The 110,926-nt window shown below is 65.6% G+C and carries 114 protein-coding genes and 3 pseudogenes (1 of these 117 cut by a window edge); 58 read left to right on the plus strand and 59 right to left on the minus strand.

Translation table 11 applies throughout. The features are described from left to right. The first annotated feature begins 19 nt into the window (after window positions 1–19). Together KU884_RS18895 and KU884_RS18900 are read left to right on the plus strand one after the other, a co-directional pair. The gene (locus tag KU884_RS18895) at window positions 20–679 is read left to right on the plus strand and encodes a reverse transcriptase domain-containing protein (RefSeq protein ID WP_254432122.1); all 660 of its coding nucleotides are present in this window, start codon (window positions 20–22) and stop codon (window positions 677–679) included. Beyond that, window positions 603–1,229 (plus strand): reverse transcriptase domain-containing protein, encoded by a 627-nt coding sequence (locus KU884_RS18900; protein ID WP_254432049.1) that lies wholly within the window; start codon window positions 603–605, stop codon window positions 1,227–1,229. Before KU884_RS18895 ends, KU884_RS18900 begins: the two co-directional genes overlap by 77 nt. 122 nt (window positions 1,230–1,351) lie before the next feature. Here KU884_RS18900 and rsxA read toward each other — a convergent pair whose 3' ends face one another. Together rsxA and metG are read right to left on the minus strand one after the other, a co-directional pair. Continuing rightward, window positions 1,352–1,933 (minus strand): electron transport complex subunit RsxA, encoded by a 582-nt coding sequence (gene rsxA / locus KU884_RS05565; protein WP_167781684.1) that lies wholly within the window; start codon window positions 1,931–1,933, stop codon window positions 1,352–1,354. Between the two features lie 177 nt (window positions 1,934–2,110). Then, window positions 2,111–4,135, minus strand: coding sequence for a methionine--tRNA ligase (metG, locus tag KU884_RS05570; protein WP_167781685.1), 2,025 nt, complete (start codon window positions 4,133–4,135; stop codon window positions 2,111–2,113). Window positions 4,136–4,267: 132 nt separating this feature from the next. Between metG and rlmKL the strand changes: the two genes are divergently transcribed. Next, window positions 4,268–6,430: a bifunctional 23S rRNA (guanine(2069)-N(7))-methyltransferase RlmK/23S rRNA (guanine(2445)-N(2))-methyltransferase RlmL gene (gene rlmKL / locus KU884_RS05575; protein WP_167781686.1), complete on the plus strand. Its 2,163-nt coding sequence runs from the start codon at window positions 4,268–4,270 to the stop codon at window positions 6,428–6,430. Window positions 6,431–6,455: 25 nt separating this feature from the next. Here the strand turns inward: rlmKL and KU884_RS05580 are convergent, their stop codons facing one another. Beyond that, entirely contained in the window at window positions 6,456–6,701 is a 246-nt protein-coding gene (locus KU884_RS05580) for a hypothetical protein (protein WP_167781687.1), read from the minus strand. Window positions 6,702–6,836: 135 nt separating this feature from the next. Further along, the gene (locus tag KU884_RS05585) at window positions 6,837–7,031 is read right to left on the minus strand and encodes an oxidoreductase-like domain-containing protein (RefSeq protein WP_167781688.1); all 195 of its coding nucleotides are present in this window, start codon (window positions 7,029–7,031) and stop codon (window positions 6,837–6,839) included. A 57-nt stretch (window positions 7,032–7,088) separates the two neighbouring features. On the opposite strand from KU884_RS05585, the gene dcd reads away from it, so the two are divergent. Beyond that, complete coding sequence (gene dcd, locus KU884_RS05590; RefSeq protein WP_167781689.1) at window positions 7,089–7,655, plus strand: dCTP deaminase; 567 nt, start codon at window positions 7,089–7,091, stop codon at window positions 7,653–7,655. Between the two features lie 20 nt (window positions 7,656–7,675). On the opposite strand, the gene KU884_RS05595 is transcribed toward dcd, so the two are convergent. From KU884_RS05595 to purM, 7 genes are all read right to left on the minus strand, one after another. Continuing rightward, window positions 7,676–8,116 carry a group 1 truncated hemoglobin gene (locus KU884_RS05595; RefSeq protein WP_167781690.1) on the minus strand — a complete coding sequence of 147 codons (441 nt, stop codon included), beginning with the start codon at window positions 8,114–8,116 and terminating at the stop codon, window positions 7,676–7,678. A gap of 9 nt (window positions 8,117–8,125) precedes the next feature. Next, window positions 8,126–8,977, minus strand: a complete 852-nt coding sequence (locus KU884_RS05600; protein ID WP_167781691.1) for a DUF3034 family protein — start codon at window positions 8,975–8,977, stop codon at window positions 8,126–8,128. 59 nt (window positions 8,978–9,036) lie between these two features. Then, window positions 9,037–11,415, minus strand: a complete 2,379-nt coding sequence (locus KU884_RS05605; RefSeq protein ID WP_167781692.1) for a bifunctional diguanylate cyclase/phosphodiesterase — start codon at window positions 11,413–11,415, stop codon at window positions 9,037–9,039. A 32-nt stretch (window positions 11,416–11,447) separates the two neighbouring features. After that, entirely contained in the window at window positions 11,448–12,128 is a 681-nt protein-coding gene (locus KU884_RS05610) for a methylamine utilization protein (protein ID WP_167781693.1), read from the minus strand. Between the two features lie 92 nt (window positions 12,129–12,220). Continuing rightward, on the minus strand, window positions 12,221–13,048 hold the full coding sequence (locus tag KU884_RS05615) for a DUF3034 family protein (RefSeq protein ID WP_167781694.1): 828 nt from the start codon (window positions 13,046–13,048) through the stop codon (window positions 12,221–12,223). A gap of 48 nt (window positions 13,049–13,096) precedes the next feature. Continuing rightward, window positions 13,097–13,765, minus strand: coding sequence for a phosphoribosylglycinamide formyltransferase (gene purN / locus KU884_RS05620; RefSeq protein WP_167781695.1), 669 nt, complete (start codon window positions 13,763–13,765; stop codon window positions 13,097–13,099). Beyond that, complete coding sequence (gene purM, locus KU884_RS05625) at window positions 13,762–14,820, minus strand: phosphoribosylformylglycinamidine cyclo-ligase (protein ID WP_254432185.1); 1,059 nt, start codon at window positions 14,818–14,820, stop codon at window positions 13,762–13,764. The genes purN and purM overlap by 4 nt, the downstream gene beginning before the upstream one ends. 162 nt (window positions 14,821–14,982) lie before the next feature. On the opposite strand from purM, the gene KU884_RS05630 reads away from it, so the two are divergent. Next, entirely contained in the window at window positions 14,983–16,035 is a 1,053-nt protein-coding gene (locus KU884_RS05630) for a DUF2066 domain-containing protein (protein WP_167781697.1), read from the plus strand. Window positions 16,036–16,088: 53 nt separating this feature from the next. On the opposite strand, the gene KU884_RS19155 is transcribed toward KU884_RS05630, so the two are convergent. Further along, window positions 16,089–17,117 carry a YdiY family protein gene (locus tag KU884_RS19155; protein ID WP_167781698.1) on the minus strand — a complete coding sequence of 343 codons (1,029 nt, stop codon included), beginning with the start codon at window positions 17,115–17,117 and terminating at the stop codon, window positions 16,089–16,091. Window positions 17,118–17,338: 221 nt separating this feature from the next. On the opposite strand from KU884_RS19155, the gene hda reads away from it, so the two are divergent. Then, window positions 17,339–18,064, plus strand: coding sequence for a DnaA regulatory inactivator Hda (gene hda / locus KU884_RS05640; protein ID WP_167781699.1), 726 nt, complete (start codon window positions 17,339–17,341; stop codon window positions 18,062–18,064). Window positions 18,065–18,089: 25 nt separating this feature from the next. Here the strand turns inward: hda and KU884_RS05645 are convergent, their stop codons facing one another. Next, a complete protein-coding gene (locus KU884_RS05645) occupies window positions 18,090–18,443 on the minus strand; it encodes a DUF2069 domain-containing protein (RefSeq protein WP_167781700.1) in 354 nt (117 codons plus the stop codon). Next, the gene (gene wrbA / locus KU884_RS05650; protein ID WP_254432186.1) at window positions 18,440–19,096 is read right to left on the minus strand and encodes an NAD(P)H:quinone oxidoreductase; all 657 of its coding nucleotides are present in this window, start codon (window positions 19,094–19,096) and stop codon (window positions 18,440–18,442) included. Before wrbA ends, KU884_RS05645 begins: the two co-directional genes overlap by 4 nt. Window positions 19,097–19,271: 175 nt before the next feature. Here wrbA and KU884_RS05655 point away from each other — a divergent pair, with 175 nt between their 5' ends. From KU884_RS05655 to KU884_RS05670, 4 genes are all read left to right on the plus strand, one after another. Next, the gene (locus tag KU884_RS05655; protein ID WP_167781701.1) at window positions 19,272–20,603 is read left to right on the plus strand and encodes a virulence factor BrkB family protein; all 1,332 of its coding nucleotides are present in this window, start codon (window positions 19,272–19,274) and stop codon (window positions 20,601–20,603) included. Between the two features lie 74 nt (window positions 20,604–20,677). Continuing rightward, window positions 20,678–20,953, plus strand: coding sequence for an acylphosphatase (locus tag KU884_RS05660; protein WP_167781702.1), 276 nt, complete (start codon window positions 20,678–20,680; stop codon window positions 20,951–20,953). A 191-nt stretch (window positions 20,954–21,144) separates the two neighbouring features. Continuing rightward, entirely contained in the window at window positions 21,145–21,471 is a 327-nt protein-coding gene (locus KU884_RS05665; protein ID WP_174813715.1) for a cytochrome c, read from the plus strand. A gap of 16 nt (window positions 21,472–21,487) precedes the next feature. Next, entirely contained in the window at window positions 21,488–21,865 is a 378-nt protein-coding gene (locus KU884_RS05670) for a cytochrome c (RefSeq protein ID WP_254432187.1), read from the plus strand. Window positions 21,866–21,916: 51 nt separating this feature from the next. Here the strand turns inward: KU884_RS05670 and KU884_RS05675 are convergent, their stop codons facing one another. Together KU884_RS05675 and KU884_RS05680 are read right to left on the minus strand one after the other, a co-directional pair. Next, entirely contained in the window at window positions 21,917–23,323 is a 1,407-nt protein-coding gene (locus KU884_RS05675) for a diguanylate cyclase (protein ID WP_167781704.1), read from the minus strand. Beyond that, on the minus strand, window positions 23,310–24,755 hold the full coding sequence (locus KU884_RS05680) for a sigma-54 dependent transcriptional regulator (protein WP_217351423.1): 1,446 nt from the start codon (window positions 24,753–24,755) through the stop codon (window positions 23,310–23,312). The genes KU884_RS05675 and KU884_RS05680 overlap by 14 nt, the downstream gene beginning before the upstream one ends. Before the next feature lie 302 nt (window positions 24,756–25,057). On the opposite strand from KU884_RS05680, the gene mobA reads away from it, so the two are divergent. After that, complete coding sequence (mobA, locus tag KU884_RS05685) at window positions 25,058–25,615, plus strand: molybdenum cofactor guanylyltransferase MobA (RefSeq protein WP_254432188.1); 558 nt, start codon at window positions 25,058–25,060, stop codon at window positions 25,613–25,615. Then, window positions 25,608–27,995 carry a tetratricopeptide repeat protein gene (locus tag KU884_RS05690; protein ID WP_167781707.1) on the plus strand — a complete coding sequence of 796 codons (2,388 nt, stop codon included), beginning with the start codon at window positions 25,608–25,610 and terminating at the stop codon, window positions 27,993–27,995. The genes mobA and KU884_RS05690 overlap by 8 nt, the downstream gene beginning before the upstream one ends. Before the next feature lie 257 nt (window positions 27,996–28,252). Here KU884_RS05690 and yqeC read toward each other — a convergent pair whose 3' ends face one another. Beyond that, on the minus strand, window positions 28,253–29,005 hold the full coding sequence (gene yqeC, locus KU884_RS05695) for a selenium cofactor biosynthesis protein YqeC (protein WP_167781708.1): 753 nt from the start codon (window positions 29,003–29,005) through the stop codon (window positions 28,253–28,255). Further along, a complete protein-coding gene (locus KU884_RS05700) occupies window positions 29,002–30,129 on the minus strand; it encodes a hypothetical protein (protein WP_167781709.1) in 1,128 nt (375 codons plus the stop codon). The genes yqeC and KU884_RS05700 overlap by 4 nt, the downstream gene beginning before the upstream one ends. Before the next feature lie 97 nt (window positions 30,130–30,226). Here KU884_RS05700 and KU884_RS05705 point away from each other — a divergent pair, with 97 nt between their 5' ends. After that, window positions 30,227–30,721, plus strand: coding sequence for a Mov34/MPN/PAD-1 family protein (locus KU884_RS05705; RefSeq protein WP_167781710.1), 495 nt, complete (start codon window positions 30,227–30,229; stop codon window positions 30,719–30,721). Then, window positions 30,718–31,023: a MoaD/ThiS family protein gene (locus KU884_RS05710; protein WP_167781712.1), complete on the plus strand. Its 306-nt coding sequence runs from the start codon at window positions 30,718–30,720 to the stop codon at window positions 31,021–31,023. The genes KU884_RS05705 and KU884_RS05710 overlap by 4 nt, the downstream gene beginning before the upstream one ends. 18 nt (window positions 31,024–31,041) lie before the next feature. Here KU884_RS05710 and glp read toward each other — a convergent pair whose 3' ends face one another. Beyond that, window positions 31,042–32,319 carry a gephyrin-like molybdotransferase Glp gene (gene glp, locus KU884_RS05715; RefSeq protein WP_167781713.1) on the minus strand — a complete coding sequence of 426 codons (1,278 nt, stop codon included), beginning with the start codon at window positions 32,317–32,319 and terminating at the stop codon, window positions 31,042–31,044. 49 nt (window positions 32,320–32,368) lie between these two features. On the opposite strand from glp, the gene KU884_RS05720 reads away from it, so the two are divergent. After that, window positions 32,369–32,584, plus strand: coding sequence for a DUF6494 family protein (locus tag KU884_RS05720; RefSeq protein WP_167781714.1), 216 nt, complete (start codon window positions 32,369–32,371; stop codon window positions 32,582–32,584). A gap of 60 nt (window positions 32,585–32,644) precedes the next feature. On the opposite strand, the gene KU884_RS05725 is transcribed toward KU884_RS05720, so the two are convergent. Beyond that, window positions 32,645–33,592, minus strand: a complete 948-nt coding sequence (locus KU884_RS05725) for a helix-turn-helix transcriptional regulator (protein ID WP_167781715.1) — start codon at window positions 33,590–33,592, stop codon at window positions 32,645–32,647. A 404-nt stretch (window positions 33,593–33,996) separates the two neighbouring features. Between KU884_RS05725 and KU884_RS05730 the strand changes: the two genes are divergently transcribed. The 11 genes from KU884_RS05730 (at window position 33,997) to KU884_RS05780 (ending at window position 45,472) form a co-directional block, all read left to right on the plus strand. After that, window positions 33,997–34,500, plus strand: a complete 504-nt coding sequence (locus KU884_RS05730; RefSeq protein WP_167781717.1) for a DUF3305 domain-containing protein — start codon at window positions 33,997–33,999, stop codon at window positions 34,498–34,500. Window positions 34,501–34,504: 4 nt separating this feature from the next. Continuing rightward, the gene (locus tag KU884_RS05735) at window positions 34,505–35,224 is read left to right on the plus strand and encodes a DUF3306 domain-containing protein (protein WP_167781718.1); all 720 of its coding nucleotides are present in this window, start codon (window positions 34,505–34,507) and stop codon (window positions 35,222–35,224) included. 139 nt (window positions 35,225–35,363) lie between these two features. Next, on the plus strand, window positions 35,364–37,061 hold the full coding sequence (locus KU884_RS05740) for a 4Fe-4S binding protein (RefSeq protein WP_217351425.1): 1,698 nt from the start codon (window positions 35,364–35,366) through the stop codon (window positions 37,059–37,061). A 24-nt stretch (window positions 37,062–37,085) separates the two neighbouring features. Then, the gene (locus KU884_RS05745) at window positions 37,086–37,688 is read left to right on the plus strand and encodes a molecular chaperone (protein WP_167781721.1); all 603 of its coding nucleotides are present in this window, start codon (window positions 37,086–37,088) and stop codon (window positions 37,686–37,688) included. 56 nt (window positions 37,689–37,744) lie between these two features. Continuing rightward, window positions 37,745–37,963: a twin-arginine translocation signal domain-containing protein gene (locus KU884_RS05750; protein WP_167781722.1), complete on the plus strand. Its 219-nt coding sequence runs from the start codon at window positions 37,745–37,747 to the stop codon at window positions 37,961–37,963. A 44-nt stretch (window positions 37,964–38,007) separates the two neighbouring features. After that, a complete protein-coding gene (locus KU884_RS05755) occupies window positions 38,008–40,890 on the plus strand; it encodes a molybdopterin-dependent oxidoreductase (RefSeq protein WP_167781723.1) in 2,883 nt (960 codons plus the stop codon). 26 nt (window positions 40,891–40,916) lie between these two features. After that, window positions 40,917–41,507: a formate dehydrogenase FDH3 subunit beta gene (gene fdh3B / locus KU884_RS05760; protein ID WP_167781724.1), complete on the plus strand. Its 591-nt coding sequence runs from the start codon at window positions 40,917–40,919 to the stop codon at window positions 41,505–41,507. A gap of 80 nt (window positions 41,508–41,587) precedes the next feature. Continuing rightward, the gene (locus KU884_RS05765; RefSeq protein ID WP_217351426.1) at window positions 41,588–41,782 is read left to right on the plus strand and encodes a hypothetical protein; all 195 of its coding nucleotides are present in this window, start codon (window positions 41,588–41,590) and stop codon (window positions 41,780–41,782) included. A gap of 17 nt (window positions 41,783–41,799) precedes the next feature. Continuing rightward, window positions 41,800–42,912 carry a formate dehydrogenase subunit gamma gene (locus KU884_RS05770; protein WP_167781726.1) on the plus strand — a complete coding sequence of 371 codons (1,113 nt, stop codon included), beginning with the start codon at window positions 41,800–41,802 and terminating at the stop codon, window positions 42,910–42,912. Between the two features lie 120 nt (window positions 42,913–43,032). Further along, window positions 43,033–43,536, plus strand: coding sequence for a DUF6505 family protein (locus KU884_RS05775; protein WP_174813716.1), 504 nt, complete (start codon window positions 43,033–43,035; stop codon window positions 43,534–43,536). A 133-nt stretch (window positions 43,537–43,669) separates the two neighbouring features. Next, complete coding sequence (locus tag KU884_RS05780) at window positions 43,670–45,472, plus strand: alpha/beta hydrolase (RefSeq protein ID WP_167781727.1); 1,803 nt, start codon at window positions 43,670–43,672, stop codon at window positions 45,470–45,472. A 62-nt stretch (window positions 45,473–45,534) separates the two neighbouring features. Here the strand turns inward: KU884_RS05780 and KU884_RS05785 are convergent, their stop codons facing one another. Next, a complete protein-coding gene (locus tag KU884_RS05785) occupies window positions 45,535–46,785 on the minus strand; it encodes a DUF4010 domain-containing protein (protein ID WP_167781728.1) in 1,251 nt (416 codons plus the stop codon). 208 nt (window positions 46,786–46,993) lie between these two features. Here KU884_RS05785 and KU884_RS05790 point away from each other — a divergent pair, with 208 nt between their 5' ends. Then, window positions 46,994–47,995 carry a porin gene (locus KU884_RS05790; protein ID WP_167781729.1) on the plus strand — a complete coding sequence of 334 codons (1,002 nt, stop codon included), beginning with the start codon at window positions 46,994–46,996 and terminating at the stop codon, window positions 47,993–47,995. Window positions 47,996–48,036: 41 nt separating this feature from the next. Here KU884_RS05790 and KU884_RS05795 read toward each other — a convergent pair whose 3' ends face one another. From KU884_RS05795 to KU884_RS05805, 3 genes are all read right to left on the minus strand, one after another. Continuing rightward, window positions 48,037–48,660, minus strand: a complete 624-nt coding sequence (locus tag KU884_RS05795) for a methyltransferase domain-containing protein (protein ID WP_167781730.1) — start codon at window positions 48,658–48,660, stop codon at window positions 48,037–48,039. A 110-nt stretch (window positions 48,661–48,770) separates the two neighbouring features. Beyond that, complete coding sequence (locus tag KU884_RS05800) at window positions 48,771–48,929, minus strand: hypothetical protein (protein ID WP_167781731.1); 159 nt, start codon at window positions 48,927–48,929, stop codon at window positions 48,771–48,773. 133 nt (window positions 48,930–49,062) lie between these two features. Continuing rightward, entirely contained in the window at window positions 49,063–49,815 is a 753-nt protein-coding gene (locus KU884_RS05805) for a VIT1/CCC1 transporter family protein (protein ID WP_167781732.1), read from the minus strand. A gap of 257 nt (window positions 49,816–50,072) precedes the next feature. Between KU884_RS05805 and KU884_RS19160 the strand changes: the two are divergent. Then, window positions 50,073–52,548 (plus strand): annotated as a pseudogene (locus KU884_RS19160) (EAL domain-containing protein). A gap of 106 nt (window positions 52,549–52,654) precedes the next feature. After that, window positions 52,655–52,795: a hypothetical protein gene (locus KU884_RS05815; protein ID WP_167781733.1), complete on the plus strand. Its 141-nt coding sequence runs from the start codon at window positions 52,655–52,657 to the stop codon at window positions 52,793–52,795. A 7-nt stretch (window positions 52,796–52,802) separates the two neighbouring features. Here KU884_RS05815 and KU884_RS05820 read toward each other — a convergent pair whose 3' ends face one another. Next, window positions 52,803–53,861 carry an FAD:protein FMN transferase gene (locus KU884_RS05820; RefSeq protein ID WP_167781735.1) on the minus strand — a complete coding sequence of 353 codons (1,059 nt, stop codon included), beginning with the start codon at window positions 53,859–53,861 and terminating at the stop codon, window positions 52,803–52,805. A gap of 161 nt (window positions 53,862–54,022) precedes the next feature. On the opposite strand from KU884_RS05820, the gene KU884_RS05825 reads away from it, so the two are divergent. Together KU884_RS05825 and KU884_RS05830 are read left to right on the plus strand one after the other, a co-directional pair. Then, window positions 54,023–54,448, plus strand: coding sequence for a response regulator (locus KU884_RS05825; RefSeq protein WP_167781736.1), 426 nt, complete (start codon window positions 54,023–54,025; stop codon window positions 54,446–54,448). 47 nt (window positions 54,449–54,495) lie between these two features. Then, window positions 54,496–54,792: a hypothetical protein gene (locus KU884_RS05830; protein ID WP_167781738.1), complete on the plus strand. Its 297-nt coding sequence runs from the start codon at window positions 54,496–54,498 to the stop codon at window positions 54,790–54,792. 37 nt (window positions 54,793–54,829) lie between these two features. Here KU884_RS05830 and KU884_RS05835 read toward each other — a convergent pair whose 3' ends face one another. Further along, the gene (locus KU884_RS05835) at window positions 54,830–55,426 is read right to left on the minus strand and encodes a hypothetical protein (RefSeq protein WP_167781740.1); all 597 of its coding nucleotides are present in this window, start codon (window positions 55,424–55,426) and stop codon (window positions 54,830–54,832) included. A gap of 210 nt (window positions 55,427–55,636) precedes the next feature. On the opposite strand from KU884_RS05835, the gene KU884_RS05840 reads away from it, so the two are divergent. The 10 genes from KU884_RS05840 to bioF all read left to right on the plus strand — a co-directional run bounded on the left by KU884_RS05840 (window position 55,637) and on the right by bioF (window position 65,597). Next, window positions 55,637–56,719 (plus strand): GGDEF domain-containing protein, encoded by a 1,083-nt coding sequence (locus tag KU884_RS05840; RefSeq protein WP_167781742.1) that lies wholly within the window; start codon window positions 55,637–55,639, stop codon window positions 56,717–56,719. Between the two features lie 134 nt (window positions 56,720–56,853). Next, the gene (locus tag KU884_RS05845) at window positions 56,854–57,510 is read left to right on the plus strand and encodes a DUF1007 family protein (protein ID WP_167781744.1); all 657 of its coding nucleotides are present in this window, start codon (window positions 56,854–56,856) and stop codon (window positions 57,508–57,510) included. Next, a complete protein-coding gene (locus tag KU884_RS05850) occupies window positions 57,503–58,510 on the plus strand; it encodes a nickel/cobalt transporter (protein ID WP_167781746.1) in 1,008 nt (335 codons plus the stop codon). The genes KU884_RS05845 and KU884_RS05850 overlap by 8 nt, the downstream gene beginning before the upstream one ends. Before the next feature lie 147 nt (window positions 58,511–58,657). Further along, the gene (locus tag KU884_RS05855; protein ID WP_167781748.1) at window positions 58,658–59,092 is read left to right on the plus strand and encodes a DUF2141 domain-containing protein; all 435 of its coding nucleotides are present in this window, start codon (window positions 58,658–58,660) and stop codon (window positions 59,090–59,092) included. Window positions 59,093–59,104: 12 nt separating this feature from the next. After that, window positions 59,105–60,586 (plus strand): carotenoid oxygenase family protein, encoded by a 1,482-nt coding sequence (locus tag KU884_RS05860; protein ID WP_167781749.1) that lies wholly within the window; start codon window positions 59,105–59,107, stop codon window positions 60,584–60,586. After that, entirely contained in the window at window positions 60,583–61,056 is a 474-nt protein-coding gene (locus KU884_RS05865) for a DUF2269 domain-containing protein (protein WP_254432191.1), read from the plus strand. The genes KU884_RS05860 and KU884_RS05865 overlap by 4 nt, the downstream gene beginning before the upstream one ends. A 10-nt stretch (window positions 61,057–61,066) precedes the next feature. Beyond that, window positions 61,067–62,134, plus strand: a complete 1,068-nt coding sequence (locus KU884_RS05870) for a sensor histidine kinase (RefSeq protein ID WP_167781751.1) — start codon at window positions 61,067–61,069, stop codon at window positions 62,132–62,134. Further along, on the plus strand, window positions 62,131–62,880 hold the full coding sequence (locus KU884_RS05875; RefSeq protein WP_167781752.1) for a LytTR family DNA-binding domain-containing protein: 750 nt from the start codon (window positions 62,131–62,133) through the stop codon (window positions 62,878–62,880). The genes KU884_RS05870 and KU884_RS05875 overlap by 4 nt, the downstream gene beginning before the upstream one ends. Window positions 62,881–63,019: 139 nt before the next feature. After that, entirely contained in the window at window positions 63,020–64,324 is a 1,305-nt protein-coding gene (gene bioA / locus KU884_RS05880) for an adenosylmethionine--8-amino-7-oxononanoate transaminase (protein WP_167781754.1), read from the plus strand. Window positions 64,325–64,412: 88 nt separating this feature from the next. Further along, the gene (gene bioF / locus KU884_RS05885; protein ID WP_167784141.1) at window positions 64,413–65,597 is read left to right on the plus strand and encodes an 8-amino-7-oxononanoate synthase; all 1,185 of its coding nucleotides are present in this window, start codon (window positions 64,413–64,415) and stop codon (window positions 65,595–65,597) included. A gap of 20 nt (window positions 65,598–65,617) precedes the next feature. Here the strand turns inward: bioF and dacB are convergent, their stop codons facing one another. From dacB to KU884_RS05905, 5 genes are all read right to left on the minus strand, one after another. After that, entirely contained in the window at window positions 65,618–67,096 is a 1,479-nt protein-coding gene (gene dacB, locus KU884_RS05890; RefSeq protein WP_167781755.1) for a D-alanyl-D-alanine carboxypeptidase/D-alanyl-D-alanine-endopeptidase, read from the minus strand. Window positions 67,097–67,177: 81 nt separating this feature from the next. Then, complete coding sequence (locus KU884_RS05895) at window positions 67,178–67,345, minus strand: metallothionein (RefSeq protein ID WP_167781756.1); 168 nt, start codon at window positions 67,343–67,345, stop codon at window positions 67,178–67,180. Continuing rightward, on the minus strand, window positions 67,342–67,566 hold the full coding sequence (locus tag KU884_RS05900; RefSeq protein WP_254432192.1) for a metalloregulator ArsR/SmtB family transcription factor: 225 nt from the start codon (window positions 67,564–67,566) through the stop codon (window positions 67,342–67,344). Before KU884_RS05900 ends, KU884_RS05895 begins: the two co-directional genes overlap by 4 nt. 134 nt (window positions 67,567–67,700) lie before the next feature. Next, window positions 67,701–67,832, minus strand: coding sequence for a hypothetical protein (locus tag KU884_RS19095; protein WP_256368083.1), 132 nt, complete (start codon window positions 67,830–67,832; stop codon window positions 67,701–67,703). Further along, window positions 67,829–68,800 carry a matrixin family metalloprotease gene (locus KU884_RS05905; RefSeq protein WP_167781758.1) on the minus strand — a complete coding sequence of 324 codons (972 nt, stop codon included), beginning with the start codon at window positions 68,798–68,800 and terminating at the stop codon, window positions 67,829–67,831. Before KU884_RS05905 ends, KU884_RS19095 begins: the two co-directional genes overlap by 4 nt. 197 nt (window positions 68,801–68,997) lie before the next feature. Between KU884_RS05905 and KU884_RS05910 the strand changes: the two genes are divergently transcribed. Continuing rightward, window positions 68,998–69,945 (plus strand): universal stress protein, encoded by a 948-nt coding sequence (locus tag KU884_RS05910; RefSeq protein WP_167781759.1) that lies wholly within the window; start codon window positions 68,998–69,000, stop codon window positions 69,943–69,945. A 46-nt stretch (window positions 69,946–69,991) separates the two neighbouring features. Here KU884_RS05910 and KU884_RS05915 read toward each other — a convergent pair whose 3' ends face one another. Then, entirely contained in the window at window positions 69,992–70,756 is a 765-nt protein-coding gene (locus tag KU884_RS05915) for an SDR family NAD(P)-dependent oxidoreductase (protein WP_167781760.1), read from the minus strand. Between the two features lie 171 nt (window positions 70,757–70,927). On the opposite strand from KU884_RS05915, the gene KU884_RS05920 reads away from it, so the two are divergent. Further along, window positions 70,928–71,749 carry a class II glutamine amidotransferase gene (locus KU884_RS05920; protein ID WP_167781761.1) on the plus strand — a complete coding sequence of 274 codons (822 nt, stop codon included), beginning with the start codon at window positions 70,928–70,930 and terminating at the stop codon, window positions 71,747–71,749. Beyond that, window positions 71,750–72,295, plus strand: coding sequence for a DUF2062 domain-containing protein (locus KU884_RS05925; protein ID WP_167781762.1), 546 nt, complete (start codon window positions 71,750–71,752; stop codon window positions 72,293–72,295). On the opposite strand, the gene KU884_RS05930 is transcribed toward KU884_RS05925, so the two are convergent. From KU884_RS05930 to guaD, 12 genes are all read right to left on the minus strand, one after another. Next, the gene (locus KU884_RS05930; protein ID WP_254432193.1) at window positions 72,292–73,410 is read right to left on the minus strand and encodes an ABC transporter ATP-binding protein; all 1,119 of its coding nucleotides are present in this window, start codon (window positions 73,408–73,410) and stop codon (window positions 72,292–72,294) included. The genes KU884_RS05925 and KU884_RS05930 overlap by 4 nt on opposite strands. Continuing rightward, window positions 73,400–74,071, minus strand: a complete 672-nt coding sequence (gene modB, locus KU884_RS05935; RefSeq protein ID WP_167781765.1) for a molybdate ABC transporter permease subunit — start codon at window positions 74,069–74,071, stop codon at window positions 73,400–73,402. Before modB ends, KU884_RS05930 begins: the two co-directional genes overlap by 11 nt. A 187-nt stretch (window positions 74,072–74,258) precedes the next feature. Next, on the minus strand, window positions 74,259–74,633 hold the full coding sequence (locus KU884_RS05940) for a hypothetical protein (protein WP_167781767.1): 375 nt from the start codon (window positions 74,631–74,633) through the stop codon (window positions 74,259–74,261). 231 nt (window positions 74,634–74,864) lie between these two features. Further along, window positions 74,865–76,523, minus strand: coding sequence for a complex I subunit 5 family protein (locus tag KU884_RS05945; protein ID WP_167781768.1), 1,659 nt, complete (start codon window positions 76,521–76,523; stop codon window positions 74,865–74,867). Continuing rightward, the gene (locus KU884_RS05950; RefSeq protein ID WP_167781770.1) at window positions 76,520–78,001 is read right to left on the minus strand and encodes a complex I subunit 5 family protein; all 1,482 of its coding nucleotides are present in this window, start codon (window positions 77,999–78,001) and stop codon (window positions 76,520–76,522) included. The genes KU884_RS05945 and KU884_RS05950 overlap by 4 nt, the downstream gene beginning before the upstream one ends. Beyond that, complete coding sequence (locus tag KU884_RS05955; RefSeq protein ID WP_167781772.1) at window positions 77,998–79,431, minus strand: complex I subunit 5 family protein; 1,434 nt, start codon at window positions 79,429–79,431, stop codon at window positions 77,998–78,000. The genes KU884_RS05950 and KU884_RS05955 overlap by 4 nt, the downstream gene beginning before the upstream one ends. After that, window positions 79,424–79,723, minus strand: coding sequence for an NADH-quinone oxidoreductase subunit K (locus tag KU884_RS05960; RefSeq protein ID WP_167781773.1), 300 nt, complete (start codon window positions 79,721–79,723; stop codon window positions 79,424–79,426). Before KU884_RS05960 ends, KU884_RS05955 begins: the two co-directional genes overlap by 8 nt. Continuing rightward, the gene (locus KU884_RS05965; RefSeq protein WP_167781774.1) at window positions 79,720–80,661 is read right to left on the minus strand and encodes a hydrogenase subunit MbhD domain-containing protein; all 942 of its coding nucleotides are present in this window, start codon (window positions 80,659–80,661) and stop codon (window positions 79,720–79,722) included. The genes KU884_RS05960 and KU884_RS05965 overlap by 4 nt, the downstream gene beginning before the upstream one ends. After that, a complete protein-coding gene (gene mnhG / locus KU884_RS05970; RefSeq protein ID WP_167781776.1) occupies window positions 80,661–80,945 on the minus strand; it encodes a monovalent cation/H(+) antiporter subunit G in 285 nt (94 codons plus the stop codon). Before mnhG (KU884_RS05970) ends, KU884_RS05965 begins: the two co-directional genes overlap by 1 nt. After that, the gene (locus tag KU884_RS05975) at window positions 80,942–81,208 is read right to left on the minus strand and encodes a monovalent cation/H+ antiporter complex subunit F (protein WP_167781777.1); all 267 of its coding nucleotides are present in this window, start codon (window positions 81,206–81,208) and stop codon (window positions 80,942–80,944) included. The genes mnhG (KU884_RS05970) and KU884_RS05975 overlap by 4 nt, the downstream gene beginning before the upstream one ends. Next, window positions 81,205–81,705, minus strand: a complete 501-nt coding sequence (locus KU884_RS05980; RefSeq protein ID WP_167781778.1) for a Na+/H+ antiporter subunit E — start codon at window positions 81,703–81,705, stop codon at window positions 81,205–81,207. The genes KU884_RS05975 and KU884_RS05980 overlap by 4 nt, the downstream gene beginning before the upstream one ends. 127 nt (window positions 81,706–81,832) lie before the next feature. Then, window positions 81,833–83,161, minus strand: a complete 1,329-nt coding sequence (gene guaD, locus KU884_RS05985) for a guanine deaminase (RefSeq protein WP_167781779.1) — start codon at window positions 83,159–83,161, stop codon at window positions 81,833–81,835. 79 nt (window positions 83,162–83,240) lie between these two features. Between guaD and KU884_RS05990 the strand changes: the two genes are divergently transcribed. From KU884_RS05990 to KU884_RS06005, 4 genes are all read left to right on the plus strand, one after another. Continuing rightward, window positions 83,241–83,924, plus strand: coding sequence for a hypothetical protein (locus KU884_RS05990; RefSeq protein WP_167781780.1), 684 nt, complete (start codon window positions 83,241–83,243; stop codon window positions 83,922–83,924). Between the two features lie 66 nt (window positions 83,925–83,990). Continuing rightward, entirely contained in the window at window positions 83,991–85,337 is a 1,347-nt protein-coding gene (gene mgtE, locus KU884_RS05995) for a magnesium transporter (RefSeq protein WP_167781781.1), read from the plus strand. A 328-nt stretch (window positions 85,338–85,665) separates the two neighbouring features. Further along, a complete protein-coding gene (locus KU884_RS06000) occupies window positions 85,666–85,986 on the plus strand; it encodes a hypothetical protein (RefSeq protein WP_167781782.1) in 321 nt (106 codons plus the stop codon). Continuing rightward, complete coding sequence (locus KU884_RS06005; RefSeq protein ID WP_167781783.1) at window positions 85,983–86,858, plus strand: HDOD domain-containing protein; 876 nt, start codon at window positions 85,983–85,985, stop codon at window positions 86,856–86,858. The genes KU884_RS06000 and KU884_RS06005 overlap by 4 nt, the downstream gene beginning before the upstream one ends. A 33-nt stretch (window positions 86,859–86,891) precedes the next feature. Here KU884_RS06005 and nadC read toward each other — a convergent pair whose 3' ends face one another. The 9 genes from nadC to KU884_RS06050 form a co-directional block, all read right to left on the minus strand. Then, window positions 86,892–87,728 (minus strand): carboxylating nicotinate-nucleotide diphosphorylase, encoded by an 837-nt coding sequence (nadC, locus tag KU884_RS06010; protein WP_167781785.1) that lies wholly within the window; start codon window positions 87,726–87,728, stop codon window positions 86,892–86,894. Next, window positions 87,725–88,120 carry a monovalent cation/H(+) antiporter subunit G gene (mnhG, locus tag KU884_RS06015; RefSeq protein ID WP_167781786.1) on the minus strand — a complete coding sequence of 132 codons (396 nt, stop codon included), beginning with the start codon at window positions 88,118–88,120 and terminating at the stop codon, window positions 87,725–87,727. Before mnhG (KU884_RS06015) ends, nadC begins: the two co-directional genes overlap by 4 nt. Beyond that, window positions 88,113–88,385, minus strand: coding sequence for a monovalent cation/H+ antiporter complex subunit F (locus KU884_RS06020; protein ID WP_371807957.1), 273 nt, complete (start codon window positions 88,383–88,385; stop codon window positions 88,113–88,115). The genes mnhG (KU884_RS06015) and KU884_RS06020 overlap by 8 nt, the downstream gene beginning before the upstream one ends. Before the next feature lie 9 nt (window positions 88,386–88,394). Continuing rightward, a complete protein-coding gene (locus KU884_RS06025; protein WP_167781789.1) occupies window positions 88,395–88,868 on the minus strand; it encodes a Na+/H+ antiporter subunit E in 474 nt (157 codons plus the stop codon). Beyond that, complete coding sequence (locus tag KU884_RS06030) at window positions 88,865–90,385, minus strand: Na+/H+ antiporter subunit D (RefSeq protein WP_167781790.1); 1,521 nt, start codon at window positions 90,383–90,385, stop codon at window positions 88,865–88,867. The genes KU884_RS06025 and KU884_RS06030 overlap by 4 nt, the downstream gene beginning before the upstream one ends. Next, complete coding sequence (locus KU884_RS06035; protein WP_167781791.1) at window positions 90,382–90,729, minus strand: Na+/H+ antiporter subunit C; 348 nt, start codon at window positions 90,727–90,729, stop codon at window positions 90,382–90,384. Before KU884_RS06035 ends, KU884_RS06030 begins: the two co-directional genes overlap by 4 nt. A 1-nt stretch (window position 90,730) precedes the next feature. Then, complete coding sequence (locus tag KU884_RS06040; protein WP_167781792.1) at window positions 90,731–91,159, minus strand: Na+/H+ antiporter subunit B; 429 nt, start codon at window positions 91,157–91,159, stop codon at window positions 90,731–90,733. After that, complete coding sequence (locus KU884_RS06045; RefSeq protein ID WP_167781794.1) at window positions 91,156–93,459, minus strand: putative monovalent cation/H+ antiporter subunit A; 2,304 nt, start codon at window positions 93,457–93,459, stop codon at window positions 91,156–91,158. The genes KU884_RS06040 and KU884_RS06045 overlap by 4 nt, the downstream gene beginning before the upstream one ends. A gap of 106 nt (window positions 93,460–93,565) precedes the next feature. After that, a complete protein-coding gene (locus KU884_RS06050) occupies window positions 93,566–94,615 on the minus strand; it encodes a class I fructose-bisphosphate aldolase (RefSeq protein WP_167781795.1) in 1,050 nt (349 codons plus the stop codon). A 224-nt stretch (window positions 94,616–94,839) separates the two neighbouring features. On the opposite strand from KU884_RS06050, the gene KU884_RS06055 reads away from it, so the two are divergent. Next, window positions 94,840–97,065: a DUF1631 domain-containing protein gene (locus KU884_RS06055; protein WP_167781797.1), complete on the plus strand. Its 2,226-nt coding sequence runs from the start codon at window positions 94,840–94,842 to the stop codon at window positions 97,063–97,065. A gap of 80 nt (window positions 97,066–97,145) precedes the next feature. Next, a complete protein-coding gene (locus KU884_RS06060) occupies window positions 97,146–97,967 on the plus strand; it encodes a 1-acyl-sn-glycerol-3-phosphate acyltransferase (RefSeq protein WP_167781798.1) in 822 nt (273 codons plus the stop codon). Window positions 97,968–98,040: 73 nt separating this feature from the next. On the opposite strand, the gene KU884_RS06065 is transcribed toward KU884_RS06060, so the two are convergent. Next, complete coding sequence (locus KU884_RS06065; RefSeq protein WP_167781800.1) at window positions 98,041–98,925, minus strand: DMT family transporter; 885 nt, start codon at window positions 98,923–98,925, stop codon at window positions 98,041–98,043. 106 nt (window positions 98,926–99,031) lie between these two features. Here KU884_RS06065 and KU884_RS06070 point away from each other — a divergent pair, with 106 nt between their 5' ends. From KU884_RS06070 to KU884_RS06080, 3 genes are all read left to right on the plus strand, one after another. After that, window positions 99,032–99,913 (plus strand): LysR substrate-binding domain-containing protein, encoded by an 882-nt coding sequence (locus KU884_RS06070; protein ID WP_254432194.1) that lies wholly within the window; start codon window positions 99,032–99,034, stop codon window positions 99,911–99,913. A 190-nt stretch (window positions 99,914–100,103) separates the two neighbouring features. After that, window positions 100,104–100,277 carry a DUF1289 domain-containing protein gene (locus tag KU884_RS06075; RefSeq protein WP_167781801.1) on the plus strand — a complete coding sequence of 58 codons (174 nt, stop codon included), beginning with the start codon at window positions 100,104–100,106 and terminating at the stop codon, window positions 100,275–100,277. A gap of 206 nt (window positions 100,278–100,483) precedes the next feature. Beyond that, window positions 100,484–100,816, plus strand: coding sequence for a hypothetical protein (locus KU884_RS06080; protein WP_167781802.1), 333 nt, complete (start codon window positions 100,484–100,486; stop codon window positions 100,814–100,816). Here the strand turns inward: KU884_RS06080 and KU884_RS06085 are convergent. Then, a pseudogene (locus KU884_RS06085) lies at window positions 100,803–101,873 on the minus strand (DUF2855 family protein). The gene KU884_RS06080 and the pseudogene KU884_RS06085 overlap by 14 nt on opposite strands. Before the next feature lie 601 nt (window positions 101,874–102,474). On the opposite strand from KU884_RS06085, the pseudogene istA reads away from it, so the two are divergent. Together istA and istB are read left to right on the plus strand one after the other, a co-directional pair. Next, window positions 102,475–103,997, plus strand: a pseudogene (gene istA / locus KU884_RS06095) (IS21 family transposase). Continuing rightward, a complete protein-coding gene (gene istB / locus KU884_RS06100; protein ID WP_167781427.1) occupies window positions 103,984–104,724 on the plus strand; it encodes an IS21-like element helper ATPase IstB in 741 nt (246 codons plus the stop codon). Before istA ends, istB begins: the two are co-directional and overlap by 14 nt. On the opposite strand, the gene KU884_RS06105 is transcribed toward istB, so the two are convergent. Then, window positions 104,721–105,620, minus strand: coding sequence for a low specificity L-threonine aldolase (locus tag KU884_RS06105; RefSeq protein ID WP_167781807.1), 900 nt, complete (start codon window positions 105,618–105,620; stop codon window positions 104,721–104,723). The two genes, istB and KU884_RS06105, sit on opposite strands and share 4 nt — an antisense overlap. A 406-nt stretch (window positions 105,621–106,026) precedes the next feature. Here KU884_RS06105 and KU884_RS06110 point away from each other — a divergent pair, with 406 nt between their 5' ends. Continuing rightward, a complete protein-coding gene (locus tag KU884_RS06110; RefSeq protein WP_167781809.1) occupies window positions 106,027–106,377 on the plus strand; it encodes a hypothetical protein in 351 nt (116 codons plus the stop codon). A 135-nt stretch (window positions 106,378–106,512) separates the two neighbouring features. On the opposite strand, the gene KU884_RS06115 is transcribed toward KU884_RS06110, so the two are convergent. Next, window positions 106,513–106,782 (minus strand): hypothetical protein, encoded by a 270-nt coding sequence (locus KU884_RS06115; protein ID WP_167781810.1) that lies wholly within the window; start codon window positions 106,780–106,782, stop codon window positions 106,513–106,515. A gap of 804 nt (window positions 106,783–107,586) precedes the next feature. Here KU884_RS06115 and KU884_RS06120 point away from each other — a divergent pair. After that, window positions 107,587–108,129, plus strand: coding sequence for a hypothetical protein (locus KU884_RS06120; RefSeq protein ID WP_167781811.1), 543 nt, complete (start codon window positions 107,587–107,589; stop codon window positions 108,127–108,129). Window positions 108,130–108,410: 281 nt separating this feature from the next. Here the strand turns inward: KU884_RS06120 and KU884_RS06125 are convergent, their stop codons facing one another. Beyond that, window positions 108,411–109,145: a 1-acyl-sn-glycerol-3-phosphate acyltransferase gene (locus tag KU884_RS06125; protein ID WP_167781813.1), complete on the minus strand. Its 735-nt coding sequence runs from the start codon at window positions 109,143–109,145 to the stop codon at window positions 108,411–108,413. A 648-nt stretch (window positions 109,146–109,793) separates the two neighbouring features. After that, window positions 109,794–110,438 (minus strand): hypothetical protein, encoded by a 645-nt coding sequence (locus tag KU884_RS06130; protein ID WP_167781814.1) that lies wholly within the window; start codon window positions 110,436–110,438, stop codon window positions 109,794–109,796. A 228-nt stretch (window positions 110,439–110,666) separates the two neighbouring features. Between KU884_RS06130 and KU884_RS06135 the strand changes: the two genes are divergently transcribed. Next, window positions 110,667–110,926, plus strand: the start of a protein-coding gene (locus KU884_RS06135; RefSeq protein ID WP_167781816.1) for an MFS transporter. It continues 979 nt past the right edge of the window; 260 of the gene's 1,239 nt are visible here — the first part of the coding sequence; the start codon lies at window positions 110,667–110,669; the stop codon falls past the right edge of the window.

Here is a 110,926-nt window from a genome sequence, read left to right on the forward strand (position 1 = left end):
GGACAGGCCGCTTTTGACGTTGGCCCATCACATTGACGAGGCGTGGTTGCGTGAGGCGTATCGACGCACGCGCAAGGACGGGGCGCCGGGCGTTGATGGCCGCACGGGTGCCGCCTACGGCGAGGAGCTTGAGGCGAACCTGAGCTCGCTGCTGGAGCGGGCGAAGTCCGGGGCGTACCGGGCGCCGCCGGTGCGGGGCACCTCGATCCCCAAGGGTGACGGGAGCGAGCGCCGAGCGCTCGGCATTCCGACGTTTGAGGACAAGGTGCTCCAGCGGGCGGTGGCGATGGTGCTGGAGGCGGTCTACGAGCCGGAGTTCCACGAGGGCTCGTACGGCTTCCGCCCGGGACGCTCGGCGCACCAGGCGCTGCAGGCGGTCTGGCGGCCGTTGATGGCGATGGGCGGTGGCTGGGTGATTGATCTTGACGTGCGCAAGTTCTTTGACCGGGTCGACCATGGTCTGTTGCGGGAGGTGCTGCGTCGGCGGGTACGTGACGGCGTGCTGGTTCGGTTGATCGGCAAATGGTTGAACGCCGGCGTGCTGGAGGAAGGGCAGTGGCGCCAGCCTGGCGGGGCACCCGCAGGGCGGGGTGATCTCGCCGATGCTCGCCAACATTTTCCTCCACGAGGTGCTGGATACGTGGTTCGAGGACAGTGTCCGGCCCCGGTTGCGCGGTGAGGCGCACCTGGTGCGTTTTGCCGACGATGCGCTGCTGGTGTTCGCCTGCGAGAGCGATGCCCGGCGGGTGATGGAGGTGCTGCCCAAGCGTTTTGCGCGCTACGGGCTGGAACTCCACCCGGAGAAGACCCGGGTTGTGCGGTTCGACCGGCCCGGATCGGGCGGAGGACCGCACCCGGAGACCTTCGATTTTCTCGGCTTCACCCACTACTGGGGGCGGTCGAGGCGAGGGCGCTGGGTGGTCAAGCGCAAGACGGCGCGGGATCGGCTGCGCCGGGCCATGCATGCAATCGATCGTTGGTGCTGTGTGATGCGGCATCACCCCGTGGTTGAGCAGTGGCAAGCCCTGAACCGCAGACTCCGGGGCCACTACGCCTACTTCGGCGTGCGTGGTAACTTTGCAGCGATCGACCAGGTCCGCTCCCAGGCGATGCGCTCCTGGCACCGATGGCTGTCGCGGCGCTCGCAGAAGGCGGCGATCCCGTGGTCGGAGTTCTCCCGGTTCCTGGAGTGTTACCCGCTCGCCCGGGCCAGGATCTGCGCCACGTAGCGAAGCCACTCACACGAGGAGCCACTTGCGGGAAACCCGCACGAGTGGATCTGTGGGGGGCCGGCCGGGTAACCGGCCGGCCTACCCGACGTCCGCCGATCAGGGGTTTGATACGCCGCCCCCTACAACCGCACCAGCCCCGTGAAACCCATGAAGGCGAGGGACATGATGCCCGCGGTGATCAGCGCGATAGCCGCGCCGCGGAAGGGGACGGGCACATCCGCTACCGCCAGACGCTCCCGGAGGCCGGCGAACAGGACCAGCACCAGGGCAAAGCCGGCAGCGGCGCCGAAGCCGTACAACGCGGAAGCGATGAAACTGTGCTGTTGCTGGACGTTGAGCAGAGCGACCCCGAGCACGGCGCAGTTGGTGGTGATCAGCGGCAGGAAAATGCCCAGTACCTTGTGCAGCAGCGGGCTGGTGTAGCGCACCATCATCTCGGTGAACTGCACCACGGCGGCGATGACCAGGATGAAGGCGATGGTGCGCAGGTATTCCAGGCCCAGGGGTGCCAGGACGAGGGTATTCACCAGATAGCTGACCACGGAGGAGAGCGTGAGCACGAATCCGGTGGCAAGCGCCATGCCCAGCGCCGACTCCACCTTCCGCGACACCCCCATGAAAGGACACAGCCCCAGGAACTGGGTCAACACGAAGTTGTTGACCAGGACCGTGGCGACAAGGATGAGGGCGAGTTCGGTCATGGTTTGGCAACGACTCCGGTAGGGCGGACCTTCAGGTCCGCCGATCAGGCTTCGATACGCCGCCTTGGCCTGCCTGTCTGGAGACGGCGGACCTGAAGGTCCGCCCTACGATACTGAATGCCGAGGCGGTTCATCGAAGGCCGTCATGGTGGACCTGAAGGTCCGCCCTACGGTTGCCTACTTCACCCGCATTCCCGGCTTGGCCCCCGAGTCCGGCTCCAGGATGAACAGCTCGTCGCCGCCGGGACCGGCTGCCAGGACCATGCCCTCGGAGACGCCGAAGCGCATCTTGCGCGGCTCCAGATTGGCCACCATGACTGTCAGGCGCCCGCGCAGGTCCTCCGGCGCGTAGGCCGAGCGCAGGCCGGCAAAGACGTTGCGGGTCTCGCCGCCGAGGTCCAGGGTGAGTTGCAGCAGCTTGTCGGCGCCGTCCACCAGGGCGGCCTCGTCGATGCGGGCGACCCGCAGATCCACCTGGCCGAAGGTGTTGATGTCCACCGGATCGGCGATGGGATTGTCCGCCAGCGGTCCGTATTCGGCGGCGGTTTCCGCCTTCGGGGCCATGGTTGCCTTCGAGTCTTCGATAACGGCATCCACGTCGGCACGCTCCACCCGCGTTGCCAGGGCCTTGAAGCGGTTGATGCTGTGGCCCAGCAGCGGGGAGCGAATGGACTGCCAGTCCTGGGGCTCCAGATTCAGGAACGCCTCCGCCTCGGCGGCGATTTTCGGCACCACCGGCTTCAGGTAGACCATGAGCACACGGAACAGGTTGAGCGTCTGGGTGCAGATGGCCTGCACCTGCGGCAGCGTCTCGTCCTGCTTCGCCAGCACCCACGGCTGCGCCTCGTCGAAGTACTGGTTGGCCTGATCCGCCAGGGCCATGACCTCGCGGATCACCCGGGAGAACTCCCGGTTCTCGTACAGCTCGGCGATCTGCTCGCCGCGGGCCACGAACTCCCGGTAGACCTCGGGTGCCGGCAGTTCGTTTGCCAGCGTGCCGTCGAAGCGCTTGCTGATGAAGCCGGCGCTGCGGCTGGCAATGTTCACCAGCTTGCCCACCAGGTCCGAATTCACCCGCTGGGTGAAATCGTCCAGGTTCAGGTCCAGGTCATGGACGTTGCTGCCCAGCTTGGCGGCCAGGTAATAGCGCAGGTATTCCGGGTTCAGGTGATGGCGATACGTCGCGGCCATGATGAAGGTGCCGCGGGACTTGGACATCTTCGCACCGTCCACGGTCATGAACCCGTGGGCGCAGATCTTGGTCGGCTTGCGGAAGCCGGCGCCGTGGAGCATGGCCGGCCAGAACAGGGCGTGAAAGTAGACGATGTCCTTGCCGATGAAGTGATACAGCTCAGTGTCTGTGTCCGCGTTCCACCAGGCGTCGAAATCCTCGCCGTTGCGCTCGCACCAGTTGCGGAAGCTGGCCATGTAGCCGATGGGCGCATCCAGCCAGACGTAGAAATACTTGTCCTCGGTGCCCGGGATCTTGAAGCCGAAGTAGGGCGCATCCCGGGAGATGTCCCACTCGCGGAGGCCTTCCTGGAACCACTCCTCGAGCTTGTTGGCCACCTCCGGCTGCACGTGACCGCCGCGGGCCCATTCCTTGAGCATGTCCTCGAAATCCTGCAGGCGGAAGAAGTAGTGCAGGGACTCCCGTTCCTCCGGGGTGGCGCCGGAGAGCACGGACACGGGGTTGTTCAGGTCCGTGGGCGTGTAGGTGGCGCCGCAGGCCTCGCATGAGTCGCCGTACTGATCTGCCGCCCCGCAGCGCGGGCATTCGCCCTTGATGTAGCGATCGGGCAGGAACATGCCCTCATCTGGATCATAGGCCTGTTTGATGGTGCGGCTGTCGATATGGCCGGCATCGCGGTTGCGCTCGTAGATCAGCTCCGAGAGCTCGCGGTTTTCCCGGGAATGGGTGGTGTAGTAGTTGTCGAAATCGATGCCGAAGGCGGCGAAGTCCTCCTGGTGCTCCCGGCCGATCCGCTCGATGAGCTCCTCCGGCGTGATCCCGAGCTCCCGGGCCTTCAGCATGATCGGAGTGCCGTGGGCGTCGTCGGCGCAGACGTAGATGCAACGGTTGCCCCGGAGCTTCTGGAAGCGCACCCAGATGTCCGTCTGGATGTACTCCACCAGGTGGCCCAGGTGAATGGGGCCGTTGGCGTAGGGCAGGGCACTGGTGACCAGGATCTTGCGTTGCATGAAACCTCGACTCGCTGCGCTTGCGGAAAGGCCTGATTATGCCAGATCGGCTCCCGCGGGTGGCGGGTCACCGTTACCCGGCTGCCTGCCGGACGCGTACAATGCCGGCCTGACCAGTTAGAGGCCCCTGAGATGTCCAGCGAGCAGCATCATTTCGTCGCCACCTGCCCTGGCGGGCTGGAAGGGCTGCTGGCCGATGAGCTCACTCATCTGGGCGCCCTCGAAGTCAGCCGTCAGCAGGGTGGCGTCGGCTTCAGCGGCCCCCTGGAGCTGGCGTACCGCGCCTGCCTCTGGTCGCGGGTGGGCAACCGGATTCTCCTGCCGCTGGCGCGGTTCGCTGCCGCCGACGCCGAGGCACTCTATGCCGGCGCCCGTGAACTGGACTGGACCGCCATCATGCGGCCCGGATCGACCATCGCCGTGCGCTTCGGCGGCATCCGGCCCGCCGTCGGCCACACTCACTACGGCAGCCTCAAGGTCAAGGACGCGCTGGTGGACAGCGTGCGCGCGGCCACCGGAGAGCGTCCGGATGTCGACGTGGAGCACGCCGACCTGCGCGTGCACGTCTACCAGGTGGGCGAGGCGGTGACTCTGTCCCTGGACCTGTCCGGGGAAAGCCTGCATCGGCGGGGCTACCGCCGTCCGGGTGGCATGGCGCCGCTCAAGGAGAACCTGGCGGCGGCCATGCTGTTGCGCGCCGGCTGGCCCGAAATCGCCGCGGCGGGTGGTCCGCTGGTGGATCCCTTCTGTGGTTCAGGCACCGTGCTGGTGGAGGGCGCGTTCATGGCCGGTGGCGTGGCGCCGGGGCTGCTGCGGACCCACTGGGGGTTCCTGGGCTGGCAGGGGCACGATGACGCCTGCTGGAAGGATCTTGTCGACAAGGCCCTGGAGCGGCGGGAACAGGGCTTGCCGCAGGTACCGCCCATTATCGGTTACGACCACGATGCCCAGGCCGTGCGCACCGCACTGCAGACGATTGCCGACGCCGATCTCACCGGTACCGTCCACGTGGAGCGGCGTGAGCTGGCGCGGCTGGCGGCGCCGGCGAAGGCGAACGCGCCGGGGCTGGTGGTCACCAATCCGCCCTACGGCGAGCGTCTGGGCAGTGATGCCAGCCTGGTGCCGTTGTACGCCCGTCTTGGTGACGTGCTGCGCCGGGAGTTTCCCGGCTGGACTGCCATGGTGCTCAACGGTGCCGGCGCAGAGCTCGGGCTACGGCCCGATCGCCGCTGGTCGGTGCGCAACGGGCCCATCCAGTGCAGCCTGGAGCGCTTCGTGCTGGGGGAAGCCGATCGCAGCCCCGCCGCTGGCACCGGCGAAGGCGAGGACGATGCGGCGGCGCCGCTGGTCAACCGGCTGCGCAAGAACCAGCGCAGACTCAAGGGCTGGCTGAAACGCACCGGGGTGAGCTGTTACCGCCTCTACGACGCGGACATCCCCGAGTACGCCCTGGCGGTGGATCGCTATCAGACGCTGGAAGCGGGCTCGTGGCTGCACGTGCAGGAATATGCCGCGCCCAAGTCAGTGGATGCCCGTGACGCCGGCCGGCGCCTGCGGCAAGCCCTGGGGGCGTTGCCGGCTGCAGCGGACGTGGCACCGGAGCACGTGACCCTCAAGGTGCGCCAGCGCCAGAAGGGGAAGGCGCAGTATCAGCGCCAGGGCCAGGAGGGGCAGTATTACACGGTGGAAGAGGGCAGTGTGCGGCTGTTGGTCAACTTCACCGACTATCTGGACACCGGTCTGTTCCTGGACCACCGCCCGGTGCGGGAGTGGATCGGCGCCAACGTCTCCGGCCGGTCGTTCCTCAATCTGTTTGCCTACACCGGCGCGGCGACCGTACACGCGGCCCGCGGCGGTGCCAGCCATACCACCAGCGTCGATCTGTCGAAAACCTACCTGGACTGGGCACGACGTAACCTGGAGGCCAACGGCCATGACGCGGGCAGGATGCACCGGCTGGTCCATGCGGACTGCCTGGAGTGGCTCCGCGAATCCGCGGGGCACGGGCGGGACACCGGCTACGACGTGATCCTGCTGGATCCGCCGAGTTTCTCAAATTCCGCGCGCATGAAGGCGACTCTGGATGTGCAGCGGGATCATGCCGGGCTCATCCGGGCGGCCGCCCGGATGCTGAGCGAGGACGGCGTATTGATCTTCTCCACCAACCTGCGCCGTTTCCGCCTGGACACCGACGCCCTGCAGGGACTGCGTGCGGAGGACTGCACCGACTGGTCCATCCCGCCGGACTTCCAGCGCAACCAGCGGATTCATCGCTGCTGGTTCATTCGTCGCTGAGGCGTGACAGGATGTCCCGGTTTCCTTAATCCAGCTTGAGCCGGGCGTCTTCCAGGGAGAGCTCGGTGTCTTCCACGTAGACCGAGATCTGAGTCCCGCGGGTGGTGTTCTCCATGACCTGGTAGTCGAGTTGCTCCAGGTCGCCGCTGATCACGTCGCCCACCGCGAGGGCGTCGTCTTCCAGGACCCCGAGGATGGAGTATTCGCCGTGCTCCGTCTTGATGGCGACGACGCCGTCGTCGGCATTGATCAGCGCCACTGTTCCTTGCATGGGGTTCTCCTCTGTCTGCCCGCGGGGGCGGGCGTCGGGCTGGATGCTTGGCCCAGCGCATTCTGTATCGGGGACGGCTCTACCTTACGGTCCCCGGCATGCCAGGTCCAGCGTGGAGCAGGCGGCGTGCGCGGCTTATCCCTGGTCTTCTCCGTGGCGCTCCCGCCAGCGGGCCAGAATCCGTTCGCACCGGGCCTCCCAGCGGTCTACGGCATCCTCCCAGAGTTCGAACACGCAGGGGTCGCAGCTGTTGTTGCAGCATTCCGAAGGGTCCGGCGGCTGCGGTCTGGGCGGCAGCCTGGGGCCGTCTTCCGGAGTGTGTTCACTCATGCGTTGGCTCCCGAATGTCGTGGGGGTACAATCCGCCATTTGCTCCGGGGGTTGGGAATGTCCGTCAAGTCAGACAAATGGATCCGGCGCATGGCCCAGGAGGGCATGATCGAGCCGTTCGAGCCGGGCCAGGTGCGCGAGTTGCCGGACAAGGGCAAGATCATCTCCTACGGCACCTCCAGCTACGGCTACGACGTCCGCTGCGCCGGTGAGTTCAAGATCTTCCATAATATCAACTCCGCCATTGTCGATCCCAAGCAGTTCGACGAGAGCAGCTTCGTGGACGTGCAGTCGGACGTGTGCATCATCCCGCCCAACTCCTTCGCCCTGGCACGGACGGTGGAGTACTTCCGTATTCCCCGTTCGGTGCTGACCATCTGCCTGGGCAAGTCCACGTACGCCCGCTGCGGCATCATCGTCAACGTCACGCCCCTGGAGCCGGAGTGGGAAGGCCACGTGACTCTGGAGTTCTCCAATACCACGCCGTTGCCGGCGCGCATCTACGCCAACGAGGGTGTGGCGCAGATGCTGTTCCTGGAATCCGACGAGATCTGCGAGGTCTCCTACAAGGACCGGGGCGGCAAGTACATGGGCCAGAGTGGTGTCACGCTGCCACGGTCCTGAGCCCGATCGTCTCGCCGGCATTACAGCCGGATGATGTCCCCGCGCATGGCGGCCAGTTTCGCCAGCAGTCGGTTCTGTGCTGACACCGGCACGTGCTGGTGCTCCATGACCTCGATCAGGTTCTCCACCAGGGCGTTGAAGTCTGCTTCGGTGATGTCGCGGCCGCGGTGCACGGTAACCATGTCGTCGCCGGAGTAGGTGCAGGGGCCGCCGCTGAGCTCGCAGATCTGCTCGGTGAGCGTGCGCTCGAAACGCGCCACGTCGATGCCCTGGAACTGGTCGACGATCCGGGCGTCCTCGGAAATGCGGAACAGCAGCTCCTCAACCATGCGCTCGATGCCGTCCCGCTCGCCGAGGGCCTGGTACAGGCTGTCGTCCTCCGCCGGCTCCGGAGCGCTGGTACAGGCACCCAGAAGCAGAGCCAGAGCCGCCAGTACTACTGCGCTATAACGTTTGATCATGATGATCTCCTAGAAGCTTCCCTGAGCGGAGAGGTACAGCCCCTTCTGCCCGGATAGCCCGCCGATGCGGCCCAGGTCGGTGAGGGCAGCGGCCACGCCCAGGGACTTGTTCGGGAAGTAGGCGATGAATACGTCGTGCCAGTCGGATTCGCCGAGCCCGAGGTTGTCCGGTTTGGCGCGGTACTCGTAGCCGATGGCCGTGCGCCGGTCCAGGAACAGCGCCGCCGAGCCCTCGAGCTGCAGCTCACGGCTGTCGTTTTCCGGACCGCCGAAGCCCAGCAGTCCCAGTTCGTTGCCCCGGGTGCCGCGAACAGTGGCGTTCAGGAGCACGTTGCGGCCGAACGCCGCACCCAGGAACAGGCGGGAGACGGCGACGTAGGCGTCCCAGTCGTCCATGCGCTCGGCGCCGAGGGTCTCGCCGATGTCGTCGCCGCGATTGCGCTTGTGCTGGATGCCGACGGCAATCTGTGGAACGGCGGTATACACCAGGTCGCCCGCGACCCGAAGTTTCGCCCCGATGATGTCCTGTTGCAGCGGGTTGTCCAGGGGGGCCTCACCGCGGGATTGGGTCAGGACCTGCCGCGCCGCGGACAGCTCCAGGCGGTTGCCGAACGTCACTGCCGCGCCGGCGGCGTTGAGCTGGTAGTCCGCCAGATTGGCGTGGGTGATGAACGCGGTGCCGCCGACCTGCTCCGCAGTGCCGTAACCGGCCAGTACAGCCCAGGGCACGATGCCCCCGCCTGCGCTCCCTTCCAGTTGCGTCAGCCCGCCGGTGGCCAGTAACTGGCCACCGGCGGTCGCCGTGCCGCTGCATACCGCCAGCGCCAGCGCGAAGCTAGTACGCCTCCCCCATCCGCCCATAACGGGTTCTCCTTGTGTTGGTGAGTATCGCGGTTCGCCTTGTCTTCCGGCCTCGTCTCTTAACGCCGCCCGCCACGCTGCTCTCTGGCCGGCTGGCCCGCATTCTCGTCCCGTTCCGCCATCCACGTGTTCAGGGCCTCCGCCGCCATCGGCCGGGCGATGCCGTATCCCTGCCCGATGTCGCAGCCGAATCCGCGCAGGGCTTGCTGGATCTCCGCGTTTTCCACGCCTTCGGCGACCACCCGCAGCCCCAGCCGGTGCCCCAGCTCGATACTGCTCCGCACGATGGCGATATCGGCGTCATTGAGCTCCATGACGAATTCCCGGTCGATCTTGAGTTCGTGGACCGGAAGGCGCTTGAGCTGGCCGAGGAAGGCGTAACCGGTGCCGAAATCGTCGATGGCCAGCTGAACTCCGAGCTCCCGCAGGCCCCCCAGTGTGGATTCCGCCGTGGCGGGGTCGTGGGTCAGCGTGGTCTCAGTGACCTCTAGCACCAGTGCGGCTGCAGGCACGGCGTGAGTGGCCAGGGACTGCACCACGGCGTGAAGCAGGCCCGGATCACCAAGATCCCGGGCGGACAGATTGACCGACACGTGCAGGTCACGCCCCGCACGACGCCACTGCGCGCACTGGTCCAGGGCCTGGTCCAGCATCCAGCGGGTCAGGGTGCCCACATGACCGCTCTGCTCGGCCAGTGGAATGAACTCGTCAGGGGGGACGCGACCCAGCGTTGGATCCTCCCAGCGCATGAGCGCCTCCAGGCCCAGCAGGCGCCCGTCGTCCAGGGCGATCTGTGGCTGAAACAGTGCGTGCAGATGCCCCGCCTCGGCTGCGCCGGGCAGCGCGGCGATGAGCGCCAGCCGACGGCGATGGGCTTCATCGTCACCAGGCTGGTAGCTCGCCAGTGCGGTGTCGGCGCCCCGGGCCCGCGTCAGCCCGAGTTCGGCGCAACGGAGCAGGGTGGCGGCGTCGGTGCCGTGTTCCGGAAAGCGGGCCAGGCCACCCTGCAGGCTCATCTGTACCTGGACGCCACGCAGGTGCATGGGCGCGCCCAGCGTTCTCAGGAGGCCGCGCAGGCGCTCCTCGTCCCAGCTCCGGGTGTCGCCGTCGATGGTCAGCAGGAATTCGCGGTTACCGAGGCGGGAGCCGAACAGCACCGGATCACCCACCGTTTCGATGCGCCGGGCCATCTCCTGCAGAACGGCATCGCCGATGCTCTGCCCGAGCTGGTCGTTGATGCTGCGGAAGTCAGCGATACGGAAAACGACAACCAGCAGTTCCTGACCCGTCGCCGCCCCGTTTGTGCGGTCCTGCAGGAGATCCAGGGCATGGCCGCGGTTGGGAAGCCCGGTCACCGGATCGTGACGTGCCTGATGGAGAATCTGGGATTCGCGCTGTGCTATGGCGCTCTGCATGCCGTCGAAGGCGTCGGCGACCTGGCGGAACTCGGCGTCGCGCTGCCTGGCCACCGCCGTGGAGTAATCGCCCGCTGCCATGCGCGCTGCGGCATCCGCCAGGGCGTTCACCGGGCGGGTGAGGCGACGGGCAAACAGCGTACCGGCCAGGAGCGTCGCCAATAGCGCCGCCCCGGCGATGGCCAGTAGCTGGTTGCGCAATTCCTGGTATGGGGCCATGGCAGCGGCGACGGAGCCCTGGAGGATGGCGGTGACGTTGTTCTCGACGCCGAGATCCTGCGTCAAAGTGAACCAGTCACTGCTGCCCAGGGGCAGAACGTCGCCCTGCATGGCCAGCGGCCACGTTCCCGTCAGAGCGTCGGTCAACGCCTGTCGCGCGCCCTGGGGCAACGTGCTTGCCAGATAGGGTGCGCCATCGTGGGCGGCAACGGCAAAGCTCACCTCAAGCCCGGTGACATTCGCCAGATGCCGCGCCAGCGGGGCGTCCAGCTCGAAACCCAGCGCCGTCCAGGCAACGTGCTGTGGCGCTCGCACCGGGACCAGTACCAGCTGCACCGGACGATTCTCCAGCACCACGATGGCGGCGGCCTTGCCGTCGGATTCCGCCCGTTCCAGCAGTTCGGGGAAGGGGAACCGGGCGTTCCGCTCGCCTTCGGCGTCAGCGATCATGTCGCCGTCCACGGAGGCAACCATGGCGGCATCCGCGCCGATGCGCCCCCCGTGGTTGCGCAGGGCGGAGGCGATGGTCGGCGCGTCGCCGGAGGCCACGGCTTCGCGGAAGCCGAAGTCGTCCGCCAGCAGTTCGGCGTTGTCGAGGAGCTGTTCCTCGCGGGCGGCCACCAGGGACTGGAACACGCGGCCACCCACCGCCAGTTCCTCACGGGCCTGTTCTTCGATCGAGGCTGCGCTGGTGGTGAGTACGGCCGCGGTGGTCACGCCCAGCGCAGCCACCAGCAACCCCACCAGCAGCAGGATCAGGCGGGTGCGGAATCGCGGTGGATTTTGGTCTCGTTGGTCTCGCATCACGCGGTTGCCCCGATGAGTCACCGACAGCGCTAGTCGAACCGGTCCTGCAGATTGCGGCGACGATCGCGCAGACCGCGTGGCTCCGGAGGTGGGGTGTCGGTGACATTCATGGACGCAGCCACGCGTGTGTCGCCATTCATGTCCACCGTCATGCCCATGTCATCCTCACCGAGCTCCGGATGCCAGACCCGCAGGGTCGCTTCCGGGTCGTCGGGAACGCCGTCCAGCCGGATGACCCCGTCGTCGTCAGCGTTGCCGAATACCGGTGTGTCCACGATCAGCAGATAGCCGATCATGTGGTCGTGAATGTTGCAGCCGAGGACCACCACGCCGGCGGTGTCGAAGTGAATCGGTCGCGGCGCCTCGTCGGCGAACAGCCGCAGTTCGAAGGTCTTCGCCTCGGAGAAGGAAAACACGTGGTGGCGGACCTGGTCGTTGTTGGGGAAGCGAACCGAGGTGCCGCGCCGGATGGCCTGTGCATGCGGCAGGAATTGCTGATTCCGCTGGTCGACCTCGCCCTCGGGGCGCGCGTCGTCATCGACGCGAACGCTCAGTTCGGAGGACTCGACATAGGCGACGGCGTCGCGGAGTGGTTCTCCGTCAGCGCCGGTAACCGACAGGGTGAGGTTGCCGGCCCGCAACGGCTGGAGGGCGATGACGGTGGTCATGACAACGGCCGCAAGCCCGCGACGGCCAGAGACAAGTGTCATGCATCGCTCCTTTTTGAGCCGGATTGAGCGGACACGCTAGCACGGTGGGATGGAGCCTCCCACGGCGGCTGACGGGAGATGTGATCCACTGCTCAGAAGCCCCCGCGCAGGGTCAGGAACGGTCCGTCCTGGCGGGGCGCGCCGGCCATGCGACCCAGATCCATCCAGCCAGCGCCGAATTGCACCTCCGGCGTTATCGCGTAGCTCGCATAGGCAGCCCACCAGGCGTCACCGGGATCATCCGTGAGGTAATCCGGTTGCTGACGGTACTCGCCGCCGACATGGACGGACCGGGAGAGCGCGGCGTGAATCCCGCCCTCCAGTTGCACGGTACGGCTGTCGCCGTCGGCGCCACCGAACCCGAACAGTCCCCCGGCATTGGCGCGGGTCCAGCGGGCGCCGGCGTGGAAGCGCACGGCGCGGTCGCCGCCGAGACGCTGACCCGCACCCACCGTGGCCAGGGCGTCCCAGTCATCCCGTCGCCGGGGTTCTGCCGCACCCAGACTGCCTTCCAGACCAAAATCGCTCTGGCGGCGGTAGCTGACGCCGAGGCTGGCACCTGGTGCCAGCGGCCGGCGGGCGGACCCCAGCAGCCGCACCCGGGCGGCGAAGACATTCTGGCGCACATCGTCACTGCTACCCACGCCGAGATTGGGCTGCGAGGCGCTGAGTTCCCAGCGGTCGTTCACCACCAGGCCGGCGCCTATCGAGGTGAACTGGAAATCCCGCAGGCGGGCGTGAGTGATGAACGCGCGGCCGCCGAGGTCGTCGGTAGGTCCGTTCAGACCGGGTGCCGGTGTCAGCACACCCCCGGTGCCGCCGTCCACCGGGGCTGGCAGTCCGCCGCGGAAGGGCTGTGCCGCAAGAGTCCCGCTGGTCAGGCACAACACCAGAACCACGTGGATGCATTTCAGGGCCATACCGAACTCCCGCAGTGGTTACTGATGTTGCCCCGCATTGAGGAGACATTACGCGGGCAGCGGTGTTTCCGGTCCGATTCGCACCGGCGCCTCCAGCGGGCGGCCGTCCAGCATGGCGGTGTCGCCGTCCAGGCGCAGGCGCCCCTCGGCGCACCAGCGCACCGCCAGCGGGTAGATGCGATGCTCCTGCTGCTGCACGCGGGCTGCAAGCTGCTCCTCGGTGTCCTCCGGGAGCACGCAGACAACGCCCTGGATGATCAGCGGCCCGGCGTCCAGGGCCGGGGTGACGAAATGCACGCTGCAGCCGTGCTGCTCATGGCCCGCCTCCAGGGCACGCCGATGGGTGTGCAGTCCGCGGAAGGCCGGCAGCAGGGATGGGTGAATGTTCAGCATCCGGCCGCGGAAGTGCTCCACCAGACCGTCGGTGAGGATGCGCATGAAGCCGGCCAGGACCACCAGCCCGGGCGTGTGGGCGTCAATGCGCTGCTGCAGGGCCGCGTCGTAGCTCTCGCGGTCGGGGAACTCGCGATGATCCAGGGTTTCCGTGGTGATCCCGGCCGCCCGGGCGCGTTCCAGGCCGTAGGCGTCGGCGCGATTGCTGATCACCGCGCGGATGACGATGGGCAGTTCGCCGGACCGCTGGCCGTCGATCACTGCCTGCAGGTTGCTGCCGCTGCCGGACACCAGAACCACCACCGGCAGCGGTGCTGCCTTCATGCCCCCTCCTGGAAGCGGACCCGGGCCTCGCCGGCCGGTTCCACATGACCGAGGCGCCAGGCATTTTCGCCGGCGCTGCGCAGGGCTGCCAGCGCCGTTTCCAGTTCTGCCTCCGGCACGCACATCACCATTCCGACGCCGCAGTTGAAGGTACGCAGCATCTCGGCGGTGGCGACGTTACCCTGCTGCTGGAGCCAGGTGAATACCGGCGGCCAGGTCCAGCTGTCGGGGTCGATCACCGCACCGCAGTGATCCGGGAGTGTCCGCGGGAGGTTCTCCGGCAGGCCGCCGCCGGTGATGTGGGCCATGGCGCGCACGTGGACTTGCCGGCAGAGGGCCTGGACGCTGCGGGCATAGATTCGGGTGGGAGCCATCAGTGCGGATCCCAGGGTGCCGCCGTCCAGCTCCTGATCCAGCCCGGCGCCGCTGTGTTCGATTATCCTGCGGATCAGCGAGTAGCCGTTGGAGTGGGGCCCGCTGCTGCCCAGGGCAATGAGTGCGTCGCCCTCGTTCACGCGGCTGCCATCGATGATGTCGGCGCGCTCCACGGCGCCGACACAGAACCCCGCCAGATCGTAGTGGCCGTCCGCGTACATACCGGGCATTTCGGCGGTTTCGCCGCCGATCAGGGCGGCGCCGGCGTCCTCGCAGCCGCGGGCGATGCCCTCCACCACCGTGGCGGCCACGTCCACGTCCAGCCGGCCGGTGGCGTAGTAGTCCAGGAAGAACAGCGGGTCGGCACCGCAAACGATGATGTCGTTGACGCACATGGCCACCAGGTCGACGCCGATGCCGTCGTGGCGCCCGGTCTCGATGGCGAGCTTGAGCTTGGTGCCGACACCGTCGGTGCCCGAGACCAGCACCGGCTCGCGGTAGCGATCCACCGGCAGGGCGAACAGGCCACCGAATCCGCCCAGGCCGCCGAGCACTTCCGGGCGCTGGGTGCGGGCCACAGCCGGGCGGATGCGGTCGACGAGGCTGTTGCCGGCGTCGATGTCCACACCGGCGTCGCGATAGGTGAGGCCGTCGCCGGATGGCGTCGTGTCGGAAGCCAAGGCGTTTTCTCCTAGCATTGGGCGGTGATTCCTGATCAGGCGCGTATGGTAGCCCATCGGCCGGCGCTGAGCATCCGGCGTGACCGGCGTGGTATTGTCTCGCTAATTCACTTTTCAGGACATGTTGTTGAACCGGTAGCGTTCCCCAACTGCGAGGAATTCATGGGAAAACGGTTGTTGTGTCTGCTTCTGCTGTGCCTGTTCCCGGCTCTGGGGTTCGGCGCCAGCAGCATGTTCGATGCCCGTGTTGCGGTGGACAGCCAGTCCGCCGATGAGCGGGATGACGCCACCCGGGAGGGGTTGCGCGGGATATTGGTGCGGCTTACCGGGCTGGAGGTGCCGGAGCAGCATCCGGATCTGTCGTCCTTGCTCGGTGACCCGGGGCGTTTCGTTCAGCGGTACGGCTACGACGACACCGATGATGGACTGGAACTGATGGTTCGCTTCGATGGTCCGGCGATCCAGGGGCGGTTGGTGGAGGCGGAAGTGCCCATCTGGTCGGTGGACGCGCGGCCCCGCACCATCGCCTGGGTGGCCATGGACCGGGGCGGTGACCGCCGCATCCTTGGTGGTGATGAGAGCGGTGAACTGCAGGACGTTCTGCGCCGTGCGTCCAGCGCTGCGGGTTTGCCGCTGTTGTTCCCGCTCATGGACCTGGAGGACCAGCGTGCGGTCAGCTCCTCGGACATCTGGGGTGGTTTCCGTGGACCGGTGGTTGACGCCTCGGAGCGGTATGACGCCGAAGCGGTTCTGGTTGGTCGGGTTGCTCGCCGGGGTGACGGTTGGCGTATGCGGTGGGCCATGTTCTGGGAAGGCGATTCCCACGAGTGGACGGTGGAGGCGCCGGACCTTGAGGCGGGGCTCGCGGATGCCGTGAACCAGGGTGTGACCCAGTTGGCCAGCTTGCATGCGCGTGTGCCGGACCCCGACGCGGTAGGGAGTTTTACCCTGCGTGTGCAGGACATCAACGACCTGCGGGGCTACGGTGAGGTGGCGCAGTATCTGGCGGGATTGCGTGACGTGGACGCCGTGGAGCCGGTGCGGGTCGGCGAGCGGGAAGTTGATTTCCGTCTGCGGATCCAGGGGCTGACGGACCGCACCCTGGAGCGCCTGCGCAGCGGCCGCATGCTCACTGAAGTGGAGGACGCTTCGGGGAATGATGACGCCGATGGAGACGCCCTACGTCCCGATTACCTGTTCCGGTTCGGAGGCTGAGGCCCGCCGGAGCCGCCATTGATGGCGGCACCGGCGGGCCTGATCGCCGGATCTTACCAGCTGTAGCCAGCGGTGAGTATGTACGCGGTGTCAATGCGGCGATTGTCCAGCGGGGGCTGGTTCTCGTAGTCCACATTGACCTGGAATGTGCCCGTCATGCCGATGACGAACGGGAAGCGTACCCCGGTGCGGCTGCTGATGACCACGTCCTCGGTATCCTCGAGATTAACCAGACCGGTCTGGCTGTGGAACAGACGAATGCCGTTGCCGGCGAAACGTTCCTCGTAATCGATGCCCCAGCGGCCGGCGGGGTTGGACTCGTTCTCGTCCTCGTAGCGATCCTCGTTGACGTAGCTGACGCCCAGTTCGGCAGAGAGGTTGCGCGTCGGGAACTCGAAGAACTGGTAACCGAGGCCAACACCCACCGTCGACCGCAGGCGCAGGTCGCGGAAGCGGTCACGGGCTAGCGAGACGTTGCTGTTGAGGTAGAACCGGTCCGAGACGAAATGATCGTAGCGCACGGAGCCGGAGGCATTGTCCACGGTTTCCTCGCCGCCTTCCTCGGAACGGTTGAAGTCGGCGGCGAAGCGGATGCGGTTGACGTCGGTGCGGACCGTCGCGTCGGCGGTGCCGCTATAGGTCTGGCTGCGCGTGTTGCCGTCGGTGACGCGGACGCCCAGGCTGATATTGCCGGTGGTCCTGACCGGCTGGCGCACCGGGGTGTCCGGGCCGGTGCCGCGCTGAATCGCGGTGACCGGGAACGTGACCGGGTCGGTGAACTGCTCGCTGTCCAGGCGGATCTCGCCGTCTTCGCCTTCCACGGCCCGACCTCTGACCTCGGTGCCGTCTTCCATCAGAACCTGAATGATGTCATCGGTGCGGAGTTGCGCCACCAGGTCGAGGGGATACGATAAGGTCTGGTCTGCATTCTCCGGCTTGAAGCTGACCTTGCCGCCTTCAATCTCCACGAAAGTGCCGGTGATGCGGTCGCCGTTGGTCAGTACCAGCGTGTCGGCCAGGGCCCCCTGGGCGCACAGCGCGGCGATCAGGGAACCACTCAGGAACAGGTTTCGGATGCGCAAGGGAACGGCTCCTTCTGGCAAGGTATGAGTGTGGATCGAAAACCTCGTCGGCGTCGTGCGGTACAGAGACTACACAAATCCCGTACGTCATTGCCAACGCCAGAGGAGCTGCCGAAAGGTTAGTATTCAGTGTTTCAGTGACGGCGGCCGACGTACAATGGCGGCCTCCATCGGCCGGGCCGAGGGCCCGGACTTGCTGTGCCAGCTCTCCGGAGGTTCGCGTGGGGCCGTCATCGTCATCGTTGCCAATCCAGCTGCCCCTCGGCATTCGCTGGGATGACTCTGCCAGCGTGGAGAGTTTCCTCGCCGGGGACAACCGGCAGGCCGTCGCGGCCGTGGAGCGCCTGCTGGCCGGGGACGAGGTGTCCGTTTACCTGCGCGGGGGGCCGGGCACCGGCAAGAGCCACCTGCTGCAGGCGGCAGCCCGTGCGTGCAGTCAACAGGGTGTGCCGGCCGCCTATCTGCCCCTCGGGGCCGATCTCGGCGGTGGCACCGACGTTCTGGATGGCATGGAGCAGCTCGGCCTGGTGGCCCTGGACGACATCCAGGCCGTGGCCGGTGATTCCGCCTGGGAGGTCGCGCTGTTCCACGCCTTCAACCGCATGCGCGATGCCGGTACACCGCTGCTTCTGGCGGCGGTGGACCGCCCCGAGGCCATCGGTCTGCAGCTCCCCGACCTTCTCTCCCGCCTGCAGTGGGGGCTGATGGAACGGCTGCATCCCATGGACGACGACCAGCGACTGGCCGCCCTGCGCCACCGCGCGGAGCTGCGGGGGCTGGATTTGCCTCCGGAGGCCGGCCAGTACCTGATGCGGCGACAGCCCCGGGATCTGCGTTCCCTGTTTGGCCTGCTGGAGACGCTGGATCGCGCCGCGCTGGCCGAACAGCGCCGGCTAACGGTGCCGTTCATCCGCAAGGTGCTGGAGGCGGAAGGGCAGGCTCTCTGAGGTTCGGCCCGGCGCGTGATGGGGGTCAGCCCTGATCCCGGGTCAGCCGTACATAGAGGACGCAGCCCAGGAACAGCAGCAGGCTCAGCACAATTTCCGCGCCGGCCAGCCAACGGGTGATATCAGGCGAGTTGATGTAGGCCACACCGTGGACGAAATACCCCATGGACAGCAGACTCGTCCAGGCGCAAGTGTACGGTCTGCCGTACAGAATGCCCCGTACCCCCGCGGCCAGTGGTCCCACGGCCAGTAACAGCAGAGGCGCCACCAGTCCCGGGTTTGCCGGGGGAGCCAGCCAGGTAGGCCAGCTCAAAAGCAGGATGATCAGACCAAGGTGGGCGGTGATGGTCAGGCGGTGGGTCAGCCGCACGGAGTTCATGCCTGTCTCCCGTGTGCCAGTGCCGCTGCAGTGACCGCCAGCCTCTGTCCGAGGGCCCGGCACAGGCGCTCCTCGTCCTCCGTGTGGGCGGCATCGCCATCGCTGCCGGCGACATGACTGGCGCCATAGGGCGTGCCGCCGCTGTGGGTGCGGTGCAGTTCCGGCTGTGTATAGGGTAGCCCGGTGATCAGCATGCCGTGGTGAAGCAGGGGCATCATCATGGTCAGCAGCGTGGTTTCCTGGCCACCGTGCAGCGAGCCGGTGGAGGTGAAAGCGGCCCCCGGCTTGCCGGCCAGGGCCCCGCTGAGCCACTGGCCGGAGGTGCCGTCCAGGAAGTGTTTCAGCGGTGCCGCCATATTGCCGAAGCGGGTCGGGCTGCCCAGCGCCAGCGCGTCGCACTGCTCCAGTTCATCGAGGGTGGCGTAGGGCGGTCCGTCCTTCGGCACCGGCGGTGCGGTGGCCTCGGACACCGGCGAGACGGCAGGGACGGTGCGTACCAGCGCTTCGGCTCGGGCGACGGCTTCCACGCCCCGGGCGATCTGGTCGGCCATGTGAGCGGTGGCGCCGTGGCGGCTGTAGTAGAGGATCAGGACGCGGACGGTGGTCATGGGCACATCCGTGGGTTTGCGCGTGTTGGTATTGGAGCGGGGCATTGTACTCACCACGCCTTGAACGTGTGAGACTTCGCGGAACGCGTCGGCGAGACATGACGGCCACCGGCCCTGGGTGCCACACTAGTGTTCCAGATCCCCGCGTGTCGGGGCCAGACCATCGGGCGCGAGGCAGTGTCGGGGGCGATGCAGGGGAGGGACGGCAGTGGCCGGACGCATGAGTGAGCGATTTCCGGACCGTGAGCGGCTCTTGAACGCTGTGCGTGACAGCGGTGCCGAGGTGACCGGGTTCCTGCGCCATGTGGTGCGGCGATTCTTTCAGGACGGGTGTCTGGACAGCGCGGGGACGCTGGCATACACAACGCTGCTGTCGATCGTGCCGCTGTTCGCCGTGGTCTTCTCGGTGATGACCGCATTCCCCGTTTTCGAGGCCTTCAGCGGCCGCATGCAGGACTGGCTGTTCGATAACCTGGTCCCTGCGTCCGGCGAGGTGGTCCAGGACTACATCCAGCAGTTTGCCAACCGCGCCGCCGGGCTGACCGCCGTGGGCCTCATCGGCATCACCGCTGCCGCGATTCTCATGATGGGCGCCATCGACAAGGCCATGAACCGGATCTGGCGGGTGGCCAAGCGACGCTCGCCGATACAGAGTTTCATGGTCTACTGGACGGTGATCACCGTGGGTCCGTTCCTGGTGGCGAGTTCCCTGGTACTGTCGTCCTATCTGGTGGCGCTGGCGGAGTTTACCGATCTGGCGGACGTTGGTGCCGTGCAACAGCGGCTGCTCGCGATTGCGCCGTTCGTCGGCGTGGTCCTGGCCTTCACGTTCCTCTACGCCGCCGTGCCCAACCGCCGGGTGCCGGTGCTGCATGCGCTGGCGGGAGCGGTGTTCGCCGCACTGCTCTTCGAGGTCGCCAAGCGCGGGTTCGCCGCCTTCGTCACCAACGTGCCTACCTACGAGGCAGTCTACGGCGCCCTGGCGGCACTGCCGATATTCCTGATCTGGATCTATCTCTGCTGGGTGGTGGTGCTCCTGGGCGCCGAGTTCACCCAGGCCATTGCCGGTTATCGTCAAGGCCGCGCCGAATCGTTGTCCGATCCGCGCCTGGCGCTGGTGCTGGCGGTGCGGTTGATCGGCGATTTCTGGCGGGCGCAGCAGGACGGCCGCGGCCTGTCACGCCAGGAATTGCTGGATCTTGAGCCGGATGCCACCGAGGCGGCCATTGCCGAGGCGCTCCAGGCGCTGGAGACCACCCGCGCCATCCGTCGTACGGAGGAGGGCGGCTGGGTGCTGGCCCGGGACCCGTCCACATACACACTGCTGGATCTGTACCGCGATTACCCGTTCGTGCTGGCGGACGTGCCCGCGCGCCTGCGCGACCGGGATGCCTGGAACCGGGCCTTGTCACGCACCCTGCGCGAGGCCGTGGGGCGTATCGAGGACATTCTTGACCGGCCGGTGCGGGAGCTGTTCGAGTTGGAGCGGGGGCGGGACGCCCGGGCTGAAACACTGCCCGAGCGCCCCGAGCGCAAAGTCGGAGAAGGATGAGCATGGGACACACTGAATGATTCCCGCCGAGGCTCGCGCGAATGGTTCAGTGTTCGCCTGCAGGGGATGTCGACATGAGCGAGCGCTGTGTGTTGTGCCACGTCGCCGGGCGTGTGCAGGGCGTGTTCTTTCGCGGGAGCGCCCAGGAGGAGGCGCGGCGGCTGGGTCTGCGTGGTTACGCCCGGAATTTGCCCGACGGCCGTGTCCGCATCCTCGCCTGCGGCGATGACCGGAGCCTGGCCGTGTTCCGCGAGTGGGTTGCCGTAGGGCCCCAGGGAGCACGCGTCGACAGTGTGGATTGGCAGGAGGGCGTGGACGAAGAGCCGCCCGCCGGCTTTCAGGTCCGCTGAGCGGGTGACCTGTTCGCGGCCGGGCGATTGGATTCCGTGACGCCATAATGGGTATACTCGGGGCGTCTTTCGGGTCCGCTTTACCGGCGTGACCGATCGTGGAAAGATAGCGACCTGTTTCGGCGCTGGCACGGGGCAGCCTCCGGCGTCGGGGCCGTGACCGAATCAGATCCAGAACAAGAGAGCACTTGATGAGACTCAACACCCTGTTTCTCGGAGCGGCGCTGGGCGCGCTGGCAATGGCGGGCTCGCTGCAGGCGGACGAGGGCGGTGATCCGGTGGTCGGCGAGACCCTGGCCACCACCTGCATGGGCTGTCATGCCGTGGAAGGCGCGCGCAACGCCTACCCGTCCTATCGCGTTCCCAAGATTGGCGGTCAGTACGAGGAGTACCTCGTGGATGCGCTCAAGGCCTATCGCGACGGGGAGCGGCCGCATCCCACCATGCGGGCGCAGGCGCAGACGTTGACCGAGCAGGATATGCGTGACATCGCCGCCTTCTTCGCCCAGGAGCGCTAGGCGACACGAGTGTTGCATGGACTACTCCAGTTACGGACCGCAGAGAACAATGATGAAATACACCCTTGCTACCGCTGCTGGCGCCATTGCCTTGGTCACCTCTGGCGCTGCCCTTGCCATCGATCGTGGTGACCCGTCGGCCGGCGAGCGGATTGCCGAAGATCAGTGCATGGCCTGCCATGCGGTGGACGAGTCCCTGGGCAATCCGGAATGGCCCAAGATTGCCGGCCAGTACGGCAATTATCTGCTCCACTCACTCAGGGAGTACAAGGACGGTACCCGGGAGAATGCGGTGATGCAGGGGCAGGTGGAGGATCTGTCGCTGCAGGATCTGCGCGACGTGGCCTCGTACTATTCCCGCCTGGACGGCGACCTGTACGTCCCCCGGCGCTGACAGGGCGTCGGGTCTCCCGCCGCTGGCGGCTTTGATACGTGTCGCCGGCGCTCAGTCCCCCGAGACCACGCGATTGCGGCCGTCGCCCTTGGCCTGATAGAGGGCGCGGTCGGCGCGGGTGAACAGGGACTGCCAGGCTTCCCCCTGGCCCAGTTCCGCGACACCCACCGACACGGTGACGGGAACCTGCGCTTCCCCGTGGCCGTACTGCGCTGCGGCGACGGCACTGCGCAGTTTCTCGGCGACTCTGTTGGCGGCGCTCCGTGCCGTCTCCGGCAGAATCAAGGCGAACTCCTCACCGCCGTAGCGGGCCACGAAGTCCGCCTGCCGGACCTGACCCTGCAGCAGCTCGGCCACCTGGGTCAGGACGACGTCGCCGGTGGCGTGGCCGTGCCGGTCATTGACCGGTTTGAAGCCGTCGATATCCACCACCAACAGGCTCATCGGTGATCCGTATCGCGCCGAGCGGGTCGCCTCCTCCTGGATTCTGCGATCGAATGCCGCCCGGTTGGCGATGCCCGTCAGCGCGTCCAGTTCAGCCCGCGTCTGCTCTTCCAGCAGCGCCTCCCGCAGGCGCAGTGTTTCCTGCTCTGTCGCCTCAAGCTGCGCATTGAGCGCCTGGTGACGCTCCCGGGCCTGCTGGCGTCGCGATCCCTGGGACTGTCGGTACGAGGTGACTTCCTGGACCAGGGAGTCCAGGTCGGCACTGATGATCCGGTGCGCCTGACGGGGGTCCCCGGTGTCGCGCAGCGCGTTCTGAATGGAGTGCACGCGTTCCTGCACGGCCTGGTCCAGCCGTTGCTCGTCGGCATCCGCTTCCAGGGCCTCACCGTCGTCTGCCCGCAGTACGGCGTGAAGGTCGGCGAGCCGGCGTGATAACTGCACCAGGAACGCCTCCAGTTCGGCCGTCTCGCGCTCGTTGGCTTTCACCAGGACGTCTGCCAGGCGGTTGAGGCAGCCAGCGAGTTCCTCCACCGTGTCGGCCTCCGCCAGGATCCGCCTGAGCTCATCCAGCCGCTCCTGGTACGGTGCCGGCAGATTCAGGCGCGTGGTCATGGTGTCCAGTGGCGGGCGAAACCGTTCCAGCGAGGTATCTGCCGCAGCCGCGTTGTTGTTGGGCGCGCCAGCCTTGCCGAACCAGCGCTGCCACACGCTCCCCGAGCGCGGCGGTGTCCGGGTATCGGCCTGTGCCCGTTCACCGTTCTGGGCCGTTGGCACGTCACCGGCGTCAAGCTCAGCGGCAGCGTCCGCTTCTTCGGTGTCATCCAGGGCGAGCAGCCCGCTTTCCAGCGTGCGAACAGCCGCATCGATGGCTTCCGGTGTGGCCTGGTCGTCACGCAAAGTCTGCCGCAGAGTGTCCAGTGAGCGGTCCAGCACTTCCGAGCGCCCCCGGCTGGCGGTGATCAGGCGCAGGGCCGCCCGCCGCAGGGCCTGCTGCAGGGGCTCATCCTCGGTCATGGTGAGGTGTTCCGTCGCCGGGCGGTTCAGGCGCCTCATCCCACGCCTTGAACTTGCGCTCCAGCGTCTTGCGGGAGACCCCGAGGCGCCGCGCCGCCTCGGACTTGTTCCCCTGGGTGGTGCGCATCACCTTGAGGATGTGCTGCTTTTCCACCTCGGCCAGGGGCATGTCGGCGGGGAAGCCAAGGTCGCTGTGGCTCTCGCCCAGGGAAATCGGGGCATCGATACGCGTCTGATCGAGGCATTCGGCCGCCTGTCGGTTCAGGAGCATCGCGCGTTCGATGAGGTTCTTCAGTTCGCGGACATTGCCTGGCCAGTGATGTTGCTGCAGGCGCTGCAGATCCTCGTCAGTGAAGCGCAACGGCGGCAGCGAGAGCTCGTGAGAGAGATCCTCCGCGAAGCGCTGCGCCAGGTGCGGAATGTCGGGTCGCCGCTCCCGCAGGGGGGGCAGGCTCAGACCGAGCACGTTCAACCGGTAGTAAAGGTCTTCGCGGAAACGGCCGGCGGCAACCTCGTCGGCAATCTGCCGGTTGGTGGCAGTGACGATGCGCGCGTCCACCGGTAACTCCCTCTCGGATCCCACCGGTCGGATGGTTCGCTCCTCCAGGACCCGCAGCAGCTTCGCCTGCATGGGCAGGGGCATCTCGCAGATCTCGTCCAGGAACAGTGTGCCGCGGTTGGCGTGAACGAACAGCCCGTCCCGGGACTGGGTGGCGCCGGTGAATGCACCTTTGACGTGGCCGAACAGCTCGCTCTCCAGCAGTTCCGGCGAGATGGAGCCGCAGTTCACCGGCACGAAGGGCCCCGTGCGGCCACTGAAATAGTGCAGGCAGCGTGCAGCTACCTCCTTGCCTGTTCCCGATTCGCCCTCGAGCAACACCGTGGTGGACCGTGATGCCACGCGGCGTATCAGGCTCAACAGGCCGCGCATGGCTTCGCTGTGGCCGACGATGCCTTCCAGTCCGCGGGCGGGCTTGTCCGCCGGGGAGGCGGGTGCCGCCGGCGTCGGCGCTTCCAGGCAGTCCTCCACTGCGGCGAGCATCTGGTCCATGGAGAAGGGTTTGGAAATGAAGCGCACGTTGGTGAGTTCGGCTGCGTCCCGGGAATCCAGGTCCTCCGGATACGCCGTCATGAGGACAACCGGCGTTGTGACCCCTGCGATTCGCAGCGACCGTACCCAGTCCACGCCGGAGCGGTCAGGCATGCGCACATCAATGATGATGGCGTCGAAGTGGCAGCGTTGCCGCAGTGCCTCCGCGTTGTAGATACTGTCGGCGACCTCGATGAAGGCGCAGCGTTTCGCCAGGGCAAAACGCATGAAATCGCGGATGCTGTGGTCGTCATCCACCACCAGCGCGGCCAGCTGTCGAGATGGCTTTTGATGATCCTGAGTTCTGGTGCCGGACATCACATCGTTCACGGGTTCATTCACGCAGGAAATACCCTCCGGGCTTCAGCGTGTGTCGGGGTGGCGTCGCCGGTGCAGGACGCCCGTTCGTTTGAGACGAAATGCACCACTGTCTCGAAATCTGGTGCGTTGTGACGCAGTTGTTCACCCATCGCGCGCCAGTTTAGTTCATCAGCTCCCCGGAGTCACCCGCTACCGGTCCCTGTTTTCCGTGGCTGGCTGATATGATCGACGTTTCACCACGGGCGAGGCGCAAACGACAGATGCATTCAACGGATCCCGGTCCGGTCACCGGTGTGGTTCTTGCCGGTGGTCGGGCTACGCGCATGGGCGGAACCGACAAGGGGCTTCTGGAGGTGGCCGGCATCGCCATGGTGGACCACGTCCTGCAGCGTCTGCGTCCGCAGACCGAGGCGCTGGTGGTCAACGCCAACCGCAACCATGCAGACTACGCGACGCGCGGTTGTCCGGTGGTGGCGGACGCCTTCGGCGAATTCGCCGGCCCCCTGGCGGGCATGGCGGCGGGGCTTGCAGCGGCGCCCACGGACTGGTGCGTTACCGTGCCCTGCGACTCACCGCTGGTGCCGCAGGATCTTGTCGCCCGGCTGGCCGCTGCCCTCCAGGCCCAGGGGGCGGACCTGGCGGTGGCCGAAGGTGCCGGGCGGATGCAGCCGGTCTTCGCCCTGCTGCCACGGCGTCTGTTGCCGGACCTCCAGGGCTTCCTGGAAGAGGGCGGGCGCAAGATCGACGCCTGGTACGGGCGTCATGCGGTGGCGCGGGCGGATTTCTCCGACAGCGAAGAGGCATTTCTCAACATCAACACACCTGAAGAGCGCGATCAGTTAGAAGGGCGACTGACGCCGGGAGGCAGGGCCGATGTCTGAGCGAGCAGACGCTCCCGACGTGGAGGCCCGCACCCGGGCGGACCATGCCGCCTATGAAGCGCTGCTGGCCGCGGATGAACCACCGAAGGCGTGGTTACGGCGACTGAACCGGCATGCCGCGCGGCAGGATCCGCCACTGGTGGTCGTCGGTGACGGCACCACGGCTTTGCTGGCCGCCTGGGCCCGTCGTTACCGGGACAAGCACCGCGAGGTGGTGCTGTTCACGCACTATGTGGGTTGCACCGGCGAAAGCCGGCTCACCGACCGGCTGGTGGAACGCCTGCTGCTGCGACTCCGTGACGTGGCCGCGCTGCCGGATCCCCTGCCGGCGGATCCGGAGGCCCGCCGGGAGCTACTGCCCAACTGGCTGGCCCGGGCAGCGGCAAGGACGAGGCTGATGCTGGTCCTGGCGGACGTGGACCGGCTCACCGACGGTGACGCTGAACAGGCACTGGACTGGCTGCCGGCGCATCTGCCGCCGGGGGTACGCATTGTCCTCGGTGTGGCGCTGAACGCCCCTGCCGTAACGCAGATGCGCCAGCGCGGCTGGCAGACAGAGGTGCTGTCCGAGGCGGTTGCCGGCAGGCAGGAGCTCCCCGACGGCGTGACACCAGAGACGCTGCGGTTGCTGTGGGCGTGCCGCCGGGGGCTCACTGCCGACGAACTCCAGGCGGCGGGGTATCAGGCGCCGGCTTCGGGGGCGGCAATCTACCGCGCCGAAGAGCGTCTCCAACTGGCCGGCGTCGACGTGCGCGACGCTGTGCGCAAATCGCTGCTGGCGGATGGCGCCGATCGCCAGGCGGCTCACGAGGCGGTTGCCGGGCTGGTTGCCGCCCACCTGGCACCGGAGCGGCGCCTGGACGAACTGCCCTGGCAACTGGCCGCGGCCCGGGACTGGGAGCGGCTGGCCCATGTGCTGGCCGATCCCGCCTTCCTGCAGGCGCTCCTGCGCCAGCGTGACCGCCTGGATCTGTGGCACTACTGGCGCGCCTGGGGCGCCGATGCCGAGCTGGTAGCGTGGTACGCGGAATGCCTGCGCCCCTGGCGGCAAGAGCTGGATGCCGAAACTCTTGCGGATCTGGTCTGTGGTCTCTGCGCGGCATTCCGGGAGGCCGGCCTGGATGGCGACCTGTCACCGTTCATGAACGCGCTTCACGAGCTGACGTCGAGCTTGCCGCCGGCGCTGCATGCCCGGGTGCTGGCGACGCGCGGCGCCTGGCTTGCTGAGCAGGGCGAGGCTGCAGCGGCACTGGAGCCGCTGCAGCAGGCACTGGCCCTGCGCCGTGAAGCTCTGGGTGAAGACCATCCAGAGACGCGCACCAGCCGCCATCAGCTGGCCACCTGGTACGAGGAGCAGGGTGATCTGGATGCTGCCGTAGAGCTGTATCGTGCCGGTCTCACGGCCCGCGAGACCACTCTCGGGGAGCGGGCCCCGGGGCTGATTCCCTACCTGCACAATCTGGGCGCCGTGCTCAAGGCCCGCAATGACTTCGCCGCCGCGAGACCCTGTTTCCGGCGAGCGCTGGAAATCGCCGAGCGCCATTACGGCAATGCCCACCCCACCACCGCTGCGTGCCTGGACAATCTCGCGGGCACGGTCTATGCCGAGCACGATTTCGACCAGGCGGAAACCCTCTATCAACGGGCACTGGGCATCGCCGAGGCGGTGTTCGGCGCCATGCATGCGGCCACGGCGGCGGCGGCCCACAACCTGGGCGCGGTCATGGATGCCCGGGAGGATTTCCGCACCGCCGAGATGCTGTTCCAGCGGGCTCTGGATGTCCGCGAGGAGCTGTTTGGTGCAGAGCACGTGGATACGGCCTCCAGCCTGCACAATCTGGCCGGCGTGAAGGACGCCATGGGCCGTTACGACGACGCCGAGCCCCTGTACCGGCGTGCCGTGGCCAACTGGGAGGCAGTGGTGGGCAAGGAACACACGGCGACGGCCACCAGTGTCAACAACCTGGCTGATCTGCTCCGGGAAACCGGCCAGTTCGGCGAGGCCGAGCAGCTCTACCGGCGCAATCTCGCGACCTGGCGTGCACTCGTGGGTGAGGACCACCCCCATACCCTGATGACGCTCTGCGAACTGGCCGGTCTCCATGCCGAGCAGGGACGGCTGGACGAGGCGGAACCCATGCTCCGCGACGCCGTGGAACGCACCGCCCGGGTTCTGGGTCGGGACAATATGGACCACATCAATGCGGTGACCCGGCTGGCGGGCCTGCTCCGGGAAACCGGCCGCAAGGACGAGGCGCGCAAACTGCTGAAGCAGACCATTACCGCCGCCGAAGGAACCCTGGGCATGATCTCCCCGAAGCTGCAGAAGCTGCGCCGCCACCTGGAGGCGCTGGACGTCGATCCGGATCGCCTGCACTGAGGCGACCGGCTCCACCGATGGGGTGATTCTCGCTGCCCGGCGAACCCGGGTCGTGGCTTGCGCTGGACGGGACGTTGCCGTTGGCTGTCCGTATTGTGCTCGCAGGAGCACCAGGCAGAGCTGGAGGCGAAGTGGGGTGGACTTTCAGGTCCACCATTGCGGGCATCGATGTGCCGCCTTGGCTTGCATGTCGGGAGAAGGTGGACCTGAAGGTCCACGCTACAGCTTCGTCTCCCCCCAGCTGCGCCCGCACGGTTTTACCGACGGATTGTCTCCACCAGCAGTCCCGGGTGACGGAGACTGGTGAGCACCACACGGTCGAAGCGGTCGCTGCCGGCGAGAATATGCCGGGCCACTGCCCGGGCCGCCTCCAGGTCCACGTCGCCGTCCACCATGTTCAGTACCGGGATTGCCGTGACGCCCTCGGTACCGCGCTGGAGGCCTTGCGGATGAGTAAACAGGCGCGCCATGGTGGCCGGGGTCAGGAGCTGTTCCTGTTGCATGCCGGTGACCTCCAGGACCTGCTCCAGCCGGTGCGCAATTCGCTCGTTCACCGGGCGGGCCAGGGCGTGTACCGAGCCCACCAGCAGCACCACGTCGGCACCGGCGGGGATCACCGGTTCGTCCTCCCGCGGGGCCTTGATGCGGCGCATGCGGGCACCGTCAGCCTTGACCACCGTGAGGTCGAATTCACCTGCGCGGTGGATGGCGGTCAGGGTTTCGGCGCTGACTCCGGCCAGGCGCCCGGCCTTGTCCGAGGGCTGCGCATAGAGAACGCGATTGGCCCGATGGCCTGGCACCCGCTCTCGCAGATTGCTCTCGCTGTCCACGATCAGGGCTGCCTCCAGGCGCCGCGGAGGTTCATAGGTGAACACCGTAGCGGTCATCGCCGTGCGCCCGGGGTGGTGCTGCAGTAGATGATAGAGCAGGGTCTTCTTGCCGCCGGCGCCAACCGCGCAGACTATGCCGCGTTCGGCGTTCAGGGCCTCGAGCAGCGGCTGTACCGTCATTTTTGGTCCCCCTCCGGCACAACCCGGGCTTGGACCGAGAGAATGCGCGGCAAAAAGGCGGTCAGGGGCTGCCAGTTCTCGCCGCGGTTGCGGCTGGCAAACAGGTGGCCGCTGGAGGTGCCGAAGTACACTCCGCACTCAGGCAGATCATCCACCGCCATCGCATCCCGCAGCACCGTGACGTACGCGTGCTGCTGGGGCAGGCCGTCGGTGAGCGGCGTCCAGCTGGCACCGGCATCGCCGGTGCGGTAGACGCGCAGGCGACCATCCACGGCGGTGCGCAGGTGATTGCTGTCGATGGGGATGACGTACAGGGAATCCGGCGCATCACGTTCGGTGACCGCAACGTAGCCGAAGTCGCTGGGCAGTCCGGCGGAGATCTCAGTCCAGGAATCACCGGCGTCGTCGCTACGGTAGACGCCGTTGTAACACTGTCGGTAGAGGCGGTCGGAGTTCCTTGGATGGGCCACCAGGCGGTGAATGTTGTGCCCGGTGTGCGGACATTCCTCGGGCAGGTGTTCCGCGCGGACGCCGCGATTGATGGGTTGCCAGGTAGCGCCGGCATCGTCACTGCGGTAGGCACCGCCGGCGGAGACGGCCGCAAACAGACGCCGCGGGTGGTCTGCTGCCACTTGGATGGAGTGGACGAAGAAACCGCCCTTGGCCGGCTCCCATTGGGCACGGGTCGAGTGATGGTTCAGCGCGTCCACTCCGGCCCAGTGGTTGCCGGCGTCGGTGCTGAAGAACAGCCCCGCGGGATCGATGCCGGCGTACAGCATGTCGGGGTCGTCCGCCGGGCCGGGAGCCAGATGCCAGACGGCACGCAGGGCAGAGTCGTGTTCCCCCACCGGGTGCATCGGCGGCTGCGGCAACGGCTCCCAGTGGCGCCCGTCGTCATCCGTGCGGTAGACGTGGGCGCCCCAGATCAGGTGATTGGCCGCGGCATAGCCCCGCCCGGGGCGGCGTGGATCCAGCCAGGCGTGGGTGATTTCGTAGCCGGCGATCAGCGGCCCCTCCATGCGCCATGTCTCCCGGTGCGGGTCGCTCTCAAGGCGAAACAGTCCCTTCTGGGTGCCCACCAGCAGCACGACTCGCGTGCCGCCATCGGGTGCGGTGTGGCGCATGGTTCTCCCCGGGTTGCCTTCGATGTGATGTTCACAACGGTTCGTATTGCACCAGAAACGGCGCCTGCCTGCGATGGCGAGCTGGTACCATACCAGTATGAGCAATGCTGCAGGATCGCCCCCGGGGCGCCAGGTCGGAAAACGGCAAAACCCGGGTGACAATGACGTGGTGCTCAAGCCGGAACTTCAGCACCAGCTTCTGGAGTATGCCAGGGCGAGCTGGCCTGAAGAGGCATGTGGCCTGCTGCTGGGTCGTGGTGACAGGGTCGATGAGCTGGCTCGGTTACGGAATTGCTCCGGCTCGCCGCAAGAGCACTACGCACTGGATCCACTGGACTACATGCACGCCGAGCAACAGTGCGAGAATCGGGGGCTGACCGTGCTGGGAATCTGGCACAGCCATCCGGATTCCGCCGGAGTGCCTTCGGTCACCGACGAGCGTGACGCCTGGCCTGGCTGGCTGTACATCATTGTCGGCCGCCCGCGGGGGGAGGCGCCGGACGTGCGTGGCTGGCGCCTGGATGGCGGACGGTTCAGGCAAGCGGTGCTGCGTTTCGCGGCAAACGATGACACGGCACCAGGATCGCGATGACGACAGTAACAGTACGCATTCCCTCGCCCTTGCGCTCCCACGCGGACGGCCAGGCGGAACTGACGGTCAGCGGTGCCACAGTGGGCGAGATTCTGGTGGAACTCGCGCGGCGGTATCCGGCCCTGGGTCAGCGGCTTCTGACCCCCGAGGGTGCGGTGCGGCCGTACGTGAACCTGTTCGTGGGCGAACGCAATCTCAACGCGCTGGCCGGCCTGGACACCCCGCTCCAGGGCGGCGAAGTGATTTCCGTCCTGCCTGCCGTCGCCGGTGGCCAGAGGGGGAAAGGTATCCGCCGCGCCTGACCGGCCGGCACGACCGCCTTACGCCATCACTCCCTCGAACGGCTGTACTTCCACCAACTCGCCTGCGGGGACGTTGCCGCTGTCGTGGGGGATGACAATAAAGCAGTTGGCCCGGCTCACCGAGCTGAGGATTCCCGAACCCTGGCTGCCCGTGGATGTGACGAACAGTTCGCCGTGGTCGTCGCGCTGCAGGATGCCGCGCTGGAACTCCGTGCGCCCGGGACGCTTGCGCAGCTCTTCGCCGGCACGGACCGGGAAGCCCGTGGGTCGTTCCGGCTCCTCGCCCATGAGCCGTTTCAGGGCCGGCTGCACGAACTGGTACCAGGTGGCCACCACCGAGACCGGATTGCCCGGCAGGCCGAAGAAGCGCGCCTCACCGATGGTTCCGAAGGCCAGGGGGCGGCCGGGGCGCATGGCGATCTTCCAGAAGCCCACCTTGCCGAGCCGGTTCATGATCTGTTTGACGAAGTCTGCTTCACCCACGGAGACACCACCGGAGGTGATAATGGCATCGGCAAAGGATGCCGCGTCGGCGAAGGCGCGCTCCATGGTGTCCGGATCATCGCTGACCACGCCCATGTCTGTGGCCTCGACGCCCAGATGCTGCAGCATGCCGTAGAGGCTGTAGCGGTTGCTGTCGTAGATCTCGCCGGCGCGCAGGGTGCTGCCGGCGGTGCGTAGTTCATCGCCGGTGGAGAAGAAGGCCACCCGCACCCGCCGGTACACCGGCACTTCGACCAGACCCAGGCTGCCGAGCACACCCAGCTCCGCCGGTCGTACGCGTTGGCCCCGGCGCAGCACGACAGCGTCATGGCGCAAGTCTTCGCCGGCGGCGCGGACGTTCTGTCCAGGCGTTTCCCCTGCGGTAATCACCACCTGGTCGCCATCGACCCGTGTGTTCTCCTGCATCACCACGGTGTCCGCACCCGCTGGGATCGGGGCGCCGGTCATGATACGCACGCACTCGCCTTGCTGCAGGGTGGTCTCCATGGCCTGGCCCGCCAGAATGGTGCCGACGCAGCGCAATCCGCTGGTTCCGGTGGCGGGGATGTCGGCGCCGCGCAGTGCGTAGCCGTCCATGGCGGAGTTGTCGTGGAAGGGGACGTTGACCGGGGAGTGGATGTCGTGTGCCAGCACCCGGTCCAGCGCGTTACGCAACGCGACCTGTTCGACGCCGCGCACGGCCTGGATCTCACTGCTGATGCGTGCCCAGGCGGCGTCTACGGACAGGGACTGGGGATCGTGATCGCTCTGGCAGGACTGGTCGTTTTGAACTGTGTGATCGCTTTCGTTCATGATGCGCGTGTAACACCTGAATGGTTGCTAATGGCCAGCGGAGTAGATGATGAGTGATGATGCCCTGAATGTGCAGATCCGGAAATGCCTCAAGCAGTTCGGGGTCACCTCCCAGCAGGAGATTGAGCGGGCCCTGGAGCATGCGCTGGAAAGCGGCTCGCTCAGCGGGGATGAGAATCTGGGGATTCGCATGACCCTGGAAGTGGACGGCCTGGCGCTGAAGCACACGGTTTCCGGGCAGCTGCAGCTGGGCGAGGATTCCTGAACGGTTACTAACCTTCAAGGTTAGTAGTAATGGCCGGCGCTTGTGAGACAGAGCACGAGGTCACGCGGCCCAGATCAGGTGGCCGCTGTCACCGAAGCTGTAACCGCCCAGCTCCCGTGCCCGTTCCTGGCAGGCCGGCTCCAGCAGGGTCTCAAGGATCCGGCGAAGAAGAACCCGGAAGTAGACTCCCCGCGTCATGGCCAGATCCACCGCTTCCCAGCCCAGGGGAATGAAGGCCAGGCCGTGGCTTATGGCGGCGCCCCGACTCCCCGGCGCCGCATCCGCCTCATCCGCGGCGACGCGTGCCGCAGCCTCGCTCTCGGAAAGGGCGGTATGGTGGCTACGGGCGCGGACATGGGCGCTGTTCAAGCCGCGTTCCGCCAGGGCATCCAGCAGAAAACGGTCGCTGCCGGAGCCGTCCTGGCGCATGACCCAGCGTTCCAGGGTTGCGAAGGCTTCCTCTGCATCGCAACGTGCGTCCGGACGAACCATGAGTCCCTGCTCGCGGGCGAAGGCGCGAACCAGGATCCATTCCCGGTGCTGCGGGTGACTCCGCAGTAGCGCGGCATGCCGCCGGTGGCTTTCTGCCAGTGGTCCCCAGTGGATGCTGCACACGTCCGCCCGGCGGCGGGCCAGTTGGCACAGACCCTGGCGCGTCCCGGTGCCGGTGTAGCAGATCAGTGCCTGGTCCCCGGTGGCGGCGGTGACCGCCTCGCTGACAAAACGCAGCAGCGGGTCGCAGCCACCGACCACGGCGATGCGGTCGGTGAGTACCCCCCCGTAACTGGACTCCATCAGCCACTGATCCACCAGGTCTCTGGGAAACAGCCACTTGCCTGTGGCCTTGGTGGCCGGCAGGCGACCCTCGCCGGCCAGCGCGTAGATCTTCTTTTCGTTCAGTCGCAGATAGGCCGCCGTCTCGTGAACGTTCATGAAACGGGGCGGTTCTACGGCAGTGCCCGGTTGCCGCGAGTCAACTGCGGGGTGCCCGGTGGATTCAGGGCTCATGGGACCTCCTGCCTGGCCTCGCCAGTACCGCTGAACGGGGAGCCGCTGAGCAGCGTGCGCGTGGCGCCGCACGCCTGCATGGTGCGGGGCAATTCAAGAACCGTGCCCTCGGGGCGCCTGGCCGCATGGCGGCCAGACAAGCCACAGCGCATGGGGAGGTGGCTGTCCCGGTGGTACCGGTGAACTGGCGAGTGCGAGATGAAATGACCCAGTGGCGAAGGGGATTGGTGCATTGTGTCGCCATGGTTCCGTTCGCCGACGCGCAGGTGTGACGCGTCGCGACCGGCGGACGGTCCTCCTGGACGAAGGGAATCAGAGGCCTGGCCGACGTGGCGCCCGGATGAGGGGCGATGGCACCCTGCTTGCATTGAATAGCTGGAAAGACCGTGCGGTGAGGGCATTCAATGAATTCATTGCAGGAAGGCGCGAAACCGGCGTCCTATCATGGTGTGACGTCCATTCCAGTGGGGCTGATGATGGCCTCGGAGCAGGTCGACGGTCAGTGGCGCTCCCGGGTCGACGGCATCCTCTCCGGCGCCCGCTTTGAAGCGGCGCAACCGCAGCAGGAACTGGTGCGGGATGGTGAAGGCCTGCGCCTCTACCTGTGGAAAGGTTTCCGGCTGCACCTGCGCAAGCGTTACGTGGATGACTACGCGCTCAACATCCGCAATGATCCTCCGGCGGTGTTCGTGGTTGGTCGTTATGCCGCGCCCGGTGAGTTTCAGCCGTTCCTCGTCACCCTGAGCATGGACGAGGCGCAGAAACTCGACGCGCCGGAACTGCGGGATTCCCATGAGCATGTGGTGCAGGCGCCCATGCCACCGGAAATCTACCGTTGGCTGGAGGAGTTCGTGCTGGATCACTATGAGCCGCGCAAGCCCAAGGGTAAACGCCGGCGGGAGGAGTAATGCGATGACGGATCGCCCCCTTACCGACGACGAAAACGGTGGTGCCGTTGGTTTCCTGCAGCGTTGGTCCCGGCGCAAGGTGCATGGGGACGACGTGGAGGAAGCGCAGGAGCATCACGCCGAGGCGAGACCGGCCCCGGAGGATGCCGCAGGTGCGGACGCAGCGCCCGATGACCAGGGAGATGCCCGCATCGATCCGCGTACCGGCAAGCGCTTCGATGAGCTGACTGATGACGACATGCCGGCGCTATCGGAACTGAGTGCGGACTCCGACGTCAGCGCCTTTTTTGCCAAGGGCGTCAGTCAGGCCGTCCGGCTGGCTGCGCTTCGGACGCTGTGGCACTCCGCCAAATTCAACAAGGTGGACCTCATGGCGGAGTATTCCGGTGATTTCACCAACTACGAGAAACTCGGCAACGTCGTGACCCACGACATGCACCGGGCCGTGAAACGGGAGCTGGATCGCGCCCAAGAGCGCCAGGACGCCCTGGAGGCCAGTGCCCGCGAGGATGCGGAGGCCCGGCAGGCCGGCGTTGAGCGTCATGATAAGGCGTCGGATGATGCCCCGGAATCGGACGACCTGGGTCACAATGACCCAGGTGGGTCGCGGCATTCTGTATCAAATGGTCCCGTCGAAGGTGGTGAGAGGCCGCCGGAGTCCGGCGCCGAAGATGCAGAGGAGGCCCGTGAGGAGGAGTCACAAGGCTCCCGAGGGGGCGTATAACACTGTTTCTACGCTGATCCCCGGGAGCGGGTGCCTCAGGCCTGCGACGTTCCCGCTGGGTGCCGTCTGAATTGGTACGCAGCATGCATATTCAAACTGCAGACAGATCACAATAAGGGCGACTACAGCCTGGAGGAGAATGACTAACGAGATGTCGATGTTGCCGACCCTGGCGCTGCGCGATGCAGGCGTTGCCGGTGCCGCCCGGCGCGCTGCCTTGGAAGCGGTGCTTGCCCACGAGGCAGAAGCGACGTCCCTGGTGGGCTATCGCTCAGCGGGTTATGTGCTCATTGTCGGCTCTGCCGTCGACGGTCTGGAGTGCGCGGACCGTCTGCGCGGGCATCTGCACTGCACCGTGCTTGCCGACGCGCCGGCCCCCGGCGAGTTGCCGGACGGAGCCCGGGCCGCGCAGCAGGACGAGCAGCACGTGCGGCTCGTGTACGGGCAGGCGACCGAGCTTCAGGGACATCTCGGGCGGTTCAGTGTCCACCTGGAGACGCCTCAGGGCGAAGATCTGGACCTCGCCGCGCTGACCAACGACGATCATCCCTACTTCGATTTGGTCCTGGACCTGCGCCGGGAGCCGGCTCTGGGCATGGACCTGCCACCCTTCGGTTACTACGCGCCCCGGGGTGATGCCGAGGCGCTGGAGCGGGCGCTGGCGGAAATGCCGGAAATGACCGGGGAGTTCGAGAAGCCGCGGTTCTTCAATTACAGCCCGGATATCTGCGCTCACGGTGACAGCGGTCTCACCGGCTGTACCCGTTGTCTGGACGCCTGTCCCACCGACGCCATCCGTTCCATCGGCGATATGGTGGAGGTGGATCCCTATCTGTGTCAGGGCGGCGGTACCTGTGCGACAGCCTGTCCCACCGGTGCAATTATCTACGCCTATCCGGGCCCCAGGGATACGCTGTCCGCAGTGCGCACCATGCTTGCCCGCTTTCGCGATGGCGGCGGCGAGGATCCCGTCGTCCTTTTCTACGACAGTAGCCACGGACTCGATCTGCTGCGCGAGGGGGCTGCCGAGCTGCCCGAGCAGGTGCTGCCGTTCGCCGTGGAAGAGGTCGGCTCCGTGGGCATGGACACCTGGCTTTCCACCCTGGCCTACGGGGCGGCGCGAGTGGAGCTTCTCGATCATGCCCAGGTGCCGCCCACCGTGCGTGGCGAACTCGAGGCGCAGCTGCTGTTCGCGCGTTCCCTGCTGGAAGGGCTCGGTCATGACACCGGCCGGATCCAGATGCGCTACGGGGAGCTGCCGACGGCGTCGGAATGTGTCAGCGTGCCCCGTGCGCTGCCTGCCGCCACCTTTGAGACGTTCAACGAAAAGCGCGGCACCCTGCGCCTGGCGCTGGACCATCTGCGTGATGTCAGCGGCGGCGCCGCGAAGGCGGTTTTCGATCTGCCCGCCGGCGCACCTTTCGGCCAGGTGCTGGTGGACGAGAACGCCTGCACGCTGTGCATGGCCTGCCCCCAGGTTTGTCCGACCCGGGCCTTGACCGATGCCGGTGACAAGCCGCAGCTGAATTTCACCGAAGATCTCTGCGTCCAGTGCGGACTGTGTCAGACGGCCTGCCCGGAAGATGCTATCACGCTGCAGCCGCGCTTCCTGGCCGACTGGGAGCAGCGCCGGCAGACCCGCGTTGTCAACGAGGAAGAACCGTTCTGCTGCGTGAGCTGCGGCAAGCCCTTCGCCACGCCGAGCACCATCGAGCGGATGCTGAGCCGGCTGGACGGACACCACATGTTCGAAACCGAGGAACAGCGGCGGCGGCTGAAGATGTGCGGTGACTGCCGGGTGAAGGACATGTATGCCGCGGAAATGGACAACGCATGAGCGAAAGGATCAACGGGAGATCGCATGGCTGAATCATCCTCCAATGCACGCCTGAGCCACGAGGATGCCCTGCGCGTCGGCACCTACGGCGTGCTGGGTGCGCTCATGGCGGGGCCGCCCGCGCGGGACCTGCTGGAGCGGCTGTCCACGGCCGGTGGCGAGGAAGGCAGTGACGGTATTGGCAAGGCGTGGTCCGCCGTGGCAGTGGCGGCCCAGCGTGCCGATCCTGCGGAAGTGCGCCAGGAGTATAGCGACGTGTTTATCGGTGTGTCGCAGGGGGAAATCACTCCCTACGCCTCCTGGTACCTCACCGGCTCGCTGATGGAACGGCCTCTGGTGGAGCTGCGCCAGTCCCTAAAGGCGCTGGGCGTGGAACGCCACCGGGGTGTCAAGGAGCCCGAAGACCACGCCGGTGCGCTTCTGGAAACCATGGCGCTGTTGATCAACGCCGACGATGTCTCCTTTGACCGGGAGCAGGCGTTTTTCCAGGCACACCTGGAGCCGTGGCTGAAAGATTGTTTTACGGACGTGCAGGAAGCGGCGTCCGCTGCGTTCTACCGCCCCGTGGGGCTGTTGGGCGCCGAGTTTATGGATCTTGAAACGAAATACTACCGGATGCCCGTGTAAACGGGACTTCCGGACCGGGCACTCCGTGCCAGGGCAGCGTGAGAGAGGAGCAGACCATGAGCAAGACCAACGGCGACTTCAAGGCCGATGCTTCGCGCCGGCGTTTCCTGCGGGGTGTGGCCATGACCGGCGGCGCCGCCGTATTTGCCGCCGGCACCGGTGGCGCCTTCGCGGCGGAAACGGACACGGCGGAAGCCCCGCGCGAGACGGAAGGCAAAGCGGGCTACCACGAGACCAAGCACATCCGTGATTACTACCAGCGCGCGGACTTCTGAAGCGTTGCGGCGACAAACGGGATTCGGAGTGAGGAGAACACACCATGAAATTGGTTAAGAAGCAGAGCACCGGCGGGGCCGCCCCCGCATCAGGGCTGCTTGGCAAGGCCATCAATCGCCGCACCTTCCTCAAGGGGACCGGGCTTGCGGCGGGTGGCGTAGCCGTGGCCGGCATGCTGCCGACGTCGATGGTCAAAAAGGCCCATGCGGCGCGGCCCTACAATCCGCAGGGTGACATCACCGAGGTGAAGACCGTGTGCACCCACTGTTCCGTGGGGTGTGGCGTGATCGCCGAGGTGCAGGACGGCGTCTGGGTCGGCCAGGAGCCCAACCTGGACAGCCCGCTGAACCTGGGGGCGCACTGCGCCAAGGGCGCGTCGCTGCGCAACCACGGTCACAGCACCCGGCGTACCAAGTACCCCATGCGCATGCGCAATGGGCGCTGGGAGCGGATTACCTGGGAAGAGGCCATCGAAGAGATCGGCGACAAGCTGCTGGAGCTTCGCGAGGAGTCCGGTCCGGACACGCTCTGGTTCGCCGGCTCGTCCAAGGCCAGCAACGAGGGCTCCTACCTGCAGCGCAAGTTTGCCGCCTTCTGGGGCTCCAATAACGTCGACCACCAGGCGCGCATCTGCCACTCCACCACTGTGGCCGGCGTTGCGAACACCTGGGGCTACGGCGCCATGACCAACTCGTACAACGACATGAACCACTCCAAGTGCATTGTCATGTGCGGGTCGAATGCCGCCGAGGCCCATCCGGTGTCCATGCAGATGATCCTGCGCGGCAAGGAGAAGGGTGCCAAGCTGATTGTCATGGATCCCCGCTTCACGCGGACCGCGGCGCATTCGGATATCTACGTCCGCATGCGTTCCGGTACCGACGTGCCGCTGATCTGGGGCATTCTCTGGCACATCTTCGAGAATGAATGGGAAGACACCGAATATCTGCAGCAGCGGGTGTGGGGCATGGACCGCGTCCGCGAGGAAGTGGCCAAGTGGACCCCGGATGAAGTCGAGCGGGTGACAGGTGTCTCCGAGGAGGCGCTCTACGAAGTTGCCAAGACCATGGCGGAGAACCGCCCCGGTACCTTCGTCTGGTGCATGGGCGGGACCCAGCACACCATCGGCAACAACTACGTTCGCGCCTACAACTGCCTGCAGCTGGCGCTGGGCAACATCGGCAAGACCGGCGGTGGGGCAAACATCTTCCGCGGTCACGACAATGTGCAGGGCGCCACCGATGTGGGCCCCAATGCCCACATCCTGCCGGGTTATTTCCCGCTCTCCGAGGGTGGCTGGCAGCACTGGGCCCGGGTCTGGGACGTGGACTACGACTACCTGGTCGGCCGGTTCGACGACGGCGAATACGACGATGGCCAGGGCGGCACCATCAAGCCCATGAACAACGTCGGCATCCCGGTGTCCCGCTGGATCGATGGCGTCCTCGAGGATCCGGACAACATCTCCCAGAAGGACAACATCCGCGCGGTGATGATGTGGGGCCACGCCCCCAACTCCCAGTCGCGCGGGCCGGAGATGAAGGAGGCCATGGAGAAGCTGGATCTCCTGGTGGTCATCGATCCCTATCCGACGGTGACGGCGGTGCTGGGCGAGCGGCAGAACAACACCTATCTGCTGCCGGCCTGCACCCAGTTCGAGACCCGCGGTTCGGTGACGGCCTCCAACCGCTCCATCCAGTGGCGTGATCAGGTGATCGAGCCGCTGTTCGAGGGCAAGCCCGACCACACTATCGCCTACCTGCTGGCACGGAAGCTCGGGTTCGCCGACGAGATGTTCAAGAACATCTCCATCGATCATGGCGAAGAGCCCAACGTCGAGGACGTGCTGCGGGAGATCAACAGCGGCACCTGGACCATCGGCTACACCGGGCAGAGTCCGGAGCGGCTGAAGGCGCACATGCGTAACCAGGCCACCTTCGACGTGGAATCGCTTCAGGCCAAGGGGGGCGAGCTGGACGGTGAGTACTACGGCCTGCCGTGGCCCTGCTGGGGCACCGCGGAGATGGGCCATGTCGGTACGCCGAACCTCTATGACACCAGTAAGGCCGTGGCCGACGGCGGGCTCACCTTCCGTGCCCGGTTCGGCACCGAGTACGAGGGCGAGAACCTGCTGGCGGAGGGCTCCTATTCCCTGGGGTCGGAGATCGAGGACGGCTATCCGGAGATCACCGCCGACATGATCCGCCAGCTCGGCTGGTGGAACGAGCTCACCGACGAGGAGAAGGCCGCGGCCGAAGGTCGCGACTGGAAGACGGACCTCTCCGGCGGGCTGCAGCGGGTGGCCATCAACCACGGGCTGGCCCCGTTCGGTAACGCCAAGGCCCGCTGCATGGTCTGGAACTTCCCGGACCCGATCCCGGTGCACCGTGAGCCGCTCTACACGCCGCGCTACGACCTGGTCAGCGACTACCCGACCTACGAGGACCGCCGGGCGTTCTACCGGCTGCCCACACGTTGGGAGTCCATCCAGGCCCAGGACTACTCCGGCGACTTCCCGCTGATCCACACCAGCGGACGTCTCGTGGAGTACGAGGGCGGTGGTGAAGAGACCCGCTCCAATCCCTGGCTTGCCGAGCTCAAGCAGGACATGTTCGTCGAGATCAACCCGGCCGATGCCAACGACGCCGGGGTGCGGGACGGACAAATGGTCTGGCTCGAGGGGCCGGAGGGCGGTCGCATCCGGGTCAAGGCTCTGGTGACGCAACGTGTCGGTCGCGGCACGGTGTTCACGCCGTTCCACTTCGGTGGGCACTTCCAGGGCGAGGACCTCATCGATCGGTACCCCGAGGGCGCAGCCCCCTACGTGCGCGGTGATTCCACCAATACCGCCACCACGTATGGCTATGACTCGGTGACCCAGATGCAGGAAACCAAGACCACGCTGTGCCGCGTGACACCGGCCTGAGCCCGAATTGAGAGGAGAATGCCGTCATGGCAAGAATGAAGTTTCTCTGTGACGCCGAACGCTGCATCGAGTGCCAGGCCTGTGTGACTGCCTGCAAGAACGAGCATGAAGTGCCGTGGGGCGTGAATCGGCGCCGGGTCATCGTCATGAACGACGGTCAGCCCGGCGAAAAAGCCATCTCCGTGGCCTGCATGCACTGTACCGATGCGCCATGCGCCGCGGTATGTCCGGTGGATTGCTTCTACACCACTGCGGACGGGATCGTGCTGCACGACAAGGACCTGTGCATCGGCTGCGGCTACTGCTTCTACGCCTGTCCCTTCGGGGCGCCGCAGTACCCGCAGCAGACGGCTTTCGGCGTCCGCGGCAAGATGGACAAGTGCACCTTCTGCGCGGGCGGGCCGGAGCCGGCCCACTCCCAGGAGGAGCTGACCAAGTACGGCACCAACCGGGTGGAAGAGGGCAAGCTGCCGCTGTGTGCGGAGATGTGTGCCACCAAGGCGCTCATCGCGGGTGACGGCAACGTGATTGCCGACATCTACCGCAAGCGGGTCATGACCCGGGGTGGCCGGCCGCAGACCTGGGGCTGGCAGTCCGCCTACGGTCAGGACGTGTGACGGGGTACCGCCGGGGCTACGGCCCCGGCGGCTCGGCTCGCTGTAGAAGAACAACAGGAACGCTGAGAGAGGAGCATTCCATGATGCCGAAAAAACTGACCCTGTCCGCCGTCGCCGCCCTGAGCCTGGGGCTGCTGGCTGGCTGTTCCGATGTGACGCTCTATGAGCCCGGGGTCTACAAGGGTTCGGGAGATGACGCCGCATCCGAAGAGGCAGCGGAACGTCGGGCCGGTAGCCTGAGAGATCGGGCCCAGCAAGCCCATACGGACCGCTAGGTGCGGAGGAGATCGCCATGAGCAAGCATCCTGATCCGGCCGCCCGGGCAAAACGGCGGTGGCGTTCCATGCTGTGGACCATACTGGCCATTGTCTTTCTGGCGGTGGCGCTGCCGTCGGCGAGCTACCTGTTTGCGCAAACAGGCGCCGGCGAGCAGCAACGGACCTTCTCGGAGCGCAGCGAGACCAATCCGAGGTCCGACATGTGGCGGGACGGCCGGCGCGGAGAGGGTGGTTTCACCACCCAGACCGGGCCCTACGTCACCAACCAGATGATGACCAACGTCGGCGAGAACTACCGGCAGCTGCGCACGGGGCCGTTGATGACGGCGGGTGGCTGGCTGCTGGCCATTGCCTTCTTCGCCGTTCTCGCCTTCTATCTGGTGAGTGGCCAGAAGAAGATCGAGGGTGGCCGCTCGGGGCAGACGGTGGTGCGCTGGAAGGCGTACGAACGAGCCCTGCACTGGATTACCGCGGCCTGCTTCATCATCCTGGCCATTACTGGTCTCAGCCTGCTGTTCGGCCGCGCGGTACTGATCCCGATCTTCGGTCACCAGGGGTTCGCAGCCTACGCCGAGTTGGCCTACTGGGCCCACAACGTGGTGGGGCCGGTGTTCTCGGTGGGGGTGCTGCTGATGATCGTGCTGTTCATCAAGCACAACATCCCCAACAGGACCGACCTGGAGTGGTTCAAGAAGGGTGGGGGTATTATCGGCAACAAGCACCCCTCGGCCGGCAAGATGAACGGCGGCGAGAAAGTGTGGTTCTGGCTGGGGCTCGTGGTGCTCGGGTTGGCGGTGATCATCACCGGCTTCATTGCGCTGTTCCCCAACTGGGGCTTCCAGACCCGTGAGATCATGTCCTGGTCGCTGCTGATTCACGCCTCGGCGGCTATCGCCTGGATTGCTTTCTTCCTGGGGCACGCCTATATCGGCACACTGGGGACCGAAGGCGCCCTGGAGGGCATGACCCGTGGACGTGTGGATACGGCCTGGGCCAAGCAGCACCACGACCTCTGGTACGAGGAGGTGCTGGCCGCCGGCGAGAAACCAGTGTCCGAGGACCAGCTCAAGGAACGGGAGAAACAGGGTGCGCCCGGAGGTGCGCCGGCGGGGCAGCAGGGTTCCTGAACTCTGTTCCCGCACACCGCAGCGGCAGCCGTCCCTCCGGGGCGGCTGCCGTTCGTTTTTCCGGAGATCAGGTCTCGCCTGGCTCCGGAGCAACTCACGCAAGCATGCGCAGGGTGAGCCATGAAGTTCATGTGTGTGGCCCGGCTGGATGACACCGACGAGCATGTCTACGAGCGGGCCGCCCAAGTCGGTGAGCCCGCGGTGCCGGGTTCCTTTGTGTTCACCTTTTCCGATCGCGACCCGGCTGCGTTCCAGGGCAAGGAGTTGCAGGCCTTCCGTCACGGTTTTTTGGGCACGCGCTCCTTTGGCTGGGCAACGGTGGTGGTCATCGCCGAGATCGACGACGGTGAGTACAAGAGCGTCATCGAAAGCCTGGCCCGCCACTTTGTCAGCGAGTACGGCGCCCCGGACCTGGAGGCGGCCCTGCCGGTGGCCCGCGACGAGGCAGAGTATGCGGCCAGTCTGTGCGAACATGAAGTGAATACCCTGTTGGCGGTGGAGCGCGCCGCGGACGCCGACGGCATTCACGAGGCATTCAAGACCGTGCAGCCCCAGGCCGACTGGGAAGGCGCCGGCAACAAGCCGGTGCGGGTCTGGGATTTTTTTCGCGAAGATGGCGCCTGAGCCTTTTATGGCGGGTTGCCCGGACTTCGCGCCCGTCAGGGTGTTGCGTTTTCGCCCGGGCAACCCGACCATGCAGTAAGATGCGGCGTAGGATGACCGACGCATGCACTGCCGAGAAACCGAGGAGGAGTCCATGAGCGAAGCCAGTGGTCGTAGCCCGCAGGTTGATCCGGAAAAGCTGTCCCAGTCCATGCTGGAGGTGGCCGGCAAGAGCCAGAAGCTCGTCCAGGATTTTCTCTCCCGCCAGGAATCGGCAGAGCTGATCAGCCACGATGACTCCCGCCACATGTTGCAGCTCTTCCAGGATTTCTATGCCCGGCTCATGTCGGATCCGGTCTCGCTGGTGCAGGCGCAGATGCAGTTCTGGCAGAACTACATGGCACTGATGCACAGCACCAGCATGCGCATGATGGGGATGGACTCCGAGCCCGCCATTGCGCCCAAGCCCGGCGACAAGCGCTTCAAGGACGCGCAGTGGGAAGAGAACCCGCTGTTCGACTTCATCAAGCAGTCCTACCTGCTGACGGCGGACCATGTGCACAACACCGTCGCCAACGTTGAAGGCATGGACGACAAGACCAAGCGCAAGGTGGACTTCTATACCCGGCAGTTCGTCAACGCCATGTCGCCGACGAACTTCGTCGCCACCAACCCGGAAGTGCTGCAGAAGACCATCGACACCGGTGGCCAGAATCTCATCAATGGCCTGAACAAGCTGCTGGAGGATCTGGAACGCGGCAACGGTGAGCTCAAGATCCGCATGACCCATCCGGAGGCTTTCGAGGTGGGCAAGGACATGGCCGTCACCCCGGGGAAGGTGGTCTACCAGAATGACCTGATCCAGCTCATTCAGTACACGCCCACGACGGAGCAGGTCCACAAACGGCCGGTGATCATCACGCCGCCCTGGATCAACAAGTACTACATACTGGACCTGCGCCCGGACAACTCCGTGGTCAAGCACCTGGTGGACCAGGGTCATACCGTGTTCATGACGTCCTGGCGAAACCCCACGCCGGAACTCGCCGACAAGACCTTTGACGACTACATGCTTGAAGGCCCGCTGTCGGCCATGGACGTGGCGGAAGAGATCACCGGTGAGTCCGAGTTCAACATGGTGGGCTACTGCCTGGGCGGGACGTTGCTCGCCAGCACCCTGGCGTACTGCGCCGAAAAAGGCGACAAGCGTCCGCAGAGTGCCACCTTCTTCGTGACGTTGCTGGATTTCGAGAGCCCCGGGGACCTGGAACTGTTCATCGACGAGGAGCAGCTGGAGGTCCTGGAAAAGCAGATGAACGAGCGCGGCGTGCTCAAAGGCAGCCAGATGGCCACCGCCATGAATATGCTGCGGGACAACGACCTGATCTGGTCATTCTTCGTCAACAACTATCTCCACGGCGAGGATCCGTTCCCCTTCGATCTGCTCTACTGGAACCAGGACTCCACCAACATGCCCGCGCGCATGCACTCGTTCTACCTGCGCAACATGTACCTGAAGAACAAGCTCCGGGAGCCCGGCGGTATCAGCTTGAACGGTGTGCCCATCGACCTCTCGAAGGTGGAGGTGCCGGCGTACTACATCTCCACCAAGGAAGACCATATCGCGCCCTGGCGTGCCACTTACGAGGGCGCCAAGCTATTGTCCAGCAACGTCAAGTTCACCCTGGGCATGTCCGGGCATATTGCTGGGGTGGTCAACCCGCCATCGAAGAACAAGTACGGCTACTGGACCAATACCCGCACCGGCAAACTGCCGGCGGACCCGGATGACTGGTGGGAAAAGGCCGCCTTCCGGGAAGGCTCCTGGTGGCCGGACTGGCACAAGTGGCTGGGCCAGAAGGGCGGCGCCAAAGTGGATGCGCGCACGCCCGGGAGCAAGAAGCACCCGCCCATCGAGGATGCTCCCGGCAGCTACGTGCGCGAACGCCACGACTGACGGCTGCGACGGTTACCACGTCACCGGCGACGTTCTGGCGTCGCCGGTGACAGTACAGCGGGTCACACCAGGATCAGTGCGGCGATCCCCGTGATCGCCATGGCGCCCAGCACGGGAGCCACGCGTACGGCCATGGCCCGACCGCCAATGCCGCTGGCGAGGGCAGCCTTGCTCAGACTGTTGGTGGCCGCGGCGATGATCATGCCGGTCACGGCCACGTCGGCCGCGGTGTCGGCAGCCGCCAGCCGGGCCAGTGACACCAGAATCGCGTCTACGTCCGCCAGCCCGGAGATCGCCGCCAGGACCAGTATGCCGGCGTCCCCGAACCACGCCTCCAGCGCCGCGGTGAGCAGCAGGATCAGGGCCAGCAGCAGGCCGAATCCGAACGCGGCCTTGAGTTCGATGGGGTTCGGGAGATGGGTCTCGCGGTGACTGGTGGCGCTTACCCGCCAGGCGAGAATGGCCGCACCCAGCAGGCCCGTTGCCGCCATCGCCAGCAGTGGCGGCGTGATTTTCGCAAGCAACGCCGGATTGATGACAGTCAGCAGAACCGCCATGCGCGCGAACATGGTGGTGCACCCCAGGACCAGGCCGGCCGAGAGCACCGCCTGCAGTTCCGGCCGCCCGCGGGCGAGCCGGGCAAAATTCAGTGTCAGCGCCGTGGACGAGGCCAGCCCGCCGAAGGCGCCGGTCACCAGCAGCCCGCGCGTGGCTCCCACCAGCCGTACGGCAATGTAGCCGGCGAACGAGAGGCCGGCCACCAGCACCACCAGCATCCAGATCTGGCGCGGATTCCAGGCATCCCACGGCCCGTAAGCCGTATCCGGGAGCAGGGGCAGGAGCACCACCGAGAGCAGTAGCAGCGTGAACGCCGCCTGGAGTTCTTCTCGGGTAATACGGCGCAGCCAGTTGTGCAGTTCCGGTTTCAGGCCCAGGAGCACCACCATGGCCACGGCCGTCGCGGCGGCGATATCCGGGTGGCCCAGACCGGCGAGCGAGCCGAGCACGAACGTCAGCAGGCCGGCCACCGCGCTGGTAATGCCGCTGTCCCCCTCTTCGGTGGTATGCAGGGCGTAGGCGGTGACCAGGATGACGGTGACGGCGAGCAGCGCCACCACGAATGCGGCCACGCCGGTTTCCTGCCACAACAGGCCGACCACACCGCCGAGCAGGCCCAGCAGGCCGTAGGTCCGTACGCCGGCAATCCGTGTGCCCTCTTCGGCCTCGCGTCGCTGCCAGCCGCGCTCGACGCCGATCAGCAGGCCGATGGCCAGTGCGGCGAGCAGCGCGGGGGCGGCTGCTTCAAGGTTCATGGCTCCTCCGTCGTCCTGCCGGCCCCCGCGTGGCGGGGCCGCCGGTGCTCCATTGTGCCCCATTGGGGCGGCCGCCCCGGCATGTTTGATGACACGGGCGGCCCGTGCACGCACAATACGCGCTCATCATTGCGACGCAACAAACGGGGATGGCATGCGGAACCTGGTGCTTACACTGCTGGCCGGTGGAGTGATGGCTGGAACGGGGATGGCCCAGGCAGCAGACGTGACCATTTACGGCCGCGCTCATCTGGCCACCAGCTACCTGGACGACGGCGCTGACTACAGTGCCGCGAACTTCTCGAGCAATTCCAGCCGTATCGGCTTTCGTGTCGGGCACGAGCTGCGTCCCGGTGTGCGCGGGCTCATTCAGCTGGAGGGCGGCGTGAACTTCAGCAACACGGAGGACGAGAGTTTCACGTCACGAGACAGTTTTGCCGGTCTGGAAGGGGACTGGGGACTGCTCCGCGGCGGGCGTTTCAATACGCCCAACAAGGTGGTGCGGGGGCGCGTGGACCTGTTCGGGGACCAGGTGGGCGAGACGCGCAACATCGTACGCGGCAATTATCGCCTGGATCCGAGCGACTCGGATACGGCGCTGGAGGGTTTTGATGAGCGCTTCCGGCGGGGCATTGCCTATCGCACGCCGATGGTGGGCGGATTTTTTGCGGATGTTCACTACAGCTTTGATACCGCCTCGAGCGCCAATGCCGCGGACGGCAACGAGAACGACGCCTGGAGCGCTTCGGTCACCTACCATGACGGCCCCCTCTATGCCGCTGTTGCCCATGAACGCTGGAACCGGGAGCAGGGCGACGATGAGCGCGATGTCACGCGGTTTGCCGCCTATTACGACGTTGCCGCGTTCCGCCTGACGGGCTTCGCCCAGACCGCGTCGGACCCGGATGACAACGCCTATGGGGCGGGGGTGCGCTACGCGCTGCGTTCCGATGTCCACCTCAAGGGGCAGTACTACTGGCTGGATGCGGATGACGGCGATTTCGACGCGGACATGATCGCGATGGGCGTCGATTATCGGTACAGCCCCGAGCTGCAGTTCTACGTGAACTATGCGCGCATCGACAACGACGATCTGCAGACCCGGCAACCGTGGGTGGCCGCGAGCCCGCTGGAGCAGAGCGGAGGCGATGATTTCGTCGCTGGTGAGACCGCTTATGCCGTGGCATTCGGAGCGATCTACAACTTCTGAGGCGTTGCTGTTATCGGACGCGGGTAGCTGGTTCTCCGCGTTCAGGCGACCGCGTTGTCAACAAGGCGTCGCGTGAACCGCGCCGCCTGGGTGGGGCAGCCGAACTCCGGGTGGGCCTCGCCGATGCCGCTGATGCACACCTGGTAGCCGTGCTGCCGCGCCAGGCGGTGGGCCCAGGCGCCGAAGCGGCGGCGATCCCACTCGAAGCGATGGTCCGGGTCCCGGCGTTCGTCCTGATGCAGGCCGTAGAGCACGTTGTACTCCCGGTTGGGCGTGGTTACCACGATGGTCCCCGGGCACGCATGGGCGAACAGATTGGTTTCCAGGCGCGACAGGTGGCGCGGGTCCAGGTGTTCGATGGTTTCCACCAGGGCGGCGGCATCGAAGCCCGCAAGTCGTTGCGGGTCGTCCAGGCAGGAGCCCTGGATCAGTTCCAGGGGCTCGCCACCGTGGAGATGGTCCCGGAGTTCCCGTCGCGCCACTGCCAGGGCCTCGCCGGAGACTTCCAGGCCGACGATGCGCCGGAATCGGGCCTGTCTCACTGCGCGTTTGAGCAATGTCCCGGAGCCACAGCCGATATCCAGCAGCGAGTCCGCGCGACTGTTCATGACGGCGCCGAGAGCATAACGCAGCCGCGCCTCGTGCAGATCCTGTTCCTGATCCATCCAGAATTCCGGCGTTAGCGATGCAACCGGCCCATACATCGTCGGCTCACGGAGCGAAACGCAGGGCGGCGACCGAAAGTCGCGCAGAATACAGCACAAAGGGCGCGGCGTCAGTGGCGGGGAGCCGGGGTCTGCGATTCGAAGGCGGTGCGCAGCAGATGGCGTACGCGTGCCATCAGACTGCGGCGTGGCTCCGGGGCGCGGCCATGGCCTGTCGAGGTGCGCCGGGTTTCGGTGTTGTTGCAGTAGACGTACAGCAGGCCGGTCATGGTCCTGATCCTCTCGCGGGAATCGTATCCCGTTTAGACTTGGTCTAAGTCTAAGACCTGTGGTCAGGATTTTCAAGTGCTTGGTGCGCTGCAAGGTTCAGTTATGCCGGTTTCGCGGTTGGGTAGGGTGACGTCAGAGAAAGCGGAGATCGGCGAGCATCGGTTCCAGCACGGTACCCACCAGGAAGGCCACCAGGGCCGCGCCACCGCCCATCAGCAGGGTTTCCATGCCAGCGCGCCAGCGATTCATGTCCAGGATCACGCCCTTGACGTAACCGATACCGAACAGGGCCAGAGCGGTAATCAGTGCGCTGGCAACGAAATACTCGCCGCCGGTGAAGACCGGCACCAGAAAAGGCAGCAGGGGAATGAACCCCACGAACACGAAAGTGGTGAAGGTGGCCAGCCCTGCCTTGCCCGCGGAAGGCCCGGTGAGGGCCAGGCCGTGCTCTTCCATAAGCATGGTGTCAACCCACAGGCGGTGGTCGTCGGTGATGGTCTCGACGATGTTCTCCAGGGCGTCGCCCTGGAATCCCTTGGCCTCGAAGATGGCCCGGATCTCCTCACGCTCTCCGTGTGGATCCGTGGCGACATGGCGTTTTTCCTGTTCGCGCAAGCGGCGGCGTGCGTCCTCGGTGCTCTTCACCGCCTGATAGTTGCTCACGCCCATGCTGAAGGCATCGGCGATGAGGCTGGCAACACCGAGCACGAAGGCGACCACGCCGGGCAGCCCGGCACCGGCGACACTGGCGACGACCGCCAGGGTGGTGATGCAGCCGTCGATGCCGCCGAGAATGGCATCCGGCAGATAACTGGGGCGATTGCCGGATGCCAGACGCCGCCGAATCGCCTGGGGATCGTGGCTGTGTTCGAGTTGCTGCGTCATGTGGTGGATACCGTCGCTGCCCTGGCCCCGGTGGTTCCTGTCAGGCTACGTACCCGGACGTGCCTATGCTACCTTCCGGGTAACACGAAACCGGAAGGCTGAAGCGGAGACTCGGCCCTGGAGCCAGGATGACTCGATCCAAGTCCACTGCCCGCCACGGAATTGTCCTGGGCGCGGCTTCAGTGACCGCTGCCCTGGTGGGCGGTGCCCTGGTTCTCGTGGGCTCGCCGCCGGCGGAGCCCGAGCAACAACTGCGGGTGGGCCTGTATCAGAACCCCCCGAAGATCTACGCCGGTGACGATGGTGTTCCGGCGGGTTTTTTCCCGGGGCTGCTGGATCGGGTCGCGGCCGAAGAGAACTGGCGCATTACCTATGTGCCGTGTTCCTGGTCGGACTGCCTGGACCTGCTACGCGCCGGTGAGCTCGATCTCATGCCCGACGTGGCCGCGTCGCCGCAGCGGCGCGAGACCATGGCGTTTCACCAGGTGCCCGTGGTACAGGCGTGGAGTCAGGTGTATGCGCCGGCCGAGGCACGCATCAGTAGCCTGGAGGATCTTGCCGCCCGGGGTCTCGCCGTGCTGGGGGGGTCGGTTCAGCACGAGCGCCTGCGTACATGGCAGGAGGTTGAAGGGCATGACTATCAGATCGTCACCGTCGCCACTATGGATGAGGCCTTCACCCGCGTGGAGGCGGGAGAGGCGGCCGCCGCGGTGGCGAACAACTTCTTCGGGCGGCGCCACGCCATGGATTCCGGCCTTACGGAGACGCCGATCACCTTCGGCCTGAGCAATCTCTACTTTGCCGCCAGACCGGATGCTGGCGCTGCGTTGCTCGAGACGCTGGACGCATACTTCAGCACGTGGAAGGCCGAGCCCGATTCCCCATACTACGACGTCCTGCGCGAGGCCACGGCCGCCCCGGAAGCGAGGGAGATACCTGTGTGGCTACTGCCACTGCTTGCCGTCTCCCTGGGGGGGAGCCCTGATCGCCGGTGGTATGGCGTGGCTGCTGCGCTGGCAGGTGAAGCGACGCACCCGTGAGTTACGGGAATCCACCCGACGGCTGCAGCACGTGCTCGACAGTAGCCCCGTGGTCATTTATTCCCTGAGTGGGCCGCGGCTGACTCCGGACTGGATCAGCGGCAACATCGAGAGAATCCTCGGCGTGTCGGTCGCCGAAGTCATGCGTCCCGACTGGTGGCGCGAGCATTTGCATCCGGACGATCGGGACGTTGTCGAAGAGGAAACCGAGGAGCTTTGCCGGCGAAGTTCGCTGGTGCAGGAATACCGTGTCATCGACGGCGCCGGCAGCCAGCGTCATATCCGGGACGAGAAACAGGTGGTGGAAACCGCTGATGATGGCACCCCGTTGCAGGTCATCGGCTCCTGGACCGACATGACCGAAAGCCGTCAGCAGCAGGCGCGCATGGAGACCCTGGCCCATTTCGATGGTGTGACGGGCCTGCCGAATCGGGCGCTACTGCATCAACGGATCGAGGATGCGGTGTTGCGGGCCGGCGATGCCGACAGTCACTTTGCGGTGGTCCTGCTGGATCTGGATCGCTTCAAGAGCATCAATGAAACCCTGGGCATGTCCGCGGGGGATGAACTCCTGAAGGCTGTGGCCCGGCGGCTCAGCGGCCTGGTCCGGCCCGGGGATACCGTGGCGCGGGTTGGTGGTGACGGTTTCGGGGTGGTGCTGGCTTCGGAGGTGAACGCCCTGGCCCTGACCCGCTGGCTGGACCAGTTGCTGGTCCAGTTCCGCGAGCCTTTGCGCATTGCCGGGCAGGAGCTGATCATCACCATCAGCGCCGGAGTTGCCGGGTATCCCGCCGATGGCCGCACCCGGGAAGAACTGGTTACCGGTGCCGAGCTGGCCATGGAAGACGCCCGGCGCGCCGGCGGTGATTGTTGGGTGACTTACGATGCAAGCCTGGGTGAGCGCTCCTCCCGCCGACTGTTCCTGGAAAGCGACCTGCGACGCGCCGTGGCCAACGGCGAATTCGTCCTGCACTACCAGCCGCAGTTCGTGCTGGCCACGGGGTAGCTCGCCGGTGTGGAAGCGTTGGTGCGCTGGCGGCAGCCGGAGCGCGGCATGGTGCCACCGGATGAATTCATCCCCCTGGCTGAAGAAACCGGGCTCATCAGCCAGATCGATCGCTGGGTCATGGCCGAAGCGTGCCGTCAGCTGGCGCAGTGGGATGCCGCTGGCATAAGCGTGCCGCGCGTGGCTGTGAACCTCTCCGCCCGCGAACTTCATGACGGTGAACTGCTGTCCTGGCTGCGGTCGCAGCTGGAAGCCAACGGCCTGAGCCCCGGCCGATTCGAGGTGGAAATCACGGAAACCAGGCTCATGGAGTTTCCCGAGCAGGCCCTGCCATTGCTCCAGCAGTTGGCGGATCTGGGGGTGTATCTGGCCATGGATGATTTCGGTAGCGGCTATTCCAATCTGGCGCACCTGGAAGGGTTGCCCCTGCACCGTTTGAAGATCGACCGTTCCCTGATCTGGGACATCGGCAAGGGGCCGCAGAACGACGCCATTGTGCGTGCGGTGCTGGCCATGGCCCGGGCATTGCACCTGGAAGTGGTTGCCGAGGGTATCGAGGATGACGCGCAAAGCGCATTCCTGGAGGGCGAGGGTTGTTGGGTGGGGCAGGGTTTTTTCCTGGGGCGGCCGGTATCGCCGGAACGGCTGGTGGTCACGCTTGATCAGGATGCGCCTGAAAGGGGGTGATAATGCGCCGGTTTCTGTTTGTCGGTGTGGTCCTGGGGCTGTTCGCCTGGGCGACGCTGGCGTGGGCGGCTGTCACCGGCTCGGCTCGGGACTGAGAGGCATCGGCGTGCACGAGGAAGGCGCCGGGCAGGAGCGGGTGGGCACCGGCATCGACGGGCTCGACCGCGTGCTGGCGTTTGATGATCTTGACTGGGACACGCTGCGTGAGCAGAACGGCGATGGGGGCGGCCGCGGGGGCGGACACTGATTCAGGCTCACTCGGGGCGGTCGCCGCCCTGACGGTCCAGGTAGGCCCTCAGGGCGGGGCTGGTGCGGGTACGGAACCCGTCATCACCGCGTACGATCAACAGCACTTTCAGCTTCTGTTCTTCCGCGACCGCCATGGCGTCGTCGGGGCCCAGGATCATCAGCCCGGTGGCGAAGGCGTCCGCCCGCGCCGCCAGGGGGTGCAGGACGGTCACCGAAGCGAGGCGGTGGTCCACCGGGCGGCCGGTGCGGGGGTCGATCAGGTGGGAGTACCGTTGACCGTCCTCCTCGTAGTAGTTGCGGTAGTCCCCGGAGGTGGTGATGGCCATGTGCTCCAGGGGCACGATGGTCATTGGCGTCGGTTGCCGATCATCGGGTTGCTGGATGCCCACACGCCAGGCGCGCTCGCTGCTGGGCCGCTCGCCGGCACGCATGTCACCGCCGATGTTGACCAGGTAGCGCCCAACGCCCTGGTCGTCGAGGAACCCGGCCACGGCATCAATGCCGTAGCCCTTGGCAGTGGCGGAGACGTCCAGTTCGAAGTCTGCCGTGCGTCGCGCCATGCGCTGCTCCGGGTCGAGTTCCAGCCCGGCATGACCCACGGCGTCCAGGGCGTCTTCGAGGTCCTTCGCCGAAGGTGTGCGTTCCGGGCGTTGATCGGGCCCGAACCCCCAGCGTCGGACAACGCCGCCCACGGTGATGTCGAAGGCGCCGTCCGTTGCCCGGGCCACCTCCTGGCTGATGGACAGCACCTGGTAGAGCGGCCCGGAGACGGTCACCCATTCCCCCGTGGGCGTGCCGCTGAGACGGTTGAGCTCCGAGTCGTCCCGGTAGGTGGACATGGTGCGGTCAACGTCCTCCAGGACCTCCTCCACGCCGGCCTGCAGTTCCCCGAGTTCCGGTTCGGACCAGTCGCCGGAGAGGGTGATCTGATAAAAGGTGCCGAAGGTACTGCCGTGCACGACAGTGGGCTCGGTGGCCGTCCGCGCCTCGTTTCCGCATGCAACAGCCAGCAGCACTGCAAGGAACAGGAATGGTGTAAGACGGTTTGCCGTGGGCGTCGTCATTCGCGTGGCAGCTTTGCTATGTCGGGTTGTCATATTGTAACTGACCGGCCACGCGGGAATAATCATGCGCCATTTCAGGGGGCATCGCACTGCGTCATGGTGGCGTACCGGGTCCCATGGAATCGTAACAACGGGCTCTAAACAGGGGTTTTCGAACGCTCGTGAACAAAGACATATCGCAGTGTCTGAAGAAGGCGGATGCGCCCAGGGTGCTGATCGCCGAGGATGACCCGGCGAATCTGGTCATGATGCGCGCCATGTTCGAGCGCCTGGGCTGCCAGGTGGATACGGTGACCAATGGCGAAGATGCCGTGCAGACCGCCCTGGCGAAACGCTACACTCTCGTCTGCATGGATGTCACCATGCCCGGCATGGCGGGCGACGAAGCTGTACGGCTGATTCGCTGCAAGGAACGGCAGGGCCACGATGGTGGCGCGCTTACGCCCATTATTGCGCTCTCCGGGCATGCCCATGCCGAGGCGCGGGAGTCGCTTTTCGCCGCCGGGGTGGATGACTATGTCACCAAGCCGGTGCGGCGGGAAACCCTGGAGGACCTGTTGCGCCGTTATATCGACGTCTCGGCGTAATGCACCGGGCGGTGAGTCCGCCCGCGCTGGCACCCGACGGGAGATTTATGCCCCCCTCGCTCACCGGTCTGCTGCTGGTCGTCTTTCTCATCCACCTGGTGGCTTTCGCCGTGCTCGGCCTCCGCCGCCGACAGGTCTACTACCTGGCACTGGTGGTGACCTTCTCGCTATTGAGTGCCTCCATGGCAGCCCGCCTGGCGATGCCGGACAGCCATCTGCGGGATGATGGCATGACCGTCGACGAGGTGTTGCGCATTGCCGCATGCGCAGCTGCGGCCGTGTCTATCGGTTGGACACTGGTGCGACTCAGGGCGCGCATTGCCCGCAACCGAAGTAACGGCTGAGGAAACGCTCAACCGGACGTGCACCGTTACGATGACACTATCGCCAGCGTGTGCGCTGTCCGCGCAATCGGGCCCAATTCCGGCGCAGGAAGTCCTCCATTGTGGTGCGGGAATAGGCGGCCGTGATCATGGCGGCGAGCTGCCACCAGTTGGCGCAGTAGATCTGGGCCTCGGGTGGGCTGCCTTCGTAGTCCCAAGGGCCCGTGTAGAGCACACGCGGGAGTACGCGCTTCTGCGTTTGCGCGAGCTTCGGACTGATCGAGCCGCCCACGACCCAGCGCCTGCGTGTCGCAAGCGCGTCCATGGCCGCGAGCAGATAGACATTGTTGCGCTGCTGGGTGGTAAGGCGAGCCCGGTTCAGCCAAAGGCAGGCGATCTCGCAGGCGTCCCCGCCGTCAAGGATCGACGAGATTGCCTTCTGCTCACGCTGGGGGCCGGGAATCATCTGCAGGTACCGCAGGGGTTGTCTCGCATTGACCACATAGCCGCCAACCATGTGGTCGCCGCGGAAGAAAGCCCGTACACGATCCGCGCCGCCGAAGTAGTCGATATCGACCGGGTTACGGCAGACGCTGGAGAACATCTCCGCGAAAGGCCTGATCTGGTCATGGGAATAAAGGAGTTGTGAATCCATAGGGCACTTTCCTTGCGCTGTTGGGTCCTGTCCACCAAAGGGTTAGGTCCCGTCTTGGAGCTCTGATACTCTCGAAGGGGTTATGCCTTATCGCGCAATCGCGTGTGTTGTTCGATGCCACATTTTCTGAATGAATCGGGTGGCGTCGTTGACCGTGAACCGCTCCAGTGGGGCTTGGATGCATGACGATCGCGGCCGGGATGCTGCCGGATGATGACACCGATGACGGACAGGGCGGTAGGTATTGAACCCCAGCGACTGCTGGTGTTTCAGACTCTGCTGATATTTACCGTCGCCGGATGCCTGTTGTTCGGTGCGCTGAATATCAGTCGCGGGATCTACCCGCTGGCGGCCATCGAGCTGATGATGGGCGGCGTGTCCGTCTGGCTGTTCGTTCGCAGCATGAAGGACGGGCTGACCCAGAACTGGCTGATGGTGTATCTGGCACTGTTCTTCAGCGCCATGATGGCGGCGATTGCCACGCCGGAATCCAGCCCCACCGTTTTTGTCTGGGTCTTCCTGATTCCCCTCGTCTCTCACCTGCTGCTTGGCGCACGGCGCGGGCTGATCTTTTCCCTGCTGTTCCTATCGGTCGCGGCCGTCACGTATTTCTACCGGCTCGGCGGGTCCGCAGCGCTCCTGGAGCCGGTTGCCATTGCCAACGTGGTCGTTTGCGCAGTCCTGTTGACAGGGCTGTCCTATGCTTACGAATCCGCGCGTGAGAAGACCGAGCGCCGGCTGCAGGAGCTGGCGTCCACTGATCCCCTGACAGGGTTGCCGAACCGCTCCATGCTGGAGCCGGCGCTGCAACGCCAGATCGGTGACGCCGCGCGCCGGCGGACGCCGTTTGCGATGCTTTCCATGGATCTCGACCATTTCAAGACCATCAACGACCAACGTGGCCATGAGGCCGGCGATCGCGCGCTGCTTGCGTTTGCTGACCTCCTGCGACAGCGGCTGCGTGCCAGCGATCTGCCATGCCGCTGGGGCGGCGAGGAGTTCCAGGTGCTGCTGAGCGATACGGAGCCGGACGGCGCAGCCCGCATTGCCGAGGAAATCCGCAGCAGCCTGGAGAACATGCGGGTGGAACTCGATGACGGCGAACTGGTCATGACAGTCAGTATCGGGGTAGCGTCGTATCCTCTGGACGCGGAAGATCCCGCCAGCCTGCTCATCATGGCCGACCGCAGGCTCTATCAGGCGAAGGTAAGGGGGCGGAACCAGGTGGTGGACAGCCGTAGCCTGCCCGTCAAGTGGCCCGAGGCCGGCGAGATTGGGGAGGCGCCCGGCTGAGCCGAGCGCGCATGCTCGTCGTCTGTTGCCATCAGTACGCTGTTCGCGAGGCTGTTTTCTCGATGACACACCGTCTGGCTTCTGAATCAGCGTGTGCCCGCAGCCGGCCACGAAGGCCCTTGGGAGTGCCCCAGGTGGCGTGTCGGCACTGGCTGGTGTTCATTGCGCTTCTCGCGCTGCTGCTTGTGCCCGGGCCTGCGACCTCTCACCCGCATGCCTGGATCGATCTGCGTACCCAGCTGGTGGTCGACGACGATGGTCAGGCGAAGGGGCTGCGCCAGCACTGGGAAATCGATCCGCTCTACAGCCTGATGCTCATGGAGGAGTTCGGCGCTGGCGGTGACGATGGGGACCGGGGTGAGGCGCTGCAGCGCCTGGCAGACACCATGCTCGGCAACATGGCGGAGTTCGACTACATGACCAGGCTGAGCATCGACGGCGAGCGCGCGGTCTGGGAACAGGTCCAGGACGTGCAGCTGACGGTGGATGATGCTACCGACTCCCTGCATTTCCGGTTCACCCTGCTGTTGAGTGAGCCACTGGCCCTTGCTGGGCGTGAAATGGAATACGCGGTTTATGATCCGACCTATTACATTGAGGTGTTGCATGTGGACGATGAGGCCATCGACACCGGCGCGCTGGGTTCCGAGTGCTCTGTCCGGATCCGGGAGCCGGATCCGCCGGAGTCCCTGGTGGAGCGCATGGCCCGGATCGATCGTAGCGGCGAACCCGCGGAAGAGGACATAGGCCAGCGGTTCGCCGAGCGGGTGAGGATCGCCTGCAGTGCATAGAGTCGTCCTGCTCCTGGTGCCTTTGCTGTTGTTCCTTGCCGCTCCCGCGTCGGGCTCGCCGCTGTCGGACCGTGACGGGGCCGACGGGGGTCAGCAGCAGCAAACGGCAGAGCATGATTCTGGCGAACGATCACTGTGGCAGCGCTACATCGGTTGGATCGTCGCCGAGCAGCGGTCGCTGCACCGCGCGCTCACCGAGAGGGTCAGGGCGCTACGCAGCGACGCCGGTGTCTCGGAGTTCGTCGCATTGCTGGGGCTGTGTTTTCTCTACGGTCTGTTCCACGCTGCCGGGCCCGGCCACGGCAAGGCGGTGATCAGTACCTACCTGCTCACCCATCGCACCCGCGTGCTCCAGGGAGTTGCGTTGTCCACCGCGGCGTCGCTGCTTCAGGGGGCCACCGCCGTTGTGCTGGTTCTGGCACTGGTCCACGTCGCCGGCTGGCTGAGTCGGGACGTGATGCAGCAGTCTGTGTCCATGGAGCTGGTCAGCTTCGGTCTCATCGCCGGCCTGGGTGGTTTCCTCATGGCTCGGGCCGGGCGCCAGCTCTGGCGAACTCACGGCACCGGGCGTCTCACGGGTGCAGATGCGCACCACGCAGGTTCCGGGCACTGCTGCGGTGGCCACCATGTGGCGCCGGATGCCGGGGAGGGCGGGCGTGTCTGGCCGGCGGCGGCAACGGTACTGGCTGTGGGTGCGCGGCCATGCACGGGCGCTATTCTGGTTCTTGTGGCGGCCAATCTGCTGGGGCTCTGGTTCGTGGGGGTTGCCGCCGTGGCGGCCATGTCCCTGGGCACGGCCCTGGCGGTGGCAGTGCTTGCCTGTATCGCGGTTTACGCCCGCGGCTGGGCCGGGCGTATCGCTTCCGCGCGCACCGGCCGCTGGCGGTATGCCGGGGACGTCGTTGCGTTCACCGGCGGTGCCATCATCTGTCTGCTGGGCATGCTTCTTCTGGTGACCGCCCTGTCCACGCCCCTGGCGTCGCCAGGCGTTCTGGCCTAGTTACGGCAGACCAGATAAACAACCCTCCGTCAGCCTTATTTCCTTTCTGTCATGTTCCTCAGCAGGTTATCGCAGAACCCGCGCACGTCCGCCGCAGTAACCCGACACTGGCACCACCTACAAAGCCAGTGACCTGCGGAGGACACCATGACACACACCATCACACACACCGGGCTCGGTCTTGTTCTGGGGCTGGGGGTTGTCGCTGCCCAGGCGGCGGATCTGCGGGTTTCGGTGGAGAACCTCAAGTCGGATACCGGCCACCTGATGATCGCCGTCTACGGCAGCGAAGCGGCGTTCGATGACCGCGAAGGTGCGGTGGAGGAAATCCGCAAAGCGGTCAGCGGTGACCGCGTGGCGGTCACGTTCGCCGACCTCGATGCCGGTGACTACGCCATCGCCGCCTTCCAGGACGTCAACGGCAATGGCGACCTGGACACCAACCTGCTCGGAATGCCGCGGGAGCCCTGGGGGTTCAGCCGGGATGCCTCGGGCGGCATGGGCCCGCCGGCGTTCGGTGACGCCGCGTTCGCCATCGACGGCGAGACCGTGGACATGACCATTCGCCTCAATCGTCCCTGAAGGAGGCACCTCATGAATCGCAGGGATTTCATGCAGCTGATGGGGCTGGGGGGCGCCGGGCTGGTGCTGCCGGGCTCCATGACCCACGCACTGGCCGGCGAGCCCGCGAGCCCGGACTGGCATCTGGGTTTTCAGAACCCCCGCGCGGAGGAGTTGTATACACCGGCACTGACGCTGGATGGGCGGCTGCCGAGAGGCCTGGCGGGCACCTTCTACCGCAACGGGCCTGCGCGTCACGAGCTCGGCGATCGCCGCTACAGCCACTGGTTCGACGGCGACGGCATGGTCCACGCCTACCGCCTCGGGGACGGCCGCATCAGCCACCACGCCCGTTTCGTGGGCACGCCCAAGTACCGCGCCGAGACCTGTGCCGGGATCTTCCGGCGACCGGCGTTCGGGACGGTGTTCCCGGATGCCGAGCCCACCGGCAGCCCCGATGCCATCAACACCGCCAACACCAACATCCTGCCCTTTGACGACCGCCTCCTGGCATTGTGGGAGGGCGGCTCCGCCTGGGAGGTAAACCCCGAGACACTTGCCACGGGGCAGCGTGTGACCTGGAGCGAGGAGCTGGAGGGAGCGCCGTTCTCCGCCCACCCCGCCGTGGACACCGACGGTACGCTGTGGAACTTTGGCGTGGTTCCGGGTGACGGGGCACTTGTGCTCTACGAGATCGCGCCGTCGGGGGCGCTTCGGCAGGCCGAGGTGGTGTCCCTGGACGCGTCGCCCATGGTGCACGACTTTGCCATCACCCGCCGCCACCTGGTGTTCCTGCTGCCGCCGTTCCGGCTGGATCCGGAACGCTTCGGCCGCGGTGAGAGTTTTATCGACAGCCACCGCTGGCACGGCGACGACCCAATGCGGGTGCTTGTCATTGACAAGAGTGACTGGTCGCGCAAGCGCTGGTTCGACCTGCCCGCCGGTCTGCACTTCCATATAGGCAACGCCTGGGAGGACCGTGCCGGGGTGATCCGCTTCGACTACACCCGCTATGAAAACGCCGATTTCGTGACCAGGGCCGCCCGCGGATTCATGCGCGGCGAGGAGATCCCGTACGCCGGTGGGCACACGGCGCTGGTGCGCCTTGACACCCGCAAGGCCCGGATCGAGCAGGCCGTCATGCCCGAGGAGACCGAGTTCCCGCGGGTGGACCCGCGCCGCACAGGCAAGCGCTACCGGCAGCTCTACACCACGCTGCGTACCGAAGCGGCCGCCCATCCGCTCTCCAACGGCGTGTTGCGGCGTGATCTCGACAGCGGTGAGACCGAGCATTACGACTTCGGCGCCCGCGTGATCACCGAGGAACACGTGTTCGTTCCCCGGCAGGGCGGCGAGGGCGACGGCTGGCTGATCGGCACGGCACTGGATCTGGACCGGCAGGTGTCGCTGGTCTCGGTGTTCCGGGCCGGAGCCCTGGCCGACGGGCCGGTGGCCCAGGCGCATCTGCCGTACCCGCTGCCCCTGGGTTTCCACGGCAACTGGAAGGAGGCATGACCATGGAGATCTACAGCCTGCTGAAACTGCTCCATATCCTTGGCGCGGTCCTGCTTCTGGGGAACATCATGGTCACCGCCTGGTGGAAGGCAATGGCGGACCGCACTCGCGACCCTGTCGTGCTCGCCTTCGCCCAGCGGCAGGTCACCCTGACGGACATCCTGTTCACCACCGTCGGCGTGCTGCTGCTCGGTGGCAGTGGCTACGCCATGGTGTTCACCGGGCCCTGGAGTCTGGATACGCCGTGGCTGGACTGGGGCCAGACGCTGTTTCTCGCCACCGGCCTGATCTGGGTGGGTGTTCTCATTCCAATCCAGGTGGTCCAGGCGCGCATGGCCCGCGCCTTCACCGACGGCGGCGAGATTCCCGTTCGCTACCGGCAATTGTCGGTCCTCTGGATGGGGGTCGGCGTCATTGCTGTGATTTTACCCCTGGCCGCGTTCTCGCTTATGGTGCTGAAACCGGTCTAGGAGTGGCGGCGTGGCAGACGAGCAGGGCAACACGGTCCCGCAGGGTGCCAGCGGCTGGGGTGGCATGCGATTTCTCTGGCGGCTGCTCTGGACGTTGGTGTTCAACAGCTTCATCGCCGCCTTTCTCACCGCCATTGGCTACGGCGGCACCTTCGCGGTGAACATGCTGTTCGCCCAGTGCATTGGTCTGAGCATCTTTGCGATGATCGAACTGGTGCCGTTTCGACGGCTGGCGGGTGGCGGACTGGTGCTGGCCATTGTCATTGCCGTGGCTGTCGGGGCGTTGCTTGGGGTCGTGCTGGCGCTGTGGATGACCGGCGTCGCCGATGAACGGGCGCGTGCACCGGTCATTCTGTTCCTGCAGACGGTGGCCATCGCGCTGGTGTTCGGCGGGATTGCCGGCTATTACTTCTTCAGCCGGGAACGTCTTCTGCGCACGCGGACCAGTCTGCAGCGCCAGGAGCTGCTACGTCTCGAAGCCGAGCGAGACAGGGCGGCCACGGAGCTTCGCCTGCTCCGTGCTCAGGTCGAGCCGCACATGCTGTTCAACTCACTGGCCCATGTGCAAAGCCTGATCGACAGCAACCCCGAACTCGGCAAGCGCATGCTCGGCCATCTGATCGGGTACCTGCGGTCCGCGCTCATCCATGCACGCCAGCCACGCGCCCCGCTCGGAGAGGAGATCCGCCTGCTGGAGCATTACCTGGCAGTGTATCGACTGCGGACTGGGGACCGCCTGGACTACCGGATCGACGTCCCCGATGCCTTGCGCACAGCGGTGTTGCCGCCCATGTTGTTGCAGCCGCTGGTGGAGAACGCCATCCGGCACGGGATCGAGCCGGCCATGGAGGGTGGCGAGGTCAGGATTGCGGCGACAGGTGCCCATGGCCGGCTGTCCCTGGTGGTCAGCGATAGTGGCGCTGGATTCGGTGCGGCCGGCGGCGGCACCGGCACGGGGCTGGCCAATCTCCGTGAGCGTCTCACTGCGTTGTACGGTAATCAGGCCTGTCTGCGCCTGGTGGAGAGGCCAGGCGGCGGCGTGGAAGCACGCCTGGAGCTGCCGCTGGAGGATGCATGACAGTGCGGGCTGTGATCGCCGACGACGAGCCGGAGCTGGCCACCTATCTGCAACGCGAGCTGAAACAGGCGTGGCCGGAACTGACCATTGCGGGCGTGGCCAGGACCGGGCCGGAAGCCGTGCAACTGCTGGAGCAGGAGCGCCCGGACGTGGCGTTCCTCGATATCCGCATGCCGGGGCTCTCGGGACTGGAGGTGGCGGCACGGGTTCCGCCGCACTGCCGGGTGGTGTTCGTGACAGCGTTCGATGAATACGCGGTACAGGCGTTCGAGCGGGAAGCGGTGGACTATCTGCTGAAACCGGTGTCGGCGGAGCGCCTTGCCAGTACGGTGGAACGACTGCGGCGACAGCCCGCGGACGGGTTCGGAACGTCCGCGCTGACGGATCTGCTGCAGCGGCTGCAGCCCGCGACAGCGCCGGAGTACCTGCAGTGGATACGTGCCGGTTCCGGTGAGCGGGTCGAGCTTGTGGGCGCCGATCAGGTGATCTATTTCCATGCGATCTCGAAGTACACCAGCGTGTTGACTGCCGATGGCGAATATACAATTCGCACCCCCATCAAGATGCTGGCCGAGCAGCTCGATCCGCAGCTGTTCTGGCAGATTCACCGGGCCAACATCGTCAATGTCCGCCGCGTGGAGCGGGTCCATCGAGAGTTCGCCGGGCGGTTGACCCTGGTCCTCAAGGAGCGTCCGGAGCAACTCACGGTGAGTCGGGCCTTCGCCCACCTGTTTCGGCAGATGTAGCCGTGCCGGGGTTGGCAAAGCTGCCGCTATCAGCAGTGTCGAAGCCATGCCGGGAGCGGCTAACATGTGTCGGATACAACACGTTGCCTGGCCTCGGCAGTGAGTCTGTCCGTTCGTCAATGATTGCGGAGATTTGTCCATGCCCGTAGACAACTGGGACGAGGCGCTGCGTTTCGACCGCGAGCACCTCTGGCACCCCTATACCTCCATGCTTGAGCCCTCTCCCGTGTGGCCGGTGGAGTCGGCCGAGGGTGTGCGCCTGAGGCTGGCTGACGGCCGGGAACTCATCGACGGCATGGCGTCCTGGTGGTGCGCCGTCCACGGTTACAACCACCCCGCCCTGAATGCGGCCATGCAGGCGCAGCTGGCAAAGACTCCGCACGTCATGTTCGGTGGTCTCACCCACGAGCCGGCCATCGAACTGGGCCGGCGCCTGGTGGAGCTCACGCCGGAGCCGCTGGAGAAGGTGTTCCTCGCGGATTCAGGCTCGGTGTCCATCGAGGTGGCCATGAAGATGGCCATCCAGTACTGGCAATCGCGGGGTGAGCCGGGCAAGCACCGCATGCTGTCCCTGCGCCAGGGCTACCATGGGGACACGCTCGGTGCCATGTCGGTTTGTGATCCCGTAACCGGCATGCACCACCTGTTCAGCGGCGTGGTTGCCGAGCAGCTCTTCGCCCCGGCGCCGACCTGCCGTTATGACCAGCCCTGGGACCCCGCTGACCTGGATGCCATGGCCAGCATGATCGAGCAGCACCACGAGGAACTCGCGGCGGTGATTCTCGAGCCGGTGGTGCAGGGCGCCGGCGGCATGCACTTCTACCACCCCGAATATCTGCGCGGTGTGCGGGAACTGTGTGACCGCCATGGCGTGCTGTTGATCGCCGACGAGATCGCCACCGGTTTCGGTCGCAGTGGTCGCCTGTTCGCCTGCGAGCACGCTGGCATCAGTCCGGACATCATGTGCCTCGGCAAGGCCCTGACCGGTGGCACCATGACCCTGGCGGCGACGCTGGCAACCCGCGAGATCGGTGAGACCATCTCCCGGGGCGGCGCCGGCTGTTTCATGCATGGACCCACCTTCATGGGCAATCCGTTGGCCTGTGCCGCCGCCGTGGCCAGCATCGACCTGCTGCTGGCGAATGACTGGCAGGGGGCCGTGCAGCGACTGGAGACCGGGCTGCGTCGGGGTCTCTCTCCCTGCGCTGACCTGCCGGGTGTTACCGATGTGCGGGCGCTGGGTGCCATCGGCGTGGTGCAGCTGGAACAGGCCGTGGACATGCATGATCTGGTGCCGCGGTTCGTCGACGCAGGTGTATGGGTGCGGCCATTCGGGCGCATGGTGTATCTGATGCCGCCGTATGTCATCAGCGACGTGGACCTGACCGCGTTGACCGGGGCCGTGTACCGGGTGCTTGCGGAGGTTCAGGGTCGCCAAGTGTAAACCAGTGGAATCAAAAAAGGTTGACACTGGTCTCGGGGCACTGGACCCTCCCGGCGGGGAAAAATGTCGGGGGAATGCCGTGAGCACGATGCTGGACCAGCGACTGGAAGCCGGCCTTGGGCAGCGCCGGGAGCAGGATCTTTACCGGCGTCGCCGACAGGTGGAGCACCTGCGAGGCGCCTGGCTGCGGGTGGACGGCCGGGATTGCCGGAACTTCTGCAGCAACGACTACCTCGGCCTGGCCGGCGATCGGCGGGTGGCACGGGCCATGTCCGATGCCCTGGAGCGCTGGCACGCGGGCAGTGGCGCGGCGCATCTCATCACCGGGCACAGCAGTGAACACGAGGCCCTGGAAGAGGAATTGGCGGACTTCGTCGGTCGACCCCGGGCACTGCTGTTCTCCACCGGTTACATGGCCAACATGGGCACCATCAATGCCCTGGCCGGCCCGGACGATCGCGTCTTCGAGGATCGTCTGAATCATGCTTCCCTGCTGGATGGCGGCTGGCTGTGCCGCGGGGGCATGGAGCGTTATGACCACGCCGATACGGCCGATCTGGCGACACGGCTGCGGAGCAGTGAGGCGGACCACAAACTGGTGGTGACGGATACCGTCTTCAGCATGGACGGCGACGTGGCGCCGCTTGCGGAACTCGCCGCAACGGTTGCTGCGCGGGATGCCACCCTGATGGTGGATGACGCCCACGGGGTCGGCGTACTCGGGCCGCAGGGTGGTGGCGCTGCCCGGGAGGCGGGCCTGGGCACGGACGCGGTGCCAGTCTACGTGGGAACCCTGGGCAAGGCCCTGGGGACCTTCGGGGCCTTCGTCGCCGGCAGCGAGACGCTGATCGAGTACCTCATCCAGCGTGCGCGGACCTACGTCTACACCACCGCGCCGCCGCCGGCGGTGGCTGCCGCCACCCGTTCCGCACTGCGCATTGCCCGGGAGGAGGGTTGGCGTCGTGAGCATCTGGATGCCCTGGTGCGGCGTTTCCAGCAGGGATTGCGACACCTGGGCTTGCCGGTATCGTCGTCGCGAACTCCCGTCCAGCCCCTGGTGGTGGGCGAGCCTGCGGTGGCGTTGCGCCTGGCCAGGGCGCTGGAGGGGGAGGGACTGCTCATTACTGCGATACGTCCGCCCACGGTGCCGGCGGGCACCGCAAGGTTGCGCGTGACGTTCTCTGCCGCGCACCGCGAGGCAGACGTGGACGCACTCCTGGAGGCCCTGGGACGCCATCTCTCCGGCAGCTGCGCTCCGCTCACGGAGACCTGACAATAATTCTGAAAGGGTTATTACAGGGCGTCGTCCGCGGCATGGTTGAACGCCCAGCGCAGTACAGCGTTCTGGATGGCCGTTCCGGACCCGCGGTGGGCATCCTGGTGGTTGATCAGCACGGCGACCATCAGCGTTTCGTCGCTCAGGTTGCGCACGTAACCGCCGATGCCGGAGACGTGGTTGATCGAGCCGGTCTTGGCGCGGATGCGCCCGGCCTCCGGCTCGCCCCTGAAGCGGTTGCGTAGCGTGCCGTCCACTCCCGCCACCGGGAGAGAAGCCAGGAATTCCGGCATGATCAGGCTGGCGTGGACGTGATCCAGCAGCTCGGCCACATGCTCGACGGTGATGCGGTTGTCCCGCGACAGCCCCGCGACTTCGTCCAGCTGAAAGCCTTCCAGAGCGAGACCCTGGCGGCGTAGCACGTCCATGACGGCTGCACGGCCATCTGCTTCCGATGCCGGTCTCGTGCCTTGCTCCGCGGCAATGCTCAGGGCCAGTTGGCGGGCCATGACGTTGTTGCTGTACTTGTTGGTTGTCTGCACCACGGCTGACAGCGGGCGGGATTCGTGGCGGGCCAGGGGGTCCGCAGTGACGTTGGCCCAGGTGCCCGTGCGCCAGCCACCGGAGAACTCGCCGCCCCAGTGCGTCCACAGTGCATCGAACAGGCCGTGGACGTAGGTTTCCACGGGCAGGCCGGCGCGGTGCAGGCGGCGCGGCCCGCAACCGGCACCCTGGCGGCCTTCCAGGACCGCCAGCGGGGCGCCGGCGTCGCCGGCCAGCCGGTAATCGACATGCCAGCGATACGCCCCGCACCAGACCGACGGGTCTGCCCGGAGACGATTCTCCACCGGCAGGTTACCCAGGGGCGGGTGCATGGACACCCGGACCCCGTCGCCGGTCTGGAGTGATTCCAGCTCGAACTTGATGGCGTTGAGGTTGACCAGCAGCGGGTGTGGCGGCTGGTTGTAGGCGTGATAAGGCCGGTTGTCGAAGGCGCCTGGATCGCGCTCGGCGGCTGCGAACCGGCTGTCGTCGAAGACCAGATCGCCGTCGATATGCGCAATGCCGCGACGGCGCACCGATCCCAGCAGGCCCCAGAAGTCCTCGGCGGTCAGGAACGGATCGCCACCACCTTCGAACCAGAGGTCACCCTGGAGTCGTCCGGCGCGAACCGGGCCACCGGCATGCACCCTGGTCTCCCATGTGTGGCCGGGGCTCAGCGCCTCCAGGGCCGCATAGGTGGTGAACAGTTTCATCACCGACGCGGGGTTGCGCGGTGTTTCGGCATTCACCCGCAGGCGCGGTGAAGCGTCGCCGCGCGCCTGGACGAGGATGCTAACGGCCTCGCCGGGCACGTCCCACTGGTCGAGGATGGCCTGGATGGAAGGGGGGAGCTGATCGCCGGCCATGACCTTCTGGCCGGACAGCAGCGCGACGCCCGCCAGGAGGCAGCAAAGAAGCAATATGGAGCGAGCGTCCGGAATGCGTATGCGCATTCCGGAATAATGCACCGACTTCCGCCCCAGGGGAACTGTTGTCAGCGTTTCCCTGGTCGATCCGTGACCGCGGTCACCGGGTCAGCCAGTGCACTTGCAGCCGACGTGCCCGCAGCCGGAGCCATCGGTATGGCCTTTGGCACAGGAATCGCCGCAGAACAGCTGGCCATTCCGCTCCACCGCCTTCTCCGGCGCAATCACGCAAACACAGTCATTGCACGCACATTTGACGCGATCCACTTCGCTCATGTCGGACCTCCCGAATCATTCGGCTCTTCACGGATGTGTTCCACCATGTTCAGCAACATGGTGCGTACATGCTCATCGCTGACCTGGTACAGCACACTGCGACCCTGCCGGGTGTTTCTGACCAGCCGCGTGGCCCGCAGTAGCCGCAGGTGATGACTGATCAGGGACTGGGACGCGTCCAGCCGTTCCGCCATGTGCCCCACGCTGACAGGCTCATCCATGCAACTGAGCACAATCCCCAGTCGCGTCGGGTCACCGAGCATGCGGAACATCTCGCCCAGTTCAGTCAGTTGGTCGGTGCTCAGCGATCTCACATGGTCAGGATAGTAGATATGAATACATATTCAAGTGTTAATCATAACGGTCGCAGCACCAGGCCGATGACGATGAACGCCACCACGGCCACGGCGATCGCCCCCAGCACCGGGTGGCGTCTGAGGCCGCCGGGTCGGAACAGGTCACGAATGGTGTCGCGGAGTCGCATCATCTCTGGGAATCCTCCACGCCGATGTTACAGGCGTCAGCGAGGGCGGCTCGGTCTGCCGCAGTGAGGGCGGTTCGTTCCCGGTTCGCGGAGGACAGGTCCGCATGCATCACGGCCCGCTGATCGTTCACGTGGCCGATGCCCAGGGCGTGCCCGAGCTCGTGGGCGAGCACCACCCGCAGTTCATTATCTCCCATGGCACGAAACACCCGTATTGCCCGGTCGTCCCCGTGGCGTTGGTAGCGTGCCATCTGGAAGCCGACGCTGTCGGCGGCAGCCCGATTGTATGCGGCGACACGCTCGTTGAACTGCCGGGCGTCCTCCTCGAGCTGCTGTTGCCGGGCGTGCAATGTTTCCTGGCGCTCCTGCAACTGGCGTCGGGCCTCCGGGAGTTGCTGTCTCGCCTGTTGCAGTTCCTCGCGCTCGCGCTCGAGCTCCGCCCTGCGGGCGGCTGTCTGTTCCACGCGGCCGGCATTCCAGTCCGCAACCGCCTCTTCGTGTTGGCGCCCCCGGGTGTTGTACGCGTTCTGCCGGTCGTCGAACGCTGCCAGGTCATCGCTCAGGTGGTCCCGCTCGCGGCGTAGACGCGTCTGTCGCGTCTGCAGGGTCTCCTCCATCCGCGCCAGCTCGTCGCGGTCGCGGCCGCGGGCTTGAGCTGATTCCTGGCGTTCGTCGAATTCCAGGGTGACCGCCATGCCGAGATCCTCGGTTTCGCGGAACAGGGTGTGGTCCGAGGCCCCTTGCCACATGGCGATGGCGTCCCGAAGGGCGCGGCTCACCGTGCTCCGGTCCAGATCGAAGCGGTCATCGACGGCGCCCAAGTGGAGCGCGATGGGGATGTCGCAGTCGTCGGCGATGGACGGTCCGGTGCCCTGCAGCCGGCCATCCCCTGACAGGCCCTGGTTCACCAGCGGTATCATCGCAATACCCGCCAGGGTGACGACGCCGACGTGCCATACGGAAATACGCATGCTGCTCCCGGGAACCGACCTTGCCAAGCCACGCTGTCACGTTGCCACGGAGCCTCGAGGAGAACCAGCACCACGACGTCCATGCCGGAGACTGCGACGAACCCGCACAGGGCCAGGCTGACGATTGACGTGGATCAAAAGGTGGAAGCCGCAACTGTGTTGTTCTTGGCAAAACGATAGGTGATTGGAGAAAGGCCATGAGCACTGCGAACCGCACCCTGATTGTTCCCGTGGACGGGTCCGAGCACGCTTCGGCGGCCGCAAGGTACGCCTCCAGGCTGGCGACGGCGCTGGAGTTGCCCGTTGTCCTGGTGCATGCCTTCCCCGCCTCGGCCACCGACCTGTTCGAGAAACTGGGCGCCGGGACCGAGGGCATGACCCTCAGTCACCTCTCGGGGCAGGGGTTCGAGAGCATTCGCAAGGAGAGTGCGGACACGGCGTTCCAGCGGGCGCGCGAGCACATGGGGCAGGGCCTGAAGGTGGAGGAACGGTTGCTGACCGGTGAAGCCAGGGAAGCACTCCCCCGATTCGTCAACGACCAGGAGGCGCCCCATGTGGTCATGGGTCGGCGCGGTCTCGGTGTCTTCCGGGAGGCATTACTGGGAAGCGTCAGCGAGCGGTTGATCCACGAGGTGGCCGAGCCGGTCACCGTTGTCAGCAGCGGCCAGAACCGGTCTGCCGAGGTCGGCCCGCTGGTAGTCCCCGTAGATGGTTCGGAGTTTGCCGCGACGGCGGTGCGTTATGCCGGGGAGCTGGCCGCCGCGCTGGGCCTGGATATTCACCTTCTGCACGCCTCGCCGGCGACCGCGGGGGAAATCCCTGCACTGGAGAGTCGACTGTTGGACTCCTCGGCGGCCTGGCCCGACGAAGGCGCATTGGCCGAGTTCGGGCAGCAGAGTGGTGACAACGCCTTCGCTGTCGCCCGGGATGTCATCGCCGATACCGGCGCCAAGGGCCTGTACATCAAGGATGTGCGCCGCAGCGGCCATCCGGCGCAGGCGGTGAACGACTATCTGCGGGAGCTCGAGTGCGGGGAGATCGTCATCGGCCGCCGCGGCATGGGACGCATCCAGACCATGCTGTTGGGAAGCGTCAGCCAGCGCGTGCTGCGGGGGGCGACGGGGCCGGTCACGGTGATCGGCTAGGGCCTTGCGTGGTGTGCAAGGACGCGCCCCCGCTGCCATGGCTTGACTACTGTCGGTTCCCGAGCAGTTTGCCGGCGTCCACCAGAACCGTTTCGCCAGTGGTCTTGGCGGCGCCCGTGAGTAGCCACGTCACGGCCTCGGCCACATCCTGTGGCTGGACGCTGTCCTGGAGAGGCGTGCTGGCGGCGTAGGCGGCGCGCTGTTTGTCGTAACGCTCACCCAGGCCGGCTTTCAGCCACCCGGTCTCCACGAAGCCCGGGCAGACCGCGTTGACACGGATTTCCGGGCCCATGGCCCGGGCCAGGGACAGGGTCATGGTGTTGAGCGCGCCCTTGGACGCCGCATAGGCCACCGATGAGCCCACACCGCGAATGCCGGCAATGGAGGAGACATTCACCACGGCACCGCGCCCCTGTGCCTTCATGGACGGCACCACCGCCCGCACCATCTGGTAGGGTCCGATGACGTTGACGTCGAAAATGGCGTGAAAGTCGTCGGCCTGCAGCGCCTCCAGATCGTCGTGACGGGCGAAGCGGGTGGTGCCGGCGTTGTTCACCAGGCCATCAATGCGGCCCCACTGGTCAAGGGCGGCCTGGGCCAGACGTCGGCAGTCCGCATCCACGGCGACGTCTGCCTGCACGGTGATGGCGTCGCCGCCGAGCTCCCGGCAACGCCGGGCCACCGCTTCGGCCTCGGCCTCCCGGCGTGCGTAGTTGACGACCACCCGCGCCCCTGTTGCCGCCAGGTGTTCGGCGCATGCCTGGCCGATGCCGGCCGAGGCGCCGGTGACGATGTGAACGGGTTGGGCCATGGGGTGTCTCCTGTGAGTCCGGCGGGGATGATTGGTGTCATGTGCAGTAAAGCACACGCTGATGGCTCCGGGGCAGGTTGCGCCGGTGATATGATCGGAGCGGGGCGAACGACGAAGCTCATCGTCGAGCCCCGGTTTGTTGTGCCGCCGTAGGGAGAACGGAGGACGTCCATGTGCGAGTTGCTGGCCATGAGTGCCAATACGCCGACCGATCTGTGTTTCAGCTTTACCGGGCTGGCGCGGCGCGGTGGTGAGGCCGGTCCGCACGCCGATGGCTGGGGTGTTGCTTTCTACGAAGGGCGCGGTGTCCGGGTGTTTCACGACCCCGGCGCCAGCGCCTCCTCGCGCATTGCCGAACTGGTGCAGACGCATCCGATCAAGAGCGAGGCCGCCATCTCCCATATCCGTCAGGCGAACGTGGGGAGAATCTCACTGGAGAATACTCACCCGTTCATCCGCGAACTCTGGGGCCGCTACTGGACGTTCGCCCACAACGGGCAGTTGCACGGCTTCGCGCCCCGTCGCGGGGTGTACCGGCCGGTGGGTGAGACCGACAGTGAAGCGGTATTCTGCGATCTGCTCAACGGTATCCGCGAGGCGTTCGACGCCGACACCCCGGATGCCCAGCTCATCGATGCCGTCGTGGCGGCGTGCAGGAACTACGCCCGCTACGGCGTGATCAACCTGTTGCTCAGCAATGGCGAGTGGGTGTTCACCTTCTGCACCACCCGTATGTGCGCCATTACCCGCCGCGCCCCGTTCGGCCCCGCCCGCCTGCGGGATGCGGATGTCACCGTGGACTTCGAGGCCGAAACCACCCCCGACGACATTGTCAGCGTCATCGCCACCGACCCGCTGACCAGTGACGAGCAGTGGGATGCCTATCAGCCGGGCGAGTGGCGGCTGTGGCGCAAAGGCGAGGTGGTGGCCCGGGGGCGTGAAACCGTTCCCGCGCACCGCCATCCGGCGGTCGGTGGCAGTGCGGTGAGCTGAATGAAACCCGCAGGATCCAGTCGCAGTCGGGGTGGTTTCCTGGAACGCTTCCGCGGCCGGCAGCGGGAGTTCAGCCGTCAGGGGCGTGACTGGTTACGCCGCTATCCCCGGGTGCAACGGCTGCTCGAGGCTACTGGCTGCCTCAAGGGTGGCGCCGAGGCCATGGCCCGCGGGGTGGCGGTGGGTCTGTTCATCGGCCTGACGCCCACCGTGGGGTTTCAGACTCCCCTGATGATCCTCGGGTGCATGCTCGTTCGGGGCAATTTCCTCACCGCCTTCATGGTCTCCTGGATCAGTAACCCGTTTACCATGGGGCCGTTGTACTGGGGCTTCCACACCGTTGGGCAGGGCTTGTTCAGGCTGTTGCCGTTACAGCCCGGCGAGGCCTCGGCATGGGTGCTGCGCGGGCCCGGCGATGAAATGCTCTTCACCGTGGTGGGCAGTCTGATGGTCGCCCTGCCCGCGGCCCTGATCGGTTACCTGGTATCGCACCGGCTGTCGGTGGCGCTGGCTGCGCGCAGAAGGCGCCGCGGCCTGCAAGGTTAGTCATTTCCGGCGGCGTTCGCCTCCGGCAGCGATGTCATCACATGAATGCCACTGCTCAGCAGCGACACCCGTGCCTCGGCGCCAGGCTCCAGACCGTTGCGCCGCGCCGCGTGGGTCGACACCGATAGCCGGATGTCGGCCGCGGTGGCGTGACAGTGCAGGGTGATCGACGTTTGTGCGCCGAGCACCACGCACTCGGTGACCGTACCGGTCACCGGGTTCTCCCGCTCACCGCGGGAGGGGCGCCCACGGCGATGGAGGAGGATGTCCGAATCCGGCACGTACCAGTGCACCCGGGCGCCGTGGGGCATGCCGGTGGGTCGTCCCAGCTCCAGTTCCAGTTCGCCCCAGGCCAGTCGCTCGCCCTCCGATCGCCGGACGATCGTGCCCGTGAACACATTGTGTCGTCCCAGCAGTCGCGCGACATGAGGGGTCGACGGATGGCGGAACAGGCGCTCCGGGGTCTCCGTCTGCAGGCTCGTACCCTCGTGCAGCACGCAGATGCGATCCCCCAGTGCGGTGGCCTCCTGGAGGTCGTGGGTCACCAGGATCATGGGGATCTCGATCTGCCGGCGCAGGAGCGCCAGCTCCCGCTGCAGACGCTCCCGGGTCATCATGTCCACGGCGGAGAAGGGTTCGTCCAGCAGCAGTACATTGGGATCCCGTGCCAGGGCCCGGGCGACGGCGACGCGCTGCTGTTGCCCGCCGGAAAGTTCCCGCGGCAAGCGCTGTTCCAGGCCGTCCAGGCGGACGCGGGCAAGCAGCTGGTGCGCCTGCTCCCGGCGACCCTCCATGGGCCCCGACTCCATGGCAAGCAGGAGGTTATCCAGGGCAGTGAGGTGAGGGAACAGCGCATAGTCCTGGAACACCATTCCCACTCTGCGCTGTTGCGGTGGCAGATGGACGCGACGGCTGCTGTCCAGCCATGTCCGATTGCCGCAACGGACGAGACCCTGGGCCTTCCGGTGAAGCCCGGCGATGGCCCGCAGCACCGTTGTCTTGCCGCTGCCTGACGGTCCCACCAGAGCCAGCACCTCTCCGGGCGCCACCTGGAAGCTGGTCTGCAGCGGGATCGGAGCCCTGGCGCGGAGCTGGACGGTAAGACTAGCGGACACCGACCCCCCTTCCCCGGCCGGCAAGACCGTAGACCAGGCCGATGGCGATGAACGAGACCACCAGCAACAGCAGCGACATGGCCCCGGCGGCTTCGTCATCGAAGGCCTGGACGCGGTCATAGATGGCGATGGCCACGGTCTTGGTCTCGCCGTCAATGGCCCCACCCACCATGAGCACGACGCCGAATTCGCCGATGGTGTGTACGAAGGTCAGTACGAAGGCGGAAATCAGCCCGGGCCAGACCAGCGGCACTTCAACGCGCAGAAACGTGCGCCAGGGTGACAGCCCGGAACACCAGGCGGCCTCGCGCAGATGCCCCGGTACCGTCTCGAAGGCCCGCTGGGCGGGCTGGATGGCGAAGGGCAGGTTGAAGACCACCGAGGCAAGGACGATACCGGCGAACGAGAAATTGAGGCCGTCGCCGGTGAGTGCGTGCCAGAGCTGACCGACGGGCATGTCAGTGCTGAAGCTCACCAGCAGGTAGTACCCCAGTACCGTGGGGGGCAGCACCAGGGGCAGGGCAACAAGTGCCTCGACGAAGCCGCGGCCACGGAACCGGTGGGTGGCCAGCCAACGGCCAACGATAATGCCAATGGGCAGGAGGATCACCGTGGTCCACGCGGCCAGTTCCAGCGAAAGGCGAAACGCGGTCCAGTCCACGGGTTACCGGCCCCTCCACGGGAGGGTGTGCTCCGGGAGTGCAGTCTGGATGTTCCGGTAATCTGTCACCAACGTCCGTGCTCCCCTGGCCATGGTGCCGGCGCGATACGGCGGCGACCGTATCCCGTTCACATTTGATCCGCAGGCCGGGGGGCAACGCAAGTGTCCGACTGGTTTTCCCCGCTGATTACTGCGGCGGCCAGCGTACCGCCACCCGGTCGGCCCGCAGTCGGCAGTCCACCGCCTTGCGATGTGCGGCGACGGCATCCGGGAAGCGCAATGGTGCGCCGTCCTCATGGGCGAGGTAGTACCAGGACGTGGCGCCATCACAGTTGCCGCGGAGCCAGACCAGATAGCCGCCGTAGCCATCGCTGTTGGGCGCAATCTGTCCGTCGGCGATGGCACCGCGCTCGCTCAGTGCGCGTGCCCGGGATGGCGGGCAGGGTTGCGCCGATTCCGGCAATCCGGTGATCCGGTCGGGCATTGCTTCACGTCGTCCCGCAACGGGCGGGAACACGACGAACTCGTCCTGCATTGTGTTGCTGTAGTTGGCCTTTTCCATGGATTCTTCTCCTCCACAACGGCTTGGCCTGGTGTTGCTGATTTTGATGTTCCTCCGGCCTGTCCGCAGCGATGGCCGGTGGTCCGGTGCTGGAATCGCACCGGTTTCGCTCTATTGTTCTTATGGGCGTCATGCTGAATATGGGGCAAGTTGCCAGAACCTGAATACCACATTGGTGGTAGGCGATACTTGATTTGCCTCAATTCGGGAAAAGGCTATCGGAAAGGCATGTTATCCGTGTGACAGGATCAACCAGGGGAACACCAGCAGCAGAGCCAGCAGGATGATGCCCGTGCAGACGATGCCCGGTTCGGCGGGCAGTCGGCGTGGGCTGATGCTCCGAATGCGCTGCTGGATGGTCGGCAGGGAGGGAGGCCGCACGGACTCCATGGCGTGTCCTGTGCAAGCGGTAATCCAGGCGTGTGCCCGTTCCGCGGGGATCACCAGATCGCCTTCGGCAAGCGTGGGGCGGTCTGCCCACCAGCGGGTTGCCGCCATGGCGATGGCCAGCCCTGCCAGACCCGGCCAGACCGCGTCCACCAGGTTTCCCGCCTGGAAGGCATACTCCAGGTGCCCCGGAGTGGCGATCAGCCAGGGCAGCACCAGGCCCAGGGCAACCAGTGCCACCCAGGCGAGCAGGGCGTCGGCGGGTATGGCTCCCTTTGGCTCCGGACCTCGGGGCCACGCCACTGCGAGGAAACGCAGCAACAGAACCGTTGTGGTGACGCTGGTGAGGGTAATGATCAGCGGCAGCGGGTCCGGCGCGACGCCCTTCAGTGCGCCCTTGGCGATCAGCCCGGAGGTCATGGGGGCGCCGATGATGGCCAGGGTCGGCAGCAGGGTGACCAGCGCCGCGCGTCGGCCCACGGCTTTCAGGTGATCCATGGACAGGAACAGGGCGCCTTTTGCCAGCGCATGGTGGACAGCAAATACCGTGATGGCCGGGACAGCCACCGCTGGCTGCACGTGTCCGGCCACCAGCAGCCCCACCAGCATCGCCAGCAGTCCCATCTGGCTCACCGTGGAATAGGCCAGCACGGTCTTTGCGCGGTCCTGGAAACAGCCCGCCAGCGCGGCGCTAAAGGCGCCGGCGATGCCAGCGATCATCAGCACATTCCCGGGCGTCGCCAGTTCCGGCAGGCCCGCCGGCACGAAACGCAGCCATCCCAGCAGGCCGGCCTTGACGATGATACCCGAGAGCACCGCGCTGGCCGGCACCGGTGCCGCGGGATGTGCCAGCGGCAGCCAGACATGCACGGGCACGACACCCATTTTCACGGCAAACCCCGCCAGCAGCAGACCGCCCACCAGCGCCGGCCGCTCCAGGTAGCCGTAGGCGGAGACGATGGCGTCGGTGTGTGGGTTGCCCACCCGGGCCGCCAGCAGGAACAGGCCTGCCAGCAGCAGGGCTTCACCGAAGACGGCAAGAGTCAGGTAGATCCGGCCCGCCCGTCGCGCTTCCCCGGTCTCGTTATGGGTGACCAGGCCGTAGGCGGCAAAGGTCATGACGGCGAAGGCCAGATAGAACGATGCGGCATCGAGAGCGACGATGGCGCCAAGGTTGCCGGCCAGTGTCAGCAGGAAGCAGATGGCGAAGCGTGGACCCCGCGTGGTATCGGCGAACAGGGGGCGGGCCGCCACCGCGGCGGCGCCCCAGAGTGCCACGGTTGCGGCGAGCAGCGCCCGGGCCAGAGGGTCGAGCCCCAGCGCGGTGCCCAGCAGTAGCCACTCCATGTCCAGAGGTTTCGCGCCGAATGCCGCCAGTGTGGCGCCGATCAGCACCGTGACCATCACGCCGGCGACCACCGCGCGCTCAGGTAAACGGCCGCCGAGCGCGGCCAGAGCCGTCAACGCGGGGACGCCGGGGAGCAGCGCAAGCAGCCAGGTCATTGGAAATACTCCTGCTCGACAATCAGCTCTACCCAGCTCAGCGGGCTCCACCACGCCCCGGCGAGCAGACCGACACCCACGGACATGATGCCCACGAACAGAATCGGCGCCAGCAGACCCCACGGAGCCTCGCCGGGCGCCTGCGCCTCCTCGGGGAGTGGTCGGAACCAAAGCCTGTGCAGCATGGGCAGGAAATAGATGGCGTTGAGCACGGTGCTTGCCAGCAGCAAGCCGATGACCCAATGGTAACCACCATCCACCGCGCCGATGCCCAGATACCACTTGCTGATGAAGCCGGCCAGCGGTGGGACGCCGATCATGCCCAGGGCGCCCAGAGTGAACATGGCACTGGTCCAGGGCATGCTGCGGCCGACACCGTCCAGCTCAGTGATGGCGTGGATCTCGCGGGTCTCTGCGTAGGCACCGGCGCAGAAGAACAGGGTGATTTTCATCAGCCCCTGGTGGACCAGGTGCACCAGGCCGCCGATGGTGGCCAGCGGGCTGCCCAACGACAGCCCAAGGGCGATGTAGGAGACCTGGCTGACAGTGGAGAACGCCAGGCGTCGTTTGATGTCGGTCTGCCAGATGGCGCGCAGCGAGCCGTAGATGATGGTCACCGAGGCAGCGATGGCCAGACCCTGGGTCAGGTACAGCTCCTGTGCGAGCTCCACGCCGTAGACATCGTGAATGACCCGCACGATACCGAAGGCGCCGGCCTTGACCACCGCCACCGCGTGGAGCAGGGCGCTCACCGGCGCCGGCGCCACCATGGCAACGGGCAACCAGCCGTGCAGGGGCACCAGCGCCGCCTTGACACCCAGCCCCGCCAGCAGCAACAGAAAGATCCCGATCAGTGCGCCGTGGCTGTCCACGCCCAGTTCCGCCAGCGTGCCGCCGGCGACGAAATCGTTGGCGCCGGCCAGGGTGTAGAGCAGCACGATCCCAAGCAGGAACAGGGCGCCGCCGCCGATTGTGTACTGCAGGTAGATGCGCCCCGCCGTCATGGCCTTGTCCACCCCGCGGTGGACCACCAGTGGCCAGGTGGCGAGCGTAAGCAGTTCGTAGAACAGGAATAAGGTGAACAGGTTGCCGGCGGTGGCAATGCCCATGGTGGCCGCCACGCACAGGCTGAAGAAGCCGAAGAACCGGGCCCGGTGCTCAGCATGCTCCAGGTAGGTAATGGCATAGATGGTGGTCACCAGCCACAGCACCGCGGAGAGGGTCAGGAACAGCATGGCGAGGGCGTCGGCGCGAAATACCAGGTCCAGTTCCGGCAGCAGCGGGATGCGCACCAGGAATTCGTGGCCGAGCTGTACGCCGCGCAGCATGACGCCAACCAGAACCAGCTTGATGATGGCTCCGGCGAGGTTGAGAGTGACCCGCAGACGCTGCCAGCGTTCCCCGATCGTGAACACGAGCACTGCCGTGATCATCGACGTCATCAGCACCCACAGGGGCATGGCGGTATACGCCGTCATGGCAGGCCTCCCAGAAGTGCGAGAATCGGCGCCGCCGCCACGCCCAGGGCGATGGCCAGCACGGCCAGGGCCATGGTGGGCCACACCCGCAACCGCCCGGGCCGCGGACCTTGGTGATCCACCGTGGGGCCAGCGGAGCGCAGGAAGGCGAAGCGCAGGACCCGGAACATGTAGGCCGCGGCGAGCAGACCGCCCAGGGTGAGCACCACCAGCCACCACCATTGGCCGGTCTCGGCCGCGGCGCGCAGCAGCAGCCACTTGGCGATGAAACCACCGCTGGGGGGCAGCCCCATGATGCTCACCGCCGCCAGGGCGAAGGCGAACAGGCTGATGGACAGTGAGCGGTCAAGCCCCGAGATCTCCCGCAGCCGGTCATGCCCCACATAAGCGATGACGTTGCCGGCGGCCAGGAACAGTGCTGCCTTGGCAACGCCGTGGGCGAGACCGTGATACACGGCGCCCTCCCAGGCCAGGGCCACCGCCATGGGGAAGAACAGCAGCATGTAGCCGAGCTGGGCGACGGTGGAGTAGGCAATCACCAGCTTCAGGCGCTCCTGGAAGAATGCCCGTACGGAGCCATAGAGAATGGCTACAGCGCCCACGGCGCCCAGGAACTGGCCCGTCGGCGCTGTAGCCAGCCCGGCCAGGGGCTCGGTCCACAGCCGCAGCAGCAGGTAAACCGCCGCCTTGACCACCAGCGCCGACAGCAGGGCGCTGGCGGCGGCCGGGGCGCCGCCATGAGCCGCTGGCAGCCACACGTGAAAGGGCACGATGGCCGCCTTGATCATGATGCCGAGGATCAGGCAGGAGGCCGCCAGGGCGCCGGCAAAGCCGCTGTCCGCCAGCGGGTCGGCCACCAGGGAGAGGTCCAGCGTGCCTGCGATGCCGTAGATCAGTGCTACACCGGCCAGGTACACCAGCGAGCCGAACAGCGCGAACAGCAGATAGCGCAGGGTGGCGTCGGTGGTCTTGTCGGCGCCGGCCAGCAGCACCAGCGGGATGGCCGCCAGGCTCACCAGCTCCAGGGTGACGTAGATATTGAACAGATCGCCGGAGAGGAACAGCGCGTTGAGGGAGCCCCACAGCAGCAGCCACAGGGCCCAGAAATGCGAGGCACCCGCCGCATGACGGCCGTGGGAGGCCAGCGCGTACACCGATACCATGGTTCCGGTCACGGCGGTGAGCAGCAGCATCACCACCGCCAGGCCGTCGGCGTGCAGGCGGATTCCCAGGGGCGCTTCCCAGCCCCCGAGAACGTGTTCCACCGATCCATGGACGGCAACATCCACGATCAACCAGCCGGTGAGCGCCGCGGTGAGCACCGTGGTGATCACCGGCAGCAGCGGAATACCGCGGCGGTCGGTGACGAACTGCAGCACCCCGGCCAGAAACGGGATGAACACCAGCAGCGCGGGCAACGCCTCAGTCATCACCGCGCTCCGACTCCATGCGGCGGTTCAGTGCCTGCCGGCGAACCAGGGCCAGGCCGAAAGCCGAGGCGCTGACGGCGATCACCAGGCCGGTGATGACCATGGCGTGGGGTACCGGGTCCGGCCCGCCCGGCAGCCAGCGGGCGATCAGGATCATGCTCATGAACACGCCGTTGCCGAAGATGTTGATGGCCAGAATGCGCCGGAGGGGGTGCGGCTGGGCCACGAAGCCATAGAACCCCAGGGCCATGAGGGCGGCGGCGGCGATGGCGAAGACGTCCACTCCCATCATGATTCACCCCGCCGCAGGCCGTGGGTTCCAGTGAACAGCAGCAGCAGGGACAGCGCGATGGACAACGCCAGGCTGTATTCGATGACCAGCATGACCGGGTAGATGAAGTCCGGCGGGTAGGCCATGAAGGCCCCCTCCAGCGGGATCAGCAGCAGGCCGGCAGCGGTAAACACCACAGTTCCCAGAACCAGCAGGGCGCGGGTGATCAGCGCCGTATGGGGCACGCCGTGCAGGCGCCCGCCCAGCACCAGCAGCACGCCGGCGCCGGCGAGGGTGGCTCCGCCCTGGAAAGCGCCGCCGGGGCTGTGGGTCCCCGCCCACACCAGATACACGCCCATGAGGAGCACGGCCGGTGCAAACGCCGTGACCAGCACCGGCACTAGGGGTGTATCCACGGTGACGTCCTCGGCCCGGGGCTGGTAGGTCAGTGCCGCGCGGCACAGCAGGGCTCCGATCAGGGCCATGAGCACCACGCCCATCTCCAGCAGCGTGTCGTAACTGCGGAAGTTGAGCAGCACCGCGGTGACCGGCTGCTCGGTGCCGGCGGCATCGAGGTTGTTCAATGCCAGTTCACCGGCACCGCCCGGATGACCATCCAGGGACGTCAGTGCCACCAGCATGGCGAGGCCGAACCCGGCGCTGCCGATGCCCGCGAGCCAGCGGGCCGGCAGCGGTGCGCGGTCATGGCCGCAGGCATGGCGTTCGCCGGCATCCAGCGCTCGCCAGGTGCCCAGCAGCAGCACTCCCAGAAGGCCGGCGCCGATGGCCGTCTCCGCCAGAGCCAGGTCCGGCGCCTCCAGGCGTGCCCAGGAGAGGCCCAGCAGCAGCCCGATGACGATGAACAGGACGATGGCACGGAACACGTCGGTGACGGTGACACAGCGCCAGGCCAGGAGCACCAGAATGAACACCAGAAGGGCGTCGAACAGCGCCATCATCAGCCCTCGCCCTCCTCCCGCAGGTGGTGCCGCGCCACCAGATGGCAGGCAACGGAGGATGCGGTGACCGCCACCACCCAGACCAGGGCGATGAGCAGCACCAGGCGCCAGGAGTCGGCCAGCAGCGCCACGCCAATGGCCAGCATGCCGAGGCCGGCGTTGTCCGCCTTGGTCACCGCGTGCAGCCGCGAGTAAATGTCCGGGAAGCGGAGCAGTCCGGCTGTTCCTGCCAGGAAGAACAGCAGTCCGATGATGATGAAGGCCCCGGCGACAAGTTCGATCATTGGCTGTCCTCGTCGGTCCGCGGTCGGCGCACGAACGCAGTCGCCACCAGAGCGGCGAAAAGCATGAAGATCAGTGCCGCATCCACCAGCGCCGGCATGGCCAGGATCTGTGAGAGCACCAGCAGGATGGCGACCATGGACGTTCCGGCCAGCTGGATGGCCAGCATCCGGTCGGCGCGAGTGGGCCCGCGGAAGACCTGGATCAGGCCCAGCCCGAACAGCGCCAGGAGGATCACGGCCGCGCTGGTGAGCAGCATGCTCATGGGCGCTCCCCGTCGCCGGACTCCAGGAACAGGGCGTCGATGGCCGCCTCAACGCGCGCCAGTTCTGCCTCGGTGTCCGCGGTAATGGCGTGCACACGCATAGTGTCGCCACGGAGGTTCGCCGCCAGTGTGCCCGGGGTGAGGTTGACCGTGAGCAGGAACAGTGTGCGGCTGGCCGGGTGCTGCAGCCGCAGCGGGTAGTCAAGCCACCGGGGCTGCATGGGCATGGCCGGATGCATGGCCCGCCAGCCCACATCCGCACCACCCAACACGGAGTTGTACAGGAACAGGGCCATGAACCGGAGTAGCCCCAGGGGCCGCGGCGTGAACACCATGCCCGGCGCCACCCAGGCACTGATGGCGGCAGCCAGCAGGGCGGCGGCCAGGCCGTAGGGCAGACCTTCACCGCCGGTGAGCAGTAACCACACCGTCATCAGGGCGGCGGCGACGGTCAGCGCCCAGGTCAGTCGATGTGCAATGCCGGAAGAGGGCGTCATGGGATCAGTGGATCCTGTCCTGGCGCATCCCGGTGCGGGGGCGTATAGGCCAAAAGCCCGGAGGCTAACATGTGGGGGCGCAGCGTGCAGAGGTAGCTATGCCCTGGTGCGCGGGGAGTGTCGACAGTCAGCCGTGGGTGCTGCGGTGCGCCGTCACCGGCTGCCCTGCCACATAGGTGGCTGCTATGTGGCGCTCGTCCCCGAGTGTGAACAGCGCGAACAGGGTCTCCTCCGGGGTGGTGACTGCGGTCCGCCGGGAAGCCAGGGGAGACGCCTCAGGGTCGAGAATGACAACGTCTGCCTCCATGCCCGGTGCGAAGTGCCCGATACAATCCTCCAGGCCCAGGGCTTTGGCACCGCCCCGCGTTGTCAGGTAGAGAAGATGCGCCGCTGACAGCGGCAAGCCGTATAGCGCCCCGATCTGGTAGGCGGTCGCGGCGGTGCGCAGCAGGCTGAAGCTGGTGCCGGCACCGATGTCCGTGCCCAGTCCTGTCGTTACGCCCAGCGCTGCCTGGGTTGGGTAGTCCATCAGGCCGCTGCCCAGGAACAGATTCGCCGATGGTGCGAATGCCGTGGCACCGCCATGGTCGGCCAGGCGTTGGCGCGCTGCCGGCGTCATGTGGATGCAGTGGGCGAACACAGCGCCGGGTCGAACCAGCCCGAAGTACTCGTAGACGGCCAGGTAGTCCTCCGCCCAGGGGAACAGTTCGCCGACCCAGGCGACTTCCGCCGTGTTTTCCGCCAGGTGGGTCTGCACATAAGCTTCCGGGCATTCCAGGGCCAGCTGTCCGGCGCCGGTGAGCTGCTCTTCACTGGAGGTGGGGGCGAAGCGCGGGCTGATGGCGTAGGTGAGGCGCCCGGCCCCGTGCCAGCGCCGCAGAAGCTCCCGGGACTGGGTGACACCGGATGCTGCGGTGTCCCGCAGCGGTTCGGGGCAGTTGCGGTCCATCATCAGCTTGCCGGCGGCGACGCGCATGCCCCTTGCTCGGGCCGCCCGCAGGATGGCGTCTGCAGAATGGGCGTGGACCGTACCCATGATCAGTGCGCTGGTGGTGCCGTTGCGCAGCAGTTCATCCATGAAGAACTGCGCTGTTTCCTCCGCCACTTCGGGGTCCGCGAAGCGCTCCTCCGCGGGGAAGGCGTAGCGGTGCAGCCAGGCGAGCAGCGCTTCGCCGTAGCTGGCGATGATGTTGGTCTGCGGACAGTGAGTATGAATATCGATGAAGCCAGGGACCACCAGCCGGCCGCGGAAGTCGTGGACGGGCGGATGGTCGCTGCCCGCCTGTGCGAACACTGTGGTCGCCGGGCCGACATTGCGGATGACGCCGCCTGCAATGTGCAGCGCGCCATCCGTGAAAACGTCCAGGGCGTCCGTTCCCGCCTGGGGGGCAACGTCAGGTCCGCAGGAGACGACAGTGCCGCGGATGATGCAGTCATGGCGGTCGGTGTTGGGCATGGCAGTCCCGTTTCATGGTCACGCGTCAGTGCGAACACGTATACTCCGGAGCCGTCTGCGCGTCCAACGGAGAGAGGCCATGTCCTTCACCATCGCTGCCCGCGGTGCTCTTGGCGCCGGTGTACTGCTGTCCAGCAGTGCCTTTGCCGCCGGTGGCCATTTCGTTGTCGACGATACAGGGGTCACGGAGACCGGCCGTCTCGCCCTGGAGAGTTGGTACAGTCGTGCTTCTGCAGGCAATGACGAGAGAGCCGCGGTCCTTGCCTACGGGATCGCTCCGGGAGGTGAGTTAGCCCTCGAGGGCGGTCGCGAACGCGTCGACGGCACGAAGGCCGACCGCATCGGTGCCACCGGCAAGTGGAATCTTGCCGATGCAGCCCTGGAGGGGCTGGGCGTCGCCGTGGTGGGCGGTGTCTTCTTTGACGCGGATCGGGACCGCTTTCAGGAGGCGGAGGTGTTCTTCCCGGTGGATGTCCCGCTCGGGGATGGTCGCGCCATGTTCCGGTACAACCTGGGATGGTCCCATCAGCGGGACGCCGACGACCGTAATGTTGCCGCCTGGGGCTTCGGTGGCGAGGTGGCACTGCTGTCGCGCCTGGATCTGCTTGCCGAGATCTACGGTGATCAGCGCGATTCCACGGAAGTGCAGACGGGCCTGCGCCTCCACCTGGCAGAGAACGTGACCCTGGATGCGGGCTATGGCCGCGAACGCCGCGATCGCGACGAGGACTGGTGGACCGTCGGGCTGGCTGCAACGTTCTAGACAGATCTGCCTGGTAGCGTCGCTGTAACGCGCTGCTTGATGCACAAGTAACCAAGGGAGAGTCCGATGGATAAGAATGAGGTGATCCGGGAGCTGCTGTCGCTCTACGAGGGTGACCATTGGGATGCCCTGGACAGCCATTTCGAGGAGATGGCCATCCAGGATATCGCCGAGGCCATCAGCGAACTGGACTCCTCCGACGCCAAGAGGCTTCTGCTGCGCCTGCCGCGGGATCGACAGCCGCCGGCATTCGCCTACGTGTCTCCGGAGCTGCAGGAGGAGCTGCTGGAGGAGCTCGAGGAACAGGATGGCCGTTTCATTCTCTTCCACATGCTCCCGGACGACCGCACGGCCCTGCTGGAGCGCCAGGATCCGGATGATCTCCAGCGCTTGCTGAGGCTGCTCTCGCCGGAGAACGTCAAGGAGGCGCTGCGCCTGCTCGGTTTCCCCGAGGAGAGTGCCGGACGCATCATGACGCCGAAGTTCCTCACCGTGCGGGTGGGCTGGACGGTGGAGCAGGCCCTTGATCATGTGCGTAACCGCAGCGAGGCCGGCGAGACCATCAACGTGGTTTTCGTCACCGACGTGCGGGGTGCGCTGCTCGGGCGCGTGCGCTTGCAGGATTTCGTTCTCGGTCGCCCGGATCGCCGCATCGAGGAGGTCATGCGGGGAGATCCGGTGAAAATCCTGGTCTCCGAGGACCGGGAGGAAGCTGCCCGACTGATGAAACACTACGACCTGGAAGTCCTGCCGGTGGTGGACGACACCGGCGTGATGCTCGGAATCGTCACCATCGACGACGTCATCGACGTGGTCGAAGAGGAGGCCACCGAGGACTTCCACAAGATGGCCAGCGTCGGCGCCTTCAACTACAGCCTGCGCGAGGCGCGGCCGTCGCTGCTCTACCGCAAGCGTGTGGGCTGGCTCGTGCTGCTGGTGTTCGCCAACGTCTTCGGCGGTACCGCCATCGCCTACTTCGAGGAAACCATCGAGGCGGTGGTCGCGCTGGTGTTCTTCCTGCCCCTGATCGTCGACTCTGGCGGTAACGCCGGTTCCCAGTCCGCCACCCTGATGGTGCGCGCTCTCGCCACCGGCGACGTGCGCACAAAGGACTGGTTGCGCCTCTGGGGCAAGGAGCTGGGTGTCGCGCTGGCCCTGGGGATCACCATGGGCCTGGCGGTGTCGGTGCTGGGCATCTGGCGCGGCGGGATGGATCTTGCCATGATCGTTTCTCTGGCCATGGTGTGCGTGGTGGTCATGGGCAGCATGATCGGTATGCTGCTGCCCTTTGTACTGACCCGTTTCAACCTCGACCCGGCGGCCGCCAGCGCCCCGCTGATCACCTCCATCGCCGACTTCTTCGGCATCCTGATCTACTTCTCCATCGCCACGGCGTTCCTGACCCTGCCGTGACCAGCCGGTGACCCGGTCGGGTCGTCCGGGGCCCCCTCGCACGGGGTCCGGACGACCCGGATACCCGTGACGCTCGCCGGCCCCTTTCCGGAGCGGCTGTTGTCGTAACCGCCGCATCTCCCCATCAATCAGTGGTTTGTAAACCATTGTTTTTTTGGTTTATGTCGGCACACCGAAAGTCCGCGAGTGGGGCTCTTCGAACTTGTGGAGTACATCACGCTTGTCCCGTCGGCCGATGAATACACTGCGCACATCGAGAAAACGAAGAGAGCCGGAACGGCTACCCGAAGACGTCGTTCCGCTTCAGCTTTTACGGCGGGGGATCGTCATGGGGTCGACAGTTGTCTACAAGCCATTGTCCATGATCGTGCCGGGGGAGCGCCTGGCACGGGATCTCGTCGACGAAAACGGTCAGGTGCTGCTCGAGGCCGGGGAATCGCTGGATGCCCGCCACTGCCGTCGCCTTAGCGTCTGCGGCATCGAGACAGTGGCGGTGGAGGGGGCCGACGGTCACGCACTGGAGACTTCCCGCCGTGCCTCCGTAGAGCGCTCCCTCGAGCACCTGTTCCGGCACTGGCGTGCCTCTCCGGGCATGAACCACCTGCGTGCTCTTCTGGCGCATCACCGCCGGGAGGAATCGCGCCAGTGACCGTCCACCACCGCCTGGATACCGAGCAGGCGCTGCGACACCTCCCCGGTTTGCCGACCACTCCCGCTACGGCTCTGGCCGAGTTGCGGGGGGCCGACGTCTGCTCGGAGCGTGTTGCCGAAATCCTGCAGCAGGACAGCGGCGTTGCCGCACGCCTGCTGCGGGTTCTCGAGTCCCCTTTCTTCACCGCCGGCGAGCCTGTGGAAAGCGTGCACGCGGCGTGCGGGCAGTTGCCGGTGAAAAGCCTGGAGCGGGCTGTTATCGCTTCTGCGGTGCTGGGCCAGTTCCCGGGGGGGCGTGGAGATGGTCTTGATCGCTACGGCTTCTGGGAGCATTCCGTCGGCGTCGGGGTGATTGCTCGAACCCTGGCGGAATCCCTGGGCGAAAATGCGGAGCTGGCATTTACCGGCGGACTGCTGCATGACGTCGGTCGCATTGTTCTGGACGTCTACTTTCCGCGGGAGTTTCTGGGAGTGCTGCGTTACCGCCAGCGCCACGATACCTGGATCCGGGACGCCGAACTCGCGGTGCTTGGCTTCGACCACTGCCGTATCGGCGGCAGAGTTGCACGCCACTGGGGGCTGCCCGAAGATCTGGCCGAGGTCATCCGGTGCCACCATCAGCCCGACGGTGCCGGTGTACGTCACGCGGCGACTTTGATCGTGCACCTGGCCGACGTGCTGGCCCGCGGGCTGGAGTTCGGTGATCCGGGCGACGATACCATCCCGCTGCTCTCCCAGGTCGCGATGAAGCGCCTTGGCCTGAACTGGGAGGCGTTGCGGATCGGGTTACAGCAGGTGGAAGGGCAGTTGCCCGAGGCCCGGCGGCTGGTCCATGCCACCATCGGCGCGGATACCAGTGCTACAGCTTAAGGGCAAAATACAACGCAATTCGGGGGCAGGACACTAGACTTTCCGGAACCGCATGGATAGATCCACTGCGCGCACATGCTTGGTCATGGCGCCCACGGAGATGAAGTCCACGCCGGTGGCCGCGATGGCGGCCAGCCCCTGTTGCTCGATGTTGCCCGAGGCCTCCAGCCTGGCCCGGCTTCCAGTCCGTTGGCGCGCCGCCGTCAGGTCTTCCAGGCGGAAATTATCCAGGAGGATGATGTCCGCGCCAGCGGCCAGGGCTTCGTCCAGTTCGTCCAGGTTCTCCACCTCCACCTCCACGCTGACGCCCGGGTGCAGGTGCTGGCTGGTGGTCACGGCGGCGGTGATGGAGCCGGCCGCCATGATGTGATTCTCCTTGATCAGAATGGCGTCGTAGAGCCCTTGGCGGTGATTGGTACCGCCACCGCACGCCACCGCGTATTTCTGCGCCGCACGCAGGCCGGGAACGGTCTTGCGGGTGTCGAGGATCCGGGTGCCCGTGCCTGCCAGGGCATCCGCGTAGCTGCGGGCGCTGGTGGCGGTGGCCGACAGCAGCTGCAGAAAATTCAGCGCCGTTCGTTCGCCGGTGACCAGACTGTGGGCCGGACCCTGGAGTTCGCAGAGCAGCGTGTCGTCCGCCACCCGGTCGCCGTCCTCCACATGCCAGTGAATTTGCACTGCGGGATCCAGCTGCCGGAAGGTTTCGTCGAACCAGGGACGACCACAGACCACCGCCGGTTCGCGGCTGATGACCGTTGCTTCCCCGGTGCGGTCACAGGGAATCAATGCCGCGGTGAGGTCGCCGGCGCCGACGTCCTCGGCCAGGGCGCGCCGGACATCATCGGTAACGGTGGTCGGCGGTGTTGTCATTGCCGCTGACTGTCATCGTCGTCGGTCTGCTCCGGCGGCGAGCCACTGTGGAGGTAGTGTCCCCTGCGGTCGAGATTGTCCCGCAATTCGTCTTTCAGGGTCTTCTGCCACAGCGGGGCGCCGGTGAAGTAGCCGGCGCGACCGATCATATGGGCGGCCACCGGCGCGGTGAGCACCACGAAAGCGAGGATGGCGACGGCACGCACCGAGACTTCCGGTGACGTGAAGTAGATCCCCGAGCCGACGGCGATCAGCCCGGCGCCCAATGCGCCGGCCTTGGTGGTGGCATGCATGCGTAGCAGCAGGTCCGGCATACGCACCGCGCCGATGGCGCCGATGAGGATCAGCAGGGCGCCGGCGAGCAGCATGATGGCGGTCAGCACCTCACTCATCGGTCTTGCCTCCGCGCTCCAGGAAGCGGGCAAAGCCCACGGTGGCCATGAACGCCGTCAGTGCCAGGACCAGTGCTACGTCCATGAAGGCGGGGCGACCCACCTGGATGGCGTAGACCACCATGATCGCCACGGCGATCAGGGCGATGAGCTCCAGCGCCACGACACGGTCTGCGAGGCTTGGCCCCAGCACCAGGCGCACACCGGTCAATGCCAGCGCGAGCACCAGGATCAGCAACGTTGCAACGGCGACCCATTCCATCAGGAAGTCCCCTTAGCTGAGCAGTTCGACAACACGGCGTTCCAGATCCTTGAGGTCGGCCCGCAGCGCGTCCTCGTCGTCGATGTGCATGGCATGAATGTACAGCACGCGATTGTCGTTGGAGACATCAATGCTGAGCGTCCCCGGTGTCATGGAAATGAGATTGGCAAGGATCGTGATGGCGGCCTCGCTGCGGGTGTCCAGAGGCAGACCGATGACCCCGGGCCGCATGTAGTGCGTTGGCGTGAGCACCTCGTAGGCCACCCGCAGATTCGACAGGATCAGCTCCCAGATGTAGAAGACCGTGAAACCAATGACCTGGGGGATCTTGCGGGTGTAGCCCAGCATGGTGCCGCTGGTGCGACCGACCAGCGCCAGGACCAGGTAGCCGAAGATGAAACCGGCCACGAAGCCACTGCCGGTGAAGTTCCCAGTGAGCGCCACCCAGACAAAAGCGAGCAGGATGTTCCAGATGAACAGGCTCATTGGTCACCCCCCAGTACGGCATCCACATAAATCTGCGGATCCAGCATCTGTTCGGCCGCCGCCATCAGTACCTCGTAGACCGGCTGCATGCCGACGCCCAGCAGCACGGCCAGCAGCGACAGGGCGCCAATGGGCAGCAGCATGATGGTCAGCCCCTTCTCGGACAGACTCTGCTCGAAACGGCGTGCGCGCTCGGCGTACTCCTCGGGCTGCGGTTTCCAGAAGGCTTCCGCCCAGATCTTGATCATGGAGTAGAGGGTCAGCATCCCCACGCCCAGTGCCACCGCAACAATACCCCAACTGGCCTCCTCGACACCGGCGCGCACCAGCATGTATTTGCCGATGAAGCCGGACAGCGGCGGAATGCCCGCCAGTGACAGGGCGGAGGCCAGGAACAGGATGCCCAGGAAGGGACGCTCCCGCCACAGGCCACCGACCTGCTTGAGTTCGTGGCTGCCCCGCAGCAGGTAGATCACCCCGCCGATCAGGAACAGATTACTCTTGGCGACGATGTTGTGGATGATGAAGTAGATCCCGCCGGCCAGGGCCAGGGGCGTGAACAGTGCCAGGGCCATGAACATGTAGCCGATCTGGCTGACGATGTGGAACGACAGGATGCGGCGTATCTCGTAGTAGCGCGCCGCGCCCAGTACGCCGGTGACCATGGTGAAGCCGCCGATCCACAGCAGGATCTCGTGAGTGTAGCCGACGTCGTGGTTGAACAGCAGCGAGAAGAAGCGGAACAGTGCGTACACGCCCACCTTGGTCAGCAGCCCGGCGAACAGTGCCGAAATCGCTACCGGCGGGGTGTGGTAGGACGCCGGCAGCCAGAAGAACAACGGGAACGCCGCCGCCTTGATGCTGAATGCCACCAGGTAGAGCATGCTCACCACGGTGACCAGGCCCTGGTTCTCCACCTCGTCAAGCTTGCCCACCAGGTCCGCCATGTTCAGCGTCCCGGTCATGCCGTAGGTCAGGCCCACCGCCGAGAGCAACATGATGGACGAGAGCAGGTTGAGGGTGACGTACTTGATCGCCCCCTCCATCTGCGCGCGCTCGCCGCCGAGGATCAGCAGCGCGAAGGAGGCGACCAGTAGCACCTCCACCCACACGTACAGATTGAAGATGTCACCGGTGAGGAACGCACCGCATACACCGGAGAGCAGCAGGTGCAGCAGCGGGTAGTAGCCGAATTTCTCGTGGTCCTCGCTCATGGTGGGCAGCGAATAGAGCGCTACCGCAAACCCCATGAGCGAGGCCATCAGTGTCATCACCGCACCGAGAATGTCCGACACCAGGACGATGCCGTACGGCGCTGGCCAGTCGCCCAGAGCGATGGTGAGCACGCCGGTCGGCGAGGTGTAGGTGTTGTACAGCAGAACAATGCTGGCGATCAGCAGGGCACCGGTGCCGATGACGCCCAGCCAGCGCTGCGCCGCATTGGACTTGTACAGAACAATGGACAGCGACCCGAAAAGGAACGGGATAACGACCGGAAGTGCAACTTCTGGGCTCACGTGTCGGTACTCCGCATTTTGTCCAGATCATCCTCTTTCACGACCTGGTAGGCGCGGTGGATCAGCACGACGGCAAATGCCAGAACGCCGAAGCCGATAACGATGGCCGTGAGAATCAGCGCCTGGGGTAGCGGATCCGCCCAGCCGCCGGTCGGCAGCGTCTCGCCGGGGGCGATCAGCGGCGGCAGGCCGCGCTCGAGGCCGGAGACGGTGAAGATCAGCAGGTTGGCGCTGTTACTCAGCAGGATCAGCCCGATCACGAGCTTGACCAGGGAGCGGCGCAGCATCATGTAGATGGATGCGGCGAACAACGCGCCCACAACGAATGCCATGAGGGTTTCCATGTCAGTCCTCCGCTTCCGCCAGGGCGAGCACGATGGCCATCACCGAGCCGATCACCACCATGTAGACGCCGATGTCGAACACCAAGGGCGTGGACAGCTTGATTTCACCCAGCACCGGCACTTCCACGGGCCACCAGATGGCGGCGAAGAACGCCCGCCCTTGGAAAATGGCGGGAATGCCACTGAGCGTGGCGATGAACAGTCCCGCCCCCAGCATCATGCGCGGTTCCATCCACATGATGTCGCGGGCACCGCGGGTGTCGAAGGCGAAGGCGTACAGGGAGAACGCCACCGCCGCCACCAGCCCGGCGATGAAGCCGCCGCCGGGTTCATCGTGGCCGCGTAGCAGCACGAACAGGGAGAACAGCAGCAGCAGCGGCATCATGAACCGCGTCGCCGTGCGCAGAATCAGGGAATCCATGCCGGTCATTGGGCCTTGTCCTCCGCGCGGAATCGGATCATGGCGTAGACGCCGATGGCGGCCAGACCGATGACGAAGATCTCGCCCAGGGTGTCCAGCGCCCGGAAGTCCACCAGGATGACGTTGACGATGTTGCGGCCGTGGCCTTCCGGCTCACTCCAGGCGACCAGGGTGTCGGAGATGGGGTCGGTGACCGTGGCATCGTTTACGGCCAGAATCAGCAGGGTCATCAGTCCGCCGAGAGAGATGGCCACCGCGGCATCCCGGACCCGCGTGCCGGCACTGGAGTAGTTGATGAACTCGGGCAGGCGGAACAGCACCAGCACCAGCAGGATCACCGTGAGTGTTTCCACCATGATCTGGGTGGTCCCCAGGTCCGGTGCACTGAAGAGCACATAGATCAGCGCGATGCCGAAACCGACGATGCCCAGAGTTGCCACGGCGCCGAGCCGGGAGCGTGTCACCGAGGCGAAAACCGCGCCGGCCACCACCAGGGCGGCCACCACCGCCTCGTAGAGATTCACCTCCGCCAGGGCCAGCGGCATGGGCGTGTCGGTGTGGCCCAGCAGCGTCCAGCCGGTGAGGCCGACGATGCTGAGCACGATCACCAGCAGATAGTTGCTCATGTAGCCGTTCTGGAGAATCCTCGTCTGCCATTCGGCGACCCAGACGATGGCGTCCATGAAGCGCTCGTAACCGCGCTCGGCGCCGAAGCGGTCGATGAATGTAAGGCCCTTGAATCCATCGAGTACCGCATCCCATTTCCAGAACAGGATCAGCCCCAGAATCACGGCCAGGATGCTCATCATCAGCGGCGCGTTGATGCCGTGCCAGAGGTAGAGCTCCACCGACAGCTCGGCGCCGAACACGGCTGCTACCGCTGGCTGCACGATGGTCATGGCCGGGATGAATCCGAGCAGGCCGAAGATCAGGCTGAGCCCGGCCAGGACCACCGGTCCGGCCAGCATGGAGGGCGGTGCCTCGTGGGGCGTTTTCGGCGTTTCCTTGCGGGCTCCGGTGAAGGGCCGCAGGGCGAACACCGCCGCCATGGCGACGATCATGATCGCCGAAAGCACTGCCAAGGTCGCGGTGAACACGGCCATGCCGCCGCGCGCGCCAAGGGTGGCCTCGAACATCAGTTCCTTGGCGATAAACCCGAACAGCGGCGGCAAGCCGGCCAGTGAGAGGGCGGCAACGCAAGCGGCGATGAAGGTGATCGGCATCAAGTGCCGCAGGCCGCCCATCTTCGTGACGTCCTTGGTGCCGGTCTCATGGTCCAGCGCGCCGGCGAGCATGAAGAGCGCCGCCTTGTAGAGTGCATGGGCAAGCAGGAACGTCATGGCGGCAATGATGGCGCCTTCGGTGCCGATGCCGATGAGCATGGTCAGCGTGCCCAGAGCCATGATGGTGGTGTAGGCGAGGATTGCTTTGACCCCGGTGCTGCGCAATGCCATCACCGAGCCGGTGAGCATGGTCAGGGCACCGAAGATGCCCAGCATGTAGAACCACAGGTCGCTCTCCGCCATAGCCGGGTTCAGGCGGGCCATCAGGTAGACCCCGGCTTTCACCATGGTGGCGGAGTGCAGGAAGGCCGACACCGGCGTCGGCGCGGCCATGGCGTTGGGCAGCCAGAAGTGGAACGGCACCTGGGCGGATTTAGTGAACGTGCCGAACAGGATGGCCAGCAGCATGCCGGTGAAGAACGGTGCGGCGTGGAGGTCGTCCGCGGCGAGAATGCCCGAGAGGGTGTATTCGCCGCCAGCCGCCACTGCCAGCATCACCAGCCCGGCCAGCAGCGCCAGGCCACCCGCCACGGTAACGATCAGCCCCTGCAGCGCATACCAGCGCGCGTTCTTGTCCTCGTGGTTGAAGCCGATGAGCATGTACGAGGTGATGCTCGTCAGCTCCCAGAACACGAACAGGGTGATGATGTTGTCCGACAGCACCAGCCCCAGCATGGACGCCATGAAGGCGAACATGATCGCGTAGAACCGCGGCAGGTACTCGTGACCGTGCAGGTAGCCGCCGGCGTAGATGATGATGAAGGTGCCAATGCCGGAAATGAGCAGGGCGAACAGCAGGCTCAGGCCGTCCACCAGGAAGCTCAGATTGACGTCCAGCCCGGGGATCCAGGGGTAGGTGATGATGACCGACTCGCCATCGGCGATGGCCGGCACCCAGGTCAGGAAGTAGACGAACAGCGCCGCCGGCAACAGGGCCAGCAGCCAGCCGGCACGCTCGCCGAAGGATCGGGTGAGCCACGGCGCCAGCGCGCACAGTATGAAACCGGACAGTACGGCGAGAAGCATTGTTCGGCCTACCCCCCAAATGGTCGCGGACCCGCGCAAACAGCCCGAGACCTTAGCCTAGCTGCCCCCGCCCGACAAGACATGGCGGGGGCAGTGCGAAGCGGTGTCAGGCGACGCTGATCGTGTCGTCCAGGTAGACATCCTGTATAGCGCGCAGCAGTTCCACCCCCTGCTCACGCGGCTTCTGGAACGCCTTGCGCCCGGAAATCAGCCCCATGCCTCCGGCACGCTTGTTAATCACGGCCGTGCGCACGGCGTCAGCCAGATCGGTGGCGCCGGAACCGCCGCCCGAGTTGATCAGGCCGGCGCGCCCCATGTAGCAGCAAGCCACCTGGTAGCGCACCAGGTCGATGGGGTTGTCGGTGGTGAGCTGCTCGTAAACCGACTTGTGGGTCTTGCCGTGGCCCACGGCCGGATAGCCGCCGTTGTTCTCGGCCATCTTCTGCTTGACGATGTCGGCATTGATGGTGGCAGCCAGGTGGTTGGCCTGGCCGCTGAGGTCTGCCGAGACGTGGTAATCGCTGCCGTCCTTCTTGAAGTCCGGGTTGCGCAGGTAGGCCCAGAGCACTGTGGCCATGCCCAGCTCGTGGGCGCGGGCAAAGGCCTCGCTGATTTCCTGGATCTGCCGGCGGGACTCCTCGGAGCCAAAGTAGATGGTGGCGCCCACCGCGGCCGCGCCCATGTCGAAGGCCTGCTCGACCGTCGCGAACAGAGTCTGGTCGTAGATCTCCGGGTAGGTGAGCAACTCGTTGTGGTTGATCTTGACGATGAACGGAATGCGATGCGCATACTTCCGCGCCACCGAACTCAGCACCCCCAGCGTGGAAGCCACCGCGTTGCATTCGCCTTCCAGGGCCAGTTCAACGATGTTCTGCGGGTCGAAACAGGCCGGGTTGGGGCCGAACGATGCTCCGGCGGAGTGTTCCACACCCTGGTCCACCGGCAGGATGGAGAGATAACCGGTGCCGCCGAGGCGGCCGGTGTCGAACAGTGACTGGAGATTGCGCAGCACGGCGGGTTTGCGGTCCTTCTGGGCCACCACCCGGTCGATGTAGTCGGCCCCCGGCAAGTGGATCTGCTCCCTGGGGATGCCTTCGCAGCGATGGCTCAGCAGTGCTTCGGCTTCGTCGCCCAGCAGGGCCTGGATGTCCGTCATTCCTGATTCTCCACTGATTTGTTCGATTGCGCCGCGCCCGGTGTACCGGATCGCGTGGGCGTTAGTCGCGACCGCGCGTGCGCCGGGCAGGGCCCCGATTATAGGGATTTTTGGCCGCGGCAGTAACCGGATGCAATGGCTGTGATGCGAATCACAGTGGTGTTTCGTTACATGGCCTATAACTGTGGAACTGGAAAAGGGATTCGCGAATCACGGTGAAGGCAATGTCCACGGAGAACAAGATCATCCACTTCGGGAGCAGTGCGCGCGGCGCGCGGACGGGCCTGCAGGAGCGTTTCCGGCGGCTGGCCAACGAGCGGCTCATGGCGCTGCTGCGCCACATGCTTGATCAGGCTGATGATGCCTTGTTCGAGCGCGCCGAGAAGGCGGGCAGCAATCAGGAACAGCAGCTGTTCTTCGAGGCCATGCGTGAGGTTCGCCGCGGTCGCAGGGCGTTTGAGGAGCGTTTCCTGGAGCGTCTGGAGGCGGCCCACCTGGGAGAGCCTGTCGCCCGGCAACCGGGTTCGGCGGCAGATCAGGGCGACGAGTTGAGCCTGGTGGATGATGAGCACCTGGAAGAAGAACTCGCCATCGACGGCATGGTCTCCAAGGCCCAGACCCGGCACAGCCAGGCGCTGGCGCATTTGTGTGAGCGTCTGGATGCCGACAGCGACACCGCCTGGGCGACCGCCGAGACGAATCCTGTTGACCCGCGCCGGATCGGTGCCGCCCTGGAAGAGGGTGCTGCGGTGCTGGAGATGGAGATCCAGCCGCGGCTCATTCTCTACAAGTTGTTCGATCGCTATGTTGTAACGCAACTGGGCGGTTTTTACCAGGAACTCAACCAGCTGTTCATCGATGCCGGAGTGCTGCCCACCATACGGCCGAAGGCGCGACCGTCCGATGGTGGTACCGCGGTGCCGCGGCGGCCCACGCAGCCACGGCGCCCTGGGTCCAGCCCTGGCGACGTGTCCGCCAGCGGCTCCGGGGAGCTTTCCGGTCGTGAGGCGGAAGAGGCCTTTGCCGTCCTTCAGAATCTCCTGGCGGCGCGTCGCCCGGAAACCGAATGGTCCGGTACCGGTTACACAAGCGGCGGCCAGGCAGCGCCGGTTGGTGAGGTGCTGGAGGCCCTGTCCGGGCTGCAGTTCCAGGCCGCGCCGGAGACGGATCCGGATGCCGGCAACGTCGTGCCACTGAGCCCCGATGTGCTGAAACAGCGCGTGCGGCAGCAGATGGGGCGGGGTGACGCCGCGGCCCTCGGGCAGGCCGAGGACGACACCATTGATATCGTCAGTATGCTGTTTGACGCGGTACTGGAGGATCCCAACCTCCCGGACAGCATCAAAGCGGTGTTGGCCCGTCTGCAGATTCCGGTGCTCAAGGTGGCATTGCTGGATCGTGCCTTTTTCAGCCAGCGCAACCATCCGGCCCGTCGTCTGATCAACGATATCGCACGGGCAGGAGTGGGCTGGACTGAGAGTGACACCCCCGCGAAGGATCCGCTCTACCAGGCCATCGAGCGTATTGTCACCCGGGTTCTGGACGAGTTCAGCGACGATGTGACGGTGTTCGAGAACGCCCGGGAGGAGTTCCGGCAGTTTCTCGAGGATGATCGTGCCCGGGCGCATCAGATCGAGGAGCGCACCCGCCAGGCCGCCGAAGGCAAGGCCAAGGTGGACTCCGCCCGGGAAAAGGTCGACGCGGCCATGCGTGAGCGGATCGGTGGGCGACAGTTGCCGGACTGCGCGGAGCGGCTGTTGCACGAGGGGTGGTCCCAGGTGCTGTTCATCGCCCTGCTGCGGGAGGGCGAGGACAGCGAAGCCTGGAGAAAGAAGCTGGACGTGGTGGAGCGACTGGTCTGGAGTCTGGACCCGAAGCCCGACCATGCGTCGCGCAAGCAACTGGTCAGCGAAATACCGCCGCTGCTGCACGATCTCCGCACCGATCTCAATGCCGTGATGTTCAACCCCATCGAGATGACCAAGCTGTTCAAGGCGCTGGAGGAGGAGCACATCAAGACGCTCTCCCGTCGGCCCGACGCCGCGCCGCCGGTGGCTGACACCACTGGGTCACAGCAGCCGGAAGTTGCCGGGGTGACGGGTGAAGCCGAGCCAGAGGAGACCGTCTTTTCCGGCGAAGCGCTGGAAAGCGCCGGTGATGACCTCGATGCCTACCGCGAGCGGCTTGACCAGGTAGCAATTGGCACCTGGTTCGAATTCCGTCAGGACAGCGGCAAACATCTGCGCGCCAAGCTCTCGGCGCGCCTCAGTGGCGGAGATCGGCTCATCTTCGTCAACCGTGCCGGTTTCAAGCTGGCCGATCGACGGCGTGATGAACTGGCCGAAGCACTGCGGAAGGAAAGTGTGCTTTTGCTTGATGACAACATGCTCTTCGACAAGGCCCTGGAGAACGTGGTTGCGAACCTGCGCTCCATGCGTGACGCCCGCTGAGAGGGCTGAGTTCGGCTCCTGCTTGTGGCGGGCGGCTGACCGTGTCGTAGAATAGGGCGTATTTGCCGCAGGGAGTGGCCATGCGCACGCTACGACGCATCATTCGCATTCCACTGTTACTGATCCATGTGATTGTCGGTATTGTCGCCATCCTCCTGGGCACCGCCTGGGACCGGTTGCGTGGCCATCGACTGCACGGTGGCGTGGCGCGTTCCATGCAGAAGTTCTGGTCCTGGAGCATCTGCCGGCTCCTCGGTGTGCGGCTGGCGGTGGAAGGCCAGCCCATGACGCCGCCGCCGGCGCTGCTGGTGAGCAATCATCTCTCCTGGCTGGATATCCTGGTCATCACCGCCTACTGGCCAGTCTCCTTCCTGAGCAAGTCCGAGGTCCGGTCGTGGCCGGGTATCGGTGCAGCGGCCACCGCGCTGGGCACTCTCTACATCGAGCGCGGTGCCCGCAACGCCTCGGGCCAGGCAACTCAGGTGATGGCGGAGCGGCTACAGGAAGGGCATCGGGTGGTGTTCTTCCCGGAGGGCACGACCAGTGCCGGCCGCGAAATGCTGCCGTTCAGGCCACGCCTGTACCAGGCCGCGCTGGACGCACAGGCGCCGGTGCAGCCAATAGTGTTGCTGTATCTCGATGATTCCGGCGACGTCAGTGCCAATGCGCCGTTCGTTGACGACGAGGGTCTGCTGTCCCACGTGGTGCGTCTCGCCGGCGAGCGCTTTACGGACTGCCGCATTCGTGTCTGCGACCCCGTTCCCGTCGAGGATATGCGTCGCAGTGACCTTGCGCGGCATAGCCGGGCACGGATGCTGGAGGCCCTGGGCCTTGACCCGGAGCCGCCTCGCCGTGGACAGCGCAACGGCGAGGCGGCGACGGCGGAGCGGGCCAGCGCCTGAGCCCGGACGGGCTTGCGCGAATACCTGAAAGTGTAGTCGTGGCAACGGGGCGGATTCCTCATGGCGAGTGCTGTCATGTTGTCGGGCGACGCTGGCGCAGCCACGGACCCTGGGTGACCAGTGCTCCGGCAACGACGGCCATGGCCGCGATGGCCAGCTCCAGGCTGGGTGCACTCCAGCCGAGACCCACCAACAGCGTCGCCGCGATCACCGGCACCAGGTAGGCCAGTACGCCCATCAGCGATGCCGGTCCCCGGCGCAGTGCATAGCCCCAGGCCATGAATGCCAGGCCGTACGGCCCTACGCCGATCAGTCCGGCGGCCAGCCAGTCGGTGGCTGTTGTCGCCACCGGGGTCGCCTCGAATACCAGGTGCAGTGCCAGCACCACGAGGCTGGCGTGAAGAAACAGTGAGTGGTAGCCCCGTGCGGAGAGCGCGCCGTGCTGACGCAGAAACACGGAAAAGGCCACCCAGGATGCACCGCTGGCAAGGGCGGCAGCGTAAGCGCCGAATCCGGTAGGTATCCCCTCGGCATCGGCAAGGATCAGCGGTACCAGCCCGATGAAGGCGACAGCGGAGCCGAGCAGCGTGCGTCGCCGCAGGCCCTGCCCGGCCAGACGATCAACGACCAGCACGAATCCCAGCGGCCAGGTGTAGGTGACCAGCGTAACCCGCGCCGGGTCGCCTTCCTGAAGAGCAAGGAAGTAGAAATAAAGGGCGCCGACCAGGCCGCCTACGCCCCCGATCCAGTAACCCCATGTCCGCGATCTCGAGGCCACGGTGGCGGGTGTCTGGAACCGCGCCATGACACCAGCGAGGCCAGCCGCAGACGCCATGGCAACGGCGGCGACCAGCATCGGCGGCAGCTCTGCCAGGCTGCGAAGCACCGGCAGGCCGCCCCAGAGGCTGACCGTGAACACGCCAGCCAGAATGCCCGTCAATGCCGTGTGATTAATCAATTTGGCCCTCCCTTGTGATCATTTGCCGTCGCTACTGGTGGCCAATAATGTGTACGTTGTCCAGCTATCACGGAAACGAAATTCAGTAATCGGGTGATCACGAATCATGATGACGCAGTCCCTACAGCCGAGACCTCTGGATCTCGTTCTTCTCCAGACCTTCGTGGGTGTGGTGGAGGCGGGTGGTTTTACCGCGGCCGCCGAGCGGCTTCACCTGGCCCAGTCAACGGTCAGTGCGCACCTGGGGCGTCTGGAGGAGGCGCTGGGGCGGCAACTTTTGCAGCGCAGCCAGCGGCATGCGGTGCCGACGCCCGCGGGCGAACGGCTATTGGCGCATGCGCGGGAAATGCTGCGCCAGAATGCCCTGGCCTGGCAGGACGTGCTCGAGCAGCGGCTGGATGGCGTCGTGCGGTTGGGAATCCCCGATGACTACGTGGTGTATCTGCCCGAAGCGCTGGCGGCTTTCGAGTCACGGTTCCCCGGCGTGGACCTGCAGGTGCGATGCGGTCTGAGCATCGACCTGGTGACGGAGGTTCGCTCCGGAGCGCTGGACCTGGCGGTGGTAACGCGGCAGCCAAAAAGCCCCGGCGGCGAGGTGTTGCGGAGGGAGCCGCTGGTCTGGGCCGGATCAACGGTGCACGATACCCACTACCGTGTGCCGTTACCGCTGGCGTTGTCGAGGGAGGGTGTCTGCGTTTTCAGGGAGCGCGCTCTGGCCGCACTGGACGCGGCCGGCGTTTCCTGGCGGGTTGCGTACACCAGCGCCGGGCTCTCGGGGCTGCTTTCCGCCGTGCATGCCGGGTTGGCGGTCACCGTGCTAACCCCCTCGATGTTGGGTTCGGGGTTGCGGATCATCGGCAGTGACGAGGGACTGCCCGACCTTCCCGCGGTGGAAGTGGCCCTGCACCGGAGCCCTGGCAGACCCAGTGAGGCGGCACGACAGCTCGCGCTGCAGCTCCAGGAGCGTCTGGAGATCGGACCGCTGTGAGTTCGCTCTCTACAACCCGGCGAGCGCCTTGCCGAGCCGGATTCGCTATTCTCCATATCAGAGACTCAACAAGACAGGAGTCCGCATCCGTACGTTCAAGGCACTTTTCGGATGAATTGCAACGTTATAGTCTCCGTCCTTCAGTGGTCATGAGACGGCCCTACCCGTAACTGCAGGAGAAAGCGTTGCCATGGCCAAGGAGATTGAAAGCCCCTGTGTCGAAGTCTGCCGTTTCAAGGGGGATGTCTGCGAGGGCTGTGGTCGCAGTAAACGCGAGATCCGGGCTTGGCACGGTATGAAACGCAAGGATCGGATCATGACGGCGAGGAAGGCGCGCGAGCGTTTGAAGAAAGTGCCTCGTTGAGCGGCCACCCCTCCACGACTCGCCCAGGGGGGCTTCAGTCCGCGGCGTGGACCAGGGCGATATCGACTGATCAATGAAGAGATGGCGTCTCTCTTTAGCGCGCTGCGTGCCTGATGGCTCCTCGCCGGCACTCGCTCACGGGATGCCTGGGTGGGCGGCGACGATACCGTATCGGCCTGTTCGACGCAGGAAACGAGACGTTCACCATGCACGACGTGGCCACGGATCGGGCCCGCCCCTACGGCATCGTGGTGCACGACGGGCAGCCATGGGCCGTGTTGTTCGGCACGAATCGGCTGGCGACTGTCGAGGAGGGTGAGCTGATGGAGATCGAACTGCCCCGCGAGGACACCCGTCCACGCCGCCTGGCCATCTCGTCCGACGGGCTGGTGTGGTATGGCGATTACGCCACCGGGTACTCGGCCGCTACGATCCGGACACTGGTGAGGCGCCGGGGTGTCCACGACACCGGGGGAAGTCCACCGTCGAGCGATGAGCGGACGGTCCTCACGGGCTCTTTGGTGATCAGTCCAGGGTGACGATGTGGCCCTCCTGAGGTGGCACCTTACCCCGCAGCAACGAACGGGTTACGCGTTCGGCGGCGTCGAAGCGGTGCCCCTCGACAACCCGGATGACCGGAACATCAGAGTTCGCTGCACGCTCCAGAAAGGACGACCAGGCGGCGCCAAAGCGCTTGCCGAACACCTCACGCCCCCACTCCTGCTGGCTTTTCCGGATCTGCTCCGGCGCAAAGAAAAACGTCGGCCGAGGGCCGGGCAGTTCCATTTTCCGGGGAAGCTCGGTGGTCTTTGCCGAGCCCACAACGGAGCTAAATCGTAGCTCGTCGCCGAAGTGGTGATGGATGGTGCTGCGCAGGTCGCGGTTGCCGGCGAAGTCCACGTATAGGGTGGCTTTGTCTGTGGGCAAAGCAGTCACCTCACTGTAGTCGACAATCTGATCGTAGAAACCGGTTCCCCGGACGAAGTCCGCATTGGTCGCGGAGGTCAGTCCAACCACCTCAATGTCATCGCCCGTCAAGGCAAAGGCGGTACCGTAGGCCGTCTTGCTGGAGGCGCTGGAGAGAACGATCCGGTTGGCACCGAAGAAGTCGTTGTCCCGCAGGTAGTTCGCCAACGTATAGGAGGTCACGAAAAGTGGGCGATAGATCGCCTGCAGCGCCTCAGTCTCGGGCGTATACAGCGGATCCTGAGCGCAACGCACATATTGGTTGTAGCCGGAAGGCAGCTACCGGCGGTGGGGCATATCGTCAACGAAACCGCCGGCGGTCACCCGACTAGGCCGTACGCGCAGCGTGTCGGCGATGGGTAGATACCCGTAGATGCGTTCACCCACCGCCAGATCGTCCGTTGTCGTCGCCTCGACCTCGGCAAAACCCCAGACCGGCATCTGTCCCCAGGCGGAATCCGCGACGGGGAAAAAGTCCCAGTACTGCATTGGCTCGCCGTAGGCCGCGTAGGTGATATTGTTTGTAGTCAGCGAGAAGCGGTGCACCCGCAGCAATGCCTCGCCGGCTTCCAGCGAGCCGTTGTCCGGCTCACTGACCATCTCCATGGTCTCCAGATCATCCTTGCGCATAATCAGCTTGTGCACTTGCCGCGAATCGTTCACTCACCTGCTCCTCATTCTCCGCAAAACAAACAACCTGCTGCTACTGACCACAGCGGAGGAGGCACTATGCTATCAGCACTGTCGGCGAGCTGAACCGTACCGGCTTTGCAGGAGGCTCATTGGTGCGAGTCGCACCATACCGAAAGCGGACTTGCGTTCGTGACGAGCCACCGGCCGTTCAGGGTTGATTATCGGCATGCCCGAGCCCAAGGCGGGTAAACGTGATGCCTGAACTAACGCGAGTGGAGGGTTTCCAGGAACTGCCTCACCTGTTCTTCGCTGGTCGCCCACGAGCAGACCAGGCGGGCGAGGTCGTCATGGCCAGGCCAGACGTGAAACTCGAAGCCGGCTGACTTCAAGCGCGCCAGTGTCTCCGGCGACGCCTTCATGAATACTTCGTTGGCTTCCACCGGCCAGTGCAGCGAGGCATTGTGTCAACGGCCAAGTAAATTGACCCCCTGCTGGCCAACAGTTTTGACCCACCTTCGGGTGGCCGTTGGGCCACAGACATGCGTAGCGTCCCGGCCTCGACTGAGGCGGCAGGGGCGCGGCAGTGAAGAGGTGGGTTGTGATACACAAGATCAAGGGGCTCTACGACGACGGCCGCGGGCTGTCCATCCGGGCGATCAGCCAGGAGCTGGGCATGTCGCGGAACACGGTGCGCAAGTACCTGCGCATGGACGAACAGACGGTGTGCGCGCTGCAGTCGGATCGCTCGCGCACCAAGCGGCTGGATCTCCAGCGCGACTACATCGCCTATCTGCTGGATCGCTATCCGCGGCTCACGGCGGTGAAGATCGCCCGCAAGCTGCGGGAGAAGCTCGGTGACCTGGACGTCTCCGAGCGCAGTCTGCGCCGGTATGTCCAGCAGATGAAGCGCACGGTGGCCACGGCGCAGCAGCGCTACTATGAGCCGGTTTTGGATCTGGTGCCGGGCGTGCAGTGCCAGGTCGACCCCGGCGAGCTGCGCGGGGTGGTCATCGGCGGCGAGGGGCGCACGGTCTACTTCGTGGTCTTCGTGCTCGCCTATTCACGGCTGATGCACGTGGGGGTGTCGCTGCGACCCATCGACACGACGACGTTCATGCACATGCACGACGAGGCCTTCCGCGCCTTCGGCGGTGTGCCCGAGGAGTGCGTGTACGACCAGACGAAGATGGTGGTCATCAGCGAGCAGTTCCGGGAGCTCACCCTCAACGAGCGCTTCCATACCTACGCCACCGCCGCCGGTGTGCGCATCCACGCCTGCGAGGGCTATGACCCGGAGAGCAAGGGTAAGGTCGAGGCGGGGTGAAATACGTTAAGGGCGACGGGCTCTACGGCGAGACCTTTGCCGATGAGCAGGCACTGCGCGGCCACCTGCAACACTGGCTCGACACGGTGGCCAACGAGCGCTGCCACGGCACCACCGGTCGGGCGCCACGGGAGCTGTTCGAGGCCGAGGAGCGGGCCCATCTGCGTGCCTATCTCACGCCCCGGTGTCTCACCGCCGTCGACCCGGCGGCCACGGTCCGCAAGGTCGACAAGACGGGGCTGATCGCCTGGCGGGCGAACAAGTACTCCGTGCCCATGCGCTACCAGCAGGGCCGCGTCGGGGTCGTTGATGACGGCAGCACGCTGCACGTCATGGATCTGGAGACCGGCGAAGTGGTCGCCACCCATGGACTGTGCGCCGGCAAGGGCGAGACGGTGCGCAACACCCACCACTACCGCGACCACGCGCAGCGCGTGGCGGATCTGGAGGCGAGCATCCAGACCCGTCTGGGCAGCGCCCTGGGGGAGCAACTCTGTGGCCAGCTCAAGGCCACCGACCCGCGGATCTACAAGGACCAACTGCGTGGCGTCCGGGAGCTGCTGCGCCGCTATCCGCAGGCCGACGCCGGGCTACTCGCGGAACTCGCCGACCGCCCCGGCACCAGCGCCAGCACCGTCAAGCACTACCTCGAGGCCAGCGAGCGCGCCGATGCCCGCGGACGGGACGATACCGCCGGGACCGCAGCCGCCTCGCGGCTGCCCGACACGGGGCTGGAGGCGTACGCCCGCCTTGGCCGCCCCAGCGGCCACCAGGAGGTGACCCATGAGCCGGCTTGAGGACACCGCAGGGCGCTACCGTAGCCTGCGCTGCAGTGCCGTGGCCACGGAGCTGCCGGATCTGCTCGCCCGGGCCGAGGACAACGCGCTGTCGTATCTCGCCTTCGCTGATCTGCTCGCTGAGCGCGAGCAGCACGCCCGCGAGGCCAAACGCCTGCAGGCCAACCAGCGCAAGGCACGGCTGCCTGGCGACAAACGTCTGGAGGCGTTCGACTACCGCCACCAGACCACGATCACCAAGCGCCAGGTCAACGCCTTGCTCGACTTCGGCTTCGTGGATAACCGCGAGAACCTGGTGTTCATCGGCCCGCCCGGGGTGGGCAAGACCCACCTGGCCATCGGCATCGCCCGGAAGGCCCTGGAGGCCGGTTACAAGGTGGCGTTCCGCAACGCCCTAGCCCTGGTCGAAGAACTCGAACTCGCCGAGATGAAAGGCGAGCTGAAGAAGAAGATCAGCCACCTGGCACGCTTCGATGTACTCATCATCGATGAGCTCGGCTACCTGCCCATGAGCCGCCAGGCACGCTACAACCTCTTCCAGCTCATCCACAGCCTCTACGAGTATCGCTCGGTGATCCTGACCACCAACAAGGACTTCACCGACTGGGGCGAGTTCTTCCACAACGACAACGTCGCGGTGCCGATCATCGACCGCGTCATCCACCACTCACACATCTTCATGCTGGGAGGCGAGAGCTACCGACTCAAACAGAAAACCGCCGGCTAGTCACCGGCACCCGGGTCAAAGTTGTTGGCCACGAACGGGTCAAAATAAATGGCCATTGACACATTGCTGCTGTTCTCGATACCGCGGGCCAGTTCGGCCGCCCGCGCATTGGCCTGACGGCCCAGTTCCAGCCAAAGGTCGGCATCGAGCATGGCCAGAAGCTGGGTAGAAACGTAGCGCATCTTCGAAAGCAGATGGCCGCCCCGCTTGCGGCGGCGCTCCATGCCCTCGATCCATTCCGGGTGGTTGAACACCACGATGGCTTCGGCGCCCAGCGCGCCGCTCTTGGTCAAGCCGAATGACAGCACGTCGACACCGGCTTTCCAGGTGATCTCGGCCGGTGTACAGCCCAGCGAGGTCACGGCATTGGCAAAGCGCGCCCCATCCATGTGCAAGTGCAGTCCGCGCTCATGGGTGATCGCGGCGATGGCGCTGATGGCAGCGGGCGAATAGACGGTGCCGCACTCCGTCGCCTGCGTGATGGAGACCACCGACGGTTTGACGTTGTGTACGCCGTGCCGACCAGCCGCATCGATAGCCCGGGCCAGCCGGTCGGCTTCAAGCAGGCCGTTTTCACCCGGCAATGGCACAAGTTTGGCGCCTCCGGAGTAGAACTCCGGCGCGCCGTTTTCGCTAGTGTGAATATGCGCCAGTTGGTGGCACATCACCGCACCCCAGGGCGGGGAGAGTTCGGCGATGGCTATCGAGTTGACCGCCGTGCCGGTGGCGATCGGCAATACCCGGCAATCGGTCTCGAACAGTTCGGAAAAGCGACCATCGAGGTCACGGCTCCAGCTGTCTTCGGAGTACGCCGCTGCGTACCCTTCATTGGCCTGCGTGATTGCTTCAATCATGGCCGGATGGGCCGGGGCTTCATTGTCGCTCTTGAAGTTCATCTTCCTGTCATCGAATGGGAATCGGGCGGTCGATAGCCTAGCATTAGCGCTTCCCGGTGTTCGCTGCAACAACACTCGCCTGTGGCCTCGACAGGCCACCGCAGCGTACCGATGGACTACGCCCCGCGTGCCCCCGGTAGCTTTTCCGCAGGCGCTCCTGACTATTCGGCTGCGATTCCCTACAAAACGGCCTGGTGTATGGGTGGCTTGTGCTGGCTCAGGGTCGCTGTGCGACCCTTTGCGGACCCTCGCATCGTCCACTTCAGCGTCCGCTTACCGGATCACTGTCGAGCGACGCCGAAAGCCCACCCTCTGGCTCCACCGTTGTGATCACGGTAACCTTCTAACTGAATGCGTAAATGCTCTTTTGCGCCATTCCTTGTCACGTTTCCGGAGAGGTGAATTCTTGATTAACCGAGCCGCGCTCATCCTGAGATACAAAGAACCGGCCGTTCACTGGATCAATGAGGTTGATCCCGCCCCGGAATCGACTCCCTTATCTCTCTCCGAAGTAAACCGGGAGCAAACCGTTTATCTGATCAGTGATGAGGACGCAGATACCGACAAGACGCTCCGCCAATGGGTGCAAGATAATTTCAGTGCCCTTTGGGAGTCGGAGCTTGAGGCGTGGTACACAGATGAATCCTTATGGCCTACCAACAGAACCATGAAAAAGTTCGATCAATGGTTTGATGTTGAATGCCATACAGTAGTCATTGACACGTTGGACGCGCCGCTAGTCGATGATGACGCATGAGTAAGGCTACCTCAGTGCACGGTAGCGAGACCGCTGGTGGGTTGCGTGTTGTTTGTAGACGGAGTTCGACACACAGCGGTCATGGCCCCTATGCCTGCCAACGACCAGCGGCCAGCCCGCGGTCGCGTCGGGTGCTCAGTCCATATCTCGCGCTGGATAGCGCTCACAGAAGTGCTGGAGCACCAGCTTGAGCTTTGCGGTATGCGCCGTGTCCCCTCTAGCTTCGCTTGCGGCGATATCGTCCAGAATCATTCGCTGTATACGGGGTTGCCCATCGTCCGTGTGCACCAGGTAGTTACCCATCTCCAGGGCGATCATTTCATGGCAGTGCTCATGCTCGGCAATCGCTTCGACCTCTTCCTGGGTCAGGTCCGTCATGCCCACACAGTCTTCATAGGTCAACATGGTTCATCCTCCTTATATAGCCGTGGGGCCCAATGGTCTTGAAGATGTCTCGAAAAGCGGCGTCACGGCGGCGTCGCCGATAAGCGCAGCACTCGAACCATTGCGTCTCAGCCCTTGGGAGCCAAGTTACTCCGGGTGCGGCCCCTGCTGTCTTGACGCCGATCAAGGGCCGGCTCCAAATCGGCAAAAAGCCAAGTGTCCCTAGCGATTTTCCTGGCAGGCCGCCTCCGACGTGGTCCCGACAACCGGCCCCAGGGCGAGCGAGCGGGAGAATCCCGGCGCGCTGTGCCTACCTTCTGCGTATTCCGGCCTATCGTGACCGCCCATTCCGATTGAACGTGACCGCGGATTCCGGCTGAACGTTGACCAATAGCGGCCCCTGGTGTCGGAGTAATCGAGGACCGCTTTGGCTCTTCCTCGGTGCGCACTCCAATGATGCGAAGTCGATAAGATGCGAAGCAACGGGCATGCGTTTGAATGTCTTCCCGCATAGCAGCATTCCTTTTCCTATGCCGTCTCCAAGAGTGCCGCTCACCCACTGAGCCGTGCGGCGCTGTCGCTATCTGTCTCCAGCAAGGGCTCCGCCCGGCCTATGGCTGGTGGAACGCCCGGTTACGTTCGCCGGAATACGCATAGGTCGCGGCCCTCTGGCACCATAGGACAGCCAACGCCCGCGGAGCGGTCGAATAAAAGAGGTGGGTGATGATGCCCGGTGGGAGCGACGACAACAGGCCGTTTTCTTCATTCCAGCCCGGGTCCCTTATGCGCCGTCAACAGGATACGGGAGATAGGGAGGAGCCTCCGGTGCGGGCTGCAAACGAGCAAGGCAGTGCGAATGCAGCTCCTCTGATCGAGGCGCTCGAGGCGATCATCGCTCATGCAGGGCGAAGCAGCCATGTTGGCCAGATGGCCAGACAAGGGCTTGATGCCTACCACATGGGGCATCTGCGCGTGGCAAGCCTGCCCCCGGTTGGTCGCTTGCGCGGCGCCTCGGACTGGCCTGTTATCGTGCGCGGCGAAATCCGAAAGCTCCAGACCCTCGGGCGGAGCCTGAGTGCGAGTGCTGATAATCCGGCCGCCGTCCTCGATCACCTTGATGTGGCCGTTGATGACATCCTGAGCTGGCTTCACGATGCCATCGACGTCATTGCCGAGCAGATCGAGATCACCGGCAGTGATCGGCGCTCGGTCCAAGAGGCTATAGGCAACATGGCGACGCAGTTCCACCAAGGGCTTCGCAATGATCTCTCGGATCAGCGCCGGCGCAACAGTTTCGAGCGCTTTTCCGATCTCGCTGAATCGCTTGACCAGGAGATGGCGCGCTGGAGTACACTCCCGGTGCAGTGAGGACTGAGCGCACGCCAGTTCACTCGACGGACACCCTTCCCGTGAACGTCTCCATCGCCCGGTTCAGACTCAGCCGACTCGGCTCGTCTACACGGCAGAAAGGCTGCGGCAATTCGCAGTGGTCCTGAGATCACACGCGATCCTATGGTCAAAGGACGGTGCCCGACCCTTACCGGTCATTCCGTGAGTGCTGATCCTATGGCCGCTTTCTTCAGGAGGCCCTCTGGTTCTGCCCGAACCAGCGCGGACGAGTTGGGAGTGGTATTCATTCCGAAGGCCAGTCATGTCCCTCGGCGCCGTCGCGCAATACCGACATCGACCAGCCCCCCCGCGATCCAGTCCCGCACCAGCCGACTGACCTCGGCCGGGGTGCGTTGTGTCGTCGCAATGGGGGGACCGATCCGAACCGTAATCAGACCCGGCCGCTTTCGCCAGTCCTGGGTCGGCCAGCAGTAGCCCGAATCGACGGCTACCGGCACCACCGGCACGCCGTTGGCGCAGGCGAGCCGCGCCCCGCCTTGCAGGAACCGACCCAGCTCACCGTGACGCACCCGCATCCCCTCCGGGAAGATCACCACCCAACGCCCGGCTCGGATGTGCGTGGACCCGTGCTCCTCAACCTCGCGCATCGCTTCCCGGGGGGACTGTTCGCCGACGCTGATCTCCTCCAGTGCCTTTAGCGCCATGCCATAGAATGGCAGCCGGAACAGCTCACGCTTGACGACCCATGACAGCCGTGTCGGGAAAATCGTCCGATAGGCAATGGTTTCCCAAGCCGATTGGTGATTCGACATCACCACGGCCGGCCCCGGCGGCAGATGCTCCAGTCCGACAACGCGATAGCGCACACCACAGCAGACCCGCAACCACAGCAGGTTTGCCCGGCACCACAGCCGCGCCGTATCCTCGCGCACGCCATAGGGTAAACGCCAGAAGGCGACGATCAGCAGAGCGAAGGGCGGTGTGATTGCGAAGAACCCCGCGAAAAACAGCGCAGATCGCAAAGCTGAGACCATCCAGACCGTTGCCCCTTGTCAAAGCCCTGCCCCCAGTGTGGCAGACTCGAGATGGAAAACCCCTGCGCCCTGCCGTTGCCGAGCGCTCACGCCTGCCCTTGTGCGCCCGGGGTTGCGCTGTCGTGGCTCAGCAACCCAGACCGCTGCGACCGTCCCCTTGGCCCCTCACCGAACCCCACCATGGCACCCCATTAGTCGCCCAGTGAGCGCCGGCGACGATAGGGTGTATCGGTCTGCCGACGGGGCCCGAGGCCCAATTGCGATGGTAGAGTTGGAACGGTGGATCGCGAACGACCCAAACCGGTCAGTCGTCCGGGCAGGCCCAATGGCCCCTCTTGAGGGTAGAGCCGACGCCGGTGATTGGGGCAACGGCATATGCTTCCTTGGTGAACCAAGCCTCCAAGGCGTTCCCAGGTCACCACCTGGCGGCGGCGCGTCTGATCGCTCTCAACGGCTCTGCGCGCCATCGACCAGATGGCTTCCGTGTGGTCAATAATGCGTTGCTGCCCCCTGAAACGGAACGTGGGAATCAGGGGCAGCGACAGCTTGGGCCAGGCCGTCCCCTACCTCCATGACCACATCCCGCATGATCTGGAAATGAGTGAACGCCAGGTCATTGGCAGTCGTCAGACCGAAAGGCGAATATGCCTACGCCGCGTCAGCGGTGCGTCGGTAACGCGCCATGAACCAATAGACCAGTGCGTGGGTCAGCGCCCAGGTCAGGGTGGAGAGCCCGAGCACCACCAGTAGCCACAGGCCACGGGGCATCTCGATGGCCAGCCGCTCGGAATGGTGCACGAAGTTGATATTCTGTTCAGGGGTGGATAGTAGGAAGGCGGCGATCAGGATGCCCCAACCGATCGGTGCCCAGTAGCGCCAGGCACGCCAGTCGTAGCCGAGTCGCCAGACCAGCCAGAACAGCAGGAAGGGGAGCAGCAGGTGGAACAGCGAGAGACCACGGATGAATAACGGGATGGCCGGGTCGAACATGTAGTCCGTGATGCCCAGCGGCGGCGCCCCGGAACGCAACAGCCCGATGGTGAACGCCGCGATCCAGACCAGTTCGGGTAACAGGATGGAGATGAGCTGCATGCTCAACAGTCTTCGGCTTTCCAGCCATACCCCCACCAGGCCCAGCAGCAGGGCGGCATTGGAGAACCAAAGGAAGTTCACCAGCCCGTACCACCACGTGTAGGCGGGGACTAGAATGAGCACGAAACCGAGGTAGCTATATTTCAGCCCTCGGGGGATGGTGCCCCTGTCCTGCTGGGGAAAGCGGAAGTAAAGGCGCATCAGCCAAGCATCTCTTTACCTTGTGTGGATTTGGTCGCACCTGGAAGGCCACAGGAGTTTCAGACCGGTGCGATGCCCTGAACATTTTCTCACGCTGCAGCGCAGCGCCCTGTATGCCCCGGAGCGAAGGCTATACAGTAGGTGCTGCTGCAGATCATGCGGGAGGCTGTCGCCACTTGGAGAGTTGTTGTCCCGCATCCCTGACATAAATCTAGTGCTGGCACACCTATGAGTGACACATCGGACATCCGTAAGGTCGGCTTCGTCTCCCACATGGCGACGGTCTTCATAAACGGACTTAACGACAATTTCTTTCGGTTAGTCGTAATCTTTATCGCGATTCGGGAATTCGTCGCCGAGGAAGAGGGTACCTTCTACTACAGCTTGGTCGGCTTCGTCTTCCTGCTGCCATTCGTTCTTTTCTCGCCGTGGGCAGGCTACATTGCAGACCGATTCAGCAAGAAGCAGGTCATCGTCGTCACTCGTGC

The sequence above is a fragment of the Aquisalimonas sp. 2447 genome, from assembly GCF_012044895.1.
Lineage (GTDB): Bacteria > Pseudomonadota > Gammaproteobacteria > Nitrococcales > Aquisalimonadaceae > Aquisalimonas.

Coding starts and splice junctions, on each gene's coding strand:
- KU884_RS18900 (WP_254432049.1), top strand. CDS start 603: ATGCTCGCCAACATTTTCCTCCACGAGGTGCTGGATACGTGGTTCGAG.
- rsxA (WP_167781684.1), bottom strand. CDS start 1,933: ATGACCGAACTCGCCCTCATCCTTGTCGCCACGGTCCTGGTCAACAAC.
- metG (WP_167781685.1), bottom strand. CDS start 4,135: ATGCAACGCAAGATCCTGGTCACCAGTGCCCTGCCCTACGCCAACGGC.
- rlmKL (WP_167781686.1), top strand. CDS start 4,268: ATGTCCAGCGAGCAGCATCATTTCGTCGCCACCTGCCCTGGCGGGCTG.
- KU884_RS05580 (WP_167781687.1), bottom strand. CDS start 6,701: ATGCAAGGAACAGTGGCGCTGATCAATGCCGACGACGGCGTCGTCGCC.
- KU884_RS05585 (WP_167781688.1), bottom strand. CDS start 7,031: ATGAGTGAACACACTCCGGAAGACGGCCCCAGGCTGCCGCCCAGACCG.
- dcd (WP_167781689.1), top strand. CDS start 7,089: ATGTCCGTCAAGTCAGACAAATGGATCCGGCGCATGGCCCAGGAGGGC.
- KU884_RS05595 (WP_167781690.1), bottom strand. CDS start 8,116: ATGATCAAACGTTATAGCGCAGTAGTACTGGCGGCTCTGGCTCTGCTT.
- KU884_RS05600 (WP_167781691.1), bottom strand. CDS start 8,977: ATGGGCGGATGGGGGAGGCGTACTAGCTTCGCGCTGGCGCTGGCGGTA.
- KU884_RS05605 (WP_167781692.1), bottom strand. CDS start 11,415: ATGCGAGACCAACGAGACCAAAATCCACCGCGATTCCGCACCCGCCTG.
- KU884_RS05610 (WP_167781693.1), bottom strand. CDS start 12,128: ATGACACTTGTCTCTGGCCGTCGCGGGCTTGCGGCCGTTGTCATGACC.
- KU884_RS05615 (WP_167781694.1), bottom strand. CDS start 13,048: ATGGCCCTGAAATGCATCCACGTGGTTCTGGTGTTGTGCCTGACCAGC.
- purN (WP_167781695.1), bottom strand. CDS start 13,765: ATGAAGGCAGCACCGCTGCCGGTGGTGGTTCTGGTGTCCGGCAGCGGC.
- KU884_RS05630 (WP_167781697.1), top strand. CDS start 14,983: ATGGGAAAACGGTTGTTGTGTCTGCTTCTGCTGTGCCTGTTCCCGGCT.
- KU884_RS05645 (WP_167781700.1), bottom strand. CDS start 18,443: ATGAACTCCGTGCGGCTGACCCACCGCCTGACCATCACCGCCCACCTT.
- wrbA (WP_254432186.1), bottom strand. CDS start 19,096: ATGCCCCGCTCCAATACCAACACGCGCAAACCCACGGATGTGCCCATG.
- KU884_RS05655 (WP_167781701.1), top strand. CDS start 19,272: ATGAGTGAGCGATTTCCGGACCGTGAGCGGCTCTTGAACGCTGTGCGT.
- KU884_RS05660 (WP_167781702.1), top strand. CDS start 20,678: ATGAGCGAGCGCTGTGTGTTGTGCCACGTCGCCGGGCGTGTGCAGGGC.
- KU884_RS05665 (WP_174813715.1), top strand. CDS start 21,145: ATGAGACTCAACACCCTGTTTCTCGGAGCGGCGCTGGGCGCGCTGGCA.
- KU884_RS05670 (WP_254432187.1), top strand. CDS start 21,488: ATGGACTACTCCAGTTACGGACCGCAGAGAACAATGATGAAATACACC.
- KU884_RS05675 (WP_167781704.1), bottom strand. CDS start 23,323: ATGACCGAGGATGAGCCCCTGCAGCAGGCCCTGCGGCGGGCGGCCCTG.
- mobA (WP_254432188.1), top strand. CDS start 25,058: ATGGGCGGAACCGACAAGGGGCTTCTGGAGGTGGCCGGCATCGCCATG.
- KU884_RS05690 (WP_167781707.1), top strand. CDS start 25,608: ATGTCTGAGCGAGCAGACGCTCCCGACGTGGAGGCCCGCACCCGGGCG.
- yqeC (WP_167781708.1), bottom strand. CDS start 29,005: ATGACGGTACAGCCGCTGCTCGAGGCCCTGAACGCCGAACGCGGCATA.
- KU884_RS05700 (WP_167781709.1), bottom strand. CDS start 30,129: ATGCGCCACACCGCACCCGATGGCGGCACGCGAGTCGTGCTGCTGGTG.
- KU884_RS05705 (WP_167781710.1), top strand. CDS start 30,227: ATGAGCAATGCTGCAGGATCGCCCCCGGGGCGCCAGGTCGGAAAACGG.
- KU884_RS05710 (WP_167781712.1), top strand. CDS start 30,718: ATGACGACAGTAACAGTACGCATTCCCTCGCCCTTGCGCTCCCACGCG.
- glp (WP_167781713.1), bottom strand. CDS start 32,319: ATGAACGAAAGCGATCACACAGTTCAAAACGACCAGTCCTGCCAGAGC.
- KU884_RS05720 (WP_167781714.1), top strand. CDS start 32,369: ATGAGTGATGATGCCCTGAATGTGCAGATCCGGAAATGCCTCAAGCAG.
- KU884_RS05725 (WP_167781715.1), bottom strand. CDS start 33,592: ATGAGCCCTGAATCCACCGGGCACCCCGCAGTTGACTCGCGGCAACCG.
- KU884_RS05730 (WP_167781717.1), top strand. CDS start 33,997: ATGAATTCATTGCAGGAAGGCGCGAAACCGGCGTCCTATCATGGTGTG.
- KU884_RS05735 (WP_167781718.1), top strand. CDS start 34,505: ATGACGGATCGCCCCCTTACCGACGACGAAAACGGTGGTGCCGTTGGT.
- KU884_RS05740 (WP_217351425.1), top strand. CDS start 35,364: ATGACTAACGAGATGTCGATGTTGCCGACCCTGGCGCTGCGCGATGCA.
- KU884_RS05745 (WP_167781721.1), top strand. CDS start 37,086: ATGGCTGAATCATCCTCCAATGCACGCCTGAGCCACGAGGATGCCCTG.
- KU884_RS05750 (WP_167781722.1), top strand. CDS start 37,745: ATGAGCAAGACCAACGGCGACTTCAAGGCCGATGCTTCGCGCCGGCGT.
- KU884_RS05755 (WP_167781723.1), top strand. CDS start 38,008: ATGAAATTGGTTAAGAAGCAGAGCACCGGCGGGGCCGCCCCCGCATCA.
- fdh3B (WP_167781724.1), top strand. CDS start 40,917: ATGGCAAGAATGAAGTTTCTCTGTGACGCCGAACGCTGCATCGAGTGC.
- KU884_RS05765 (WP_217351426.1), top strand. CDS start 41,588: ATGATGCCGAAAAAACTGACCCTGTCCGCCGTCGCCGCCCTGAGCCTG.
- KU884_RS05770 (WP_167781726.1), top strand. CDS start 41,800: ATGAGCAAGCATCCTGATCCGGCCGCCCGGGCAAAACGGCGGTGGCGT.
- KU884_RS05775 (WP_174813716.1), top strand. CDS start 43,033: ATGAAGTTCATGTGTGTGGCCCGGCTGGATGACACCGACGAGCATGTC.
- KU884_RS05780 (WP_167781727.1), top strand. CDS start 43,670: ATGAGCGAAGCCAGTGGTCGTAGCCCGCAGGTTGATCCGGAAAAGCTG.
- KU884_RS05785 (WP_167781728.1), bottom strand. CDS start 46,785: ATGAACCTTGAAGCAGCCGCCCCCGCGCTGCTCGCCGCACTGGCCATC.
- KU884_RS05790 (WP_167781729.1), top strand. CDS start 46,994: ATGGCCCAGGCAGCAGACGTGACCATTTACGGCCGCGCTCATCTGGCC.
- KU884_RS05795 (WP_167781730.1), bottom strand. CDS start 48,660: ATGGATCAGGAACAGGATCTGCACGAGGCGCGGCTGCGTTATGCTCTC.
- KU884_RS05800 (WP_167781731.1), bottom strand. CDS start 48,929: ATGACCGGCCTGCTGTACGTCTACTGCAACAACACCGAAACCCGGCGC.
- KU884_RS05805 (WP_167781732.1), bottom strand. CDS start 49,815: ATGACGCAGCAACTCGAACACAGCCACGATCCCCAGGCGATTCGGCGG.
- KU884_RS05820 (WP_167781735.1), bottom strand. CDS start 53,861: ATGACGACGCCCACGGCAAACCGTCTTACACCATTCCTGTTCCTTGCA.
- KU884_RS05830 (WP_167781738.1), top strand. CDS start 54,496: ATGCCCCCCTCGCTCACCGGTCTGCTGCTGGTCGTCTTTCTCATCCAC.
- KU884_RS05835 (WP_167781740.1), bottom strand. CDS start 55,426: ATGGATTCACAACTCCTTTATTCCCATGACCAGATCAGGCCTTTCGCG.
- KU884_RS05840 (WP_167781742.1), top strand. CDS start 55,637: ATGATGACACCGATGACGGACAGGGCGGTAGGTATTGAACCCCAGCGA.
- KU884_RS05855 (WP_167781748.1), top strand. CDS start 58,658: ATGACACACACCATCACACACACCGGGCTCGGTCTTGTTCTGGGGCTG.
- KU884_RS05860 (WP_167781749.1), top strand. CDS start 59,105: ATGAATCGCAGGGATTTCATGCAGCTGATGGGGCTGGGGGGCGCCGGG.
- KU884_RS05865 (WP_254432191.1), top strand. CDS start 60,583: ATGACCATGGAGATCTACAGCCTGCTGAAACTGCTCCATATCCTTGGC.
- KU884_RS05875 (WP_167781752.1), top strand. CDS start 62,131: ATGACAGTGCGGGCTGTGATCGCCGACGACGAGCCGGAGCTGGCCACC.
- bioA (WP_167781754.1), top strand. CDS start 63,020: ATGCCCGTAGACAACTGGGACGAGGCGCTGCGTTTCGACCGCGAGCAC.
- bioF (WP_167784141.1), top strand. CDS start 64,413: ATGCTGGACCAGCGACTGGAAGCCGGCCTTGGGCAGCGCCGGGAGCAG.
- dacB (WP_167781755.1), bottom strand. CDS start 67,096: ATGCGCATACGCATTCCGGACGCTCGCTCCATATTGCTTCTTTGCTGC.
- KU884_RS05895 (WP_167781756.1), bottom strand. CDS start 67,345: ATGAGCGAAGTGGATCGCGTCAAATGTGCGTGCAATGACTGTGTTTGC.
- KU884_RS05900 (WP_254432192.1), bottom strand. CDS start 67,566: ATGGATGAGCCTGTCAGCGTGGGGCACATGGCGGAACGGCTGGACGCG.
- KU884_RS19095 (WP_256368083.1), bottom strand. CDS start 67,832: ATGATGCGACTCCGCGACACCATTCGTGACCTGTTCCGACCCGGCGGC.
- KU884_RS05905 (WP_167781758.1), bottom strand. CDS start 68,800: ATGCGTATTTCCGTATGGCACGTCGGCGTCGTCACCCTGGCGGGTATT.
- KU884_RS05910 (WP_167781759.1), top strand. CDS start 68,998: ATGAGCACTGCGAACCGCACCCTGATTGTTCCCGTGGACGGGTCCGAG.
- KU884_RS05915 (WP_167781760.1), bottom strand. CDS start 70,756: ATGGCCCAACCCGTTCACATCGTCACCGGCGCCTCGGCCGGCATCGGC.
- KU884_RS05920 (WP_167781761.1), top strand. CDS start 70,928: ATGTGCGAGTTGCTGGCCATGAGTGCCAATACGCCGACCGATCTGTGT.
- KU884_RS05925 (WP_167781762.1), top strand. CDS start 71,750: ATGAAACCCGCAGGATCCAGTCGCAGTCGGGGTGGTTTCCTGGAACGC.
- KU884_RS05940 (WP_167781767.1), bottom strand. CDS start 74,633: ATGGAAAAGGCCAACTACAGCAACACAATGCAGGACGAGTTCGTCGTG.
- KU884_RS05945 (WP_167781768.1), bottom strand. CDS start 76,523: ATGACCTGGCTGCTTGCGCTGCTCCCCGGCGTCCCCGCGTTGACGGCT.
- KU884_RS05950 (WP_167781770.1), bottom strand. CDS start 78,001: ATGACGGCGTATACCGCCATGCCCCTGTGGGTGCTGATGACGTCGATG.
- KU884_RS05955 (WP_167781772.1), bottom strand. CDS start 79,431: ATGACTGAGGCGTTGCCCGCGCTGCTGGTGTTCATCCCGTTTCTGGCC.
- KU884_RS05960 (WP_167781773.1), bottom strand. CDS start 79,723: ATGATGGGAGTGGACGTCTTCGCCATCGCCGCCGCCGCCCTCATGGCC.
- KU884_RS05965 (WP_167781774.1), bottom strand. CDS start 80,661: ATGATGGCGCTGTTCGACGCCCTTCTGGTGTTCATTCTGGTGCTCCTG.
- mnhG (WP_167781776.1), bottom strand. CDS start 80,945: ATGATCGAACTTGTCGCCGGGGCCTTCATCATCATCGGACTGCTGTTC.
- KU884_RS05975 (WP_167781777.1), bottom strand. CDS start 81,208: ATGAGCATGCTGCTCACCAGCGCGGCCGTGATCCTCCTGGCGCTGTTC.
- KU884_RS05980 (WP_167781778.1), bottom strand. CDS start 81,705: ATGACGCCCTCTTCCGGCATTGCACATCGACTGACCTGGGCGCTGACC.
- guaD (WP_167781779.1), bottom strand. CDS start 83,161: ATGCCCAACACCGACCGCCATGACTGCATCATCCGCGGCACTGTCGTC.
- KU884_RS05990 (WP_167781780.1), top strand. CDS start 83,241: ATGTCCTTCACCATCGCTGCCCGCGGTGCTCTTGGCGCCGGTGTACTG.
- mgtE (WP_167781781.1), top strand. CDS start 83,991: ATGGATAAGAATGAGGTGATCCGGGAGCTGCTGTCGCTCTACGAGGGT.
- KU884_RS06000 (WP_167781782.1), top strand. CDS start 85,666: ATGGGGTCGACAGTTGTCTACAAGCCATTGTCCATGATCGTGCCGGGG.
- nadC (WP_167781785.1), bottom strand. CDS start 87,728: ATGACAACACCGCCGACCACCGTTACCGATGATGTCCGGCGCGCCCTG.
- mnhG (WP_167781786.1), bottom strand. CDS start 88,120: ATGAGTGAGGTGCTGACCGCCATCATGCTGCTCGCCGGCGCCCTGCTG.
- KU884_RS06025 (WP_167781789.1), bottom strand. CDS start 88,868: ATGAGCCTGTTCATCTGGAACATCCTGCTCGCTTTTGTCTGGGTGGCG.
- KU884_RS06035 (WP_167781791.1), bottom strand. CDS start 90,729: ATGGAAACCCTCATGGCATTCGTTGTGGGCGCGTTGTTCGCCGCATCC.
- KU884_RS06040 (WP_167781792.1), bottom strand. CDS start 91,159: ATGACCGGCATGGATTCCCTGATTCTGCGCACGGCGACGCGGTTCATG.
- KU884_RS06045 (WP_167781794.1), bottom strand. CDS start 93,459: ATGCTTCTCGCCGTACTGTCCGGTTTCATACTGTGCGCGCTGGCGCCG.
- KU884_RS06050 (WP_167781795.1), bottom strand. CDS start 94,615: ATGACGGACATCCAGGCCCTGCTGGGCGACGAAGCCGAAGCACTGCTG.
- KU884_RS06055 (WP_167781797.1), top strand. CDS start 94,840: ATGTCCACGGAGAACAAGATCATCCACTTCGGGAGCAGTGCGCGCGGC.
- KU884_RS06060 (WP_167781798.1), top strand. CDS start 97,146: ATGCGCACGCTACGACGCATCATTCGCATTCCACTGTTACTGATCCAT.
- KU884_RS06070 (WP_254432194.1), top strand. CDS start 99,032: ATGATGACGCAGTCCCTACAGCCGAGACCTCTGGATCTCGTTCTTCTC.
- KU884_RS06075 (WP_167781801.1), top strand. CDS start 100,104: ATGGCCAAGGAGATTGAAAGCCCCTGTGTCGAAGTCTGCCGTTTCAAG.
- KU884_RS06080 (WP_167781802.1), top strand. CDS start 100,484: ATGCACGACGTGGCCACGGATCGGGCCCGCCCCTACGGCATCGTGGTG.
- istB (WP_167781427.1), top strand. CDS start 103,984: ATGAGCCGGCTTGAGGACACCGCAGGGCGCTACCGTAGCCTGCGCTGC.
- KU884_RS06105 (WP_167781807.1), bottom strand. CDS start 105,620: ATGAACTTCAAGAGCGACAATGAAGCCCCGGCCCATCCGGCCATGATT.
- KU884_RS06115 (WP_167781810.1), bottom strand. CDS start 106,782: ATGTTGACCTATGAAGACTGTGTGGGCATGACGGACCTGACCCAGGAA.
- KU884_RS06125 (WP_167781813.1), bottom strand. CDS start 109,145: ATGGTCTCAGCTTTGCGATCTGCGCTGTTTTTCGCGGGGTTCTTCGCA.
- KU884_RS06130 (WP_167781814.1), bottom strand. CDS start 110,438: ATGCGCCTTTACTTCCGCTTTCCCCAGCAGGACAGGGGCACCATCCCC.